Genomic DNA, 85,921 nt, shown 5'->3' on the forward strand with positions numbered 1-85,921 from the left:
TGTAGAGAATTGCAAAGATAAAACGCAATTCTTTCAAACCTTTCGCGCATGGGAAAATGCCCGGAAAGCCAATGTTTTTAGTCATAGGCTGAAGAAGGAAATGCGCGAGGAATCAAACCATTTTCACCTGGAGCAGGTGGACGCGAATACCTGGAAATTATACCGGGTAGATGTATCCGGTAAATGGAGTACTCCCGAAATGCTAAAAGGAGGTAACGTTTTATAAGGTTAGATTTGCGAACTTGTTTTATTTTAGCATATTCCACAAATCGAACTGAAATATGAGAATTGCGATATGCGGCGCTCACAAGGTGGGTAAAACCACATTGGCAGAAGAACTGCTGGAGAGCCTTCCCGGGTACACACTTGAAATAGAACCATACTATCAGCTGGAATTATCGGGGTATGAATTTTCAGAAAGCCCTACTGGCGATGATTTCATTGAACAGTTTAATTATTCAGCCAAACTGGTTTCCCAAAGCGGAAATAATGTAATCTTTGACAGATGTGTCATTGACCTCTTAGCCTATCTGCATGCGCTTGATCCACGCAGAAATATTCAATCGCTATTTGAAACAGCGCAAACAGTAATGGCAGAAATTGACCTATTGGTGTTTGTGCCTATTGAGGAGCCAGACCTGATACCGGGTCATCAGGCGGATCTGCCAAAACTTAGAAGCCAGGTGAATGATTTACTCCATGATTGGATAGCGGATTTTGGGATAGCAGCAATTGAAGTGAGTGGTACATCATTGAATCGCAGAGACCAGGTACTCGCTGCGATTTCATCATAGCTATTGTGCCAATGCCGATCATACCGTTCATTTACTTTCATGTATCATAAAATAATAACACAACAAATGCTGGTAGAAAGCAGCATTTGTTGTGTTATTGAATTTTCCTGAATGAGGGATTATTCTGAACGTAATCTATCAATTGGATTTGCCTTGGCTGCATTGAATACTCTCGTTCCGATGATCACACTGCAACAAACCAGCACTATCAGGAACGTACCGATGTAAGGCGCTGGTCCGGCAGCAGGATGATATTGATAAATAACCTGGAAGATAAATTTGCTGGTGAACAGATAGCCCAGGGTTGACCCGATTACGAAAGCAATAAGAAGAATCCGCATGAACTCCCGGTTAACCAAGGCAATGATTTGCAGTATAGATGCGCCGAGTACTTTGCGGATACCGATTTCTTTGCTTCTCTTATCTATATTCAAAGAAATTTGTGCGAACAAACCGGATGCGGATAAAAGCAAAGTAATAATAGCTAAGAAAAATGCAATTGATTTGAATGCTTTCGTCATACGGATTTCCTTTTCAATTAAATCTGATTGTAAGTAGCMTCTGTAGGGAACATCGGGTATCAGTTGATGCCAGGTGGATTGTAAGGATTTGACTACTTGCGTTAATTTATCTTTGTCAGCGCGAACAACCATATACTTATAATCATCCGGCATCGCCATGCGTAACACACAAGGTGGTACAATTTCATGGAGGCCATACTCTTTGTAATCGTTTACTACACCCACAATTGTGTAACGTGTACTATCGAGGGTTACTTGTTGACCAATGGGCTGTTTGATTTGCAAGCGTTGCAAAAATGTTTGATTGACTAAAACCGACATATCCGCATCGGCGCTGGAATTGTAAAAATGACGTCCCTGGACTAAACGAACCCCCATACTATTGAGGTAGGATTCACCGCCAACCCTTGCCACCTGTGTTTGTATTTCGCTGTTTTCAGTTTTGGCAGTTTGGGTATAGCTACCATCACCAATTTGTTGAACACTTCCCGCTACGCTTTTAATTTCCGGGTTTTGCTGAACAGCCTGGCTAAAAATGCGGTACTCCTGGGGTGTGTTGATTTCTACTACTGCTACCTCATTGATAGCATAACCAAAATCGGCTTTCTTTTGAAATGAAGTATGCTGATACATCACAATGCCTACTACCAGTGAGAAGCACGATAAGCTAAATTGTGAAGTCATCAGAAAACGGGTAAATCGACTGGAAGCGCCAAGCGCCGTTTTGCCTTTAAGAATTAGCAACGGCTGAAAGGAACTCACATAAACTGCCGGATATAGACCAGAAAAGATGGCGCTGACAGCTGGCAGGCATAACAGAAATAACCAAAGCATATAATTCCTGCCATAGTCTGGGGAAAGGTCAATGCCGGTAAGCATGTTAAGGGTAGGCAACAGTAAGTGGACAAACAACAACGCAATAATGGCTGCTAACAGACAGAGTACAATATTCTCCGTGAGAAACTGCCAGATTAACTGACGTTTGTAACCTCCCATTACCTTTCTGATACCGATCTCCTTTAACCGGTTACTGGCAAAAGCAATGGAAATATTGGTGAAATTAAAACAAGTAATCAGTAAGATAAACAGGGACATAATCGCGGGCACAATAACGAGTACGCCACGGGGATTAGTGGTCAACTGACTGCCGTACACGTATCCTGGCATATCAATATCCGAGCTGACCGCCAGAGAAGAAAAGGGTTGGAGCGTAAACCCGTCTATCTGCCATTCGCTACGGTTACGATTATGAAGCGCTGCATAAGGGTTTAGGTTGGTGGTTACAAAGCGGGAGGTATTCGCGTTCTTTAATTCAACAAATGTTGTAATGAGCGCTGGATTTGCCCAATCCTCAGGGGAGGGCCGTCCTGGTATATGGCTGTTTTTGAAAGAAGTAATGATATCGAATTGAATGCTTGAATTAGCCGGTATTTGCTTCGTTACTGCGGAAACGGTATAAATCTCCCGCCTGCCTCCTGGCGCAATGAGTGTCAGGGATTGACCTACGGGCACCTGTTTTGGAAAGTATTTATCCGCAAAAGTTTCACTGATGACCACCTGATTCGATTGATCAAATCCAGCCAGGTTACCATATTTTAGCGGGAAATTAAAAAAATCAAAGAGGGTCTTGTCTGCGTAATGCATTTGCTCATCGAACGTATGCTCCCCAACTTTTACGACTACTGAAGTGTTGCTAAGTCGCGCAATTCGTTCAGCACCGGCGCTTTCCTTCTCCATTACTTCCGCTAATGGTAAGGGTACTACGGCCCAGGACTGTTTATTCCCATCTACTTCGCGGATACTATTTAGGCGGTAAATATTTTGGGTATGATCGTGATTTTTGTCGAAGTCCTTTCTATAGCTGTAGTTGAGATACGACAATATACAACAGGCAATGGCAAAACCTAAGCCTACAATGTTGAGGACCACATAAATCTTATTGCGCCAAAGAACACGGAAAGCGATCTTCAAATAGTTTGAGAACATAAGGTTAATTTAAAAGTACTTTCAAGCTGTTAAAATGATGGCGCTATAGGAGCTCTTGAAAAAGACATCGTTGGCGCATGGGCAGTCACCGACAACTACCATACCACCTTGGTGGATATTCCTTTGTCTGCTGTGGTGGCTATGTTTGTATCAGTTATATAATGGTCTTTATGACAGGGATGTACGGATACGGACACGAGTGTCCGGTTTTATATTCCAATTATTTGTATCCCAATTGCCGTAAGGTACATTTAAATTTCACATGCCCGCATTTTTAGAGCAGAACGTGATATCAGCGGAAAGCAGGTATCACGTTCTGCTATTAATACAAATGTCGAAGTAATTGATAACCTGTTCTTATCAGTATTGCTTTATTTATGCGGATCGGCCTGGGCAGCAAATTTTACATAGTCAACATACAATGCCGTATGGGCATCTGTATAAAAACCAAAGGTAGTAAATCGGGGGACTATCAGTGCTGYCTGGTATACCATTTGACCATTGATGAAAAACCGATACTCCCCGGCACGTATTTCTTCGATGCGCAAAGTGTTATATGCCGACGTGCCCTTATTTATGCAAGCGCATTTTGTGAATTCAGAGATCGCATAAACGGAGTCATTCGCCTTGGCAAATATGACATATTCGCCTGTTGAATACACCCAAAAGGTAAATTCATTGAAGATCTTAGGTGCTTGTTGGACGGTGTGCCACAAGATCCCGTATCTGGCCTGTGGAGAATCTGCCACTACTTTCATTTTCATTTCCAGGATATTGCAGGTAGACACCACTTCAGCAGGTGTTCCCAATCTCAGCGCCCAGAAGCGATTGGCCTTTTGGGCATCCAGGACGTAGTGTCCGCTCTTCACGATCGCAGAGGCGGTATCACCATGAATGATATTGGGTACCATTGGATTAGCGGGATCATCGAAGTCCATCTGCAGCAAAACCTTTTCCTGGGCCGGCGGAGTGGGAGATTGGGAATATACTTTTTCGGTGATGATGAGTAATAGGATCGATAAAGTCAGCAACTTTAAATGCATAAGGGAAGGGTTGAGTGAATGTGGTGAAAACATGATTCATGAGGTTAAGTAAAAAGGTTAACTCTGAGGATTAGAGGGTTCAGGAAAACAAAAAAACTATTGGCGCTGGATTTTGCTGTTATTCGACGTGATGTTGCTCTTGGGTGATAAGTTTCCTCTTTTCAGGTTAGTCAGCAGGAAAATTGAAAATTAAATTTTCCTGCTATAAGTTAGCCAACAACTTTAAATCTACCAAGAAAAGAGACAGATTTTGTACTGTATCTTTCACGAAAACAACAAAATTCGCTGTAGCAGCGGTTTTGTTGTTTGAGCCTATTTTGCTTACCTGGTTTTATTTGGGTTGAGGGGTCGTTACCAGGGTATTTCACCTGTTTCCGGATTATTTTCCTCACTAAAAAATTTACCTGTTGGACCATCATTGTCGATTAGCGCATATTTTACGATCCGTTTTCCGGCATCATCAACACTTCCTGGCCCGCGATGCCCATTGAAATCTGTTTTCGTATATCCGGGGCAAACAGCATTTACCTTGAAATTGGTATCTTTTAATTCGTATGCCAGAACAACCGTGTACATATTCATGGCTGATTTTGAAGAAAGATACACAGCGCCTTTGTAGTCGTAGTATTTATATGTTGGGTCGCTGTGCAGGGTAATTGATCCCTGGCTGGAACTTACATTTACAATACGGGGTGCGGACGACTTTCTCAATAAATCAATAAATGCCTGTGTAACCCGTACTACGCCGTAAACATTTGCATCATAGGCGGCCTTAAACTGTTCAACAGTGGCGTCCAGTGCCGTTTGAGGGTAACCACCATAGATACCCGCGTTATTAATAAGTATATCTAATACTTTTGTTTTTTCCCCTATTACTTTGCGGGCTTTAGATACGGATTCGTCATCTGTAATGTCGAGCTGAATAACTTCCACATTATTTAATCCCTTCGCCTTTAATGTAGCAATGGCTTCCGCACCATTTTCCGGATTACGGCTGCCGAGATAAACATAAACCCCTTTTTGAGCAAGTTGCTGCGCAACTTCAAAGCCAATGCTTTTGTTGGCGCCTGTTACTAATGCAAATTTCATGTGTATGAATTTTATGAAGCAAAAGTAGCCGGCCGAAAAGTAGCGGGAATGGACAATTCAATTTATTTCCCCGACAAATCTTGCCTGGGCAAAAAATCACTTGCACTCTTTCCGGTGCTTTTTTTGAAGAGCCTTGAAAAATAATCGGGGTCATTAAAGCCTAGTTCATAGGCCAGTTCTTTGATAGAAGTATTAGAATAACGTAGTTTCCGCTGCGCTTCCGCCATCAAACGGCCAATAAAATAATCTTTAGGCGATGTGCCGGCATATTCTTTTACGATCCGATATAAGCTGTTGGTAGATAAAGCTAGTTTTTCTGCAATGGCGTTGATAGAAGGCTGCTCTGTAAGAGACGTTTCCACCACTAATTTGAATTCAATAAACTTCGAAAGATTGGCGTTTAGCGTATTGGCGGGTTCTCTGTTTTTGAAATAAGCGCTGTTTAATTCTGATAGCAATGAGTTCAGATAAGCTAATATTATTTCAGTGTCGGCCTCCTGTTTATCTGTGTAAAGTAGCTGATTTAGAATGCCGAAAACCTTTACGACTCTTTCTTTTGCGGCACTGTCTAAAATGATGACTGGTGCGCTTAAAGGGTTGACCAAAAAAGGAAATGGTTGCGGCAACAATGCCAATGTGTTTTCATCAAACAGCACCTTGAAATATTTAAGATCGTCTGTTTTAACCGGTGGCGTGAAAATTTGATTTGGCATTGCAAAAAGCAGGTGCCCGTCAGTCAGCGTAAAGTCTTGTAAGTCTAAATTATAGGTAATTGAACCACTTTCAATGAATACAATAAAATAGGAAGATAATCTGCGGGGTTGCAGCATCTTTTGTTGCATGTCTGCTGACAGATAAGGATTGTCGTTTGAGCGAATCTTTATTCCCAGCTCATCATGCGGTAAGTCCTCCTGTTTCCCTTTTTGTTCCTCCATATTATTTGCTCAAAAGTTTGTACGGTGCTGCGATGCAATGATCACTAACCGGTTATTTGGACAATAACTGGTTAGTGATCATTGAAGTTAGCATTTTTTGCTTATAATCAGCTGATTTGCTTACAAGCTAAGACCAGTAATGCTTTGGAGAAGAGGGACCCCATTACCGGTTCCAGGAAAACTTCCTGGTGAAGTCCCAATATCCCAATATAGTAAACACAATAAAGAACCCGATACTATACCATTCATGCTCCGGCAATGGTCCCCATTTTGCTTCATGAAAAAAGTAAGGTCTCGTAATAGACAAATAGTGATAAGCATACGGGAAATATTTCACTTCCTCCGCACTGCCCTGAAAAAGTGCGACCATCACAACGGAACCAAAAACAGCAACCCCAATGGGAATGATCATATTTTTAAATCGTATGCTGAGCCAGATGTGTATGGCTATAATACTCAGTGAAGCAATAAGTGAATGAAAACAATTCAGGAGTAACAATTCCATATCAGGCGTATGCGTAATAAGTTGCAGCTGAGGCCTGATGGCGCCAAGTAAATAGCCAAAGATGATCCAGAAAGGAATAAACAGCAAGTAATAGCAAATCACGAACAGGAGCACCGCCAGGAGCTTGTTTATATATACCTGTCCTTTTTTAATGGGTAACGTAAATACATGCTTCCAGGTGTTGTTTTTATATTCAATATTAAAATACAAACAAATCAACAGCACGATAAAAAAAACGGAGTAAAAGAAAGCCATTCCCTTCCATGACATCTCTGAAAAAAATGCCCATGGATTATCATGGATACCTTGTACAAGCTGCTTCCATTTAGTCAGCGCAACGAAAGCTACAAATGCAGGCATTAGAGAAGCGCCCACCAAAATCAGCCATTTGGCAGATGAATTTTTGATCTTTATGATCTCTGTTAAGAATGAAGGCCAGAATCTAGTCATTAGTTACTTGTTAATTTCATAAATACATCTTCTAAATCATGATGCACCACCTTTACCTCGTATAGGCTTAAACCTGCCAGCATGATCGTTTTGCATAGTTCGTTGACTTCCGTTTTGTCCCGGTAAGGCACTATCACCCTGTCGCCTTTTAAAGAGATCGCCGGTTGATCAGTTTTCAGCAATAAAAAGCACTCCTGGTTATTACTGGTATCAATCACTACAAAGGACTGCTGACGCTGTATCGCTTCCAGTTCTACAGCGCTACCCTGGAACACCAGTTCGCCTTTTCGCAGTACTCCGATATGGGTAACAAGCTTTTCCAGCTCCGACAACAGGTGGCTCGAAAGGAATATCGTTGTTCCATATTCTTTGTTGAGGTGGAGCAACAACTCCCTGATCTCAATAATTCCCGTGGGGTCAAGGCCGTTCACCGGCTCATCGAGGACTAACAGCGCTGGTTCCGGAAGCAATGCCACTGCAAGGCCAAGGCGCTGCTTCATTCCAAGGGAATAGGCATCAACACGCTTGTTGGCAGCATTCGTAAGGCCTACCATTTTGAGTACGGTATCGATCCTACTGTTGGGAAGTCCTCTTATCAGGCAGGTGATACGGAGATTATCCCGCCCCGTCAGGTTTTCATACAAGGAGGGCTGTTCTACCAAACAACCCAGCTTTGACAGAATATCCATCCTGTTACTGGCCAAAGGCTTCCCGAATAGCGTGATCTGCCCTGTTTGATGTGGCAACAATCCAAGCAAAAGCCTGATCAGGGTGGTTTTTCCGGAGCCGTTAGGCCCTACAAAACCATAAATAGCCGAAGCCTCTACTTGCAGGTTGATCTTATCAAATACAGGGGCCTTCTTATCATAGCCAAAACTTAAATTATTAGTTTCGATAATAAACTTTCCCATCATTATCCTAATTTTAGTCAAAGGAATGCAAAGCTCATTTTCCGGGAAATAAATTTTGTCCAACTCAGCCAAAATTGTGTTGAACTTATTTTTTTTGAGGTCAAAATTTTTGACATGAGTTTTGTTATTTTATCATCTGCCTTGTATTATTTCGCCATTCATGAATCAGATCCAAAAAATGATAACAAGGCTGTTCGAGAGTAGAACAGCTACACATATTGCATTCTGCACCTCCTTTTGTCTCTTTTTCTTCGTCATGCTGCTATTCACAGGCCGTCCTTTGAAACTAGTCTTTAATGTGGTGACGATAGGCCTCTTTGACCTCTTATGTATTTATCTGGGCAGGTGGTGTGCGAGGAGATTGCTGGCAGACAATCAATTTCTTCCCTTCTTCCTGCAGGTAGCCGTGATTACGATAGCGATGACTGTAGTAGCCTCAGCTGGCAACGAGTATCTGAGAATTGGGCCGCCCAGGTCATTGCGGCTTTATCTGTCGTTTAATTTCCCGCTTACCCTTGGCCTGATTATTCTTGGCATATTTCTCACTTTTACCAGGGCAAGCATTGTTCAAAGGATCAATGCTGCGGAAACTGCACAACGACAAAAAGAAAGTGAATTAAACTTATTGTTATCACAGTTACGCCCTCATTTTCTTTTCAATACACTGAATAATTTGTATGGGCTATCTCTTTACGAACATGAAAAGTTGCCAGACCTGTTACTGAAGCTATCTAACCTGCTCCGGTATTCACTTTATGAAACCAGCCAGCCATATGTTTTTTTGAAAGATGAATTAAATTATATCATGTGTTATATAGAATTTGAGCAGATAAGGTTGGGGAAGAAAATGCGCATTACAGAGAACATCTCCCAGGTAGATGCGGACGAATTACGTATTCCGCCGATGATCCTGATCACCTTTGTGGAAAATGCGGTCAAGCATGCAAAAAAAACAATCCACAACGATATTGTTATTAATGTATTTACAGAGATGATCGATGAATACCTCCACTTCTCCATCTCCAATTCCATTGGCAATAACTTGTTCCCCGATGAACGTTCTTCATCGTCAGGGATTGGTCTTTCTACCACTATCAAACGCCTCGATGGCTTGTTTGGAAAGGATTACCGGCTGGAGCAATATACGGCCGATAACTACTATCATGTAAAACTTAAACTTAAAACGAAATGAGAATTATTGAATGTTTGATTGTAGAAGACGAGCCTATTGCCAGAAATATACTGATCAACTACTGTGGCCAGTTGCCTAATTTGCATATAGCCGGCGTAATGGAAAATGCAATAGATGCGTGGGCCTTTTTACAAAACAACTCCGTAGATCTTATTTTCCTGGATATAGAAATGCCGCAGCTGGATGGACTTCGCTTTCTGGGCACCTTGAAAAATCCGCCATTTATCGTTTTCACAACCGCCTATAGTGAGTATGCCGTGAAAGCCTTTGAGCTGGCCGTCAGCGACTATTTATTAAAGCCATTTTCATTTGAACGTTTTCTGATTGGCGTAGATCGTGTTTTAAGCCAGATGAATACACGTAATGGAACAGATCCTTCCATCGATAGCCGGGAAGCCGATTATATATTTATCAAGGCCGATGGTAAAATATTCAAGATACGGTATGAAGAGATTTTATATGCTGAAGCAAGCGGCAACTATAGCACCCTTGTTACAAGATCGGGCCGGTTTTTACCCAATATGCCGTTTTCAAATCTGGAGGAATTGCTGCCTGCTGCTTCATTTATAAGGGTTCACAGGTCGTTTATTATTAATAAAGCACAGGTCAGTTATATTGAAGGCAACAGGATTTTTGTTGAAAAGAATGAAATACCAATCGGCAACAATTACAGGGAGGCCATGATGAAAAAACTGGGTCTGTAGCAAACGTGGAATTGACCACCGGATAGAAATATTCCGTTGTATATTTGTCTGCCTGTTGAACCCATTTTTATAAAAGCATCGCCACTATGTCTAAGAAACGCTATGATTTGCTCATCTATTTCTTATTACTTACTGCGTTAATAGCAATCGTACTGGGGATTACCCGTTTTATGATTGGCGATCAGATATTTACACAGGAGGTATTTAGATATTGGCTGCTGGTAACCAATGTTATTTTATTTATTCAGGCGGTGCTGTTGCTGAGTTACTATTATAAACAGCAGTACTGGTTACCATTTTACACTGGAATTGCATTTGCTGTTTTGAGTCTTTTTTATGCTATTGTTGTCTATGTGGCGCTCGTTTCAGGCAGTTTCATGTCTATTGTTTTACCGTTGTATTACGTGTTAACAGCCGTTAGTGTGGTATATGGGCTTAGTTTCCTGTTCTCAGCGGTCAGAAAGCAATTATGGCTGAAGGCAGCGGGTATTTTAATGATTGGGAATGGACTTGTCCTGGTTATTTTGTGGGGGCTATACACGCACAACTATCTGAGTGTTAGCGTTGCGGGAAATATAGATAAATTGGCTTTCCTGCTGAGTGTGCTGATACCTGTGTGCTTTGCCGTCCATTTTTTGAGGGAACGGAAGACGTTGAAGGAAGAAGGTCCGGTGTTATTAACACCGGGCCTAAAAGAAAGGACATTGACAATTACCGCAGTCATAGCCGGCTTAATTGTGTTTCCCCTTGGAGCTGTACTGTTGGGATCAGCCAGTAAGTCGGTGTACTGGGATCATCAAAATTTTAAGAGAACCCAGGAGTTAGCTGAATTGTTTGAAGCCAGAATATTTATAAATAGTAAAGGAGATACGCTGCGGTATCGCCTGTTAAAGCCACTTAATTATGATACTGCAGTCAGATATCCACTGGTCGTTTCCCTTCCTTATGGTGGGCAACCAGGAACGGATACCATCCGGCAAATAGAGGGAGCTGCCGCTGCGCTGTTATTGTCCAGCAATGATAACAGGAAGAAGTATCCTGCTTTTTTGTTGGTGCCTAATTGCCCGGCAGGCTCAGGATGGGGTGGCATTCCMAATTATCCGTCTGCAGACGTACTTGTATACGAAACCATTGAATCTCTTGACAAGCAATTTAACATCGATCCAAGGAGGCGTTATGTAACAGGTATTTCCAGGGGAGGGTATGGCGCCTGGAATTTTGTATGCACTCGTCCGGATTTGTTTGCAGCAGCCATTCCCATTTGTGGTGGTGGAAATCCGCAGCTCGCGTTCAGGGCTGCGCATGTGGCAATATGGGCTTTTCACGGAGAAAAAGACAGGAATGTGCCAGTAAGCGGATCACGGGATATGATTAATGCGATCAGGAAAGCAGGAGGCAACCCCAGATATACGGAGTTCGCTAATGAAGGCCATAATATCGGTTATCAGGTGGAGACAACAGCCGGCTTATGGGACTGGCTGTTTGCACAGCAGAAGAATGATTAAAAATAATTTACCGCAATGCTTTCTTTCTATAGCCCTCTTCTTTTTTTACATTCAGTAATGGTAAGATGTCACATTTGCATATCGCCTGGTGTCTTGATGTTTGAACAAAAAAATCAGGAGGATATTCATTATGGCATTACGTATTTCAAAAGTAGTACTCCCGGCAGAGCTGCGGGAATCCATGGTTAAGCAATTAGGCGCTGTTCCTGAGCCAGTTGAGGTGGTATGGCACAACCCTAAAGTAGCTACCGCTAGTCTGGAGATGGGGCGGAAGGTGGGTGAGTGGAATGTATGCGACGAACAACTGAAGTCGTTTGCGCACATGGCGGTTGCCGCAATGGTTGGCTGCAGCTGGTGTCTTGATATCGGCTACTTCCAGGCGCAGCATCAGGGATTAGACCTGACCAAAGCCAGTCAGGTACCCCGTTGGAGGGCATCCAACGTATTTACGCCGTTGGAGCGGGAGGTGATGGAGTATGCGGAGGCAATGACCAACACACCCATAACGGTCACCGATGAATTATCGGCACGTTTGCTGGAACAACTGGGGCCCGCAGCATTGGTGGAGCTGACGGCACTTATTGGCTTTGCTAATCTGTCTACCAGGGTCAACATTGCACATGGTATTACTTCACAGGGCTATTCCGACGCTTGTGAAATTCCGTTAACGAAACGGGCAGGACAGCCCGATGTAGTATTGAAATGATGATCCAGGATTCATTTATTACCCACCGGAATCTGCTATTCACGGTCGCTTACGAGATGCTTGGGTCGGCCACAGATGCAGAAGATATACTGCAGGAGGCATGGCTTCGGTGGGTCAATGTAGATCAATCGCAGGTGCATAATCCGCGTGCTTATCTTATTCGGATGGTTACCCGGCAGGTGCTCAACTGGAAACGAACGTTGTCGCGTCGTCGGGAAGACTATGTCGGCGAGTGGCTGCCAGAGCCGTTGCGGACGCATCCGGATGCGTCTGTGGACCTTGAATTATCGGAGAGTATTTCAATGGCGATGTTAATTGTGCTGGAAACACTTGGCCCAACAGAGCGGGCTGTATTTGTGCTGCGCGAGGTATTCAACCTGCCATACGACGAGATTTCCGAAACCATTGGCAAGTCCACGGTTACGATCCGGCAAATTGCGCGAAGAGCACGCGAACATGTTGCAGCCAGGCGTCAACGGGCGACGATCAGCCGCTCCGATCAGCAGGCCGTGGTGGAGCGGTTCCTGGCTGCCTTGCAAACCGGGCAGTTGCAGCCACTGATGGAAGTGCTGGCACCAGACGTTACACTGATTGCCGATGGTGGTGGATTTGCCGCAGCAGCTCCTCGTCCTGTTCACGGCATTGAAGGGGTAGCGAATTTACTGACACGTCCGAACCGGATGCTGACTGCCAGTGCCTTGTGGCTGAATGGTGAACCGGGCGCCTGGATAGAAAGCAATGGCGCAGCGGCTGCAGTGAGCTTTGTTGTGGAGAATGGGCGGATAACCCGGATCTACGCCATCGCGAATCCGCAAAAGCTGACAAGATTGGATAAACCAGTGGAATTCGGAAGGTAGCTTAGATGGCGGTCATCCTTTTATGGGAGGTTCCGGAATTCTTTCTGCATAAACGCTATAAAGTCTTTCTGCAGGCGACTTTGATGAGGAAGCGTCACCAGGCACCAGGACCTTTTCGAGAAATCATCCTGGAAGGGCAGCATTTTCAAATCGCTGGTTAAGAGCGGTGCAGTGAGCCATTTGGCCAGCACTGTAATACCAAGATTTAATTTCACCATTTCCAGAATGACTTCCGTTAAAGGCATTTTTATTACCCGCGAAGGTTCGGCCTTGTTGGGTTTCAGCACATTTTCTACTAAATCATTATCCTTATCATCCACATCATAGCTGATTAATATCTGTTCCCGGAAGTCCTGCGGGCGTATCACGCGTTGTTTTGCCAATGGATTGGCTTTACTGACAATCACCACCAGTTCATCGGGAAATACCTGCGTGTATTTAAAAGAAGTGTGGTCGAGCGGCTTCCTGGCAGGCCGGTTTACCAGCGCTATATCCAATGTGCCGTTTCGCAAATGGGACATTGGCTCCCGCGTAGCCCCCTCTTTGATGTTGACATTAACGAGCGGAAAGCGCTGATGATATTTCTGAATGAGTCTCGGTAGCCAATTGTAAGTAGTATAGCATTCTGTGCTGATATTGATAGTGCCGCTATCCCCATTTTTCAGCGACTCGATTTCCTGTTCCAGTTTTTGCAGCTCAGCCAGTACTACGGCCGCGCTGTCAATCATCTTTCTGCCGATGGGGGTGAGGTATAGTTTTTTATTTCTTCTGTCAAAAACTTTCGCACCGATTTTCTTTTCCAATTCCTGTACATGATGACTCAAGGCCGATTGAGAGATGAACAGTTTTTCTGCGGCGCGGGTCATTGAGCCTTCTTTTTCAATGGCACTGACTACGGTGAGGTGATGCAGGTTGATATTTAACATGAGTTAAATAGATTGATATCTAAAAATTTATTCATTATTTTCATAGATAAAGGTAGGTTAATTTCACGGGCAGAAATGATCACCATTACTGAAATAATTCACCAAATAAATGGATATGAAAAGATACCTCCTCGCCCTTATTACCTTACTTTTTTCTAATTACACATTGGCACAGGATATACCCGCCCGCTGGGATGAACTGGTGGCCAGCGATTTCCCTGCTGCGCTGCAAAAATCTTCCAGGACCTGTATTTTACCGATCGGTATCCTCGAAAAACATGGGCTGCATGCGCCTATTGGCACAGATCTGATCCATGTACGGGAATGGGCAGCGCAAGCGGTAAAATCAACCTACGCAGTTGTTTTTCCCGATTATTTTTATGGCCAGATAAACGAAGCCCGGCATCAACCGGGTACCTTTTCCCTTCCCAATAAATTGATACTTGACCTCCTGGAAGCTACCTGTGAGGAGATCGCCCGCAATGGTTTTGATAAGATCATCATTCTTAACGGCCATGGCGGCAATCCGGAATTTATAGAATTTTTTATGCAGGGCTTATTGAATAAGCGGCATAACTATGCGGTGTATTTTTACCGGCCCGATGTAGATTCGGAGTATGTCAAAGCCTATCAAAAAAGACATCTTACAGATATAGCAGCAGATCTCCATGGCGGGGAGAGTGAAACGTCTGTTTTAATGCATTATCGCCCTGATTTGATACGCCTGCAGCGCGCAAMAGGTGAAAATGGTCAGAATCAGCATCGCTCTTCTTTACCCGGATTGTACACGCCGATATGGTGGTATTCATCTTATCCTAATCACTACGCCGGCGACGCCTCAAAATCGACAGTGGCATTAGGAAAGTTTATCACAGACCATGAAGTAGCGCAGTTTGTGAAGGCATTAAATGAAGTGAAGGCAGATACAAAAACACTCGAATTGCAAAATGAATTTTTTGATCGGGTAGATCAGCTAAAGTGATATCCGTAGTGTGGAGGACATTTACTCTTAACGGAATTATACCTCAATGTCTCTATAAATATGTCAACCAAAATTAAATGGAGCAGGTTAGCCCTGCTCCATTACAATGATATCAGTGATAGTTTTGATTTTCGTCATCCCATCCACTTTACATCGGGATCTATGAAATTATTCTTCAGGTAAATGTAGCCAAGTTTTCAAGCCGTGTGCCGATAAGAATCTGCAACCTCCGAAACAACATGTAATCCGGATGTTATATTTTAGCAGATTAAACGCCACGTAATAATCTTTCAGCATGCATAGTATAACAGATTTTATTGCTGATTACTGTGATCTATCCGGGCCGGAACTGGAAAAGGTAGCTGCCGCATTTAGTTTTAGGGAGATAGAAAAGGATGCCCTGCTCCTAAAGAAAGGTCAGGTCGCTGGAGCGATATCTTTTATTGTGAAAGGATGTTTTCGTTTATACGCATTAAATGAGAAGGAAGAGGAGATTACCACCTGGTTGGTGTTTGAAGAGATGGTAATAACGGAACCTACCAGCTTTCTGATGCGGCAGCCGTCCAGGTACTATATACAGGCATTGGAGCAAAGCAGTATTTACAGTATCAGCTTTGATCAGCTGCAACAGTTGTACGCCGATATTCCCGCGTTCCAGGAATTTGGACGCAGACTCATGGAAAAATTATTGGTCAGCACCATGTGCCGGGCCACTTTCCTTTTACTGGATACGCCCCAGGAGCGATACGACCGTTTACTCGCACAACCGGAATACATGCAACGTATCGCCTTAAAACACCTGGCTTCCTTTATTGGAATAACGCCTACTTCATTGAGCAGACTCCGGGCCCGTAAGACTTCCTGACATCCTTTTTCTTGTCTTAAGACAATTTTTGACGCTGACATATCCCCGAATTTTGAGGTATGAAAAACAGGCAAATGTCATCAACAGCGATTGTACTTATTACTGGCGCAAACCGTGGATTGGGCCTGGAAACAGCCCGGCAGTTATTGCAAAAAGGACAACAGGTGATACTCTCCTGCCGTAATGAGCGAAAAGGACAGGAAGCGGTTCAACTGTTACAGCAGGAACAGCTAACCCCTGCATTTATTCCCCTCGACATCACTGATCCACAACAGATAAAGGCCGCCTATGAGTGGATCAACGAGCACTATGGTCGCCTGGATGTATTGATTAACAATGCCGCCATATCGGGGGGAAATAATACCCAGGTGACGAAACGAATGTCTAACACTATCCTCGATGGCGATATAGCGGATTTTAAGGCAATATATGATGTCAACGTCTGGGGCCCCCTGCAGCTGACAAGAACGCTGTTGCCTTTGCTGAAGAAAAGCAATCAGGGACGTATTATAAATGTGAGTAGTGAATTAGGGAGTATTCAACTGCATGCGGACCCTGGGTCTCCCATTTATCAGGTGAAAAAATTTGGATATAACAGCTCTAAAACACTACTTAATTTAGTCACTGTTTATTTGCAACAAGTGTTAACCGAAACAGGAATTTCAGTATATGCTGTTAGCCCCGGTTGGGTGAAAACAACCATGGGAACCGCTGCGGCGCCAATGGAAGTGCCGGAAGGCGCATTGGGCATTGTAAAGGCGGTAACAGCACCTATCGATGAAGGGCACTTCTTTAATCATCAATTACAAAAGATACCCTGGTAATATCTTCTTCCAGATTGTAAAAAGGCTTCCGGTCAGGAAGCCTTTTGGTTATTATCGTATGTTATAGCACCTCCTTGCTATTCCCATCTTCACAGATGGTTATTTATAAAATTATTTGGCAGAATAATCAATTTATATTTGCTTTGCCGTACTTTCTGGTCAATGCAGAATATCTATAAAAATATCATCAACCGTCCTTCTTAGCAGGAACTCCTTCTGCAGGCAGCCTATGCTGTCATCTTTCTATTCATTTGTATATCGTTTTGCGTCATCGACAGTAATGTCCATGGACGTGGTTTCCAACCATTAATATTTTTACCGAAATGATTTTTGAAAACAATCAGGCTTTTGCACAAAGCCTTGATCAGCAGGATTCATTACACCTTCTGAGAGCCGAGTTTCTGTTTCCGCAACAAAATAATGCGCCGATCATCTATATGTGCGGAAATTCGCTGGGATTGCAGCCCAGATCATCCCGCAAGTATGTAGACCAGCAACTGAACAACTGGGAAAACCTGGGTGTGGAAGGATGGTTTGAAGGAGAAACGCCATGGATGTATTACCACAAAGAACTAAAAGGGCTCATGGCCAACATCGTTGGCGCCGGCGCGCATGAGGTATGTCCAATGAATACCCTCACCGTGAATTTGCACCTGCTGATGGTAAGTTTCTATCGCCCTGCTGCCACCAGGTTCAAGATTATTATGGAAGCAGGCGCCTTTCCTTCCGATCAATACGCAGTGGAGAGCCAGGTAAGGTTTCATGGCTACGACCCAAAAGATGCTATTATAGAAGTCGCGCCCAGAGAAGGAGAACATACACTGAGAACAGAAGATATACTGTCGGTGATGGCAGCGAATAAAGAAGAGATTGCCCTGGTACTTTTTGGGGGCGTCAATTATTTTACCGGCCAATGGTTTGATATGCCGGCTATTACAAAGGCGGGTCATGCTGCCGGCGCTGTTGTTGGGTTTGATCTGGCGCACGCGGCAGGAAATGTGCCCTTACAACTGCATGATTGGAATATTGATTTCGCTTGCTGGTGTTCTTATAAATACCAGAATGCCGGCCCTGGTGGTATCAGTGGCATTTTTGTACACGAAAAACATTTTTCCGATAAACAGCTCCATCGCTTCGCCGGGTGGTGGGGTTACCAGGAGCAAGAGCGCTTTAAAATGCAAAAAGGGTTTCATCCTGAAGCCGGTGCAGATGGCTGGCAGGTGAGCTGTACTCAGGTGATTCCGATGTCGCTGTATTATGCTTCCCTCAAAATTTTTGAGAAAGCGGGCTTCATGGAACCACTCAGAAAGAAGAGCCAGCAGCTGAGCGCCTATTTATGTTACCTGATCGGTGAAGTGAATAAAAGTCTCGGCTTTGAACAATACAAGATCATTACGCCGTCAACGGCAGGGGATAGAGGCGCCCAGGTATCTATTGTGGCGCAATACAATGCCAAAGAAATATTTCATGCCCTGGTGGCCAATAATGTCCTCGGCGACTGGCGCGAGCCTAACGTGATCAGGTTAAGTCCTGTTCCCCTCTATAACAGTTTTGAAGATGTGTTTCTAACAGCAGAACGGATGCTGACCATCAGCAAAACACTTGTTACACAAAAAAAATAACTGACAGATGGAAATAACACCGGAAATAAAAGACAGACTATCCCGGCTGCACGAGAAGTATGCTGTCATGGGACAGGATATTACAGCCTATCTGGATGGTTTGCTGTATGCAGATTATCTGACTTATTGGGACTACATTCACCTGGATACATTGCTCAGTCTTCAACATCCGAAAACGCCTTTCCCGGATGAGGAAGTTTTCATCATGTATCACCAGATTACGGAACTGTATTTTAAACTGGCGCTGCACGAATGCCGGCAAATCAGTACCAACACATCCCTGACGCCTGATTTTTTTGCCTCCAGACTAAAAAGGATCAATGCCTACTTCACAGCCCTGGTATCATCTTTCGATATCATGGTGGATGGAATGGATAAAGAACAATTCCTGAAATTCAGAATGTCGTTGTTGCCTGCCAGTGGTTTTCAATCCGGGCAGTATCGCATGATTGAAATCTGTTCTACCGACCTGATTCAACTGGTTACCCTTGATAAGCGGGAGGAATTGAAACAGGCATCACTCGCGGAACAGTTTGAATATATCTACTGGAAATACGGCGCATCGGAATTATCTACCGGTAAGCAAACGCTTACCCTGCAACAATTTATCGCGAAATATGCGGGACAACTGTTGCAACTGGCGCAGAATAATATCAGCACTAACTTCTCCGCCCTGTACAAAACATTGAAGGAAAGTGGGGAAGATATGAGTGTGGTAGAAGAAGAACTGAGAAAACTGGATTTGTTTGTAAACGTAGAATGGCCGCTTTCTCACTATAAATCGGCCGTTCGTTATCTGGAGCGTGATCCGGTAGATATTGCCGCTACAGGAGGTACCAACTGGCAGAAATACCTGCCGCCAAGATTCCAGAAAAGGATTTTTTATCCCTATCTGTGGACAACCGAACAGGTGGAACAATGGGGTAAAAGCTGGGTGATGAATGTATTGAAGTCATATAAAATATAGCAGGAGCTTCCTGTCAAAGCGCCGCCGCTTACATCCCTGAGATGTAAGCGGCGTTGTTGTTTTTTTAAAACCTCATAGTTACCCTTGCATTCAGTGCAAATTAGTTTTATATTCGCGTTATTCATTTAAGAACCACGTTATGTTGTACTACAGGCCACTGCGCCGGTAATCTGACATGCATTCATTTAATTTTTCTACAGTGAACAATAATACCCGTGCGCGTCACCCGCGGCTTATTTATTGTTATTTAAAATCGAAAAGATGAACCGACTTGTAAGGCTAAGAAATTGGGGTATTGCATGCTTTTGCTTCCTGTTACCGAAACAGCTATTTTCTCAATCTACCTTTATTCCACCGTATAAAAATACCTGGACCAAACCGCCTCAGGAAATTCCAACGCATACCTCTACAGATGCGCCACTGATGGGTAATGGCGACCTGCTGGCGACATTCGGTTATCAACCCAATAAGCTGAGATACTATATTTCAAAAACTGATTTTGGCAGATGGGTATCCAGATATGGTCATGGAGATGGAGAGTTTAGTCAGGCGGGAAGCAGGCTGGTAGCTCACCTTGATATCGACTTTCAGGCAATAGACAACAATAATGAGCAGTCATTTTCGGCCAGTCAGGATATCTGGAATGGCCAAACTGTGGCCCGGATTGGTAATAATATATCTGTTACTTCCTGGGTTTGCGCTACGCAAAACCTGATTTTTATTAAAGTGGATGCGTTGGAACAGAATGCAAAAGTATCTGTTAATCTGGGGGCGCCGGAAAATAAGATGGCCAAACTTTCTGCCGGACGATTGAAAAATGTTATATGGCAAACACGTTCCTTCGAAGATGAGGTGGATATACCTGCAGAAGCAGCTATTAAGGTAAAGATAATTAATAGTGATACACGGTCAGAAATTCTGGTTAAAAAAGGGCAGCCACTACTCCTGGCGATAGCTGTTGGAAGTAATTTCGGACAGCAGCATCCATTGGGGTTCGTCAGGGACCGCCTTGCGGGTATGGATGAAAGAAGTGTTGCCGGTTTTCTGGAGGAGCATAACGCCTGGTGGAAACAATACTGGCAGAAATCCAATGTGGTATTGAATGATACGGTGATGATGAAAAGCTATTATCAGGGCTTGTATACCATGGGCGCCTGTAGCCGGAATATAAATTTCCCTCCGGGAATTTTTGGATGGATCTCTGATGATACCCCCGCGTGGAATAACGATTACCACCTGAATTACAATTTTGAAGCGCCGTTTTATGCGCTATATACCGCCAACCGCCTGGAACAGGCATTGCCCCATGATGCCCCTGTACTGGCATTTATGCCGAGAGGGAAATGGTATGCAGAACAGGTAACACATACCAGAGGGGTATTATACCCGGTGGGAATTGGCCCCCTGGGAATAGAAGTGACGCGGCAGGTGGATACATTATATTCCCGTTTTCATCCAACAGGTATTGAAAAAGGGGGTATGTTTTGGCAGCAACGGTCTAATGCGGCTTATGCGTTGCTAAACATGGGGCAATACTGGTATAGCACTTATGATACCAATTATGCTGAAAAGATATACCCGTATGCAAAGGCAGTGGCGGAGTTCTGGGAAGATTATCTGAAATTGGAAGATGGACGTTATGTCATTTATAACGACGCCATTCACGAAGGATCTGGCCATGATCTCAATCCTATCCTGTCTTTAGGGTTAGTGCGAAATGTGTTTAATCTGATGATTGATATGAGCGCCAATATGCACATCCATCCAACAGAGATGCAGAAATGGAAAAATATACTGGACCATATCAGCCCGTTTCCCACGCAAGTCCGGAATGGTCGTGTGGTGTTCCGCTATACAGAGAAAGGATTGGATTGGTACGATGGCAATGGCCTGGGTATCCAGCATATCTATCCGTCAAATGCTATTACACTGGATAGCGATACGGCGTTGTTGTCAGTGTCCAGGAATACGGTAGATGAAATGAAACGGTGGAGAGATTATAATACCAGCAGCAGCTTCTTTATGGCGGCCATCAGGGTGGGCTATAATGCAGATACCATCTATAACAAACTGCATGCTTTTATTGCCAATACCCGCCCCAATGGCTTTATCAATAATAATGTGCATGGTATAGAAAATTCATGTGTGGTCACTAATGCTATTGATGAGATGTTATGTATGAGTGTGGGCAATGTGATCCGGTTATTTCCCGTGCTACCGGCAGGGATAGACGCTTCGTTTAACCAACTAAGAGCCAACGGCGCATTTTTGGTGTCTGCCAAAAGAAAATCGGGCAATATTTCTGACGTGGAATTTGTCAGTGAAAGAGGACGAACTTTAACCATCGATAATCCCTGGAAAAACAGGAAGATACGGGTGATCAGAGGAGGTCAGCGTGCAGAAGAAATGAAAGGAGGTAGGTTTACGATATCCACCACGAAGGGCGAAAAAATAAGAATAGTGCCTGAATAAATAAAACAAGAAAATAAAATGGGGCCTTTATGGCCCCGTTTTATTTTTTAATGTCCTGTTGTTATTTTAATAACCGGCGTATAATTAAAATACTGCGAGGGATTTTCTGCGCCTCCCGCGGTACGTGCCGCTGCTCTTAAATAGTAAGTAGTATTGGGTTGCAGCCCGGTGAATGTTTTTTCGTAAGTCGTACTTTCGATAGTAGCATCCGGTGTATTTTGTACATCCTGTGCATCATTCAACTTATAACTATTTACATCTGCACCGGCGGTGGTGCCTATTACTGCCGCTACACGCGCTATTTTCTGCGTATTGGCATTCCGCTTCACCGTATATTTTAGGGTAACACTGTTAGCCGTTATATCGCTGGCGGTTGCATTGATATACAAAAATGGTTTTACCGGTATATCCTGTTGCGTTTGCCCGTTCACTTGTATGGTCAGTGTATCCGGATAGTAGAAAGGACCTTCTGCTATTACTTTATACTTACCGGAGAACAGCATGGCATTTTCATAAGCGCCATCGGCATGTACGGCGGTATTTACCGGATTAGGATTGTTGGTGCTGTATTCCAGTTGATAGTACCGGATCACCGCGCCATTCATGGTTTGTACCGGCACGGCGTTGTTAGTGGTATTATCTTTCAATATACCATATAACCGCGCATCGGGACTTTGGTAATTATCTTTTTTGCAACTGCCGGAGGCAATGGCGGCCAGCAACAGGAAGCTGTATGTATGGAGAAAAGAATGTTTCATGACGAAAATTTTAGAATCCTGGATTTTGAACGAGTCGGCTGTTTTTATCGATTTCCCCGTTGGGTATTTTCTGGTAATACATTCTCGACAGGAAAGTGCGGGTGTTTTTAGGCGTCGGTACAATTTCGAAGGTATACTTCATATTGGCGGGCGACTGGCCATTTTCCCACATCAGCCACGGATAGAGAGAGTGGAACTGGGTATTGTTTAGCACGTCGGTGGCCACTCTCCAGCGGCACATATCCCACCAGCGGTGATTTTCGAAGGCCAGCTCTACTTTCCGCTCATGTCGTACCTGGTCGCGGGTAATGCTTGTCAGTTGTTTGATGCCGGCGCGATCCCTGATTTGATTGATGGCGTTGAGGGCTTCAGCGGTTTTACCCAATTCAATGGCTGCTTCAGCATAGTTGAGCAGTACTTCTCCAAAGCGGAAAATCGTCCATGGAGTGGTAGAGCGACCATCATTGAGCCGGTTTACGGGGTCCATGAATTTTTTAATATAGAAGCCTGTTTTAGTAGGATCACCGGAAATCATAGGGCCGTCTTTACCTACACGTGGAATGCTGTTAGCACCGCTGCCATAGGTGTCGGTGAGATTGGCGGCAGTATATTTCACGCCGTTATCAATCACCCCTCTTCTTATTTCCAGGATACCATTTTGCCATGCGGCGAACGGATGCAAAATACTGGCTACGAACCGGGGATCTTTATTTTTGAATAAATCAGCCGGGTTGCTATATACAATCGGCGCACCGCTTGCGTCATTTACTTTTAAGGTGCCTTTGCTGCCATCTGTATACTCAAATTCTTCCGCCAGTTCCAGGGTCGGATTGGTGGCGCAGCCGTAGTCTATTTTAAAGCTTTGTGGCGCATTGAAGAAATCGAAGCCATGGGCGAGGTCGGGCGACAGATACGTTTTTACAAAAATGATTTCTTTATTTTTCTCCAGGTCACCGGCGGTGAGGAATAGCTGTTGAAAGTTAGTGGCTTTGTCGGTATAACCATTGTACAACTGGAATTTGCCGGAATTGATAATCAGCGCGGCGGCATCAAAGGCTTTTTGCCAGTATCCTTCTGCGTTACCGGAAATACCAACGATGCCATTCAATTGCACGGCGCCATATTTGGCGATAGACGCCGCGTAAAGCATGGCGCGGCATTTAAGCGCATAGGCGGCGTAGCGGGTAGCCCTGTAGCGTTCATCGGCACTATAGGTTTCAGGAAGTTGATCTGTGATGGCATCCAGTTCCGTACCTATGAACTCATATATTTCCTGTTCTTTGTTACGGGGTACTTTCAGTTCTTCCAGGTTGTTGCCATTGAACTGCTGTACTTTGGTAATCAGCGGTACGCCACCATATCGTTTTACCAGGGCAAAATAATAGAAGGCGCGGATGAACCGGGCTTCCGCGAGGAAGCGGTTTTTCAGTTCACTGCTGATGCTGGTGGTAGTACCAATTTTTTCAATGAAATCATTCACGGTTCTTACGTGGTTATATTGCCACCAGGGAAACATTTCATCCCCTAGGATGGGGTCCAGTGTGGCGCCCCAGCTATAGGAACGTACGGCTTCATCTGTTGCCTGGCTGGGAAATGCTGCCTGGTTCCCTTCGCAGGTATAATCAAAATCTTCTGTGGGCAAATTATTATACAGGGTAGCGGTGAGTGCCTGTATGCCTGATAAAGAGCCATAGGCTGCATCATCTGCAATGATGTTTTGGGCTTTCCGGTCAAGGAAGTCCTTATTGCAGGAGCTGATGGCGAGGGCCAGCAGCAGGCAGGAGATGTGTTTATATATGTTTTTCATGTGTAGTCTTGATGGGTGATCAGAATTGCAGGTTGAGTCCCAGGGTAAGTACCCGTTGTTGCGGATAATACTTACCATTACCAGCGTAGTTGGTATCGTCGTTGGTAGGGATTTCCGGATCAATAAATTTCAGGTTGTCGAAGGTGAACAGGTTTTGTGCCGCAAAGTAGCATCTGACCTGTTCTATCCCTACTTTAGCCAGCAATGGTTTAGGCAGATTGTAACCTAATTCCAGTGTCTTCATACGCAGGTAGGAAGCATCTTTCAGCCAGTAAGTGGAAATACGGCGATTGTTGTCGAGGCCATTAGCGATGGTGGACGGATATTTACCCGGCACCCATTCGCTTTGCGGATTATAGGGATCTTTGCGGTGCCAGCGATCGGTAAAGAAAGCGTAGGTATTACTACCGTTGCTGAAAGGATCTTTCAGCGCACCATCAATCAGCACGTTGTAGTTGGCGGCGCCCTGCAGTAAGATGGTCAGGCTAAATCCTTTCCAGGTGGCGGAGAGGTTCAGGCCATAGAACAGTTCAGGTGTATTGCCGCGACCAATAATCGTTTGATCGTTCTGATCTATTATGCCATCGTGGTTGAGATCTTCATATTTGATATCTCCTGGTTTGAGGGTGGTATTTCCTTTTTTATCCTGTATGGCCCAATTGGCTATTTCATCCTGGTTTTGGAATTGTCCGGCGGCGCGGTAGCCCCAGATTGTATTCTGCCATCTGTTTGTTCTGTTGTCTCTCCAGTTGGCGTACGCGTTGGTGGAGTTGGCGCGTTCCAGGTGAACATCTTTGGTGCGGGTCCAGGTGATATTAGGAGATACATTCAATACGATATCACCTATTTTCTTATTGTACCCCAATACCAGTTCAAAGCCCTGTGTGCGGTCGCTGTTCAGGTTTTCCTGTGGCAGGGTGGCGCCGTAAGTGCCGGGTAGCGACAAGTTACGGTTGGCCAGTAATCCGGTTCTGTTGCGATAGAAGAGATCCAGTTCAATGGTCAGCATATCTTTCAGGAAACCGGCTTCAAAGCCGATGTTGGTAGTAGTGGCATTGAACCAGGTGAGCAGTGGGTTTGGTGTGCCGGCGGGCGTAAGACCACTGAGCATATTTCCTCCGAAAATATATTTACCTGCGGGATAAGTATAACCGGTGAGATATTGAAAGGCGCCGGCCCTGGTATCATCTCCAAGTTTACCCCAGGAGCCTCTGACTTTGAGGTTGTTGACGATGTTGGTGGCATTATGGAAGAAAGGTTCCTCACTGATTCTCCAGCCTGCAGAAACGGTGGGGAAGAAGCCCCAGCGGTGATCCGGTGAAAATTTATAGGAGCCGTCGTAACGAAATCCGAGTTCCAGCAGGTAGCGGTTTTTATAGTCGTAGTTCACGCGGCCTACATAACCCATATAGGCTTCTTCACTGGCAGCGCCGTTATTATTTTTGTTGGTACTGGCGCCGGCAAAGAGCTGGTCGAGGCCATCGAGTGTAAACTCACGGTAGGCGTCGAAGTTACCCTGTATGATTTGATTTTGTTCGGCGAGGAGTAAGGCTTTTATATGATGATCGCGGGCAAAGGTGGTGTTGTAGTTGAGGGAGAACTGCAACAGGCTGTTGTCGCGCTGATCATTTAATTGTTTTAAAGTAGAGGGCGCGTTACCGATATATCCGGAGGTATATTTTTTCGTAGCCTCGTCATAGTTATACAGCTCATATTTCTTCTTCCAGATCTTATCATTTTCATTACCTGACTGATAAGAGAACAAGGCTTTGGCACTTAATCCGCTCACATAGGGGATCTCATAGGTAAGCGCCGCGATGCCGCTAAGGTTACGGTATTTCTGTGCCTGATAGCCGGAATAATCGCTGTTGCTGCTGGCGAGTACATTTTGAGAGATGTTGGTGACCGCATAATAATCCGGATTACCGTTGGCATAAAGCGGATAGGTAGGATAGGCTCTTTGCACCTGATCCATGAGTACGCCGGCTTCAACACCCGGATAGTGGCGGTTTTCGAGTCGCCCACCCAGGTTCAGTTCAGCGGTGAGGCGTTTACTGATTTTGGTGCTGATATTACTGCGGAAGTTGTAGCGTTTAAACCAGGTATCGCCGCTGGTCCACATCCCTTGTTGGTTAAGGTATCCGAGGGAAAAGAAGTAGCGGGTGGCTTCGGTACCGCCGCTGACGTTGATGTTGTGGTATTGTTGCGGACTATTTTTCCGGATGGCGGCGTTGAACCAGTTCACGCTTTCATATCCTTTCTGGCCTTCCCGGAATTTCTGTACGGCTTCGGGGCCATATACCACGGGGAGGCTCTGGTTGAGTTGTGATTCATCGGTGAGTTCCGCGAATTCTGTGGCATTCACGAAGCGGGGATATTTGGTATTGCTTTGTATCCCTGTGTATCCGTTGTAAGTAATTTTAGGACGGGATACGGTACCTTTTTTCGTAGTTACCAGTACAACACCATTGGCAGCACGTACGCCGTAAATGGCGGCAGAGGCATCTTTCAGGATGGAGATACTTTCTATTTCGGAAGGGTCCAGTTGTTGAAAGGTAGCCGGAACGCCATCTACAATCACCAGTGCGGGACCAAATCCGCGGATATCAATATTGGAGCCATCTTTACCTGGTTCTCCGCTATATTGCACGGCCCTGATGCCAGGTAATCTGCCGGCGAGGGAGTTGCTGATATCGGTAACGGGTGATTTGGCAATTTCACTTCCTTTTACGGAAGCAACGGCGCCGGTAACATTTACTTTTTTCTGGGTGCCATAACCTACCACCACTATCTGGTTAAGGTCGCTGATGGCGGGCGTGAGTACAATCTGCAGACTGGATTGTCGGCCCACGGCTATTTCCCGGCTGTTATAGCCCACGAGGGAAACTACCAGGACATCTGTTTCTGCAGCATCCAGGCGGAATTCACCGTTGTCGTCTGTGTAGGCGCCTTTCTGGGTGCCTTTAATACTTACGCTTACATACGAAAGCGGGCGACCTTTTTCATCCACCACCTTTCCACTGATGGCAGCGCGGGTGGCGGCTACCACCGGGGTGATGGCTTTGCGGGAAACGATGATGGTTTTGTCGATGATTTCGTAGTAGAGTGGTTGTTGTTTTAAGCAGGTTTTCATTACCTCATCAATAGATGCGCCGGTAATGTTCATGTTCACTGGTTTGGTATCTGTGAGCCATTCATTGCGGTATACAAACGTATAGGACGTTTGATGTTCAATGAGGTCAAACACCTTTTCGAGCGATTTATCTTTCACGTTGAGTGAAATACGCTGTGCGAAGGCGCCGGCAGATACGTTCAAACAAAATAGTGTGAGTAACAGGCTGGTTAGTTTCATAACCCTGATAACTTGATTACGGAGGCAAGGGCCGTTAACCGGGCTGCTTGCCTGACGCCTGAAGCGGCGTCTGGTGAATAGGAACCGTGCTACAGGAACGGTTTTAACATAACAATCCAATTGCATAGATTTGCAGTGTTTGGGTGTAGAAATCAATAATCTTTAGTCGGATGTTGTTTTATAGTAACCCAGACATTCAGCCAGGGGCGGGTCCAAGCGCTCCTGGTTTTTTTATGGATTACCGGGTACGCAGTTTATGGCGCATTTTTCATAACGGAACATTGATTTTGGTTAATAATAGCTTTTGCTAACGGTGGAATATATACTTAGTGCGATACAATTAACTTTCCTTTTTCCAGCCTGGAGTGCACGCCGCTGAGTTCCAGGATACGCATCACGTCCGATAGGGGCATCTGCCGGGGTACTTTCCCGGTAAGATGTCCGGAAGGAGGGGTGCCCTGGTATTCAATATCTATGTCGTACCACCGGGATATTTGCCGTAATACCATCGGGATATTATTGCCGGCAAAGCGGAACATACCTTCTTTCCAGGCAATAGTCTGCGATGTTTCTACTTCCTGTACCAGCATCTCATTGTTATCATTATCAGCAATGGCCTGGTGGCCTGGTGTCAGCAGTTTTTCCTGTTGACCGCTGGTCACTTTCACCGCGCCGGATAACAGGGTCGTATATACGTTTTTTTCATCGGGATAAGACATGATATTGAAGCTGGTACCGAGTACGGCTACTTTTACCTGTCGGGTATATACGAAAAATGGTTTGCCTGCCTGGGGGGCTACTTCAAAGTATCCTTCTCCATTAAGTTCTATAATCCGCTGTGGGCCAGTAAAAGCAGTAGGATACTTTAAGGTGCTGGCGGCGTTGAGCCATACCCGTGAGCCATCGGGGAGCGTGAGTTTATATTGTCCTCCCCGGGGAACGGTCAGGGTATTATAGAGTACTTCGTGGGTATGGGTGTTTTCGGGAGATGTATATAAAAGTGAGCCATCGTCTTTTTTGATGATGGCCACATTGCCTTGAGCGGCTATTTGCCCACTGCTGCTACTGTCTAATATGACTTGTTGTCCGTTGCCGAGGGTAAGAATGGCTTTGTCTGACCCGGGCATTACATCCTGTATAGCGGCCAAAGGTGGCTGGGGTGTTGGTGTACGATGTGTCAACAGGTAGCTGGTGGTAACAACGCCCAATAATATAGCGGCAGCTGCCCACCATACGTATTTTCGTACCCGCGTTGAGGTAGACTGCTGCATGCCCAGGTTATTTTTTATTTGCCGGAGCATGCGTTGTTCGTGATCGCTTTCACTGCTGGCCAATGCCGCCGGAATGTCCACAGGGGCATCCTGACCGGCATTGTACCAGTCTGCATATTCTTTGGCTTCTTCCGGTGTAATCGTTCCCGTTAGCCATTTTTCTGCCAGTATTTCGTATCGCGATGGTGATTGCTCCTCACTCATAACAAGCTGGTGTTTATATTAGGTCAATCGAAATGGGCCTATCCCCATATGCGGCGGAAAAAAAATCAGGGGAGGGTGGAGCAAAGGAGGGAGGAGAGGTGTTTGAGTCCCGATTTCAGTGATTTTATAGCCCTGGCGAGATTATGTTCTACTGCTTTTTCAGAGATATCCATTTCCCGGGCAATTTCTTTCTGGGAGAGCCCGTGCTCGCGGCTAAGCTGATAGGTAACGCGGCAGCGTTCCGGGAGTTGCGCCACCAGCAGGGATAATTGCGCCTTCAATTCTTCGAAACCAAGCCATTGTTCGGTAGAATGGTCGAGTGGTGAAAGTTGTTCCTGTGCATAAGCGGAATACGCCCGGGCTCTTTTTTTTCTGGCCTGTAAATTAATCACCCGGTATTTAGTCGCTACGGCAAGGTAAGCGGCCAGATGACTGGTCAACTCAATTTGCCCTCGGCGGGCCCATATATCGGAGAATACGTCCTGTACCAGCTCTTCGGCTTCCCCGAGGCTGTCCAGTTTATTGGCAGCAATAGAAAAGAGTAGTTTCCAATATCGTTTATACAAAATGGTAAAAGCGCCTTCATCCCCCTGTTGGAGTAGCTGAAACAGTTCCAGGTCGCTCAGTTCATTTGTCATTGGCGTGGCGCTTACAGGCGAATCGGTGTATAAAAGTTGGTTGATATCTAAAGCAAAATAATAAATACCGTTCAATAATCCACCTGTTTTTCCGGCGCTGTAATCGCCACGCCTGTTATGCCCCATTAAAACCTCACCGCCACTCCTGCTTTCAACGCAAACGGTGTTCCCGGTGTATAATGTAACTCTGTTACCGGATGCTGCTCCTGTTGCAGTCTGGTTTCGGTTTCAAATTGCGCTTCATTCCAGTTTACATTAAACAGGTTTTGCGCGCCAAGGGTGAATTCCAGGTTTTTATGCGTATACGCTAATGCCAGGTCGTTCACAAAATAACCATGTGCCGTGACACTGTTATCTTCATTGGCCGGTCTGGCTTTCATATAACGGTAACGCATATTCGCAGAAAATCCTTTACCGAATTGTACGGCGGCGCCGCCGGTGCTGGTCAGCACAGGCGCCAGCGGAATATAGTTGGTCCCTTTAGGCTCATCAATAAAACGGCCATGTGCATAGTTGATATCCGCATCCAGGTATAACCAGCGAACCGGCTGATAACGCACGGTAAGGTCTACACCCAGTCTGCGTGTTTTACCGCTGGGTTCTACTACGGCTTCATCTCCCACATATACAAATTCCTGTTGCAGATAGGTATACCAGATAGCAGGTTGTATAAAGAGGTTATGCAGTGGCTTCCAGATAGCGCCCAAATCAGCGCCGGCAGACATTGGCATAATGTTCCTGCCTTGTTGCTGTATGACTACCCGCATATCGTTGGAGTGAAAACCAAGACCGGTTTTCAGATACCACTGAATATGTGTATTCGGTGAGTAGCTGAAATTTAATTTAGGACTTACCCTGGCCGCCTGCTCCCTACCGGTGGAAGGGAGTAGCTGATCGTGGTAATTAAACAGCAGTTCGTCGAAACGTAATCCCGGTGCAATGGTCCAGCCGTTTTTATGCCACGTTAATCCCGTGTAGGCATATAGGTTAGTTTCGGTACCATTACCCCAGGACTCCCGTCCCAGCAATGAATCCMGGCGATGCACATGATTCAGCTCCAGGTCCATGATATCATCTACCCGAACGCCCACTCCGGATTCCCAGCGGAAATTGCCGAACTGTTGGGTGTACTGTTGCTGAAAGCCAAACATATTGCGATCATCCCGTTGTTCAATTTCATCGCCATTCACCGGATCTTTCAGGAAGAAGGTGAAGTTGGAAAAGAGATTGAATTCATAATGTGTGTAATACAGGAAGGACGTGGTTTCCGCGTTGTTGTTGAAAATATGGCGCCAGGTAAATGCGGCATTGGTACGCTGTGTGTTGCCACCTTCTGTGGGATCAATGGAGCCCCAGCGACTAATCAACCCTTCCGCTACCGCTCTTTCCGGAATTTGCCCGGATGCATTCCAGCCGCTGCGAAAAGTTGAAGCCTGGAAGTTAATATAGTTATGGTCGTTTAGCCACTTGTTATATTTTCCGAAGAGATTCAGCCGGTTAAAATGTTGTGGTACATCAAACGGACCATCACTGTAGCCATAGTCTGCAGCGATATATGCATTCTCTGCACGGGCGCCGCTTTTATGCAACAGGTTAAATAATCCTGTTCCCCGCACGGTGTTGAAGGAACCTGCTTCCAGTTTTACCATGCTGGCAGGAAGGCTGTCGAAAGTATGAAAGCTCACATACCCGGAGGTATTCAGATCTCCTTTGGATGGATAATAAGCACCTTTCCCAAAATCAATCCCTTCAATGGTTTCCGGGATCAGGAAGTGCAGATCAGCATAACCCTGTCCATGTGCATGAGACACCATGTTCACGGGAATGCCGTCCGCACTGATATTAATATCCGTGCCATGGTCGTTATCGAATCCCCGGAGAAATATCTGTTCTGCTTTACCACCGCCGGCGTGTTGGGCAATAAAGAGCCCGGGTACTTTGCGCAGTAAGTCCTGTGCGGTATTGACCGGCGTCATTTTGAGATCCACTTTCAGCATGGCGCGTTCTACTTTCGGCGCAGTTACTTCTATGGGAGAAAGGTGGGATTCCTTTAACGGAATGGAATCTTGCGGTGTTCCCGCATAAGCATAGTGTCCGGCTGCTATCAGCGCAGCGATTGTCATTCGTCTAAGCATTCTTTATATTCATCTTCGTTACCAATTTTTTCAATACCAGCGTGCCCCAGGAAGCGGCTACAAACGGGAACGTGAGCACTGCCATGTGCATGGCCAGCATGCCTAAATCAATCATCACAGAAAGCACGACGGCTATCAATACCCAAACCCCATCTTTAAAATCCTTTCCGGAGAAAGTAATGGCGCATAAAACGGCGTTGAAACTAAGCAACCCCATATGGATGTCTGCTGCGGGTTCTGCAAACTGCAGTGAAATATAGGCGCCCAGCACAGATCCTATCACGCCATACAGCGCCGCAACCGGTGAGCTCACATATACACCCAGGAAAAAAATCAGTCCAGCTAAAATGCTGCCCTGGAAAATCACTTCTCCAAAACCGTGTGTGGTAACGGTGAAATCATCATATGCCTGTGCTACAGAGGTTACTTCTACAGAAGGCGCTATCACGTAAAGATGTTTGAAAACAAACAATAATACCCATGTGATAAGGATAAACGGTAAAGTAAATCCAGGGATGTTCCGTTTAATCATGGCATGCTGAAGTATGGCCGCCAATGCTGATCCAATCATCACCGCGATCCAGATAACCGGGGTGGGCGCAAAATAGAAGGTCAGTGCTACGCCTACCAGCGTAGGGCTAAAGCCATATAATCCCTGGTTAATTTCTTCTTCCGGATAGCGCAACAGCCAGGCGGTACCAGTGCCGGTGCATACGGCCAGCAGAGCGGCAAGCCCCATGATGGCGGAATCATAGAAGATGCCTGTGAGGAAAAGTACACCGGTCCAGGCGTTCGGTTGAAGCATGATTTGCCCTACACCCTTCAGAAGCCGGGTGACAGGTAACAATTTTTGTTCTTGCATGTGTATGATATTTTACCAGCCGAGGAAAACCATGCCTACGCCGCAAAGCGTTACCACGGCCCCTCCTATAGCATGGACATAACGTTCCAGTTTATCTGTTTTGATGATGGAATAACCATAGCAACCCACCAATACCATGGTTAGCATGGTGAGTACGGTGGTGATGGCGAATACGGTGATTAATACAATCACTTCCAGCCCCGAGCGATGAGAGCCGGAATAAAAAAGCAAGGGTACCAATGGTTCACTGGGCCCCATCACGAAGATGGCAAACAGTATCCAGGGCGTTACTTTCACGCGGTTTTGCGGATATACGATCTCTCCATGTTTATGTTCGTATACGTAAATATCTCCGTCGCCATACACATCGAAATGTTTATGTGGTTTATTCAGCCACGCCTGGCGTAGTCCCCAGAGTAAATAGAGTACGCCAAATCCCAGCAGGCACCAGCCGGAGAGGTTGCCTCTTACGTCCTGGAACCAGGTGAGCTTTGATAGCTGCCAACCCAGCAATACACCCAACAGCCCGATTAATACAGAACTGAAGATATGCCCGAAGCCACAGAGTACGGTCCACAACACTGTTTTAGACAGCTTCCATTTACGGGAGCGCGACAAAACGATGAAGGGCAAATAGTGATCCGGGCCGGTGGCGGTATGCAAACAGCTGATGGTAACAGCCGACAGCACAAGTGTTGTTAATCCTGCATTCATACCAATATCTCTTTTTCAATGGTCCGGAAATAAGCGGCGATGCGTTGCAGACAGGAAAATAGCTGCTCTCCTCCATTGCCAAGGATACGCACTCCCAGCACGCACGGGGAAGGATTGCTGATACCTATGGATACTGCTTTTTCATCTCCCAATAACTCATACAAAATATTTACTTGCTCCTCAGTGATTGGCGTACAGGTGTTGACGTGCAGCAAAGTAGCCTGATGGGTATATCCTTCCATTTGCCCGATGGCCGCCATATCCACCAGGGCAGGCTGCAACAGGAGATTATCTTTTACCAGGAGGCGACCGTTATGGAAGATCTCCGTGATATTGTGGAAAGAGCTGTACCGGAATATCTCACCGGAATGCTTTCTGCCACAGGTCAGTATTTCCCCGAAGGTGAGCATACAATTATCCGCTACCTCAATATGGTTTTTCCCTTTAAAGATGGCATTCTCATGTGGCACCACCGGATGTTGTACATAGGTGAAAGCCGAGCCGGGATGCAGTTGTATGCGTTGTTGCTGGGTAGCGCCCCGCTGCATATTGAACAGTCGTTGATACGACTGAGACTGGAGTTGGAGACGGCTGCCTGCTTCTACCACAATATCAATATCATAGTCGTCTCCATCCAGCATCCCCGGTGATGAGCTCATCACCATCAGGTACAACGTAGGATCACTGCGATGTTCGCTGATGTCGGCCACCCGGAAAGGGGGCGTAAAGAAAGTATCTTTCAGGTACGAGCGCTGGTTTTTAAATCCGCTCGTGATAGTTAGCCTGTTCTTCATGCTGCTTGTTTATCTCACCAAAGCTGGTTCTGCGCTGTCTTCCAGCAATGCATATTTCTGAATCCAGCCAATCACCGTATCCAGTCCTTGTAAAGACATCAGGTTGGTGAATACAAACGGTTTACCGTTGCGCATTTTGCGGGCATCTCTTTCCATGACGCCCAGATCTGCGTGTACATAAGGCGCCAGGTCAATTTTATTGATCACCAGCAGGTCAGAGCGGGTAATGCCGGGACCTCCTTTACGCGGGATTTTATCTCCCTCTGCTACATCAATAACAAAGATGGTAACATCCGCCAGGTCAGGGCTGAAAGTGGCACTAAGGTTATCACCGCCGCTTTCAATCATGATGATTTCCACATCCGGGAAACGGGCTGCCATTTCATCTACTGCTTCCAGGTTCATGCTGGCATCCTCGCGGATAGCAGTATGCGGGCATCCGCCGGTTTCTACGCCAATGATGCGCTCTTTGGGAAGCAGGCTGTTTTTAGTGAGGAATTCCGCATCTTCTTTGGTGTAAATATCGTTAGTGATCACACCAATGCTGTAATGATTCATCAGATGGCGGGAGAGCCTTTCAATCAGCGCTGTTTTACCGGAACCTACGGGGCCGGCTACACCAATTTTCACATATTTTCTGTCACTCATGAGTGGATAATTTTAAAAAAGTTAAGACATGTATAACCGGGAGTACAGGCGTTCGTGCTGCATACACCGGATATCAAAACCGGTATTGCATACGCCCACCAGGTCTCTGTCGAGGTGAATGGTTTTTTCTATCAATCCGGCAATTACGGTCTGCATACGAAACAGGATATCCTGCCCGTCCAGTTGCCCGAGGGGCACCAGCTTCACGGCATTTGTCACCATGCCGGCGGTAGCATTATAGTAAAATGCATACAAGGCTTCCGGCAAGGGGATTTCTAACAGGGAAGCATATACGCCAAAGGCAATGGCATAGTGTCCGTCTGTTTGTTTCTTTGTGATGGCATTTTCATAGGCAGATGCGAACGCAAAAGCCTGCTGCCGGCGGAAAATTTTGATCAGTCGCAGCCCCAGCTTCTGGCTGGCATTGCGTATTTCCGCAGGCAGTTTCAATGCACTCAGCTCTGCATCCAGCAACAGGAGAGCCGGCAGATCGTTGTTGGCCGCCGCCTGGTAAGCCAGGCATACAAAGGCCGCATCGTTGAAATGCAGGTTGGCGGTCAGCATTTGTTGTACAAATTGTTCCGCAGTAGCGGTATTGTGCACCATACCTTGTTGCACATACGTTTCCAGGCCATTGGAATGTGTATAGCCACCAATGGGCAGTGTGGGATCACTCAGGTGCAACAGGCTGCCGAGGAAAAAGTGATGCGTCATCATTGTTTCGATGTTAGGCCCATAATTTTGGAGAACAGTGAACTGCTGCCGCTACCATGACTATGCGGCTGTACATTGGCATTCAGCAGGTTGGTCAAACGGGTATGCTGTTTTTCGATAGCATATCCGCTGGCCTGGAGCCAACGGAATATCGGTTCTTCGAAAGGCAGTAGTACCTGGTCGTTTTGTATGAATACGGGAAGATGTTTGTTGCCTATTTCGTAGCATACGCTTCCCATTTCCAGCAGGTTCCGCGGCGTTACAACAATGGCATCGCTGGGAATGRTATCCACCACTACTGCATGCTGCTCGTCCATCACCAGGATATCGCCCTGGCGCAGGCGCTGGCCTTCCCGGAGAAAGCGGATCGCGATCTCGCGGCCAGCCGCTGTTTTCTTACGCTGGATACGTTTAGTCGTTTCAAACCATTCCAGGTGCAGCAGGTCTACTGGCCGATCAGCGATCGATAGGTTGTCCGTATTGCCTAGTACTGATTCTATAATCATACAAACTCTTTTTTCTTAGAACAGGAAATAACGTTGCGCCAAAGGCACCACATCTACGGGCTCGCAGGTAATCACCTGACCATCCACGCGTACTTCGTAGGTTTCAGGATTCACGGTGATGTCCGGTGTTTTATCGTTGTGGATCAGGTCTTTCTTACCAATGTTGCGACAACCTTTTACCGGCAGCACTACTTTTTCCAGACCATATTCTTTCACGATGCCATTATCCAGCGATGCCTGGGACACGAAGGTGATGCAGGAGCGGGATAATGCTTTGCCATAAGCGCCAAACATTTTACGTAGGATCACTGGCTGCGGTGTTGGAATGCTCGCATTCGGATCACCCATTTTAGCGCCGATGATCATGCCTCCTTTAATAATCATTTCTGGTTTCGCACCAAACAGTGCGGGCTTCCACAGTACTACATCCGCAAATTTGCCGGGTTCAACAGAGCCTACATGCTCCGAGATACCATGTGCAATGGCCGGGTTGATGGTATATTTGGCGATGTAGCGTTTTGCACGGAAGTTATCGTTGTTGCTGGCAGCATCTTCCGGCAGGAAGCCACGTTGTACTTTCATTTTATCGGCAGTTTGCCAGGTGCGGGTAACTACCTCGCCTACACGCCCCATGGCCTGTGAATCGGAGCTCATAATGCTGAATACGCCGAGGTCGTGCAGGATGTCTTCCGCCGCAATAGTTTCCGGACGGATACGGGAATCTGCAAACGCCACATCTTCCGGAATGCTTTTGCTCAGGTGGTGACATACCATCAGCATGTCCAGGTGTTCATCAATGGTGTTTTTGGTAAACGGACGGGTAGGGTTGGTAGAGGCGGGCAATACATTTGGATACATGGCCGCTTTGATGATATCGGGCGCATGACCGCCACCAGCGCCTTCTGTATGGAACGTATGGATCACGCGGCCATTGATGGCATTCATGGTGTCTTCCAGGAAGCCCGCTTCATTGAGGGTATCCGTATGGATGGCTACCTGTACGTCATATTTATCCGCCACTTTCAGCGAAGCATCAATCACCGCCGGTGTAGCGCCCCAGTCTTCATGGATTTTCACGCCCAATGCACCGGCTTCCACCTGTTCCGCAATCGGACCTTCGGTGGCGCAGTTGCCTTTGCCAAAGAAGCCCAGGTTCATCGGAAAGGCTTCCGCGGATTGCAGCATACGGGCAATAAACCATTTACCAGGGGTTACAGTGGTGGCGTTGGTGCCATCAGCAGGACCGGTACCTCCGCCAATCATAGTGGTAACGCCGCTGAATAGCGCGGTTTCTATCTGCTGCGGAGAGATAAAGTGGATATGCGTATCAATACCACCAGCCGTAGCAATGAGGCCTTCGCCGCCATGTACTTCTGTGGATGCGCCGATGATCATATTGGGTGATATGCCGTCCATGGTGTCGGGGTTCCCTGCTTTGCCAAAGCCAACAATGCGGCCGTCTTTGATACCGAGATCACCTTTTAGGATGCCCCAGTGATCCATCAACACCACGTTGGTAATCACAAAATCCAGTACGCCTTCCTCACGCAGCGCGGTACTGGATTGCGACATCCCATCCCGCACGGTTTTGCCGCCGCCGAATTTATTTTCTTCTCCATAGGTATTGAAATCTTTTTCAATTTCTATAATCAGGTTGGTATCACCCAGGCGCACTTTATCGCCTACAGTAGGACCATACAGATTGGCATATTTGGTTTTATTTATTTTCAGGCTCATGAGGTTGGTTTTTAAAGTTCATCGGTTCGAGTTTTGCCATGGCAGCGGCTTTAGCGGCATCTGTGGTCGTGTCGCCCCTCACCAGGTTATTATGCCCAAAAGCTTTGCGGTTGCCACCAATGGTGACCAGCTCTACTTCTTTTTCCTCACCGGGTTCGAAGCGAACGGCGGTTCCTGCAGCGATGTTGAGGCGCATACCGAATGCTTTTTCGCGATCAAAATCCATTTTGCGGTTCACTTCGAAGAAGTGGAAATGAGAGCCGACTTGCACAGGGCGATCTGCGGTATTCACCACTTTGATGGTAACAGTGGCGCGGCCTTCGTTACAGGTGATATCTCCTGCCGGGATAAAGTATTCTCCGGGAATCATGTGAGCGATGTTTAGCGGTTATCTGATTGGGTTGTGAACGGTGACCAGTTTGGTGCCATCCGGAAAGGTGGCTTCAATTTGTACGTCGTGAATCATTTCAGGCACGCCTTCCATGACTTCTTCACGGGTTAACAGGGTAGCGCCATACTGCATGAGTTCAGCCACCGAACGCCCGTCGCGCGCGGCTTCCAGCAGTATACTGCTGATGTAGGCGATAGATTCAGGATAATTGAGTTTCAGGCCCCTTGCTTTACGCTTGGCAGCCAGTTCTCCGGCCAGATGGAGCAACAGCTTCTCTGTTTCTCTGGGAGTCAGATGCATATGATTAAAATTTTAAAAGATAGCGATGTAGTGTACTTCGAAAGACCTATGCTTACGAAGATAATATTCCACTTACAGAAAGTATAGTGGGGTAGTTGACATACGAAATACCTCAGCTGCGCTTCAACAGCGGCCCCGACTTTCTCTAAAGTTGGCTAAATACGCCATGGGTAAGGCGAATCAGGATTGGAAGGGAATCAATAATTGGTGGTACTGTATGAATTTCGGGACTGCCGCAATGGGTCGATCCGCGTGCACAAATCCGGTATAATATGCCGGTGCATTATCCTGGTTTTCGAGGAGCGTAAGGTAATAGTCAGACAGGTTATTGAGAAGAAGATAGGGATGTTCGTTCAGTAAACGGCTTACTTCTTCGTCGTTATCGTTGTCGTTAATGTAAATGAGTTGTTCCGGATGGAGGCGTTCATGAGCTGCCTGAAGCTGTTCCATATCCACTACACTGGCGGATAATGTGATGCTGTTACCACGGCTTTGAAGGAGTGGACCCTGATTTTTTCCAGTGAAGGAAAAACCGATCAGGAAGAGTACTAATAATATGTATCTGAAATACAAACTCATGTTTCGGACCTGCAAATTACTGCGAATTGAAAAATGAGGCTAGCACAAATCATGACTATTGTATCCAAAAACAGGTAAATTTGTGCTTATGAGGTCTTCCGTAAAAATCTTTTCCAATTTTGAATATAAAAAGCAGTTCCTGCCGGGTATCTCCAGCCAGGTACTCCTCAACGATGCACAATTGCAGGTGTATAGAATAGAGGAATACCTCCGGAATATTGTGATACCCGTATTGCCCTATCGTACCACTTTTAACTTCCTGATTTTTGTTACCAAAGGGCATATTATTCAGCAACTGGAAACGGATGCACACCGGCTAAACGCCAACTCCATCCTGTTGATCCGCCAGGCCAATATCACCGCTACCCTGGAGATATCCCGCGATGCCGAAGGCTTCTTTGTCGTATTTGAAAATGAGGTGGTTGAAAACCTCGCGTTGAACCGGCAGCTGTTTAACTTTTTCTTTACTTCTCCCTTTGTTAAGCTGCCCACACCGGCAGTTCGCTGGCTCTCCCAACTGGTGGAGTTAATGGAAGAAGAACTGAACTTAAAGCATGTCTCCCTGGAAGTGGCCATCGGCGTATTCAGGCCTTTCCTGCAAAAGATTATTGCGTCCGCTGCGGCTGGCCATGGTAATATGACCCGGGCCACGGAAATTTCACTGCATTTCAGGGAACTGGTACAGCAACACCACCTGAAACAACGGCAGGTAGCTTATTATGCCCAAAAGCTCAATATCACGGAAAATTATCTCAATAAGGTGGTGAAACAGGCCACTGGTAAGCCACCTAAGCAATGGATCAATGAAGTGAATATCCTCCATAGCCAGATTCTCCTGCAGGATGGCAGCAGAGACATTGCCAGCGTTGCGTTTGAATTGAATTTTCAGTCGCCTAATTATTTTGCGAGGTTGTTTAGGCAGGTGACAGGGGAAACGCCGACGAATTATAAAAGGAGAGTGGCCATTAATGTTGGCAAGTAATCATGAAATTAGCTGGATAATTTAAGTAACGAAGAAGTGAAGGTTACACGATCAGCGCTAACTGGTTGCCATCTCGCTTATCGTTATTCAAACATTAATATTTAATAAATTCTTTTATCAGCTATTGAAAATATATTCCGGAATCCGTACATTCGGCAAACAATAAAACAAGTAACCCTTTACCAAGCCTCTATACTTATGAGTATGTACTGTAAGCTATCTGTTTTCTTTCTTTTTTAGCTTATTGCCGTAGTGTTTGATGTATGACTTTCACTAGCCTTTTTCTTGATGATCCCTACAGGAAAAAAAGCTCATGAAGGAGATTGTTTGTGCATATCAATAAAGTTATTGTAGCGCCCTATATTAATGTAGTATATCTATGGAATTAAGATCCCTAATCAGTTCCTCGTTTGTAAAGCGAGGGTTAGCTATCGGTTTACTGATCATGCTATCGCTTGGTAGCCGCGCTCAGGATGATTTTGCCGCCATCACAAAGTCATTGAGTATTACCGCTCCTTCTCCAACAGCATCGGCACTTGGTGAGTACGGGAAAAGTCCGGTGGGTTTAGCTACCGGATCGCCAGACGTAAGTATTCCCCTATATACGGTGGAGACACAGCATTTGAAAGTACCATTACAGCTGAGGTATAATTCCAACGGAGTTAAAGTGGATGCCATCGCATCCAGGACGGGCATGGGCTGGGTATTTGAAGCTGGAGGTGTAATTACGAGGAATGTGTATGGAAGTCCGGATGAAACTAGCACCTGGTTACCTTATGTTAATGACATAACAAGTAGGGCTGGTATTAAGTATATGCGGGTCGCCGCCGAAGTGTCAGAGGGCGGTCAGTTAGCCTATGACACTCAACCTGATTTATTCACTTTTAATTTCGGAGGGTATACGGGTAAGTTTACACTTAATTCCGAGAGGAAAGTGGTGTTGATGAAATATGAGAATCTGAAAATAGAGTATTCGATTTTGCAGGGATTAGTCAATTTTAAGATAACAGCTCCGGACGGCGTCGTTTACTGTATTTTGACAATGTTATATTAGGCATTAACGGCGGACCATTGCTGGAAGATACACATTATTATCCATTTGGGTTAACCATGGTAGGAATAAGCTCAAATGCATTGAAAGGCACTAACTATGTAGACAATCGATTAAAGTATAATGGGAAGGAGTTGCAAAATAAGGAATTTTTGGATGGTAGTGGATTGGAATGGTATGACTATGGTGCTAGAATGTATGATGCTCAGGTTGGACGGTGGCACATATTAGATCCTTTGTCGGAAATAAGTAGAAAATGGAGCCCGTATACCTATGCCTATAATAATCCAATAAGATATATTGATCCGAATGGAATGTTAAACGCAGATTCAAAAGATCGGGAGCGCGATGTTGAAGAGTTAAATAGGCTTAATGCGCAGGGAATGGGTTATATAGGCGCGAGATCTGATCGAGTTACTCCCCCCTCTGATTTTTATGATAAAGGTGGGAATCTCGTTAAACACGTTGAGGACGGCTCAAATGCAATTTATCAGCAGACAGGAAAGAGCTATTATCAACGTTATATATTTAGAGGATTTGATGAAAGTCAAAAAGGAGTAAACCAGGTGAATTTGACAACTGTTATTCAGGAGGCGCAAAATTTAAACATGAATAATCCTTCACTAGAGCCTGATGACGCAACATATTGTAATTATGCAACACAAAATATTTTTCAAACAGTTATTTCCGCCACCGATAATTCTTCTGGCCTTAACTTTTCGGGAGTGGCAAATGTTATGTCCGACTTGTTTTTAAATTCAGATATATTAACACACGTTGACCAGGCTACGGCATCCGCGGCTGCGACTAATGGGCAATTGGCCTTCTTTGGATATTATAATCAAGGCAAAGCACCTCATAACCATGGCCATGTCGGAACTTTTTCAGTGGGAGAGAATCTGTCGAAAGGTACTATAGCTAATGTTGGAGCGCACAATGGATTCATGCCTGTTGGCCCGGGAAAAGGAACTGTATTTACGCAGCCTGCCACGTTAAATCAGGTGAATTTTTTTACAGTAAACCCAACTATAGTGCCCAAAAAATCATTTCAAATAATACCTATTGTTAATTTTTAGATTATGAAAGTATCATTAATCATATTAGTATTTATTTCGAATTTTCTGCTTGCCCCGGTTTTTGCGCAAGTAAAAAAGGAAACTTACATCACTCAAAAAGATATTGTAGGAGTTTGGCAACGGGATTCTAAGTTAGTGAGGAATGGATTAAGTCAAAACTTTGAATTTTATATGAATGGAAAATTTGTGGTTAATCTGGGAAGTGATAAAGATGATGGCAGGAATGTTATTAAGCTAAAAGGGAGATATCGATTAGATAAAGATAAGTTATATATAACTATTCTTTCAAAAACTATTGTTGATGGGAAAATTGTCATCAGTGATGCCGGAGTAAGTTTGAATATTTTTTCTTATGAAGGTAAAGAGGTGGAAATTCTGGAGAAAAATCCTGTCGAAATATCCGACCCTTGTTATATTACTGTAATTACCACTCAAAATATAAAAATCAGTAATGAAATATATTTTAAGATTAAATAGTCGATAACTATGTACTGTAGGCTATTTATAATCTCTACCCTTCTTTGCTGCCTGTGAGGACTACATGCGGCTTGTTTGGGCATATCAATAAAGTTGTTGTAATAAAAAAGCACCTATGCATTCAACTCATCTCGCTTTCCGCTTTTGTTGGATATTTCCGTTGTTTTTATGCTCCTGCGATGGGATGGTATTTAAACGACAAACACCGAAAGCGTTTTTGAACCATACCATTGCGCCACCCCATATCTATACCGCTGATCGTATTAAAGCTATCAAACAACTGACAGCAGCGATGTTAAGGAATGAAGATTTCTTCAGCAGCGACAATTATGACGACTCTACAGCATTATTTGTTGATACTATACTTTATGCCCCGGACTTTAATAAATTGGCGATATTCATCATCACGAAAAACTCCACAAGTAAKCAATTATACCCGGAAAGATATTTTGAATGGTATTATGAAGGTACGTGCTATTTAGCTACAAGGCAGCAGGATACGCTAGACCTGTACTTTCTGGGACCAGGTTATACAAATTCTTACGAGCGGCCGAGGTTGGTGAAAATTATGCATGATGATTATTTCCACGCATTTACTACCACAGACACTACCGGACCTTATGCATATAAGTATAATCTGAACGATACGCGTTTTTGGACTAGTGATGTATGGCAGCGAAAGGAAGAAGCGAAAGCCCAGCGTAAAGCATTTGAGGAGGAAAGGATCAAGCATCCTGAAAATGTGTATATCCCACCACGAGTACCCCGCAGGCAGGCAAAGCAGCATAGTAATTAATCCCGGGAAACAGCTTTCCCCCATTTGCCGATATTTTGTACAAAATACCGGATGATTAAAAATGCGATACCAAATACAGCGAACAAAATAGGCAGCGATATGAGCAATATGGTTACTATAAATCTCCAATCTCCCAGAAAACAGTGTCCTTCCATAGCTATCATTTACTTCTAAGGTAATCATAAAAATAATGGATAAGTAGCACCGCTATTGCTTATTTTTACCCCCTATAACACACGATATGTCCAAAACTGTGCTGGTACTCGGCGCTAACTCCGATGTAGCAAAAGAAGCCATCTTATTGTATCTCGAAAAAGGATACCACGTGATAGCAGCATCCCGCAGCACCGCGGAAATAGCAGCTTTTATGCAAGCGCGGAAGGCACCTGTAAATGGGCTCACCATCTGTCACTTTGATGCCACTGCTTTTGAAACGCATCCGTCATTTTATGCCGGTTTACCCGCTAAACCTCATATAGTGGTATATGCCGCCGGCTTCCAGGTAACCAATGATCAGGCGCTGGTGGATTGGGAAGGCAGCTATCGCATGATGCAGGTTCATTATGCAGGAGCGGTGTCTGTTATCAATCTCATTATTACAGATCCCGATAACAATCATCTGGAGCGAATCATTGGATTGTCTTCCCTCTCCGGTGTGCGTGGACGGAAAAGTAACTTCGTGTATGGTAGCACAAAAGCAGCCTTTACACAGTACCTGGCTGGACTAAGACAATACCTGTTTGCCAGAAAAGTAATCGTGAACGTCATCGTAGCAGGATATATCCGTAGTAAGATGACCGCCGGACTAAATCTTTCGGAATCATTATTAATGGAACCGGCTTTCATTGCCCGTAAAATAGTGGATGCCGGTAATGGTTTTACCATTGTTCCCGGTATTAAATGGAAACTGATTCACCAGGTATTAAAGTATATGCCGGAGAAAATGGCAGCCCGCTTACCGTAGTGCAGGTTAACAAATCATTATGCCGGATAACGGCTATTGCCCCATTCCCGTGAAGTAGTATATTTACCAAAGAAGGAAAATCAATGTCGTGTATAGTTACCCGTTAGTCCCGGCAGCATTGATACATAGTTTGTTTTAGAGAGATGACCATGGCTATCTTATCACCCGTAAATAAAAACCCGAACACATGAAAAAAATCGCGAAACATCTCTCCCTGTGCCTGGCTTTATTCGCCGCTGTAGCAGTAAAGGCCCAATCGAATGCAGGAACCCTGGAAACGTCCCATCCGGCTGTAGCAGCCAAAAATCAGGTAGTAACCGGTTACTATTTTGTGGCTGCCAAAAAAGATGATCAGCCGAATGATCCTTACCGTAGCGTCACTTTTGTATCCAATACTTATGGATCAGTTACGCTGAGGTTGAATATTCCGTTGTGGCACAGTGTAAAGCAGCCTTATGTAACTTTGGAGAACCTGACCAGAGGCGGTTACCAGCGCTTTACCACCTGGCCTGGAGAAGCTACCTACAGAACTGAAACAGTAACCCTGCAGTTAGGCGATCAATACCGGTTAACCGCCAACATCCAGCCTAATCCCAGCGATCCTAATGACGACACCGACGAAGATGTATTAGCAACATTAAGCTGGTAAGTGTCATAAAGTATTTATATGAAGGCAACGTTTTCATCGAAAACGTTGCCTTTTATTTTATCAGCGCCACGAGGCATGCTGCCAGTACGCCTGCACTCAACGCTGCCAGGCCAATGGAGGTATAAGGAAACCTTTTTTCATATTTCACAGCTTTCAGAAATGCTTTTTTGGTGTTGTCATGCCCGGTTACACTTTCCATACTGCTGCGCGCCTCTTTGTTCCTGACCACACTGAAAAAAATAAAATCCTTTTGTTGAGGAAAGTCTTCCGCCAGCTGTAGAAAATAGGCAGGTTTTGATATCAACACCGCATTCAGCACCTGGCTATAATACTCACTTTCACCGGCATAAACCGCGGGGAGCAGCGCGATGCTATCTTTTAACACCGCATAATCTATCTCCCGGATATTTTTAATCAGATAATTAGTCAGACGGGTATATTTATCTTGCTCATGGGAAATGCTGTCTGCTATCACTTTTAGCCGGTTATCTGCCAATGTGCGGAACTGCAGATAATTCATTTCTTTGGTAGTTACCGGTAATGCGTTCCAGGAGAAAAAACCGTCTCTGAATGAGTGGTGATTCAGCGGAAATGTTTTATTCAGCTGTTCACTCATCGCGAAATAATGTCCCAGATACCAGGCTTTATTCAGCTGCGTGTAGGCAATCTCCGGCGCTGGAAAGCTATACAATCGCAGTCGCCCGTTTTTGCTGGCTGTATTCACCAGGTACCATTCATTGTTCTCCCTGATAACGCTGGATTTTAGGCCTGTATAGGCGCTATCCGTCTGTTGTTGAAGGGTATCTGTCCGGATGATGGAGGGGCCCGATCCTGCTTTATCCAAATAGTGCCCCATTGTATATACGGTGGCGTTGTTACTTTGAATATCTACATAAAAAGAATGCACTTTGCTGCCAGTCTGAAAAAGTTGCTGGCCATGGGCAGATATAATCGTTGCCGATGCAAACAGGAGGGTAAAGAGATATTTCATATAGCTACAGACATCTGGTCACTTAAATGTAGCAGAAAATGCCGGGAATGTGGCGTGGTTTTTTGTCTTGGCAGGTTTACAATGCTCCCGCAATCATATAACGGCACCTGCATAGTCCTGAAATTACACAAAGAAAATGGATGTTGGTTTTCCGGAGATGACATACGCCGCAGATATGCATAATTATACGATCTTAGTACCATGTGGAAGGAATTTCAGATTGTTCACGGAGAACAGGTGTTGAACCAGCACCAGATACAGCTAAAATTTCATGAAAGCGAAGAAGCCTTCATGGACATCATCGGCGCAGATGGCTATTTCTATGTGCACAAGGGCGACCTGCACCTGGAAGGTGATCTGAACCTCGACAAAATGGATAACATGCCCGATGGCCGGCCTCCCTTAGGCGTGGTGGTACTTGGCCATCTGACCGTTGATGGCGGAGTACTCAATGAAACGGGCGACTATGGTCCGGCGTTATATGTGGCCGGCCACCTGAGCTGCCGTAACCTCCTGATTGGTGGATCGCCGGTGCGCATAGATGGAGATGTTCGTGTGGAAGAAGTCATTCTGCTACACTACAACCACGGCTGGATGCAATGCGATGGTACCTTTACCGCCCCGGTGATGATAGTAGACGATTATCACCTGATGCCATTCCGGAAAAACATCAGCCGGTTTTATTACAACGACCGCGATCCGGAAAGCCCCGCCGAAAACGAATGTGGAGAAGGGGAAGACGGAGATCCTGTCATCTCTCAAAACTTACACTTACTACTCAGCAATCCATTAACGACCAACTTCGAAGAAATTATTCGTGACCTTGATGCCGGGGAAAGTGTGCTGGAGCCAGCGGAACGAACCATGGAATATTGGCGCACCAAAGTACGCCGTAACTGGCGCGATCTGAAACGCGTACCCATGGAAATGCGCACCAATAACCTCTGCCACGAAGCCATGGCCTATTACATCGGCGCACTGGAATATTTCCCGCCGGCCACTATCACCGCGGAACTGGCCGCCACCGCAGCAGAAAGAGACGGCAAAGCATTGCGTTATCTGCCACCAGAAATGATTACCCGGGAGCTGTGCTACATCGCGGCCAAACATGGGGCTATCCTGCAAGTGGATATACCGGAACAATTTTATGAACATGCTTTGCTATGCATCATCATCGCTACCAACGACTGGCAGATGGAGCGTATCCCCACGGTATTTATCACCGAAGATATGCTGGTATTATATGTGAAACAGGGCCGTGGCGCCTGGCTGGACAGATACTGCCAGCAGTCGGGTGTATCCAAACAAAAAGTATTGGAACGCGTTATGACAGACGATATCAAATACCTGGAAAATGTTTTTAACTGGCATTTATCGGCTGCCACTTATGCGTTCGCACAGCAACATTATGATACGCCGGCTTACGCGGAACCATGGAAGGGGTATAGTGAACGGTTTGCCCGGAAAATAGCACGACTGGCATAACCCATATTAGGAATACCCCGGTGAATATCGTAAATTTAGTACGCTTTAATTTTTATATGGAACAGTACGAGCGCATCTATTTATACCAGCGTATTGTGAAGGCAAAGCTGTTTATTGACAATCACTTTGCCGAACGGATTGATCTGGGCAATATCTCCGATCAAGCACACTTTTCTAAGTTCCATTTTATCCGGTTATTTAAAACCAGCTATGGCTATACGCCTAAAAATTATCTGATCAAAGTCAGGATGGATCATGCTAAAATCCTGTTAGGCAAAGGGGAGTCTGTGCTGGCCACCACCATCCTGGTGGGCTTCGATAGCCCTACTACCTTTGCAGGCGTATTTAAAAAAATGACAGGGAAAACGCCGTCTGCCTTTCAAAAGGAGCAGGAGGAAAAGCATACCGCCATGCAGTCTAATCCGTTATGCTTTGTCCCCAATTGTTTCGCAGAAACGGTGGGATGGACAAAATAGCAATTTTGAAGAGGTTACACGATCGCAAAATACCCACCTTTGTAAAAAGTCAATCATGATCACCAAACTAACGCATACCACCGTTTACGTGCTTAACCAGGATAGCGCCTACGATTTTTATGTGAATAAACTGGGGTTTAAAGTCCATACAGACGCGCCCATGGGAGCAGGTGGCCGCTGGCTGACCGTTACGCCACCGGAGCAACCGGAGCTGGAAATCACGCTTTTCCTGGTCACCGAAAGCCCCATGTTCGATCAGGAAACGGTGCAGGCGATGACCACTTTAATCCGGAAAGGGGCTTTTGGCGCTGCCGTATTTACCTGCAAGGACATTATGGCCACTTATGAAGAATTGAAGACGAAAGGAGTGGTGTTTAAAAAAGCGCCCACCAAAGAATTCTATGGTTTTGAGGCCCTGTTCCTTGATGATTCCGGAAATTGGTTTTCACTCGCACAATTATTACCATCCTGATGCTGAAGTCTGCCTTTAACGAAGACATCCGAAAGGACCTATTGAATAGAATTGATGCCCTGCAGGAAACAAACAAAGCGCAATGGGGTAAGATGACCGTGGCGCAAATGGTGAAGCACTGCCGGCTTTGTGATGAATATTACTTCGGAAATGTGTCTGTTCCCCGTTCCTTTTTGGGACGCCTGGTAGGTAAGCATGCTATCGGCGCCATATTAAAAAATGAGGCGTCGGAGATGGGAAGAAATGCGCCTACAGGGAAGCAATTTAAAGTCAGTGACACCCATTTAAACTTTGCCACGGAGCGGGAAAACTGGAAGCTGGTCATCATCAGGTATGGTACCTACTCTCAGGAAAGCTTTGTGCATTGGTTTTTTGGACGATTAAGCCAACAGCAATTAGGGGAACTGATTTATAAACATTGCGATCATCATTTGAGGCAATTTGGCGTATAGTCGTTGACGTATGCTAAAGTAAAAAGCTATTGTTGCGGGTAATATACGCAACAATAGCTTTTTACTTTTCCTGAAAGATGCTGAATCAAATGTAGTTAACCAATACTGGAAACAGGGCTTGTCAGTATCTCCTTTATTTCTTGTACTTCCCTTCTTAAAAAACTGATTTCATGATGCAGAAGACTTTGATCGCCGGAGGTGTTAGCGGCTTTATTATCTTCCAAAATCAGGGTAATAAAATCAGACATACTCAATTCGTAGAAATCTGCCAGCAGCAGCAATTTAGATAACGGCAAATCTCCCACATTGCGTTCCCAGCCAATATAGGTGGGACGGCTCACCAGTACTGAGGAGGCTACATGTTGCTGTGTACAGCCTTTCGATTTTCGTAGCTGTACCAGGACGTTTTTGAAAATAATACTCATGGGTTTTTGTAAGGGCTTTTTGACGGGTTCTTTGTAATGGTTGGTTTATAAGAAAGACGATTGCCTGAATGTAAAAAAAATAATACATAAAGTAAAAAAAATCGGATAAGGCGATAGTTATGGGATGGTTAGCTTTGTATCGTGCCGGCACTTATGAAATCATCTGTTTAAAACCAATCATTACCATGAAGAAGATCGCACTCGCCTGCCTGCTTATGCTGGCTATTTTTAGTTGTACCAAACAAGACAAGCCGATAAACACCGCAAAACCAAATAACGTGAATGCCACGCCTGTTCAGCTCACGATGGACAAGGCGGAGAACATTCGCCGCGTTACACAGTCATTGGAAAACGTAGACCTGCCTGCGGATAAAAAACGGGAGATGATAGAAGACATGGTGGCAATGGTAAATTATGATGCTAAGCCACCTGCCAATGCAAGAGTAACTACAGATGATGTTGACCCGGTACCTTGTGCTGCGCCTTCATACGCGAGCGGTTATGTATTCCAAAATCTGCTTGCACCTGCAAATCTGCTTTTTAATCCGCAAACCTGCACATTTGACTGGCCACAGAATGTGCCTGGTGGAACTCCCTGTGCAGCAAAGGTACTGAATAAACCCATGGCGGGCGGCTGGTCATCTACTCTTATTGCCTATCACCTTACCGTTAACTACACGATGGGACAAAGCGTGTATACCGGCCAGAGAGGTTGTAATTGATACCCGGTAGGGAATTAATTCGTTCTTTTACTTTCATCTTCAATGCCAGCCTTTCTTTGGCTGGCATTTTTTACTTGTTTATTGCCAAAGCGGTAGCTAAGGCTCATGCGTAGCTGCCGGGTTTCTTCCTTATTGCTGCCGATGATTTGCTGGCCGGCAAAGTCGCTGGTGAACCGCGTTTCCATGGTATTGAAGATGTCACTGATGGAAAGGCTCAGGGCAGCCGCATTTTTCCAGAACGTTTTTCTAATGCCCAGGTCCACACCGCCCTGTCCTTTGGCTTTTATTGTAGATTGCAGGATAGCGGGAGAATTATAAAAGCCGGTGACTTCTCCGGTCCAGTCTTTGCCCAGATGGAACGATTGACGGATATTGCCACTGCAGCTATAAGCCTTCAAAGAAATGCCCCGGCCGGGCCCAAAGCTCCCATTGTACAAGGAATACCAGGTAGTACCATTCATAAATATTTCATACCATTTGAATTGCGTATGGTAGTTGGCCGCAAAGCTGATGATATCTTTGGTAGCCAAATTTTCTTTAGTGATAAATGTTTTGGATTGTTGGGTAGTATCCGTAATAGTGGAAAATACATCTTTTACACGACTATAGTTCAGGGTGGTAAAGAGCTTTTGATGGTACATGAACGTGACACTGATACTATGGGTGTATTGAGGCTTTAAAGCAGTATTCCCCTTCTGATACGTATAGTCGTCGAGTTTAAATTCAAATGGATTTAAATCCCTGTATCCCGGCCGGTCAATCCGGTAACTATAGTTGAGCCCCCATTGGTGCTGCGGGTTTTTATTCCATACAATACCAGCACTGGGAAAGAGACGGATATAGTGTTGAGAGAAAGAAGAGTCATAAGATTGATAGCTATCATCCTTATACTGGTAACCGCGGGAAGTTGCCCGGATATTTGTTTGCTCCAGCCGGAGTCCCAATTGAAACTTAAGGCTTTTGAAATCCCTGTAATAGATAGCATACAGCGCATTAATATTTTCCCGGTAGGTGAACCGGTTACTCCGCGCGCTATCCAGTTCGGACATGGCGGGGGTAAAGTTAAACTGCTGAAAATTATTGTCCGTGATTACATACGATACCTTGGCGCCCATACTGATTTTGCCTTTCCCTGCCTTTTGCTCATAATCTGTTTTTATACTGTAGATGTCAATGTCCGAGGGAGACAACATTTGATAAGTATTGCTGTCCAGCGGCAGATGATGTTGGGGTTGATAGTAGATATTGGATTGTAGCTGGTTACTGCCAATACGATAAATACCATAATCTGCGTCTGCGCTCCACGCTGTGCCTGTCGACGGATTGTTGTAACGATAGTTCAGATTGGCGGTCATAAAATCCCGTTTACTGCGTGTGTTGCCGTCGGCGACAAGCGTGCGGTCAATGAGTTGATTGGCACGTGTAATGATCGCTGTTTGACTTTGGATGTTGAGTGTTTTGTCGGCGATCAACCCGGTGGCCATAAATCCCACTGATTTTTTTTGGGTAATGGTATAGTCAATTCCCGTGCTGATGTTATGTGCGTAGTTGCCAACGGTGCCGTTCGCCCGCTGGTCGAAGAGGCTATCTCCCAGGGCACGCAGCATGCTATTCCGGGCATCATAGTGGCCATTGCTGTAGTTGTAATTGCCGTAGATATTGATGGATTTGTTGCGGTAATTCAGGGCGCCTCCGCTATTATACTTAGGATAGGTAGCAAAGCTCCCACCGGCAAAAATGCTCCCGTTGGCGCCGAAGTTTTTGTTCTTTTTCAGTTGCAGGTTGATGATGCCGGCGTTTCCGGCAGCATCGTATTTGGCGGAAGGATTCATGATAATGTCAACCGTAGACAACATAGAGGCGGGCGTGCTTTTTAGAAACGCTGCCAGGTCCTGGCCACGAAGAGGGGAGGGCCTGCCATTGATGTATATGATGGTGCCGTTTTTGCCCATTAACGATAGCTCCTCGTTATTGTCAACCTGCACGCCAGGGGCCTTGCGCAGCAGATCCAATGCGTTTTCTCCGATGGTGGTGGGGCTGTTTTCTACATGCAGGATAATTTTATCCGCGCTGATTTCCACCATTGGTTTCGGCGCGGTTACCTCAACGGTCTTAAGGGTATCTGTTTTTCTTTTCAAGCTATCATTGGCACGGTGCTCCTGTGCATGCAATGTAATAGAGAATAACAGGAGCAATAATAGAAAAGAGCAGTATCTTATACAGGTAGCAGAAAATGCTTCAATAGTCGAATAACTCATAGGGTGCTGTTTTTTTATAAAATTCAGCGAACGCGTGGATGTCAAAATAGGAATTCAACCAGGTGAACTGTTTTATCCACATACAGGTCTTTTGTTTCCAGCAATTATTTGATAGAGAAAAAGGGGCGATAGATAGAAAATATGCTTCCATTGGTTGAGTGGAGGCAGCCATGAATATTAGAGTGTTATATTTATAGTATGATGAATCGGAGACTCCTCATCGGACACATTTTATTTTGGGTGCTGATTGCCTCCATTCAGATCTATACCCTGATATGGGTGAAGGCCAGCAACGGAATAGGACATTGGCTAACGGCTTATCTGCTTTATATTATTTCTTTTTACATCAACCTGTTGGTGATCTTTCCCCGTTGGGTAAAGCGCCGGAAGGTGATGGAGTTGTTAATGGGATGGGCGGCACTGATATTATTGGATACGGTGGTGATAATTGGGGTGAACAAGCTTTTTGGCTTTTATCAGAAGGGAGATCTGGCCTTTAAATTCCTGCGATTCTTCTTTCAATCGTGTACGATATTGGGCATCATGATTCCGTTAGGTATTGCCTATCGTTTTGCAGTGGATTGGTTCAACAATGATCGTATAAAGCGACAACTGGAGAATCAGCAGTTGAAAACAGAGCTGGCTTTTTTGAAGTCGCAGATGAACCCACACTTTTTCTTTAATACACTGAATACCATTTATATCCTGGCATATCAGCAATCCAGTAAAACGGCGGATGCAGTGTTCCGGCTGTCGGAGATGATGCAATATATGCTGTATGAGAGCAACAGCGAGCGGGTAGTGGTGCAGAAAGAAGTGGATTACATCAGGCAGCTGCTGGCGCTGCAGGAACTCAGAATGAAAACGCCGATCGCCTGCAGTTTCACTATCACCGGCGACCTCACCAGGTATACTATTTCACCTTTGTTATTGATTCCATTCGTGGAAAATGTGTTTAAGCATGGCGTGATAGATGACCCGGCAGATCCTGCAGAACTTACCCTCATTTTATCGGATAAAGCATTACATTTTTATAGCAGAAACAGGATTAATAACGCCTTGAAAGACGCATCCGGCGGTATCGGGTTGGTGAATGCCAAAAGGAGAATGGAACTGTTGTATGCAGATATGCATACGCTGGAGATTCTGCAGGACGACGCATATTATACCGTTAAACTCAATGTAACATATAACTGACATGGATATACTGCGATGCATCATTGTGGATGATGAACCTTTACCACTGGAGTTGTTAACCGACTATATCGGGAAAACGCCCTTCCTCGAGCTGGCAGGGGCTTATACCAATCCAATGGAGGCGTTGGCTGCAGCCCAGGCATCGCAGATAGATCTGGTTTTTTTAGATATACAAATGCCCGAATTAAACGGGCTGCAATTTATTCCGCTGTTAAGAGAAAAAAGCCGGGTGATACTCACCACCGCCTACCGGCATTTTGCGTTGGATGGTTACGACCTGAATGTGATCGATTATCTCCTGAAGCCCATTCCGTTCGACCGTTTTCTGAAAGCGGCTACCAAAGCCCTGCATACAGCTCGCCCGGTGGCGTTGCCGGATGCCCCATCTGACATCACAACGAATGCCACCTATTTGTTTGTGAAATCAGACTATAAGTTGCAGAAAGTAGATATGGAAGATATCCTGTTTATAGAAGGCCTGAAAGAATATATTGCGATTCATACCACCCGCGGGAAAGTAGTGACGTTGCAGAATGTGAAAAAAATGGAAGCCATTCTGCCTGCAGCTAACTTCATCCGGGTACATAAGTCATTCATTGTGGCCATTGATAAAATAGATACCATAGAACGCAGCCGGATCTATGTGAAAGATGCCGTGATCCCTATTGGCGATTTATACCGGGATGCGTTCTTTAGTGCCATTCAGCGTAATAATATTTCTTAGTAAAGATTCGCGTTGTTCCCACTACACATACCGATAACTGACAGTCACTCATCATGCTGGATAAGTTAACCTCCTCATCTCCCCTAATTATCCTTGTTATATTATTGGTAGCTATAATCGTGTACTTTTACCCGAAATATTGAATCGTTCATAACATGGGACTAAAGAAGCCATCCGTATTGCTGGCTATATTCAGAAGAAAGGGCGCAGAAGGTACAAAAACACGTATCATTCATGAGGATAATAAATTCTTTTATCCGCATCAAATGAGCTTTTTGCTGGATGAAGAACAGCCACTGGTTTGTTTTCGGGAAGATGATGCCAATTGGGTACTGATAACAGGCGACCGGGTAATCGCATCAACAAAAGGAAACATCCTATCACTGCCTTATACTGAACTAACGAGGGTGAACCTGGCGCTACAAGAGGAACACAAAGACAACAAAACACCGGTAAATTTTACGCGTCTTATTTTGACAATGCGTAACGGAGAAAGCCATATCATCACCGTCGAGAAAGGCAAGCCTTATCAGGGGATTTTCCAGCTGTTACATTTCGCGGCCGGCGCATAGCAGGGGAAACTAAAAATGGAGATTTTATATCGGGGATAATTATTGCTCATTCAATCCTTGTAATCCTTTGATAAAAGTGGGCAGCTGTGTATCCATATGATCCAGGTTACTATAAATATCACCTTTCGCATGTACTCCGCTTGCAGTAAGGCTCTTGGATAACTGGTTGATTACTTCCGGTAGTTTAATAGCATTGCTATCTGTATTTTCTGCATCTTCCTGTCCTCCGAAAGTAAAGTAGGCATTGAGTTTTACAGACCCTGTATGTATTTTTTGAAACTGCTGTAGCAGATAGTAGTGGTTATAGTGTAGGGAAGGGCTAGCTGCAATGTAGCTGCTAAACCCGCTAGAGTGGCCGGTAAGCTGTTGTAGTAACGCATATAGCGTAAAGTAGCCGCCTAAGGAATGCCCCATTAATACCCGTTTGGAAGTATCTCCATGATAAGACTTATCTATAAATGGTATCAGCGTAGTACGAATAAACGACAGAAATTTATCAGCGCCCCCACTGGTACTCATTTCGTATTCCGGAATAGCGAGGGGATAGATATAGTCCCTGTTGCGAAGTGAATCCATGGTAGGAAAATCTTTATAGCCAATGCCTACCAGTATTACGTCGGGCGATAACCCTACAGCTGCATAACTACGCAGTGTGGTGGCCATGATATCAAAATACAGGTTGGCATCCAACAGATATACCACCGGGTATCGTTTCGGTGGAGCGGTATAATAATCTGCCGGCAGGCTCACGGAAATATGAAAACTATCCGCCACAGATGCTGCATAAAGGGTTGTTGTAACCAGTTGTGGCGGCTTAGCCAGCATAGTGGTTGATTGCCCGGTGTGGTTACATCCGGCTTGCATAAAACCCACGAAAATAAGGATGGATAGATACCTGATCATGAGTGTTGAATTTTTATTCACGTGAATGAATATGCGCGTTATCAATCAGGTAGAAATTACTAAAATATATGGCCTTATTCAACCGGTATTTTATTGTTGTTGGTAAAAATGCGGCAGCATTCCGTACTGACATAGGATTTAAATATTTGTTAAAGAAGACGAAAGTGCGATATCACTTCTGCCAAAATATTCATGAGAAAGAAGCGAAGCACTGACTTCGTGAATTTCTTCTTACCTCTTAGAAATGGTACCCATCTGTTGGGCGTTAATCAGAAAATCTGTAAGGCCATTGATAAGCAAGCGGTGATGCCCTAAATATAGTCATTTATGAAAGGGTATAATGGCTGCCAGGTTGCTTCATCGATAATACAAAATGCATTACATTCGAAAAAAAAGATATGAAGTAGTTTGCGCATATGGGATATGGTGATCGTTGCTCGTTTATTTCAGTCAATACTTTAAGTTAATAAAAAAACAGTAAGATATCCGCCTATTGTGCCGAAATAAGAATGCCCCCAACAGGTTCAACGGAAAGTTTAACCTGTTGAGGGCATGGTATATGCTGAGATGTTGTTGTAATTAAAAACCGTCCGGAATTTCAGGCTCCACCAGCTTTGCCAGTTTCTCCAGACTTTCCTGCCAGCCCAGATAGCACATTTCTGCTGGTATCATGGACGGAATATTTTCCTGGGTGATCTTTATTTCTGTACCTGCCAGATTCTTCTGTAACACAACAGTGGTAACCATTTCTCCGGGCATATTAGGATCATCGAAGGTATCGGAGTATTTCAATCCTTCATTAGGCTTCAGTTCCAGGTAGCTGCCGCCAAAGGAGTGGCTATGGCCGGTACCAAAATTCTGGAATGACATCTTAAAAGTGCCACCTACTTTAACATTCATTTCGTGAACCGTACAAAGAAAGCCATAAGGAGGCAACCAGGAAGCAATAGCCGTAGCTTCTGTAAACGCACGGTATAATTTTTCCGGAGTGGTTTTAAGAACCCTGTGTAATGAAACGCTATTGTTTGACATAAGATACTTTTTTGATTCCTACTCTTCTGGCTTTTCGGTTCCGCCCGTTTTGAATGGTTGCTGCTCCATCGTCATTGATCTGACATAACAAAGATGCCCCGAAATTCTGATTGCAAGGGTGGCGCAATACGACAATTTAAAGGGTTATTTGCGACGTTGCCCGAAAGGATGAGGAACAACCATTGATAGTATTTTTTAGGGAGATGAAAACCTTTTGCCGCGTATGGCGCCTACCTGGAAACAGGTATATTTGCCTCCTTGTTTCCCAGTATATGCCACATATCCGGAATCATCTATTTTTGTGTTGTCAGAAAAACCATCAAAACTATGCTTTCTTATTTTCGCCAATCAGGTATCATTGTAGCCGCTGTAGCCCTTTTTACCGGCAGTAGCCAGGCACAGGGTCAGTTCGACAGTAAATTACTAAAGAATGGTAAGTATACCCTTGCCTGTTATATGGTAGATGGTAGCACCGAATCGCCTATCGGGACCTTTACGATTGGTATTAATACTACCAACGATAAACTGGCACTCACCACCAACATGGCCCTCGTGGGGTTGGAAGAGTGGAAAGATACTGCCGTATCTAACCTGAATAATTTTAAACCGGTGTACCGGGCCTCCCACAGCACGCTTAAAGACATGGTGCTGCACTTCGATAATGGGGTTACCGGCTATTACGTGGATAAGAAAACAAATCAGAAAACCCAGATCAAAGAAGCCGCGAATCAGTATTTCATCGATAGCTATACCTATCCGTTTTTATTGTCGCTGCTGCCGCTGACTTCCGGCTATAGCACCGATTTGCCGGTATATGAATACAAACCGGAAAATAAAGAAAATGTGAAGAAGGCGGTCGTGGAAGAAGTGACCAACAGCACCTGGGTCAGCAAATACACCGGTAAGCACGATGTATGGGCTGTTACCGTAGTAGAGCCTTCCACCGGCGAAAAATCAGTATCCTATATCGATAAGAAAACACGTCGCCTCTGGCAAATTGATAGCTGGTCCAATGGCACACAAATAAGAATGGTGGATGCGGAAACAGATTTCAATTCCATCAAGGCACCATTTGATAAGGACCTCACCATGAAAATGGTGAAAGGTGGTAACTCCATCATTTACGGTCAGGTGTTTGCCCGCGATTTCGACGACAATGGTACTGTGTTTGCCAAAATGAAGGTGATGAATATCAAAGCCAAGCAGGTGGCCCCCAAAGGTACTCAGGTGATCCTCATCCCTTACAATGATTACTTTAAGGAATGGGTGAAGGTAAATGATGCCCAGCGTAAAAAAGGCCGGGAAGGAATCGCTTTACTGGATGATGCCGCTGCATGTATTAAAAGTACCCGCGTGTACGACGATGAAGGCCATTATGAATTTGTGAACCTGATGCCCGGCGAGTATCTGTTATACACCGAGTTTAGCTTTTCTCACTCCTATACTGTTGCAGAGGTAACCGGCTACACAGATCATTATATTAATGGAATGTTCCAGGGTACCAGCACTAATACGGTGAACCGGGATCACAGCACCGGCAACAGTGCGGTGGTGAAGAAAGTAGTTACTATCAGCAAACCAGGTGAAAAGGTGGAAGCCAAACTAAAGAAAACACGTGCTTGATAAGAATAAGTGAATCGGAACCGCCACGCCTAAGCGTGGCGGTTTTTTTATGCCCGCTGAAATCAGTACCCCAGATCCGCTAATGGACTTTCGGGGGGTATTTACCAAAATACCACCCACAGTTGCGGTATTACAACCGTAAGTAGCGTTATTACAACCAATAGTTGTGGCGGGTTTGATCGCTATGGAAAATAACCCCGTTACCTTTGAGCTATCGAAAAACTACAAAAGATAGCAGCCATGGAACCAGGTATGATAGGTGGCAAAATTGCCAAAGCACGAAAAGAGCGCAATATGTCTCAGGCGCAACTTGCCCAACAGTTATTTATTAGTCCGCAGGCCGTTGGGAAATGGGAGCGGGGAGAATCCATTCCTGACATCATTACTTTTAACCGGCTCGCAGAAATTCTCGGTGTCGACCTCAACTATTTTTCAGACAGCTTCCCTTCTGTGGCCACCCCTGCAGTAATACCACCAGTCGAAGAAGGACCGGATAAGCCCGGTTGGGACATGTCACGCGGCAATTGGGTAAAAGCCGACTTTTCGGGGCTAAAAGACCTGCATGAAAAGTTCAGTGGCTCCAATATGCTGTCCACTAAGTTTGTGGGCTCGGATATGTCGGGCTTGCTCATGAAAGGAAACAACATCGACAGCTGCGACTTCACCAGCGCCGATTTGAGCCGTAGTCAGCTGCAGGGCTCCAGCTTGCAGACGAATGTTTTCAGGGATTGCCTCCTGAAAGAAGCGTCATTTTCCCGCTGCCATATCAGAAACTGCAACTTCACCGGCGCCGATTTAAGCGGGGCCGTGTTCAAATCCTGCTCCCTGGAAAAGAATATCCTTACCAATGCGGTATTACACCGCACTTCTTTTAATGCCACACATATTGCAGATGTGGTGTTTGAAGGCATCCTGGACGAATGCTACTTTGAAGACAGCTCCTTTTCCAATGTCATCTTTCGAAACACAAAACTCACGAATACTTTCTTTAAAGGCAGGAATCTGAAGAAAATCCGGTTTGTGGATTGTGAAGCCGACCGGCTTACCTACGAGTTCCTGAAGAATGGGAAAGCAAATTTGACAGGTATCATATTGTTAACAGCATAAGGAAATAAGACATGTCGCAACATGAAATCGCTATTTCAGTAAAGGGATTGAAGAAATCCTATAAAGATCTTGCTGTATTGGCAGGAGTAGATTTTCAGGTAGAGAAGGGCAGTATTTTCGCCTTGCTCGGTCCCAACGGTTCCGGCAAAACCACCATTGTTAAAATCCTCACCACGTTGTTGAAACCCGACAGCGGGCAGGTGCGGGTAAATGGATTTGATGTGGTGGCATCGCCCGACCATGTACGGCAATCCATTAGTCTCACGGGGCAGTTTGCCGCTGTAGATGAAATTCTCACCGGGCGGGAAAACCTGATCCTGATTGCGCGGCTGCGTCATCTTCATGGCCCGCAGCAGATCGCAGAGGACTTGCTGCATCGCTTCGGCTTAACGGAAGCGGCTAACCGCAAAGTGTCTACTTATTCGGGTGGTATGCGCCGTCGCCTTGATATTGCCATGAGTCTGGTGGGCTACTCCCAGCTGATTTTCCTGGATGAACCCACCACCGGCCTGGACCCCGAAGCCCGCATCGAAGTATGGAAGATCGTGAAAGAGCTGGCCAATAGCGGTAAAACGGTATTCCTGACCACGCAATACCTGGATGAAGCCGAACAACTCGCCAACAGAATCGCCATCCTGCAGGAAGGTAAAATTATTGCCAGCGGCACGCTGGCGGAGCTGAAGAAGCTATTCCCACCTGCCAAAGTAGAATACATTGAAAAACAACTGACGTTGGAAGAAATATTCTTGTCCCTCGTTGGTAAAAAAACAAACAACTAATATGGAAGCAGTACCCTCTTATTTTTTTACAGACCTGCGGGTGATGTTAGGTCGTTCTATGCGCCATGTGTTTCGCAGCATGGATACCATTATCACCGTTACCATTATGCCCATTGCCCTGATGCTGTTGTTTGTGTATGTGTTGGGCGGCGCTATCCAGAGTGGGGCGGATAATTACGTTAATTACCTATTGCCCGGAATTATGCTGATGGCTATTGCTAACAGTATGGGATATACGTCGTACCGCCTGTTTCTGGATATGCAGCGGGGCATATTTGAGCGGTTTCATTCCATGCCTATTGCGCGTTCTGCCGCAATATGGGGACATGTATTGACTTCGCTGGTGTCTAACTCCCTGTCTGTGATCGTGATTATTCTCATCGCGTTGCTGATGGGCTTCCGTTCCCCGGCAGGTATATTCTCGTGGCTGGCAGTAGCAGGGATACTGGCCATGTTTACACTAACATTGACGTGGATCTCGGCCATCGCCGGATTAACGGCTAAAACCGTGGATGGCGCTGCGGCTATCGCCTATCCGATTCACTTTCTGCCTTTAATCAGCTCGGCATTTGTGCCCACTAAAACAATGCCCCGCGGTGTACGGATATTTGCCGAAAATCAACCTGTTACTTCTATTGTGGATAGTATCCGTTCCTTATTGTCTAATCAGCCGGTAGGTAATGATATATGGATTGCCATGGCCTGGTGTCTGGGAATTATGGTAGTAGGCTATTTCTTCGCCATGCGGGCATATAGGCGGCGCGCATAAAAATGCGTTTGTTTTGTGTGCTTAACCTTGTAGACGATGTGCTACAAGGTTTTTGCGTGAAGGGTAAGTTTTAATGAATGGTGTTTATATCACGGCTTGTTTTAAGCTGCCATTTTTCCGTTAATGCCTGTGGCATATCTTTATAATCAGACCAGTAAATTTCACGGGAAGGAATATCAATAATCTTAAGATGGTCCTGGAAAACACTTTTTTGTAATCCCAAAGCATTATATTGTTGCTTATCTAAATACAGATAAATCCGCCAGTCTTTAGTATCCGCCTGTTTGAATTTTTCAGAAATTGCGGAATCCAGATAAGTGACAGGGTTCGCGTAAATGCTCAATCTATCAACACTTGCCGGTACATTTTCTACCCGGCTAATGTGATTGTCACCGACATTCAGGTTTTTCAAATGCAGCATATTTTTGAATTGTGAGGGGATATATTCGAGTTCATTTGAAAAGACTTCCAGAGAGGTGATATTACTACAAAAACCAATGTGCTGAGGTAAGTATTTAATTTTGTTCATGCCAAGCTGCAGGTAATTCAGTTTTGTTAGCTGACCGATAGCTGCTGGAATATGGGTTAGCTCATTGTGAAATAGATGGAGTGTATCCAGTTGTTGTAATTTTCCGATTTGATCTGATATAGCCGTTAATTTATTGTGTGCCAGCAACAAGGTGTTTAATGCTGATAGTTCACATAGTGCCGCTGGCAAAGTGCTAATAAGATTCCCATTAGCATATAAACGTCTTAAATTTTTAAGACGAACGATATCGTCTGGTAAAGCGGTAATCTGATTATTGTTGATATGTAATATTTCCAGTGAGGGCAGGGCTGTTAACACTTCGATATTTGTCAGCTGGTTATTATTCAGATATAATACTTTCAGCTGGTGCATTTCCGCAAACCACTCCGGGATTTCCGTAAGCTGGTTATCATCCAGATTTAAGTTGGTAATATGTTTGTTTTCCAGCAAACTTGCTGGAAATGTTGTTAGTTGCTGGCCTTTGTAGCTGAGTAAGGATGATGACATAGAGATTCAAAAGTAATAAAATTGTAGTGGTATTGTTTCTTGTCTTTTTAAATAGTTGTATGGAAAGTATTATATTCGACGGTGTAATATCTTCCTATGCCTAACAATTCATCACAAGGCTCTTCTTCATGGATGCCTACCGCCGACTACATCAATGCATTCGACTTTGACTATATGGAAACGTATTCCTTCAATCGATTCAATCCTCAGCAGGCAGCGGAATACAATGAGTTGTCTAAAAGAAGGGAGCAGGGCGGCATACCAACAGCTGAGCGCAAACGTTGGGAGGAATTGGAAACACAATACAATGGATTTGATTTATTGGTAAATTCAAAGGGTGCTTTTCATCCTTCTGCTGTAAAGCTGGCGACTTTCCAGGTAAATGATCCGTTGGCAATACGGTTTAAGCAGATATTACAAATGGAGGCATTCCTATGGTCGCCMACACTTTGCGCTCCTTACTACAGAGATGCCGTCGTTTTTTATGACGCATCTAATAAAGTGGTGTCGGTGCTGAATATCTGTTTAAGTTGTCTGTATATGACAGATGGTAATCAGTTCCTGAAGGCAGATTTTGAAGTATATGATTTAGTCAAGAAATTTTTCCTGGAAAATGGTCATCAGATAGAGGAGCCTCATACATTTATGATGAAACAGTTCGGTGAAATGAAAGCAAAAAAACTGGCAGAAAGAGAAGCAAAACGTACTCGTGAGATAGAGTAGCACATCCTCCCATTTCTCCATAATAAGGCTTACCTATTAGCTGTAACACGGGATTGGTAATCCTGCTGAAATTTTTCGCTGGCAGCCTTTAGATCTGCGAACAATAAATCATAGTTTTTCCAATATTTTACGCTCATTTCGTTTCGTATTTTGCGGACTTCAGCAACCGCATCATATGGTTTTTTCTTTTTCATATTTATTGGGTGTTAAAATTTCACGGGGTGTCCGTATTTCAATAATAGGATAACCTAGTTGTAAGTTAATGGAATTATATAACTTAATGCGCTTAAGGTTAACAATATGTTTGAAATTCCAACTTGCTAAAACCTCTGCTTTGCTAAGTGTAGCCATAGCAATGTGCAGGGCATCATTAGTACTTTTGTTGGTCAATGCTCCACCGGAAATATAAGCTTCTGCCAGTTTTACTGCTTCAGGTGTATTCTTGTGTTCTGATTTGTAGTGTAGGGGCACATCAGCCAGTTTTAAGTTTATTTCTTTGCTGGCGTTTTTTAATTCCAGTAAAACAAGATCAGAAATAACCAGATGCTTAATGCCACTCTTAAACTCCTCAAATAAAGCATTGCTGAATTCTTTAAATTCAATGTCAAAGCACCCTCCAATAACAGAGGTGTCTGCATATATAATCATAACGAATAACAATAGGGTTAACAATCAACACTATTATTATTCGCATGAGCGTTTAAATAATCACACTTGTAATAAGAATATCAAAATGTAAGTTTGGGTGAATGTCAGCATCCTTGCGTCGCACTCTTCAGCAGTAGTACTACTATCAGCCGCTGGTATATAATAATACTGCCATGTATCAACAGGTGCCTGCTATGGTAAATTGCCCTTTTTAGATTAAATTCGGTAAAACGTGATGGGTGCACACTGCGCACCGGTGTTTAGGGAATAATCACTGTTCAGTCCTTTCTTTATTTTCATCGACATTAAACATATCGTAAAGTCCATTGTCTAAAGTCCAGCCAGGATGATAAACACTATGATTCATTTGATGAAGGCCCAAAGAAAGGAAGTAGTTGGTAAAAGCCGCCTCTGTAAGGCATTTTTGCTTATACTCTGCATATCTGTCGCAGGCGCTGCACAAGCGCAGGTAAACGACAGCCTGGCCGTATTGTCGCTAAAGCAATGCGTTGATTATGCGTTACAGCATCAGCCCGCCGTTCAGCAGGCGCTGATTAAAACCAACATCACCCGCGCATCTAATGCTATCAATCAATCCGCCTGGTATCCCCAGGTAGGCGTTACCGCCAATCTTAATCATTACCTGCAGCGACCTACCACGCTTTCCAATGTGAACGGCGTGGAAACGCCTATCAAAACGAGTGTGGTAAATACTTCCACCCCCGGACTGGGCGTTACACAGAATATTTTCAACCCCAGCCTGATCTACGCTACGCGCATCGCTCCGCTCAACCTGAAAATGGCGGAACAGGGGGTAGACAGCAACAAAATAGAATTGGTGGTCAATGTCAGCAAATCATTTTATAGCCTGCTGCTTACCCTGCAACAGATAGATGTGTTGAAAGAAGATACCGCCCGGCTCGGAGAAAGTATGCGGATGGCCTATCATCAATATGTGGGCGGCATCGTAGATGAAACAGACTACGAGCAGGCAAAAATCACCCTGAATACTTCCCTCGGACAATTAGTCCAGGCCACTCAAAGCGTTTGGCCCCAATACACCATGCTGAAGCAGTTGATGGGATACCCCCAGCTGCAACAGTTCAATGTTACTTACGACAGCACCGCTATGCTCAACGATATTAATATTGATGTATCGGAACAACTGCAATACGATAAACGCATCGAGCTGAAACAACTCAACGTACAAAAAGATATACAACACCATCTTACCCAATACTATCAGAAAACAGCGATCTTCCCTTCACTGTCCGCTTTTTTTAATTACAACGCCGCCTTTCAGAATAATGAATTTTCGCAATTATATAATGTAGCGTATCCTAACTCAATGGTGGGGCTGTCGCTCAGCTTGCCGCTATTCACTGGCTTTAACAGAACCCAGAACGTGCGGCGGTCCAAACTACAGGAACAGGTGTTGGATTGGAGCGAAGAGAACCTGAAGTCATCTATCTATTCAGAATATGCAACGGCACTGTCGAATTATAAGAGCAACATTTTTAATATGCAGCAGATGAAGGAAAATGTGGCATTGGCGAAACGTGTATATTTTGTTGTAGACCTGCAATACAAACAGGGATTGATCCCTTACCTGAACGTGATTACCGCAGAAACAAATTTGAGAACATCTGAATTAACATACCTGAATGCCCTGTTCCAAACCCTGTCCAGCAAAATCGACTGGCAAAAGGCAATGGGAGACATCGCATACTAGGATCTTTTTCTGCCAAAAGTAAAATAGGCTCTATGAACAGCGTAATACGATATACCATCCTGCTATCAGGAGCTACCGTTTTCTTTTCCTGCCGGCAAAAGCCGCCGGTAGCCAATCCGCCTGCATCAGTGAACCTCTTCACTGCAAAGCGCGAAACGGTAAGGTATTACGATCAGTATCCCTCCACCGTACAGGCCATGAGTCAGGTGAATATCATCCCAACGGCTGTACAGGGTTATGTCACTAACATCCTCGCCGCCGACGGCGCTACTGTGCACAAAGGACAACTGCTATATGAAATAGATACCCGCATCTACCAGGCTGCCCTCGATCAGGCCGCCGCCAATGTGAAAGTAGCAGAAGCCAATCAGCTGCAGCAACAACAGGACGCCGACAGATACGTGTACCTGAACCAATACAACGCGGTGGCCAAACAGGCATATGATCACGCCATGATTGCACTGGAAACAGCCAAAAGCCAAACGAAAGCCGCACAGGAAGCACTGAAAACTGCCAAAACAAATCTCAACTTCGCCAGCATCTACGCCCCCTTCGATGGTACCATCGGCATCAGCCAGGTAAGAATAGGGAACGTAGTAGTAGGCGGACAAACCATATTAAATACCATCTCCACCAACGACCCCATGGCCGTGGATTTCCTGGTGAACGAAAAGCAGGTATTGGCCTTCGAACGATTTAAAAACGATCGCAGCGTCATGCCCGACTCCTTATTTACCCTACAGTTACCCGATAACTCATTGTATCCTTTCCCCGGAAAAATTTCGGTGATCGACAGAGCCGTGGACCCGCAAACAGGTACCATCCGCGTGCGACTGGTATTCCCTAACGCACAGCAATTACTGAAAGTAGGGATGAGCTGCATTGTGCGCGTGCAAAATCAGGAGTCTGCCCCACAACTGGTAGTACCCGGGAAAGCCGTGCTGGAACAAATGGGAGAATACTTTGTATACGTGGCCAAAGACACCGTGATCGCAGAAAAGAATGCAGGCACGGCCACCACCACACCACACAGTGACACACCCAGTTTGCACGCTGTCCAGAAAAAAATTAAACCCGGTCAGACAATAGGCGCCAACGTGATTGTACTATCCGGTATCAGTGAAGGCGAAAAGATTGTGGTAGATGGCATACAATCTATCCACGACGGTTCCCCCATTGCTGTGGGCAGCAAAAAGTCCAAAGCAACGGCAGATTCCAGTAACACAAAATAAACCCGGCATAAAGATTTCCGTAGCGCATGATTGCAAATACATTCATCAAAAGACCCGTAACGGCCATTGTGGTATCCATCTTATTGGTACTGACAGGGAGTGTGTGTATCCTGAATCTGCCTGTGGACCAGTATCCGGATATTACCCCGCCAGTAGTACAAATCAATGGACAATATATCGGCGCCGATGCACAAACCGTAGAGCAAACCGTTGCCACACCCATAGAACAGCAGGTGAATGGTACGCCCGGCATGGAATACATGCAGAGCAACAGCTCCAACAACGGCAGCATGCAGGCCAACATCACCTATAACATTGGAACAGATATCGATATCGCTACGCTGGATGTACAAAACCGCGTGAGTATCGCCACGCCATTGGTGCCCAGCGCCGCTACGCGACTGGGTCTCACCGTGCGCGCGGTAAATCCCAGTATGCTGATGATGGTGGCCATCTACTCACCCAAAGGCACACACGATATTACATTCCTGGATAACTACACCAATATCTTCATCCAGGACGCCCTGTTGCGTGTGCCCGGCGTAGGTACCATCAACAGCTTCGCGGATAACTTCAGCATGCGCGTCTGGATGAACCCGGAAAAAATGGCGTCTTATAGTCTGACACCGCAGGATATTATTAATGCCCTCAACGCCCAGAACGTACAGGTAGCCGCCGGTTCCGCCGGTGTGCCGCCACAATCCAAATTGCAAACGTTCGAATTGGGCATACTCGTCAACGGCCGCCTCAGCAAAGTATCTGAATTCGAGAATATCATTGTGAAAACGATCCCCACCACCGGTGCATTGGTATACCTGAAAGATGTAGCCCGCGTGGAATTGGGTAAGTTCAGCTTCTCCAGCAACTCATTTGTCGACGGACACCGCGCGTCCTACTTACGCATCTACCAGGCCCCCGGCAGCAACGCCCTCAAAAYGGCGGAAGGCATTTACAATCAGCTGGCACAGCTGAAACAATTCTTCCCCGCCGATGTGGAATACAAAGTGCCTTTTGAATCAGTGACCGTCGTGAAAGTATCCATGAGCGATGTGGTAGTAACGCTGCTAATGACGCTGGCACTGGTAGCCGTGGTGGTATTTGTTTTCCTCCAGAACTTCCGTTCTACGCTCATTCCTGTACTGGCGATACCCGTATCCATCTTCGGCACGTTCTGCTTCTTTATTCCGCTGGGATTTACCATCAACACCCTCACCATGTTTGGTTTTGTGCTGGCCATCGGTATTGTGGTAGATGATGCCATTATTGTGGTAGAAGCGGTACAGCATTATATGGATGAAAAGGGGATGTCGCCCAAAGAAGCCACCTATTACGCCATGAAAGATATTTCAGCGCCGGTAATTGCCATTGCGCTGATATTGGCCGCGGTATTTGTGCCAGTAGGATTTATACCGGGCATCGTAGGACGCTTATACCAACAGTTTGCGATTACCATCGCCATTTCGGTGATCATCTCCGCCTTTGTGGCTTTATCGCTTACGCCGGCGCTTTGTACGTTGCTGTTGAAACCTACGCCTCCCGATGCTAAGGAAAAAGGCATCGCGAAGTTCTTCGGCGGATTTAACCGCTGGTTTGACCGCATCACCAAAGATTATGTAAAAGGAGTAGATAAGAGCATAAAACGTGCAGCCGTGATMGTGGTATTGCTACTGGTGATCTGTGCAGCTGCATTCTTCCTGTTTAAGCAGAAGTCGTCAGGTTTCATCCCCTCCGAAGATGATGGTAACCTGTACGTTACCTTCCAATTGCCGCCGGCTTCTTCTACCGTTCGGTCGGTGCAGGTGATGAGCAAGCTGATGAAGGTAGTGCAGGAAACGCCGGGCGTAGGCCACTATGCGGCGTTGTCGGGGTTGAATGTGATCAACAACGCGTCTAACTCCAATGCCGGTACTATTTATTTACAACTCAACCCCTGGGATGAGCGTACCCGTACCAGCGAGAAGGTGCCCGGTATCATCACGGAATTACGCAAAAGAATTGCGGATGCAGGCATCAACGATGCCAATGTGGAAGTCGTGCAGCCTTCTCCGTTACCCGGTGTAGGCGCTACCGTTGGGTTTAGTATGCAGATAGAACAACGCAGCACCAACGACGACCTGCACGCCTTTGAAAATGTAGTGAACCGCTTTGTTACGGAAGCCAATAAGAATTCGGCTATCACGGGGGCTTATAGTTTCTACAATGCACATACGCCGGGTTTCAGTGTGAACGTAGACCGCGAGAAATGCGAAAAACTAGGCGCCGATATAGGAGATGTATTCACCACCATACAGGCGTTTATGGGTAGCATGTATGTCAACGACTTTACCACCTATAACCGCACCTTCCACGTGGTAGTACAGGCGGATACAGCCTATCGCAATGTGATCTCAGATCTGAACAAGTATTACGTCAGAAACCAGGCCGGACAGATGTTGCCACTGGGTACCCTGGTGAGTTATAAGCCTATTGAAACGTCACCGTTAATCTCCCACTTCAACATCTTCCGCTCGGCGGAAATTGATGGGGTGTCCGGCAACGGTTATAGTACTACAGAAACCATTGCAGCGCTGAAAGAGGTAGCGGCAAAGGTGCTGCCCGCCGGCTATGCGTATGAATTTTCCGGGTTGAGTTACGAAGAAATAAAAGCAGGTTCTACGACCATTTATATCTTTATTTTCTCCATCACCTTCGTGTTCCTGTTCCTCTCTGCCTTGTATGAAAGCTGGTCGGTGCCGTTCTCCGTATTGCTGGCAGTGCCTATCGGTGTATTCGGCGCCATATTTACGCTGTACCTGGTACCTGGACTTACCAACAACGTATATGCACAGATCGGTATGATTACTTTGATAGGGTTGGCGGCAAAGAATGCGATCCTGATTGTGGAATTTGCCAAAGTGCGGGTAGACAGGGGCGAAGATCTGATTCAATCCACACTCGAGGCAGTAGGACTTCGTTTAAGACCTATTGTAATGACTTCCATGGCATTCATCCTCGGGGTATTGCCGTTGGTACTGGCTACCGGAGCAGGCGCGGTATCGCGCCAAACCATTGGCTATACGGTGTTAGGAGGTATGATTGCGGCATCTACCATTGCCATCTTTGTGGTGCCGGTATTGTTTGTGGTGATCACCCGCTTATCATATGGTAAGAAGAAACTGGCGTGGCTGAAAGAACATCACGAAAGCCTGATGGAAAAGGCCCGCAAACTGGAAGAACAAAACATTGATCCGGAACTGGAATTTGAAATAAAACGGTCCCGCGATTTTAATAATACTGCCGGCGAATGATAGCAAGTACATTCATAAAAAGACCCGTAACGGCGATCGTGATCTCTATTGTGCTCACGATATCCGGTCTTATTTGCATGTACAACCTTCCGTTGGATCAGTTCCCGAAAATCACGCCGCCAGGCGTTAGCATCTCTGCGAACTATACCGGTGCAGATGCACAAACGGTGGAGCAAACGGTGACCATTCCCATAGAAGAGCAGGTGAATGGGGTGCCGGGTATGATGTATATGCAGAGTACCAATACCCAAACCGGTTCGGCAAATATCAGTGTCACCTTTAATGTAGGCACCAATGTAAATATTGCTACGCTGAATGTTCAGAACAGGGTAGGACTGGCATCGCCCATTTTACCATCCGTAGTAGGACAGCTGGGCGTAACAGTTCGGGCCCGTAACCCGGACCAGTTAATGAATCTGGCCATCTATTCTCCCAAGGGGACGCATAATATCAGCTTCCTGGATAACTACACGAGTACTTTCATCGTAGATGCGTTGCTGCGTGTGCCGGGTGTAGGCGATGTGCAATCGCGCGGTAACCCATTCAGCATGCGCATCTGGATGGACCCTAAGAAAATGGCATCTTATGGATTGATGCCAACAGATGTCATTACGGCGTTACAGCGACAAAATGTATATATCGCTGCCGGCGCAGTAGGTGCGCCTCCGCAGCCACTGGATCAAACCCATGAGTATACGATTGTAGTGAATAGTATGCTGAGTAAGCCGGCAGAATACGAGAAAGTAGTGGTGAAAAAAATTCCGGCTACCGGGGAATTGGTTTACCTGAAAGACATCGCGAGGGTAGAACTGGGCAAATTTAATTACGGCAACCAGGGCTTTGCCGATGGCAAACCTGCCACTACGGTAATGGTGTATCAATCGCCCACCAGTAATGCGCTCCAAACGGCGGAGAATGTGTACGCGGCGCTGGCAGAATTAAAGAAGTCGTTTCCGCCGGATGTAGATTATGCGGTACCATTTGAAAATGTAACCATCATCAAAGTATCGATCAGCGAAGTAGTGAAAACATTGTTTGAAGCATTGGCGCTGGTGGTGATCGTGGTGTTCCTGTTTTTACAAAACTGGCGCTCTGCCATTATTCCGATTATCGCGATTCCAGTGTCTATTATCAGCACCTTTATTTTATTTATTCCGTTAGGTTTTACTATCAATACGCTCACCCTGTTTGGCTTTGTGCTGGCTATTGGTATTGTGGTAGATGATGCCATCATTGTGGTGGAAGCAGTACAGCATTTTATTGACAAAGAGGGGATGTCGCCCAAAGAAGCTACTTACCGCGCTATGAAAGAAATATCGGCGCCGGTAATTGCTATTGCACTAATCCTGGCGGCAGTATTTGTGCCGGTAGGTTTTATCCCCGGGATTACCGGAAAGTTATACCAGCAGTTTGCCATTACCATTGCTATCTCCGTGGTGTTGTCGGCTTTTATTGCGTTGTCGCTCACACCAGCGTTGTGCACCCTGTTGCTGCGGCCATCTAAGGTGAGCAAAGACTCCAGAAGTATCAACAAATTTTTCTATCGTTTCAATGATTGGTTTGACCGGATTACCATCAGGTATTCCCGTGGCGTGAAATACTGTATCAAATATGCAGGGTTGGTAGTACTAACATTGGCGATTATTTGTGTGGCCGCTATCTTTCTCTTTAAAACCAAACCTTCCGGCTTTATCCCTTCAGAAGATGGCGGCCGCGTATTGATTGGCATTCAGTTACCGGAAGGTACTGCTACCACACAAACAGAAGAGTTACTGAGGAAGATCATGAAGATCGTAGACGAAACGCCGGGTGTTTTACACTATAACGCTATCTCCGGGATGAATGTGTTAAGTGGTGGTGCAACGTCCAACGGGGCCAGTATCTTTTGTATGTTGCAACCCTGGGATGAACGTACTACACCAGAAACACAGATTCCGGGTATCATGGCAGTGATTAAGAAAAGAATTGCGGCGGCAGGTATAAAAAATGCAGGTATAACAGTCAATGCATCTCCAGCTATCAGGGGATTGGGTACAGCGGCTGGCTTTAGTATGCAGGTAGAACAAGGTAGTACCAACGATGATATCCACGCATTTGAAGCGGTGATGAATAAGTTTGTGGCAGCGTTAAAAAAAGAACCGGCAACCGCTACGGCGTATTGTAACTATGCCGCACATACGCCGGCGTTTGAGTTGTCGTTGGACCGTGAGAAATGCCAGAAGCTGGGTGTCAGTGTAGCCGATGTATTCAGTACTATTCAGGGATATATGGGCAGCCGGCTGGTGGGGAATTTTACGTTGTATAACCGTACCTATCGCGCCATTGTGCAATCGGATACGGCTACCCGTGCCTTGATCAGTGACCTGGAAAGATATTATGTAAGAAATGCTGCCGGAGAGATGTTACCACTCAGTACCCTCGTTAACTACAAACCTATTTCCACTGCACCGTTAATTACGCACTTTAATATTTTCCGGTCGGCAGAAGTGGATGGCTCTACGCCTGCCGGTTATAGCACGGGACAAAGTATAGAAACGCTGAAAAGAGTGGCTGCCAGGGTATTACCCAGAGGCTATACGTATGAGTTTTCCGGGCTGAGCTACCAGGAAATTCAGGCGGGTTCTATGACGGTATACATCTTCCTGTTCTCCATCATCTTTGTATTCCTGTTTTTAGCTGCTTTATATGAAAGCTGGTCGGTACCTTTCTCGGTGATGCTGGCGGTGCCTATCAGTGCTTTCGGGGCAATTTTCGCGTTAACCACCATGCCGGATTTGTCGAATAATGTATATGCGCAGATTGGATTGATTACGTTGATTGGTCTTTCTGCCAAGAATGCCATTCTGATTGTGGAGTTTGCCAAAGTACGGGTAGATCGTGGAGAAGATCTGATTAAGTCTACCATCGAAGCGGTGAAGCTGCGTTTGCGCCCTATTATCATGACTTCCCTGGCATTCATCCTGGGTGTAATGCCGATGGTGTTAGCTTCCGGTGCGGGGGCACAGTCGCGGAAAACGATCGGTGTTACGGTGCAAGGTGGTATGGTGGCATCTTCCTGTATAGCTATTTTTATTGTGCCGGTATTATTTGTGTTATTTACCCGGTTAAGTTATGGGAAGAAGAAGTTAGCCTGGTTGAAAGCACACCACGAATTACTCATGGAAAAAGAGCGGAAAGTGGAAGCGCTGGTGATTGATCCGGAGTTAGAATATGATATTGCGCAGGCGCGTGAAGAGCATAAAGCATAAAGTAAGTGGATATTGTCTGAGAACAGGATTATATTGTTCTCAGACAATATCCACTTGCTTTACGCTTTCAGTGCCAGCACAAAGTTGCTCACTGCTTCACCAATTGCCGCTGGTGAGTCTTCCTGCACATAGTGAATACCTGCAACTGTTACTTCCTGCTGATTCTGCCAGGTACGGCAAAACTCCAACGCCCTGCCTACGAGCAATGCACCCGGTGTTGCGGAGATCAATAATTTAGGTAAATCATTTTTTGCCATCCATTGCCCATACGCTTCTACTATGGCTGCAATATCTGCTGGTGCGCCATCAATGGGGAGGGATCTTGGGAAGATGAGGGTAGGCAGGCGATCCGCTTCTTCACGGAAGGGCGCACGATAAGCTTCCATTTCGGCATCATCCAGTTTTCTGATAATACTCTTGGGCAATACTGTTTCTATGAAGAAGTTATTTTTCATAATCATTTCTTCTCCTTTATCCGACAGTAATGCACGGAAGATGGTATCTCTGCCGGGAGGGAAATCTTCCCAGCGTCTGGGTTGTACAATGGCTTCCATGTAGGCAATGCCCTGTATTTGTTCCGGGTGGCGAAAGGCGCGGTGGAAGCCTAATGCAGATCCCCAGTCGTGCAATACCAGCACGATGTTTTTTTTCAGCCCTACTGCCTCGAACCAGGCGTCGAGGTAGGCCACGTGGTCAGTGAACTGGTAGCGTTTGTCGGGTGATTTTCCGGATTGTCCCATCCCGGCCAGGTCGGGGGCTAAGCAGCGGCGATGTTTACTTAGCCACGGGATAATGTTACGCCATAAAAAAGAAGAGGTAGGATTGCCATGCAAAAAAACTACCGGATCTCCGGCGCCGGTGTCAATGTAGCTKATCTCTGTGTCCAGCGCCCTCACGCTTTTGCGTGGTAATGTATCGGTATTGCTGATAGTTGGCTCGGTTATGAAGTCGGACGTAGTTGTTTTCATCTTTGCTTGATTTGTGAAACAAAACTACATGCCGCAGTGATAGGTGATTAAGTCCATTTACGCGATTCCAATAAGACCACTTTCCCATTAGCGGGCAGCGAGCTGGAAACAACCATGTAACTTTTCGATACCTGTTTTTAACTTATAGGGAGAATAGGCCGTGAAGCCCAGCAAAATAGCCGGTGGCAGGGGATGGGTGGTGGTGAACCAATCGAGGAATACTGCGGATAACTGCGCGGTTTTGATGGCCTGTTTTAAAGCGTCGATATCAACGCCCGGTTTTATCCAGCATAGCAAGTGCATACCGGCCGGCACCTCATGCACGGTTACATACGCAGGCAAGCGACTTTTAAGGAGCGTCATCAGCGTTTGTTGGCGTTCGGCATATAGCAGTCTCATTTTACGGATATGGCGCTGAAAATGGCCTCCTTCAATGAATTGATATAAGAGGTATTGTTCCATGGCTGGCGATTGCCGGTCCATGTTATCCTTCATCACTTTGAACCTTTCCACTAATGCCGGGGAAGGAAGTACCAGATACGCCAGCCGTAGTCCCGGAAAAAGTACTTTACTGAAAGTGCCCGCATAAATCACCCGGCCATGGGTATCCTCACTTTGCAAACAGGGCAGGGGCATGCCTTCGTAGCGGTATTCACTATCGTAATCATCTTCCAGTATCCAGCTGTTGTTGGCAGCAGCCCACTCCAGCAGTTGTTTTCTTTTTTCGGCAGAAAGAACATAGCCCGTGGGGAACTGATGAGAAGGGGTTACATACGCCAGTTTCGCTTCCGGATAATGGGTTTGTGCATAATGAATATCCAGCCCATCCGGCTGTATAGGTATCGGACACTCTTTTATACCGGCATGTGAAAAAGCGCGGCGCGCACCATGATAGCCCGGATCTTCCATCCATACGGGATCTCCCGGTTGCAGCAGGCCTTGCGCTACCAGGTTGAGACTTTGTTGCGAGCCTGTTACTACCATCACCTGGGTGGCGTCGCAGGTAACGCCTCTGGCTAATCGCAGATAGGTGGCAATAGCTGTACGGAGCTCCCATAAGCCAAGCGTATCTTCATAGCCAAGATGATATCGCTTCAAATCCCGCAACACGTTGTTACCAATTTTCTGCCAGATATGATAAGGGAAGCGATCCAGCGATGGCATCCCCATTTGAAAAGGCTGGGCGGTGATACGATCGCCGGGTTTTTTTTCCGCAGCCGGTGGTAATACTTTTTTTGCCACCGCTACCTTTTTTTCGGAACCGCGATGCACCTGTAACAGTTGCTCCGGCTGTACGCTGGCCACAAAAGTGCCCGCGCCGGTTTTACCTTCGAGGTAACCTTCTAAAATGAGGTATTCGAAACACTGACTCACAATCACCCTGGATACGCCCAGTTCCGCAGCGAGCTCTCTGCTGGAAGGAATGCGGTTGCCTGGCTGGAGTTGTCCGGCGGTAATTAAAGCTTTGATTTGTTGGTATAACTGCATGTATAAGGGAACGTTGGAATCCCTCGAAAGCCGTATGCCTGCCGGCATAATCACAGACGATGCTTTGGCCATAAGCTGCCTTTATTTCATCACAAGATACCCCGATTTTTTGCTTTCGGGTTATGTTGTACATTCATCTTCAAATACAGACCAATGGAAGCACCGAAATTACCTGTGATCACCTTAGGTGCGCAGGAAGGCCAGACACTTTCTATAGCTGGTGGAAATTACCGCATACTGATTTCAGGAAAACAAACCGGCGGCGAATTCGCTACCATCGAAATGACGGTGCCTCCCGGCGGAGGACCAGGGCCACATGCACACCCCGACTTCCAGGAATCTTTTTATGTGATAGCAGGTGCGGTGGAAGTGCAGTCGGAGGACGGTGTTTATGAAGCCTCTCAAGGTGCCTATATCGTGATTCCCAAAGGAGGCATGGTGCATGGGTTCAAAAATAAATCCAGTGAGCAGGCCAAATTGCTTTGTACGGTAGTGCCTTCCGGCCTGGAAGAAATGTTTCTGGAACTAGGGGTGCCCGTAGCCGAAGGAACGTTTTTGCCACCACCGGTAATGGACGAGGCGGCCAGGCAAAAATTAAAAGAGCTGTTGGAGAAATACGGACAGAAAGCGTATCCGCCCGATTATTTCAGCACGTTGAAAAAATAATTAACGATCCCATTGTTCCAATACACCTTGTCGCAATATCCGGATACTGTTCTCCGCCTCGGGTAGACTAAAATGTCCGAAACCCAGCCGCATAGCGGTAAGCGACTTATGCTGATACAGCAATGTTTTAGGAATGAACAGGTTGTTTTTAGCGCACGCTTTGCTCAGTTGCATCAGGTTAACCGGTTGTTTCCAACGTGTCCACACGGCTAAGCCACCAGCCGGTTTTTTAAAGTCGATGAATTCAGGCAGTTGTTCTTCTAGTATCGTCACAATGTGATCACGTCGTTCCTGATATACTTTCAACGATTTTTTCAGATAGCGGTGTATGTCTCCCGCTTCAATCATCTCCCCTAACACCTGCTCCATCAGTACATCTCCCTGCCGGTCGATGATGCCGAGATGTTTCCGCATTTCTGTCATCAGGTTTTCCGGCGCTACAATGAAGCCCGTTCTAAACCCCGGTGCGAGCGACTTTCCAAAGGCGCCGATATATACTACCATCCCGTGACTGTCAGCGCTGGCCAGTGGGAGTACGGGACTATTGTCGTAATGAAAGTCATAATCGTAATCATCTTCCAAAATAATAAAACCAAATTCACTGGCTAAATGCAGGAGTTCAATGCGCCGGGAAGCGCTCAGGGTAACGGTGGTAGGGTAGTGGTGATGCGGTGTGATGTATAGCATTCTGATTTTATGCCGCCGGCAAATATCACGCACGGCGTCTACATCAATTCCTTCTTCATCAATTGGCACCGACATAATACTGGCGCCGGATTTCTGAAAAATCATGTTCACGGAAAAGTAGCTGAGCGAGCCTACCAGTACGATATCTCCGGGCGATAATAATATTTCTGATGTGATAAACACGCTCATTTCCGTGCTGCGGGTGATGAGGATATTGTCTTTGGAAATATGTAGTCCGCGGGATTGATTCAGGTAGTTCGACAAATGCTGTTTAAAAAACTCGCTGCCATCGTGATTGTAGTAGCCCAGTTTTTTGTGATTGCTTTTTCTTTTCAGGTTTGCGCTGTACAGGCTGGATAGCTGGCTGATTTGCGTAAGCCGGATGTCCGGGGTGCCGTCGTTAAACACGTACTCGCAGGAAGAGTGTTCAAACGGGTTGTCCAGCAGATTGGATTTGGTAAAAGAGAAGCCGGTCTTTTTCGGATAATGTGCCAATTGGTGCTCGGCGGTATTCCTGATTTTTTGTGGTCGCGGATCTATTTTACCGATGATGAAGGTGCCTTTGTTGGGGCGTGTTTCCACCCATCCCTGGGCATCCAGTTCTTCATATACGGCCACCATGGTGTTCCGGTTTACATTCAGTAGTTCGCAGAAGTAGCGGGTGCCAGGCAGGCGGGTGCCGGTGACGAGGAAGCCGCGCTGGATGGCGTTGATCAGCTGATGGGCAATCTGTAAATAGATGGCCGTACCGGATTGCCGGTCTATCTGCACAAAACTTTTATAAGGAACCTGACCCGGACCACTCATATTGTTATTAGAAAGATGGTGAAATAGTCCGGCAAGGTATTTTATTTACGGCATTCATTATCTACATAAATTATTTTATAATATATAAATMCGGTAATTTTTATGATATCGGGAGAAGGGAACCGCCAGCAGTGCCCTTGTTTTGCAGTTATTGGCCAGCGGAAAATTAACCGGACTAGCTAAAATGTGAAAACTGGCCTAGGTGGATCATCCGGTAAGTGGCTACTTTTGGCCGGAAATCGTTGAATATGCAAGACTTACTACAACAGATTGTTGGTCGCGATACCCTGCATGCACGCTGGTTAAATACCCTTTCCTTTATGGAGAATGCCGGCGCCCGGAAAATATCCGCCTGCGAAGATCCGGTGCGGGTAGATTTTATTCAGCTTAAACATGCAGCAGAAGAGCATCGCCACGCCTATTACCTGAAAAAACAGATCGCTAAAATAGATACGGAAAATTGCAAAACCTATCAGCTGCATGAATTGCTGGCGCCGCATCAAACCCGGCAATACCTGCATCAGCTGGATGTACAAGCCTGCCGCTATTTGAAAAATGCTTTCGGTTTATCAGGACAAGCGCTGAAATACGCCGCTTATCTCTTTGTTACCTACGCCATAGAAGTGCGTGCCGACCTGCTTTATCCGGTATACCAGGCCGCGCTGGATCAGGCGCAAAGCAAGGTGATGGTACGTTCTATCATTCTGGAAGAAGAAGGCCACCTGGAAGAAATGATCAACCAGCTCAATCAGTTTGATGCTAACTGGGAAGTACATGCCCGGCAGGTACAGGCGCTGGAAGAACAGCTGTTCAATGAATGGCTCGCCGCCATCGGCCAGGAAATGCACCAATATGCCTGATCACGGCATCCAATATTATCATCCACTCAATCACACATCATGACATCTGCCATCAGAAATACCTGGACCCTGGAAGAAATACAGGCCATTTACGACCAGCCCTTGATGGAACTGGTTTACCAGGCTGCTACCATTCACCGCCAATGGCACTCGGCAAAAGAAATTCAGGTATGCACGCTGTTATCTATTAAAACCGGCGGATGCCCGGAAGACTGCTCCTACTGCGGACAAGCAGCCAGGTATCATACTGATATCAAAGTACAGGCCTTGCTGCCTGTGGAAACCGTATTGGGACATGCACAAAAAGCAAAAGAAACCGGATCTACCCGTTTTTGCATGGCCGCCGCCTGGCGCGAAGTAAGGGATAACAAAGACTTCGACCGCGTGATCGACATGGTAAAAGGTGTGAATGATCTGGGCCTGGAAGTATGCTGCACACTGGGTATGCTCACCGAAGAACAAGCCGTACGCTTACAGGAAGCAGGATTATACGCGTATAATCACAACCTCGACACGTCAGAAGATTACTATAAAGAAATTATTTCCACGCGGAAATTTGATAACCGTATCAATACCATCAACAACGTGCGCAAAGCCGGTATCACGGTATGTTCCGGCGGTATCATCGGATTAGGGGAAACACATCGCGATCGTATGTCCATGCTCCTCACGCTGGCCACGATGCCGAAACACCCCGAATCAGTACCTATCAACGCGCTGGCCAGAGTAAAAGGTACGCCACTGGAAGATAATCCTAAAGTAGATGCCTGGGATATGGTGCGCATGATTGCCACCGCAAGAATTGTGATGCCTGCTTCTACAGTACGTCTCACTGCGGGTCGTATTGAAATGACAGAATCTGAACAAGCCTGGTGCTTTATGGCCGGTGCTAACTCTATCTTCACCGGTGAGCGCCAAACCTTGCTGGTAACGCCTAATCCGGGTGTATCAGAAGATATGCAGATGCTGCAAAACCTCGGATTGGAGCCGAAGTTGAGTAAGAAGGAAGTATCTGCCTGTTGAGGGAGCTTTTAGCAGTTAGCTTTTAGCTTTTAGCAAATGCAGCGAAGAATATGTGATATTGGTCTTCGCTGCATTTGCTAAAAGCTAAAAGCTAACTGCTAAAAGCTGTTTCGCAAGCTTACCCAGTTGTTTTAATTTTGCTTTCACATCTTCCGACCACGGCATACCAAAATTAAGCCGCATGCAATTAGTATACTGGTCCTGTAACGTAAACATCCGTCCCGGCGCAATACTCATGCGGTGTTTAATAGCGAGGTCATATAATTCCGCTGTATTAATACGTTCATCAAATTCCACCCAGATGGCCAGTCCGCCTTGCGGCCTGCTGGTCTTCGTTCCTTCCGGAAAATGTTGCGCGATGGTTTGTACATAGTGATGATAGTTCTCCTGCAACGTCCGGCGAAGTTGCCGTAAGTGCTGCTCGTATTTACCGGTTTTGAGAAAATTACCCACAGCTTCCTGCATCAGGGTAGTGGCTGTAATGGTATGCACCAGTTTTAGCTGCAACAGTTTTTCTTTGTACTTCCCCGGCGCTACCCAGCCTACACGATAGCCTGGCGCCAGCGTTTTAGATACAGAGCTGCACCACAACACATTCCCCGTTTTATCGTATGCCTTACAGCATTTGGGACGATGGTTATCAAAGTATAAATCCCCGTAGATATCGTCTTCAATGAGCGGAATATGGTGTTCTTCCAGTAATGCCACTACTGCCTGTTTTTGTTCATCAGGCATACAGCTTCCCAGCGGTGTGTTGAAGTTGGGCGCCAGCAGGCAAATATTCATGCGGGGAATAGCGGCTCGTAACGCCGATAGCTGGATGCCGGTGGTAGGGTGTGTAGGTAATTCCAGTACTTTGAGTCCCAGGCTTCTGATCAGTTGCAGGGTGCCGGGAAATCCCGGACTCTCTACCGCTACCGTGTCACCAGGTTTTCCCAATGCCATCAGGCAGAACGATAATGCGCTCATACCGCCGGCGGTGGTGATCAGGTCGTTTTCGTGTAAATGTCCGCCCCAGGCGAGTGCGCGCATGGCAATGGCACTGCGCAATTTTACATTGCCCTGCAGTGGTTCATACACCGTACCGCCGTTATGTATCAGCGTGGCCTGCATAATTTCTTTTTTCAGGCGGGCCAGCGGCAGCAGCGCGGCGGCAGGTGCTCCCTGTGAAAAGAGTGTGAGCTTGTCGTTGCCCATATTAGCGTACACCGCGCTGACCAGTTCATCCGGTTCATTCATGCTGGCCATGGCCGACGGACGACTCATAGCCGGCAGCGGCAGTTTTGAATAGGGGAGCTGGCTCACGAAATAGCCGGACTGCGGCTTCGCGTATATGAGCGACTTCGCCTCCAGTTCAAGAAATACCCGTTTCGCGGTGTTCATGCTGATGCGGTGCTTTTCGCATAACTCCCGCACGGACGAAAGTCGCTCGCCCGGTTTTAACAGGCCCCCTTTGATCTGCGTGGCAATGCCATTGGCAATCTCATCGTATATAAAGTCCCTGCCCATGCTGTAAATATAACTGTGTCCATGTTAATTGACAAAACTGGGACTGTGTTTATCGCTGTTTTTTCTGTCACTTTGTATAAATTAAAGTAATGGAAAGTCAGTTATTAGTTGAAAAACGGGCGGCGACCAGCAACAGCGGCTGGATCAACGGATTCATAGGCGTAGTGATATTCAGTGGTTCCTTACCGGCTACCAGAKCGGCGGTACTTGATTTTGACCCGGTGTTTGTTACGGTTACCCGTGCCACCATCGCAGGGTTAATTGCATTGGTGATGTTATGGATAGGCAAGGAAAAGCGACCTGCAAAATCGCAGCTTTTCTCATTGGCCATTGTCGCGATAGGCGTAGTAGTGGGTTTCCCTTTGCTCACGGCGTTAGCGTTGAAATATGTTACCTCTGCTCACTCTATTGTATTCGTAGGGCTGTTACCGTTAGCCACTGCCATCTTCGGTGTATGGCGGGGTGGAGAGCGTCCTAAACCGGCATTCTGGCTGTTTTCAGTTGCCGGAAGTTTACTGGTGGTAGGGTATGCGGTATCTCAGGGGCTTTCCGCTTCACCAGTAGGAGATGTACTGATGTTACTGGCCATTATTGTATGCGGATTGGGATATGCTGAAGGTGCGAAATTATCAAGAACAATGGGTGGTGCGCAGGTAATTTACTGGGCGTTGGTATTGTCGTTACCAGTGATGTTACCGGCCACGCTGTTGTTGTTACCGGCTACATTTAGTGGCATCGGCGCTGGTGCGTGGTTTGGACTGGGCTACGTATCGCTATTCAGTATGCTGATTGGCTTTGTATTCTGGTATCGGGGACTGGTACAGGGAGGTATTGCGGCAGTAGGGCAACTACAATTACTGCAGCCGTTTTTGGGATTGGCGCTGGCGGCAACCTTGCTGCACGAGCAGGTGAGCATAGGAATGCTGGGCATCACGGTGGGGGTGATTTTATGTGTGGTTGGTTCCCGGAAGTTTGGGAAGTAGTGATGATTTTTTTAGGAAGATGAATACCTTGGTCAGTTCGCTTGTCAACAAATTATTCAATGATGCCTTTGGCTTTTAGTGAGCTAACAAATGCTTCGCAAGTTGCTTTTGATTTGCCATAGATGTGAATATAAGCTGCTGGTCTGTCGAACCATGTTCCTTTGTGAATCCTGATATTGTTTTCGACGATACTCCAGTGATTAAAGTAGTCGTTTGCTTTTGGGTTGACGATGGCATTTGATACCAATTCCCAGAATGCGGCATTATCTTTTAAATTATAATAAGCGGGATGCTCATACATATTGCTTTCATACTGCGATATTTCTGCCACATAGTTTTCGATAAGATACTGAAAAGAAGAAAAGATGGGGTTTACTGATTCATCCTGGTTATTATACGTACATATTTCTCCTGTTTCGCTTAGCACAAACCAGCATGGTGCCGTTTCGTGATCTCCACAGAAAAAATAAGATCGTCCTTTTATTTTTACCTGCTCTATAGCTGTATTGGAGGCTAGATCAGTTTGAGAGAATAGCCGTGCACGAAAGGTGGAGCCGGGCTTACCGGGAATCGTCAGTTCGAGCCCCGAATAATTCAGCTGAAAATCAATCACACTATCAAAAGGCACAATGTTCTGACGTTTTAAATAAGCGACAATTTCCTGGCGGTCTTTTATTACGTATTGTGGGTCCCGCGTGGCTTTATTTAAATAGGAGATGGCTGGATTTGAATGTTTCATTGCGATAGGAAGACGTTTATTTTTCTAATGGTGCAGTAGCCGGAAGTGTGTGCCGATGTTTGTTACCCCACTCACTCAGTTGTTTAAAAATAGGTCCGAAGGCCATGGCCATTTCAGTCAGTTCATATTCTACACGGGGCGGCACTTCGGCGTATACGGTACGTTTTACAAGGCCGTCCTGCTCCAGTGCCCGCAACTGCAGGGTGAGCATACGTTCTGTAATAAGGGGGAATTCTTTCTTCAGTTCATTAAACCGGTATTTCTTTGTCTCCAATTTGCTGATGATCAATATTTTCCATCTCCCACCGATCTTATTCACGGCGTAAGTCAGATCACATTCCACCATAAATGCTTCGTTACGGGTATATGTCGAGTTTTGCTTTCTGGTAGCCATTAGTTACATATTTGTAAGTACCCCACAATTGGTTGTACAGCATATAAAATTAGTAGCTACCCCGTACTTTTACAAAAGAAATTTTTGCGCGCAAAGCATTTAATTAAAATATCGTTCACTCATTAAGATAAGAAAGTATGGACTTGTATTTAAAAGGAAAAACAGCAGTGGTTACCGGCGCCAGCCAGGGTATTGGTCGTGCCGTAGCGAAGGAATTGGCATTGGAAGGAGTAAAAGTATTTGTGACTGGTAGAAACGAAGACCTGCTACGGGAATTGAAAGCAGAGATAGTAGCAGCGGGTGGTCTGGAGCCTGTCACCTTTGCACAGGATTTCGTGGCGCCGGATGCGGCGCAGAAAATTGCGGCAGCGGCTTTCGCCGGATTGGGAGTGGTAGATATACTGGTTAATAATGCGGGCCGCAGTAATCCGCTGGATATCGTTGCATCAGATGAAGGATGGAGTGCGTCTATGATCCTGGACTTTGAGCGTCACCGGCAATTGACGCAACAATTTTTGCCACATTTTATAGAACGGAAGCAGGGAGCTATCCTGAATACCATCAGTACCTTCGAATTGCGGGTGATGAATGGATCGGCGGTGTATAAGGCGGCGCTGGTGGCGTGGTCTAAGCAGCTGGCCGGCGAAGTAGGCAAGTATGGTATACGGATCAACAATTTGCAACCAGGATTAATTGATACGGAAAATATCCGTCGTTTCTTCAACGAAGAAGAGCGCAAGGCATTTGCGGCGCAACAAATTCCACTGGGCGATTTCGGGGAAGCGCAGGACATGGCGAATATGGCTGCTTTCCTGGTATCACCGCGTGCTAAATATGTCACCGGCACCATCGTGGCGGTGGATGGCGGCATGCATCACAGTGCGTTTTAATAGAGATGACGGTATAAAAAAAGTCCTGTCACCCGAAGCGTGACAGGACTTTTTTTATATGCCGGATACCTTACCGCACCACGGTAATAAACCCTTTCATCACGCCGGCGCCATCGCCGAGGTCGATGATATAATAATAGGTACCTTCTGCCAGTGGCGTACCGTTTATGGTAGCACCCCAGTTGTTGGTATAACCTTTTTTAGTGTACAGCATTCTTCCGGCACGATCAAATATCTTCACCTCATTGTTGGGGTACATATCGATATTTTTAATGATCCAGTAATCATTAATACCATCACCATTGGGAGATAGCAGGTTGGTKGCAGACAGGGCATGTATATCTACCTTCACTTCCAGCGTAAACGTTTGGGTACTTGTTCTGCCATATTGGTTTTTGCCGGTAACGGTATAGGTAGTAGTGGTAGCCGGACGAACTGTTAAGGTAGCGGTATTTTGTCCGCTGACAATGCCATTCGCTGTGGTCCATTGATAAGTAGCAGCGCCGGAAGCTGTCAGCATAGCGGTTTCTCCTCTGCTGATGCTGTTGCCTTTATTGCTCACAATGTCAATAACAGGGGCCGGGTTATCGCGGATCACCAGGGTTCGGGTAACCGGCGTGGCTGCCAGGTAATTGTTGTTGCCATCCTGACTGGCGGTTATCTGAACGGTACCAGACTTGAGGATTTCCACTTCATTGCCATTGATCACCCTTGCGATGGTGGGGTCACTGCTAACGTAGCTAACAGGCAATCCTGAATTCGCGGTGGCGGTGAGTGTAAATGCCGGATCAGTCGATAACTTATCGGATAACGCTGCAAATTGAATGCTTTGACTGGCCTGGGTGATATGCAGCATACCGTTTGCAAACTGAATATCGTAATTCAGGGCAGTTGCTCCTATGGGTGTAATGGTATAGTCGCCCGGTACGGAATGTAGATCGGCAGTGGTGTTGAATTTCAACGGTGTAATAAATACAGCGGCGTTATCGCTGCCGGTAAATCCGTTGTAGCTGGCTGTCATCAAAGGATTCGCAACGCCGTACATGCGGCTTTGGTTATCAGCTGTAATGAGGAGCGTTTTTTTACCGATGGTTAAATTCGCACCAACGTAATTAACCTGATAGTTGTTATTGAGTGCCAGGGTGCTTTTGTTGATACCATACGTTCCGGTATTCTCACCGGTGGTTCTGTTGAGTGTACCCGTGAAAGCATCTCCGGCTACTAGTGTCGGTGTAACCGTGTACGTGAGTGCCGGATCAGCATCGCCGTAAGTTTTGCTTTTGGCATCAGCGGTAACTGTTACGGTTTTAGCGCCAATGGTGAGATTATTACTGGTATAGTTCAGGATATAATTGTTATTAAGAGACAGGGAGTTTTTATTGATACCATATGTTCCGGTATTCTCTCCGGTGGCTCTGCTGAGTACACCAGAGAACGCATCTCCAGCTACTAGCGCCGGCGTAACTGTATAGGTGAGTGCCGGATCGGCATCACCGTAAGTTTTGCTTTTAGCATCGGCGGTAACAGTTACGGTTTTCGCGCCAATGGTGAGATCATTACCGGTATAGTTCAGGATATAATTGTTATTAAGAGACAGGGAGTTTTTGTTGATRCCATATGTTCCGATATTCTCTCCGGTAATTCTGCTGAGTGCACCAGTGAAAGCATCTCCTGCTACTAATATCGGTGTAACCGTGTACGTGAGTGCCGGATCAGTATCGCCGTAAGTTTTGCTTTTAGCATCGGCGGTAAC

The 85,921-nt window shown here is 45.8% G+C and carries 81 protein-coding genes (1 of these 81 running past the window's edge); 43 read left to right on the top strand and 38 right to left on the bottom strand.

Translation table 11 applies throughout. The annotated features are described in order from the left end of the window. Together AC1DFM_RS32010 and AC1DFM_RS32015 are read left to right on the top strand one after the other, a co-directional pair. Positions 1–226, top strand: partial view of a hypothetical protein gene (locus tag AC1DFM_RS32010; protein WP_477080855.1) — the end only. 1,793 nt of this gene lie to the left of the window's left edge; only the last 226 of its 2,019 coding nucleotides appear in the window; the start codon falls outside the window, past its left edge; the stop codon is at positions 224–226. Positions 227–281: 55 nt separating this feature from the next. Continuing rightward, the gene (locus AC1DFM_RS32015) at positions 282–794 is read left to right on the top strand and encodes an AAA family ATPase (RefSeq protein WP_477080856.1); all 513 of its coding nucleotides are present in this window, start codon (positions 282–284) and stop codon (positions 792–794) included. A gap of 119 nt (positions 795–913) precedes the next feature. On the opposite strand, the gene AC1DFM_RS32020 is transcribed toward AC1DFM_RS32015, so the two are convergent. From AC1DFM_RS32020 to AC1DFM_RS32045, 6 genes are all read right to left on the bottom strand, one after another. Next, on the bottom strand, positions 914–3,301 hold the full coding sequence (locus AC1DFM_RS32020; protein ID WP_477080857.1) for an ABC transporter permease: 2,388 nt from the start codon (positions 3,299–3,301) through the stop codon (positions 914–916). Positions 3,302–3,672: 371 nt separating this feature from the next. Beyond that, positions 3,673–4,344: a hypothetical protein gene (locus AC1DFM_RS32025; protein ID WP_477080858.1), complete on the bottom strand. Its 672-nt coding sequence runs from the start codon at positions 4,342–4,344 to the stop codon at positions 3,673–3,675. Positions 4,345–4,695: 351 nt separating this feature from the next. Then, entirely contained in the window at positions 4,696–5,433 is a 738-nt protein-coding gene (locus AC1DFM_RS32030) for an SDR family oxidoreductase (RefSeq protein ID WP_477080859.1), read from the bottom strand. A gap of 62 nt (positions 5,434–5,495) precedes the next feature. After that, a complete protein-coding gene (locus AC1DFM_RS32035) occupies positions 5,496–6,368 on the bottom strand; it encodes a helix-turn-helix domain-containing protein (protein ID WP_477080860.1) in 873 nt (290 codons plus the stop codon). Positions 6,369–6,531: 163 nt separating this feature from the next. Next, the gene (locus AC1DFM_RS32040) at positions 6,532–7,323 is read right to left on the bottom strand and encodes an ABC transporter permease (RefSeq protein WP_477080861.1); all 792 of its coding nucleotides are present in this window, start codon (positions 7,321–7,323) and stop codon (positions 6,532–6,534) included. Further along, positions 7,323–8,234, bottom strand: coding sequence for an ATP-binding cassette domain-containing protein (locus tag AC1DFM_RS32045; RefSeq protein ID WP_477080862.1), 912 nt, complete (start codon positions 8,232–8,234; stop codon positions 7,323–7,325). The genes AC1DFM_RS32040 and AC1DFM_RS32045 overlap by 1 nt, the downstream gene beginning before the upstream one ends. A 160-nt stretch (positions 8,235–8,394) precedes the next feature. On the opposite strand from AC1DFM_RS32045, the gene AC1DFM_RS32050 reads away from it, so the two are divergent. The 5 genes from AC1DFM_RS32050 to sigJ all read left to right on the top strand — a co-directional run bounded on the left by AC1DFM_RS32050 (position 8,395) and on the right by sigJ (position 13,198). Further along, on the top strand, positions 8,395–9,426 hold the full coding sequence (locus tag AC1DFM_RS32050) for a sensor histidine kinase (protein ID WP_477080863.1): 1,032 nt from the start codon (positions 8,395–8,397) through the stop codon (positions 9,424–9,426). Further along, the gene (locus AC1DFM_RS32055; protein ID WP_477080864.1) at positions 9,423–10,130 is read left to right on the top strand and encodes a LytR/AlgR family response regulator transcription factor; all 708 of its coding nucleotides are present in this window, start codon (positions 9,423–9,425) and stop codon (positions 10,128–10,130) included. Before AC1DFM_RS32050 ends, AC1DFM_RS32055 begins: the two co-directional genes overlap by 4 nt. A gap of 86 nt (positions 10,131–10,216) precedes the next feature. Next, the gene (locus tag AC1DFM_RS32060) at positions 10,217–11,635 is read left to right on the top strand and encodes a carboxylesterase family protein (RefSeq protein ID WP_477080865.1); all 1,419 of its coding nucleotides are present in this window, start codon (positions 10,217–10,219) and stop codon (positions 11,633–11,635) included. A 130-nt stretch (positions 11,636–11,765) separates the two neighbouring features. Further along, positions 11,766–12,341 (top strand): carboxymuconolactone decarboxylase family protein, encoded by a 576-nt coding sequence (locus AC1DFM_RS32065; RefSeq protein WP_477080866.1) that lies wholly within the window; start codon positions 11,766–11,768, stop codon positions 12,339–12,341. Continuing rightward, a complete protein-coding gene (gene sigJ, locus AC1DFM_RS32070) occupies positions 12,341–13,198 on the top strand; it encodes an RNA polymerase sigma factor SigJ (RefSeq protein ID WP_477080935.1) in 858 nt (285 codons plus the stop codon). Before AC1DFM_RS32065 ends, sigJ begins: the two co-directional genes overlap by 1 nt. 20 nt (positions 13,199–13,218) lie before the next feature. Here sigJ and AC1DFM_RS32075 read toward each other — a convergent pair whose 3' ends face one another. Continuing rightward, entirely contained in the window at positions 13,219–14,124 is a 906-nt protein-coding gene (locus AC1DFM_RS32075) for a LysR family transcriptional regulator (RefSeq protein WP_477080867.1), read from the bottom strand. Positions 14,125–14,239: 115 nt separating this feature from the next. Here AC1DFM_RS32075 and AC1DFM_RS32080 point away from each other — a divergent pair, with 115 nt between their 5' ends. The 6 genes from AC1DFM_RS32080 (at position 14,240) to AC1DFM_RS32105 (ending at position 21,856) form a co-directional block, all read left to right on the top strand. Beyond that, positions 14,240–15,106 (top strand): creatininase family protein, encoded by an 867-nt coding sequence (locus AC1DFM_RS32080; RefSeq protein ID WP_477080868.1) that lies wholly within the window; start codon positions 14,240–14,242, stop codon positions 15,104–15,106. Between the two features lie 295 nt (positions 15,107–15,401). Then, positions 15,402–15,971, top strand: coding sequence for a Crp/Fnr family transcriptional regulator (locus AC1DFM_RS32085; RefSeq protein WP_477080869.1), 570 nt, complete (start codon positions 15,402–15,404; stop codon positions 15,969–15,971). A 59-nt stretch (positions 15,972–16,030) separates the two neighbouring features. Beyond that, positions 16,031–16,795, top strand: coding sequence for an SDR family NAD(P)-dependent oxidoreductase (locus AC1DFM_RS32090; RefSeq protein WP_477080870.1), 765 nt, complete (start codon positions 16,031–16,033; stop codon positions 16,793–16,795). A gap of 323 nt (positions 16,796–17,118) precedes the next feature. Then, positions 17,119–18,417 carry a kynureninase gene (gene kynU, locus AC1DFM_RS32095; RefSeq protein ID WP_477080871.1) on the top strand — a complete coding sequence of 433 codons (1,299 nt, stop codon included), beginning with the start codon at positions 17,119–17,121 and terminating at the stop codon, positions 18,415–18,417. Positions 18,418–18,424: 7 nt separating this feature from the next. After that, positions 18,425–19,384, top strand: a complete 960-nt coding sequence (locus tag AC1DFM_RS32100) for a tryptophan 2,3-dioxygenase family protein (RefSeq protein WP_477080872.1) — start codon at positions 18,425–18,427, stop codon at positions 19,382–19,384. Between the two features lie 261 nt (positions 19,385–19,645). Next, on the top strand, positions 19,646–21,856 hold the full coding sequence (locus AC1DFM_RS32105; protein WP_477080873.1) for a glycosyl hydrolase family 95 catalytic domain-containing protein: 2,211 nt from the start codon (positions 19,646–19,648) through the stop codon (positions 21,854–21,856). 47 nt (positions 21,857–21,903) lie between these two features. Here the strand turns inward: AC1DFM_RS32105 and AC1DFM_RS32110 are convergent, their stop codons facing one another. The 16 genes from AC1DFM_RS32110 to AC1DFM_RS32185 form a co-directional block, all read right to left on the bottom strand. Continuing rightward, positions 21,904–22,614, bottom strand: coding sequence for a DUF3823 domain-containing protein (locus tag AC1DFM_RS32110; protein ID WP_477080874.1), 711 nt, complete (start codon positions 22,612–22,614; stop codon positions 21,904–21,906). Positions 22,615–22,624: 10 nt separating this feature from the next. Next, positions 22,625–24,421 carry a RagB/SusD family nutrient uptake outer membrane protein gene (locus AC1DFM_RS32115; RefSeq protein ID WP_477080875.1) on the bottom strand — a complete coding sequence of 599 codons (1,797 nt, stop codon included), beginning with the start codon at positions 24,419–24,421 and terminating at the stop codon, positions 22,625–22,627. A 19-nt stretch (positions 24,422–24,440) separates the two neighbouring features. Beyond that, positions 24,441–27,773: a TonB-dependent receptor gene (locus AC1DFM_RS32120; RefSeq protein WP_477080876.1), complete on the bottom strand. Its 3,333-nt coding sequence runs from the start codon at positions 27,771–27,773 to the stop codon at positions 24,441–24,443. Between the two features lie 326 nt (positions 27,774–28,099). Continuing rightward, positions 28,100–29,248, bottom strand: coding sequence for a FecR domain-containing protein (locus AC1DFM_RS32125; protein ID WP_477080877.1), 1,149 nt, complete (start codon positions 29,246–29,248; stop codon positions 28,100–28,102). Between the two features lie 65 nt (positions 29,249–29,313). Then, positions 29,314–29,886, bottom strand: coding sequence for an RNA polymerase sigma factor (locus AC1DFM_RS32130; RefSeq protein WP_477080878.1), 573 nt, complete (start codon positions 29,884–29,886; stop codon positions 29,314–29,316). Positions 29,887–30,011: 125 nt separating this feature from the next. Continuing rightward, positions 30,012–32,009 carry a TonB-dependent receptor gene (locus tag AC1DFM_RS32135; RefSeq protein WP_477080879.1) on the bottom strand — a complete coding sequence of 666 codons (1,998 nt, stop codon included), beginning with the start codon at positions 32,007–32,009 and terminating at the stop codon, positions 30,012–30,014. A 4-nt stretch (positions 32,010–32,013) separates the two neighbouring features. Beyond that, positions 32,014–32,883, bottom strand: a complete 870-nt coding sequence (locus tag AC1DFM_RS32140; RefSeq protein WP_477080880.1) for an urea transporter — start codon at positions 32,881–32,883, stop codon at positions 32,014–32,016. Positions 32,884–32,895: 12 nt separating this feature from the next. Continuing rightward, complete coding sequence (locus AC1DFM_RS32145) at positions 32,896–33,597, bottom strand: hypothetical protein (protein WP_477080881.1); 702 nt, start codon at positions 33,595–33,597, stop codon at positions 32,896–32,898. Beyond that, a complete protein-coding gene (locus AC1DFM_RS32150) occupies positions 33,594–34,391 on the bottom strand; it encodes an urease accessory protein UreD (RefSeq protein WP_477080882.1) in 798 nt (265 codons plus the stop codon). The genes AC1DFM_RS32145 and AC1DFM_RS32150 overlap by 4 nt, the downstream gene beginning before the upstream one ends. A gap of 9 nt (positions 34,392–34,400) precedes the next feature. Beyond that, positions 34,401–35,039 carry an urease accessory protein UreG gene (ureG, locus tag AC1DFM_RS32155; protein WP_477080883.1) on the bottom strand — a complete coding sequence of 213 codons (639 nt, stop codon included), beginning with the start codon at positions 35,037–35,039 and terminating at the stop codon, positions 34,401–34,403. A 21-nt stretch (positions 35,040–35,060) separates the two neighbouring features. Further along, on the bottom strand, positions 35,061–35,756 hold the full coding sequence (locus AC1DFM_RS32160) for an urease accessory protein UreF (RefSeq protein WP_477080884.1): 696 nt from the start codon (positions 35,754–35,756) through the stop codon (positions 35,061–35,063). Continuing rightward, complete coding sequence (ureE, locus tag AC1DFM_RS32165) at positions 35,753–36,259, bottom strand: urease accessory protein UreE (RefSeq protein WP_477080885.1); 507 nt, start codon at positions 36,257–36,259, stop codon at positions 35,753–35,755. The genes AC1DFM_RS32160 and ureE overlap by 4 nt, the downstream gene beginning before the upstream one ends. Before the next feature lie 15 nt (positions 36,260–36,274). Further along, on the bottom strand, positions 36,275–37,996 hold the full coding sequence (ureC, locus tag AC1DFM_RS32170) for an urease subunit alpha (RefSeq protein WP_477080886.1): 1,722 nt from the start codon (positions 37,994–37,996) through the stop codon (positions 36,275–36,277). Continuing rightward, positions 37,977–38,366 (bottom strand): urease subunit beta, encoded by a 390-nt coding sequence (gene ureB / locus AC1DFM_RS32175; RefSeq protein ID WP_477080887.1) that lies wholly within the window; start codon positions 38,364–38,366, stop codon positions 37,977–37,979. The genes ureC and ureB overlap by 20 nt, the downstream gene beginning before the upstream one ends. An 18-nt stretch (positions 38,367–38,384) precedes the next feature. Then, positions 38,385–38,687 carry an urease subunit gamma gene (ureA, locus tag AC1DFM_RS32180; protein ID WP_477080888.1) on the bottom strand — a complete coding sequence of 101 codons (303 nt, stop codon included), beginning with the start codon at positions 38,685–38,687 and terminating at the stop codon, positions 38,385–38,387. A 180-nt stretch (positions 38,688–38,867) separates the two neighbouring features. Next, positions 38,868–39,266, bottom strand: coding sequence for a hypothetical protein (locus AC1DFM_RS32185; protein ID WP_477080889.1), 399 nt, complete (start codon positions 39,264–39,266; stop codon positions 38,868–38,870). 88 nt (positions 39,267–39,354) lie between these two features. On the opposite strand from AC1DFM_RS32185, the gene AC1DFM_RS32190 reads away from it, so the two are divergent. From AC1DFM_RS32190 to AC1DFM_RS32220, 7 genes are all read left to right on the top strand, one after another. Continuing rightward, the gene (locus AC1DFM_RS32190; RefSeq protein ID WP_477080890.1) at positions 39,355–40,248 is read left to right on the top strand and encodes a helix-turn-helix domain-containing protein; all 894 of its coding nucleotides are present in this window, start codon (positions 39,355–39,357) and stop codon (positions 40,246–40,248) included. 379 nt (positions 40,249–40,627) lie between these two features. Beyond that, positions 40,628–41,302 carry a hypothetical protein gene (locus AC1DFM_RS32195; protein ID WP_477080891.1) on the top strand — a complete coding sequence of 225 codons (675 nt, stop codon included), beginning with the start codon at positions 40,628–40,630 and terminating at the stop codon, positions 41,300–41,302. A 17-nt stretch (positions 41,303–41,319) separates the two neighbouring features. Beyond that, positions 41,320–42,375: an RHS repeat-associated core domain-containing protein gene (locus tag AC1DFM_RS32200; protein ID WP_477080892.1), complete on the top strand. Its 1,056-nt coding sequence runs from the start codon at positions 41,320–41,322 to the stop codon at positions 42,373–42,375. A 3-nt stretch (positions 42,376–42,378) separates the two neighbouring features. Next, the gene (locus AC1DFM_RS32205) at positions 42,379–42,852 is read left to right on the top strand and encodes a hypothetical protein (protein ID WP_477080893.1); all 474 of its coding nucleotides are present in this window, start codon (positions 42,379–42,381) and stop codon (positions 42,850–42,852) included. A 115-nt stretch (positions 42,853–42,967) separates the two neighbouring features. Beyond that, positions 42,968–43,648: a hypothetical protein gene (locus AC1DFM_RS32210; RefSeq protein ID WP_477080894.1), complete on the top strand. Its 681-nt coding sequence runs from the start codon at positions 42,968–42,970 to the stop codon at positions 43,646–43,648. A 241-nt stretch (positions 43,649–43,889) separates the two neighbouring features. Then, positions 43,890–44,612: an SDR family NAD(P)-dependent oxidoreductase gene (locus AC1DFM_RS32215; protein ID WP_477080895.1), complete on the top strand. Its 723-nt coding sequence runs from the start codon at positions 43,890–43,892 to the stop codon at positions 44,610–44,612. A gap of 187 nt (positions 44,613–44,799) precedes the next feature. Next, on the top strand, positions 44,800–45,261 hold the full coding sequence (locus tag AC1DFM_RS32220) for a hypothetical protein (protein ID WP_477080896.1): 462 nt from the start codon (positions 44,800–44,802) through the stop codon (positions 45,259–45,261). A gap of 52 nt (positions 45,262–45,313) precedes the next feature. Here AC1DFM_RS32220 and AC1DFM_RS32225 read toward each other — a convergent pair whose 3' ends face one another. Then, a complete protein-coding gene (locus tag AC1DFM_RS32225) occupies positions 45,314–46,252 on the bottom strand; it encodes a hypothetical protein (RefSeq protein ID WP_477080897.1) in 939 nt (312 codons plus the stop codon). A gap of 201 nt (positions 46,253–46,453) precedes the next feature. On the opposite strand from AC1DFM_RS32225, the gene AC1DFM_RS32230 reads away from it, so the two are divergent. Genes AC1DFM_RS32230 through AC1DFM_RS32245 form a run of 4 tightly spaced genes read left to right on the top strand, consistent with a single transcriptional unit; the run spans position 46,454 to position 49,137 of the window. Then, positions 46,454–47,737 carry a bactofilin family protein gene (locus AC1DFM_RS32230; RefSeq protein ID WP_477080898.1) on the top strand — a complete coding sequence of 428 codons (1,284 nt, stop codon included), beginning with the start codon at positions 46,454–46,456 and terminating at the stop codon, positions 47,735–47,737. Between the two features lie 56 nt (positions 47,738–47,793). Beyond that, positions 47,794–48,213: a helix-turn-helix transcriptional regulator gene (locus tag AC1DFM_RS32235; protein ID WP_477080899.1), complete on the top strand. Its 420-nt coding sequence runs from the start codon at positions 47,794–47,796 to the stop codon at positions 48,211–48,213. A 55-nt stretch (positions 48,214–48,268) separates the two neighbouring features. Continuing rightward, a complete protein-coding gene (locus AC1DFM_RS32240; protein ID WP_477080900.1) occupies positions 48,269–48,685 on the top strand; it encodes a VOC family protein in 417 nt (138 codons plus the stop codon). Next, positions 48,685–49,137 carry a DUF1569 domain-containing protein gene (locus tag AC1DFM_RS32245; protein WP_477080901.1) on the top strand — a complete coding sequence of 151 codons (453 nt, stop codon included), beginning with the start codon at positions 48,685–48,687 and terminating at the stop codon, positions 49,135–49,137. The genes AC1DFM_RS32240 and AC1DFM_RS32245 overlap by 1 nt, the downstream gene beginning before the upstream one ends. A gap of 95 nt (positions 49,138–49,232) precedes the next feature. On the opposite strand, the gene AC1DFM_RS32250 is transcribed toward AC1DFM_RS32245, so the two are convergent. After that, positions 49,233–49,562, bottom strand: a complete 330-nt coding sequence (locus tag AC1DFM_RS32250; protein ID WP_477080902.1) for a helix-turn-helix transcriptional regulator — start codon at positions 49,560–49,562, stop codon at positions 49,233–49,235. Between the two features lie 185 nt (positions 49,563–49,747). Between AC1DFM_RS32250 and AC1DFM_RS32255 the strand changes: the two genes are divergently transcribed. Continuing rightward, positions 49,748–50,284 (top strand): hypothetical protein, encoded by a 537-nt coding sequence (locus AC1DFM_RS32255; protein ID WP_477080903.1) that lies wholly within the window; start codon positions 49,748–49,750, stop codon positions 50,282–50,284. Between the two features lie 14 nt (positions 50,285–50,298). Here AC1DFM_RS32255 and AC1DFM_RS32260 read toward each other — a convergent pair whose 3' ends face one another. After that, the gene (locus AC1DFM_RS32260) at positions 50,299–52,542 is read right to left on the bottom strand and encodes an outer membrane beta-barrel protein (RefSeq protein ID WP_477080904.1); all 2,244 of its coding nucleotides are present in this window, start codon (positions 52,540–52,542) and stop codon (positions 50,299–50,301) included. A gap of 198 nt (positions 52,543–52,740) precedes the next feature. Between AC1DFM_RS32260 and AC1DFM_RS32265 the strand changes: the two genes are divergently transcribed. From AC1DFM_RS32265 to AC1DFM_RS32275, 3 genes are all read left to right on the top strand, one after another. Then, positions 52,741–53,739: a sensor histidine kinase gene (locus AC1DFM_RS32265; RefSeq protein WP_477080905.1), complete on the top strand. Its 999-nt coding sequence runs from the start codon at positions 52,741–52,743 to the stop codon at positions 53,737–53,739. A gap of 1 nt (position 53,740) precedes the next feature. Next, the gene (locus AC1DFM_RS32270; RefSeq protein ID WP_477080906.1) at positions 53,741–54,463 is read left to right on the top strand and encodes a LytR/AlgR family response regulator transcription factor; all 723 of its coding nucleotides are present in this window, start codon (positions 53,741–53,743) and stop codon (positions 54,461–54,463) included. A 155-nt stretch (positions 54,464–54,618) separates the two neighbouring features. Beyond that, positions 54,619–55,035 carry a hypothetical protein gene (locus tag AC1DFM_RS32275; RefSeq protein ID WP_477080907.1) on the top strand — a complete coding sequence of 139 codons (417 nt, stop codon included), beginning with the start codon at positions 54,619–54,621 and terminating at the stop codon, positions 55,033–55,035. A 39-nt stretch (positions 55,036–55,074) separates the two neighbouring features. Here AC1DFM_RS32275 and AC1DFM_RS32280 read toward each other — a convergent pair whose 3' ends face one another. Next, positions 55,075–55,938, bottom strand: a complete 864-nt coding sequence (locus tag AC1DFM_RS32280) for an alpha/beta hydrolase (protein ID WP_477080908.1) — start codon at positions 55,936–55,938, stop codon at positions 55,075–55,077. A gap of 192 nt (positions 55,939–56,130) precedes the next feature. Here AC1DFM_RS32280 and AC1DFM_RS32285 point away from each other — a divergent pair, with 192 nt between their 5' ends. Continuing rightward, positions 56,131–56,253 (top strand): hypothetical protein, encoded by a 123-nt coding sequence (locus AC1DFM_RS32285; protein ID WP_477080909.1) that lies wholly within the window; start codon positions 56,131–56,133, stop codon positions 56,251–56,253. Positions 56,254–56,517: 264 nt separating this feature from the next. Here the strand turns inward: AC1DFM_RS32285 and AC1DFM_RS32290 are convergent, their stop codons facing one another. Then, complete coding sequence (locus AC1DFM_RS32290; RefSeq protein WP_477080910.1) at positions 56,518–56,970, bottom strand: SRPBCC family protein; 453 nt, start codon at positions 56,968–56,970, stop codon at positions 56,518–56,520. Positions 56,971–57,297: 327 nt separating this feature from the next. Between AC1DFM_RS32290 and AC1DFM_RS32295 the strand changes: the two genes are divergently transcribed. From AC1DFM_RS32295 to AC1DFM_RS32310, 4 genes are all read left to right on the top strand, one after another. After that, on the top strand, positions 57,298–58,593 hold the full coding sequence (locus AC1DFM_RS32295; protein WP_477080911.1) for a DUF3108 domain-containing protein: 1,296 nt from the start codon (positions 57,298–57,300) through the stop codon (positions 58,591–58,593). A gap of 240 nt (positions 58,594–58,833) precedes the next feature. Further along, positions 58,834–59,700 carry a pentapeptide repeat-containing protein gene (locus AC1DFM_RS32300; RefSeq protein WP_477080912.1) on the top strand — a complete coding sequence of 289 codons (867 nt, stop codon included), beginning with the start codon at positions 58,834–58,836 and terminating at the stop codon, positions 59,698–59,700. A gap of 11 nt (positions 59,701–59,711) precedes the next feature. Then, a complete protein-coding gene (locus tag AC1DFM_RS32305; protein WP_477080913.1) occupies positions 59,712–60,479 on the top strand; it encodes an ABC transporter ATP-binding protein in 768 nt (255 codons plus the stop codon). 1 nt (position 60,480) lies between these two features. Continuing rightward, complete coding sequence (locus tag AC1DFM_RS32310; RefSeq protein WP_477080914.1) at positions 60,481–61,248, top strand: ABC transporter permease; 768 nt, start codon at positions 60,481–60,483, stop codon at positions 61,246–61,248. 70 nt (positions 61,249–61,318) lie between these two features. On the opposite strand, the gene AC1DFM_RS32315 is transcribed toward AC1DFM_RS32310, so the two are convergent. After that, complete coding sequence (locus AC1DFM_RS32315) at positions 61,319–62,227, bottom strand: leucine-rich repeat domain-containing protein (RefSeq protein ID WP_477080915.1); 909 nt, start codon at positions 62,225–62,227, stop codon at positions 61,319–61,321. Positions 62,228–62,380: 153 nt separating this feature from the next. On the opposite strand from AC1DFM_RS32315, the gene AC1DFM_RS32320 reads away from it, so the two are divergent. Then, positions 62,381–63,007 carry a hypothetical protein gene (locus tag AC1DFM_RS32320; RefSeq protein WP_477080916.1) on the top strand — a complete coding sequence of 209 codons (627 nt, stop codon included), beginning with the start codon at positions 62,381–62,383 and terminating at the stop codon, positions 63,005–63,007. 29 nt (positions 63,008–63,036) lie between these two features. Here AC1DFM_RS32320 and AC1DFM_RS32325 read toward each other — a convergent pair whose 3' ends face one another. Next, the gene (locus AC1DFM_RS32325) at positions 63,037–63,201 is read right to left on the bottom strand and encodes a hypothetical protein (RefSeq protein ID WP_477080917.1); all 165 of its coding nucleotides are present in this window, start codon (positions 63,199–63,201) and stop codon (positions 63,037–63,039) included. Next, the gene (locus AC1DFM_RS32330; RefSeq protein ID WP_477080918.1) at positions 63,179–63,655 is read right to left on the bottom strand and encodes a PIN domain-containing protein; all 477 of its coding nucleotides are present in this window, start codon (positions 63,653–63,655) and stop codon (positions 63,179–63,181) included. The genes AC1DFM_RS32325 and AC1DFM_RS32330 overlap by 23 nt, the downstream gene beginning before the upstream one ends. 346 nt (positions 63,656–64,001) lie before the next feature. On the opposite strand from AC1DFM_RS32330, the gene AC1DFM_RS32335 reads away from it, so the two are divergent. The 4 genes from AC1DFM_RS32335 to AC1DFM_RS32350 are packed head-to-tail and all read left to right on the top strand — an operon-like array spanning position 64,002 to position 73,154. After that, positions 64,002–65,387 (top strand): TolC family protein, encoded by a 1,386-nt coding sequence (locus AC1DFM_RS32335; RefSeq protein ID WP_477080919.1) that lies wholly within the window; start codon positions 64,002–64,004, stop codon positions 65,385–65,387. A gap of 32 nt (positions 65,388–65,419) precedes the next feature. Continuing rightward, entirely contained in the window at positions 65,420–66,619 is a 1,200-nt protein-coding gene (locus tag AC1DFM_RS32340; protein ID WP_477080920.1) for an efflux RND transporter periplasmic adaptor subunit, read from the top strand. Between the two features lie 26 nt (positions 66,620–66,645). Next, a complete protein-coding gene (locus AC1DFM_RS32345) occupies positions 66,646–69,906 on the top strand; it encodes an efflux RND transporter permease subunit (protein ID WP_477080921.1) in 3,261 nt (1,086 codons plus the stop codon). Continuing rightward, entirely contained in the window at positions 69,903–73,154 is a 3,252-nt protein-coding gene (locus tag AC1DFM_RS32350) for an efflux RND transporter permease subunit (protein WP_477080922.1), read from the top strand. Before AC1DFM_RS32345 ends, AC1DFM_RS32350 begins: the two co-directional genes overlap by 4 nt. Positions 73,155–73,213: 59 nt before the next feature. Here the strand turns inward: AC1DFM_RS32350 and AC1DFM_RS32355 are convergent, their stop codons facing one another. Together AC1DFM_RS32355 and pdxR are read right to left on the bottom strand one after the other, a co-directional pair. Then, complete coding sequence (locus AC1DFM_RS32355) at positions 73,214–74,122, bottom strand: haloalkane dehalogenase (protein ID WP_477080923.1); 909 nt, start codon at positions 74,120–74,122, stop codon at positions 73,214–73,216. A gap of 87 nt (positions 74,123–74,209) precedes the next feature. Then, positions 74,210–75,682 (bottom strand): MocR-like pyridoxine biosynthesis transcription factor PdxR, encoded by a 1,473-nt coding sequence (pdxR, locus tag AC1DFM_RS32360; protein WP_477080924.1) that lies wholly within the window; start codon positions 75,680–75,682, stop codon positions 74,210–74,212. Positions 75,683–75,763: 81 nt separating this feature from the next. Between pdxR and AC1DFM_RS32365 the strand changes: the two genes are divergently transcribed. After that, complete coding sequence (locus AC1DFM_RS32365) at positions 75,764–76,276, top strand: cupin domain-containing protein (protein ID WP_477080925.1); 513 nt, start codon at positions 75,764–75,766, stop codon at positions 76,274–76,276. On the opposite strand, the gene AC1DFM_RS32370 is transcribed toward AC1DFM_RS32365, so the two are convergent. Further along, a complete protein-coding gene (locus tag AC1DFM_RS32370; protein WP_477080926.1) occupies positions 76,277–77,770 on the bottom strand; it encodes an aminotransferase-like domain-containing protein in 1,494 nt (497 codons plus the stop codon). A gap of 248 nt (positions 77,771–78,018) precedes the next feature. On the opposite strand from AC1DFM_RS32370, the gene AC1DFM_RS32375 reads away from it, so the two are divergent. Both AC1DFM_RS32375 and bioB read left to right on the top strand, forming a co-directional pair. Further along, entirely contained in the window at positions 78,019–78,630 is a 612-nt protein-coding gene (locus AC1DFM_RS32375) for a hypothetical protein (RefSeq protein ID WP_477080927.1), read from the top strand. 39 nt (positions 78,631–78,669) lie between these two features. After that, on the top strand, positions 78,670–79,653 hold the full coding sequence (gene bioB, locus AC1DFM_RS32380) for a biotin synthase BioB (RefSeq protein ID WP_477080928.1): 984 nt from the start codon (positions 78,670–78,672) through the stop codon (positions 79,651–79,653). Positions 79,654–79,737: 84 nt separating this feature from the next. Here bioB and AC1DFM_RS32385 read toward each other — a convergent pair whose 3' ends face one another. Then, positions 79,738–81,162, bottom strand: a complete 1,425-nt coding sequence (locus AC1DFM_RS32385) for an aminotransferase-like domain-containing protein (protein WP_477080929.1) — start codon at positions 81,160–81,162, stop codon at positions 79,738–79,740. A gap of 89 nt (positions 81,163–81,251) precedes the next feature. On the opposite strand from AC1DFM_RS32385, the gene AC1DFM_RS32390 reads away from it, so the two are divergent. Further along, positions 81,252–82,145, top strand: a complete 894-nt coding sequence (locus AC1DFM_RS32390; protein WP_477080930.1) for a DMT family transporter — start codon at positions 81,252–81,254, stop codon at positions 82,143–82,145. Between the two features lie 52 nt (positions 82,146–82,197). Here the strand turns inward: AC1DFM_RS32390 and AC1DFM_RS32395 are convergent, their stop codons facing one another. Together AC1DFM_RS32395 and AC1DFM_RS32400 are read right to left on the bottom strand one after the other, a co-directional pair. Then, positions 82,198–82,884, bottom strand: coding sequence for a hypothetical protein (locus AC1DFM_RS32395; RefSeq protein ID WP_477080931.1), 687 nt, complete (start codon positions 82,882–82,884; stop codon positions 82,198–82,200). A gap of 16 nt (positions 82,885–82,900) precedes the next feature. Next, positions 82,901–83,278, bottom strand: a complete 378-nt coding sequence (locus AC1DFM_RS32400; RefSeq protein WP_477080932.1) for a winged helix-turn-helix transcriptional regulator — start codon at positions 83,276–83,278, stop codon at positions 82,901–82,903. A gap of 137 nt (positions 83,279–83,415) precedes the next feature. Between AC1DFM_RS32400 and AC1DFM_RS32405 the strand changes: the two genes are divergently transcribed. Continuing rightward, entirely contained in the window at positions 83,416–84,168 is a 753-nt protein-coding gene (locus AC1DFM_RS32405) for an SDR family NAD(P)-dependent oxidoreductase (protein ID WP_477080933.1), read from the top strand. A 70-nt stretch (positions 84,169–84,238) separates the two neighbouring features. Here the strand turns inward: AC1DFM_RS32405 and AC1DFM_RS32410 are convergent. Next, on the bottom strand, positions 84,239–85,921 hold a 1,683-nt coding region (locus AC1DFM_RS32410; RefSeq protein WP_477080934.1), incomplete at its 5' end, for an MBG domain-containing protein.

It is taken from the genome of Chitinophaga sp. 05T412 (genome assembly GCF_056396465.1).

What these genes read in the sequence shown, in the direction of transcription:
- AC1DFM_RS32015 (WP_477080856.1), top strand. Translation starts at nt 282, where the DNA reads ATGAGAATTGCGATATGCGGCGCTCACAAGGTGGGTAAAACCACATTG.
- AC1DFM_RS32030 (WP_477080859.1), bottom strand. Translation starts at nt 5,433, where the DNA reads ATGAAATTTGCATTAGTAACAGGCGCCAACAAAAGCATTGGCTTTGAA.
- AC1DFM_RS32035 (WP_477080860.1), bottom strand. Translation starts at nt 6,368, where the DNA reads ATGGAGGAACAAAAAGGGAAACAGGAGGACTTACCGCATGATGAGCTG.
- AC1DFM_RS32040 (WP_477080861.1), bottom strand. Translation starts at nt 7,323, where the DNA reads ATGACTAGATTCTGGCCTTCATTCTTAACAGAGATCATAAAGATCAAA.
- AC1DFM_RS32045 (WP_477080862.1), bottom strand. Translation starts at nt 8,234, where the DNA reads ATGGGAAAGTTTATTATCGAAACTAATAATTTAAGTTTTGGCTATGAT.
- AC1DFM_RS32050 (WP_477080863.1), top strand. Translation starts at nt 8,395, where the DNA reads ATGAATCAGATCCAAAAAATGATAACAAGGCTGTTCGAGAGTAGAACA.
- AC1DFM_RS32055 (WP_477080864.1), top strand. Translation starts at nt 9,423, where the DNA reads ATGAGAATTATTGAATGTTTGATTGTAGAAGACGAGCCTATTGCCAGA.
- AC1DFM_RS32065 (WP_477080866.1), top strand. Translation starts at nt 11,766, where the DNA reads ATGGCATTACGTATTTCAAAAGTAGTACTCCCGGCAGAGCTGCGGGAA.
- sigJ (WP_477080935.1), top strand. Translation starts at nt 12,341, where the DNA reads ATGATCCAGGATTCATTTATTACCCACCGGAATCTGCTATTCACGGTC.
- AC1DFM_RS32075 (WP_477080867.1), bottom strand. Translation starts at nt 14,124, where the DNA reads ATGTTAAATATCAACCTGCATCACCTCACCGTAGTCAGTGCCATTGAA.
- AC1DFM_RS32085 (WP_477080869.1), top strand. Translation starts at nt 15,402, where the DNA reads ATGCATAGTATAACAGATTTTATTGCTGATTACTGTGATCTATCCGGG.
- AC1DFM_RS32090 (WP_477080870.1), top strand. Translation starts at nt 16,031, where the DNA reads ATGAAAAACAGGCAAATGTCATCAACAGCGATTGTACTTATTACTGGC.
- kynU (WP_477080871.1), top strand. Translation starts at nt 17,119, where the DNA reads ATGATTTTTGAAAACAATCAGGCTTTTGCACAAAGCCTTGATCAGCAG.
- AC1DFM_RS32100 (WP_477080872.1), top strand. Translation starts at nt 18,425, where the DNA reads ATGGAAATAACACCGGAAATAAAAGACAGACTATCCCGGCTGCACGAG.
- AC1DFM_RS32105 (WP_477080873.1), top strand. Translation starts at nt 19,646, where the DNA reads ATGAACCGACTTGTAAGGCTAAGAAATTGGGGTATTGCATGCTTTTGC.
- AC1DFM_RS32110 (WP_477080874.1), bottom strand. Translation starts at nt 22,614, where the DNA reads ATGAAACATTCTTTTCTCCATACATACAGCTTCCTGTTGCTGGCCGCC.
- AC1DFM_RS32115 (WP_477080875.1), bottom strand. Translation starts at nt 24,421, where the DNA reads ATGAAAAACATATATAAACACATCTCCTGCCTGCTGCTGGCCCTCGCC.
- AC1DFM_RS32120 (WP_477080876.1), bottom strand. Translation starts at nt 27,773, where the DNA reads ATGAAACTAACCAGCCTGTTACTCACACTATTTTGTTTGAACGTATCT.
- AC1DFM_RS32125 (WP_477080877.1), bottom strand. Translation starts at nt 29,248, where the DNA reads ATGAGTGAGGAGCAATCACCATCGCGATACGAAATACTGGCAGAAAAA.
- AC1DFM_RS32130 (WP_477080878.1), bottom strand. Translation starts at nt 29,886, where the DNA reads ATGACAAATGAACTGAGCGACCTGGAACTGTTTCAGCTACTCCAACAG.
- AC1DFM_RS32140 (WP_477080880.1), bottom strand. Translation starts at nt 32,883, where the DNA reads ATGCAAGAACAAAAATTGTTACCTGTCACCCGGCTTCTGAAGGGTGTA.
- AC1DFM_RS32145 (WP_477080881.1), bottom strand. Translation starts at nt 33,597, where the DNA reads ATGAATGCAGGATTAACAACACTTGTGCTGTCGGCTGTTACCATCAGC.
- AC1DFM_RS32150 (WP_477080882.1), bottom strand. Translation starts at nt 34,391, where the DNA reads ATGAAGAACAGGCTAACTATCACGAGCGGATTTAAAAACCAGCGCTCG.
- ureG (WP_477080883.1), bottom strand. Translation starts at nt 35,039, where the DNA reads ATGAGTGACAGAAAATATGTGAAAATTGGTGTAGCCGGCCCCGTAGGT.
- AC1DFM_RS32160 (WP_477080884.1), bottom strand. Translation starts at nt 35,756, where the DNA reads ATGATGACGCATCACTTTTTCCTCGGCAGCCTGTTGCACCTGAGTGAT.
- ureC (WP_477080886.1), bottom strand. Translation starts at nt 37,996, where the DNA reads ATGAGCCTGAAAATAAATAAAACCAAATATGCCAATCTGTATGGTCCT.
- ureB (WP_477080887.1), bottom strand. Translation starts at nt 38,366, where the DNA reads ATGATTCCCGGAGAATACTTTATCCCGGCAGGAGATATCACCTGTAAC.
- ureA (WP_477080888.1), bottom strand. Translation starts at nt 38,687, where the DNA reads ATGCATCTGACTCCCAGAGAAACAGAGAAGCTGTTGCTCCATCTGGCC.
- AC1DFM_RS32185 (WP_477080889.1), bottom strand. Translation starts at nt 39,266, where the DNA reads ATGAGTTTGTATTTCAGATACATATTATTAGTACTCTTCCTGATCGGT.
- AC1DFM_RS32190 (WP_477080890.1), top strand. Translation starts at nt 39,355, where the DNA reads ATGAGGTCTTCCGTAAAAATCTTTTCCAATTTTGAATATAAAAAGCAG.
- AC1DFM_RS32195 (WP_477080891.1), top strand. Translation starts at nt 40,628, where the DNA reads ATGGAATTAAGATCCCTAATCAGTTCCTCGTTTGTAAAGCGAGGGTTA.
- AC1DFM_RS32205 (WP_477080893.1), top strand. Translation starts at nt 42,379, where the DNA reads ATGAAAGTATCATTAATCATATTAGTATTTATTTCGAATTTTCTGCTT.
- AC1DFM_RS32215 (WP_477080895.1), top strand. Translation starts at nt 43,890, where the DNA reads ATGTCCAAAACTGTGCTGGTACTCGGCGCTAACTCCGATGTAGCAAAA.
- AC1DFM_RS32220 (WP_477080896.1), top strand. Translation starts at nt 44,800, where the DNA reads ATGAAAAAAATCGCGAAACATCTCTCCCTGTGCCTGGCTTTATTCGCC.
- AC1DFM_RS32225 (WP_477080897.1), bottom strand. Translation starts at nt 46,252, where the DNA reads ATGAAATATCTCTTTACCCTCCTGTTTGCATCGGCAACGATTATATCT.
- AC1DFM_RS32230 (WP_477080898.1), top strand. Translation starts at nt 46,454, where the DNA reads ATGTGGAAGGAATTTCAGATTGTTCACGGAGAACAGGTGTTGAACCAG.
- AC1DFM_RS32235 (WP_477080899.1), top strand. Translation starts at nt 47,794, where the DNA reads ATGGAACAGTACGAGCGCATCTATTTATACCAGCGTATTGTGAAGGCA.
- AC1DFM_RS32240 (WP_477080900.1), top strand. Translation starts at nt 48,269, where the DNA reads ATGATCACCAAACTAACGCATACCACCGTTTACGTGCTTAACCAGGAT.
- AC1DFM_RS32245 (WP_477080901.1), top strand. Translation starts at nt 48,685, where the DNA reads ATGCTGAAGTCTGCCTTTAACGAAGACATCCGAAAGGACCTATTGAAT.
- AC1DFM_RS32250 (WP_477080902.1), bottom strand. Translation starts at nt 49,562, where the DNA reads ATGAGTATTATTTTCAAAAACGTCCTGGTACAGCTACGAAAATCGAAA.
- AC1DFM_RS32255 (WP_477080903.1), top strand. Translation starts at nt 49,748, where the DNA reads ATGAAGAAGATCGCACTCGCCTGCCTGCTTATGCTGGCTATTTTTAGT.
- AC1DFM_RS32260 (WP_477080904.1), bottom strand. Translation starts at nt 52,542, where the DNA reads ATGAGTTATTCGACTATTGAAGCATTTTCTGCTACCTGTATAAGATAC.
- AC1DFM_RS32265 (WP_477080905.1), top strand. Translation starts at nt 52,741, where the DNA reads ATGATGAATCGGAGACTCCTCATCGGACACATTTTATTTTGGGTGCTG.
- AC1DFM_RS32270 (WP_477080906.1), top strand. Translation starts at nt 53,741, where the DNA reads ATGGATATACTGCGATGCATCATTGTGGATGATGAACCTTTACCACTG.
- AC1DFM_RS32275 (WP_477080907.1), top strand. Translation starts at nt 54,619, where the DNA reads ATGGGACTAAAGAAGCCATCCGTATTGCTGGCTATATTCAGAAGAAAG.
- AC1DFM_RS32280 (WP_477080908.1), bottom strand. Translation starts at nt 55,938, where the DNA reads ATGATCAGGTATCTATCCATCCTTATTTTCGTGGGTTTTATGCAAGCC.
- AC1DFM_RS32285 (WP_477080909.1), top strand. Translation starts at nt 56,131, where the DNA reads ATGAGAAAGAAGCGAAGCACTGACTTCGTGAATTTCTTCTTACCTCTT.
- AC1DFM_RS32290 (WP_477080910.1), bottom strand. Translation starts at nt 56,970, where the DNA reads ATGTCAAACAATAGCGTTTCATTACACAGGGTTCTTAAAACCACTCCG.
- AC1DFM_RS32295 (WP_477080911.1), top strand. Translation starts at nt 57,298, where the DNA reads ATGCTTTCTTATTTTCGCCAATCAGGTATCATTGTAGCCGCTGTAGCC.
- AC1DFM_RS32300 (WP_477080912.1), top strand. Translation starts at nt 58,834, where the DNA reads ATGGAACCAGGTATGATAGGTGGCAAAATTGCCAAAGCACGAAAAGAG.
- AC1DFM_RS32305 (WP_477080913.1), top strand. Translation starts at nt 59,712, where the DNA reads ATGTCGCAACATGAAATCGCTATTTCAGTAAAGGGATTGAAGAAATCC.
- AC1DFM_RS32310 (WP_477080914.1), top strand. Translation starts at nt 60,481, where the DNA reads ATGGAAGCAGTACCCTCTTATTTTTTTACAGACCTGCGGGTGATGTTA.
- AC1DFM_RS32325 (WP_477080917.1), bottom strand. Translation starts at nt 63,201, where the DNA reads ATGAAAAAGAAAAAACCATATGATGCGGTTGCTGAAGTCCGCAAAATA.
- AC1DFM_RS32330 (WP_477080918.1), bottom strand. Translation starts at nt 63,655, where the DNA reads ATGATTATATATGCAGACACCTCTGTTATTGGAGGGTGCTTTGACATT.
- AC1DFM_RS32335 (WP_477080919.1), top strand. Translation starts at nt 64,002, where the DNA reads ATGATAAACACTATGATTCATTTGATGAAGGCCCAAAGAAAGGAAGTA.
- AC1DFM_RS32340 (WP_477080920.1), top strand. Translation starts at nt 65,420, where the DNA reads ATGAACAGCGTAATACGATATACCATCCTGCTATCAGGAGCTACCGTT.
- AC1DFM_RS32350 (WP_477080922.1), top strand. Translation starts at nt 69,903, where the DNA reads ATGATAGCAAGTACATTCATAAAAAGACCCGTAACGGCGATCGTGATC.
- pdxR (WP_477080924.1), bottom strand. Translation starts at nt 75,682, where the DNA reads ATGGCCAAAGCATCGTCTGTGATTATGCCGGCAGGCATACGGCTTTCG.
- AC1DFM_RS32365 (WP_477080925.1), top strand. Translation starts at nt 75,764, where the DNA reads ATGGAAGCACCGAAATTACCTGTGATCACCTTAGGTGCGCAGGAAGGC.
- AC1DFM_RS32370 (WP_477080926.1), bottom strand. Translation starts at nt 77,770, where the DNA reads ATGAGTGGTCCGGGTCAGGTTCCTTATAAAAGTTTTGTGCAGATAGAC.
- AC1DFM_RS32375 (WP_477080927.1), top strand. Translation starts at nt 78,019, where the DNA reads ATGCAAGACTTACTACAACAGATTGTTGGTCGCGATACCCTGCATGCA.
- bioB (WP_477080928.1), top strand. Translation starts at nt 78,670, where the DNA reads ATGACATCTGCCATCAGAAATACCTGGACCCTGGAAGAAATACAGGCC.
- AC1DFM_RS32385 (WP_477080929.1), bottom strand. Translation starts at nt 81,162, where the DNA reads ATGGGCAGGGACTTTATATACGATGAGATTGCCAATGGCATTGCCACG.
- AC1DFM_RS32395 (WP_477080931.1), bottom strand. Translation starts at nt 82,884, where the DNA reads ATGAAACATTCAAATCCAGCCATCTCCTATTTAAATAAAGCCACGCGG.
- AC1DFM_RS32400 (WP_477080932.1), bottom strand. Translation starts at nt 83,278, where the DNA reads ATGGCTACCAGAAAGCAAAACTCGACATATACCCGTAACGAAGCATTT.
- AC1DFM_RS32405 (WP_477080933.1), top strand. Translation starts at nt 83,416, where the DNA reads ATGGACTTGTATTTAAAAGGAAAAACAGCAGTGGTTACCGGCGCCAGC.